The organism is Methylomonas lenta (assembly GCF_001644015.1).
GTDB lineage: Bacteria > Pseudomonadota > Gammaproteobacteria > Methylococcales > Methylomonadaceae > Methylomonas > Methylomonas lenta.
Genome location: NZ_LUUI01000101.1, coordinates 1 through 80,766 on the forward strand (window position 1 = coordinate 1; position 80,766 = coordinate 80,766).

Genomic DNA, 80,766 nt, shown 5'->3' on the forward strand with positions numbered 1-80,766 from the left:
GATTTAAGGGCGCTTACGGTTTATTCGCTAGTATGTCTGAGGCTGTTACTAATATAATTCATCATGCTTACAATGATGGTCAAACTAAAGAGTGGCGAATGTTTGCACAACATAAGGATGAAAAATTGACCGTAGCGATATGTGATCAGGGAATAGGAATACCAGGGTCGCTTAGACAAAAACCTGAAATAAAAGAGTATTTAAAATCTCCAATACATTTTGCAAAAAGGCGTCGTGATACGGCTCTTATTGAGGTCGCCGTTCAAAGCACTCGTAGTAAAACTAGATTACCACATCGTGGAAAAGGGTTGAAAGAGATGCTTGAACTTGTCAAAAGTGGCACTGTTGGAGGATTGCGTATTTTTAGTAAAAAAGGAGCGTTTGATTACAGCGCATCAATGAAGCTGGAGACTAGAAAAGATTATAAAACCGACATCAATGGAACAATTATCATTTGGGAAATATCATTGGAGTCAAACAATGAGTAATAAAGTTATTTGCATCGCTAAAAACTATTCAGATACTCCGGCTGGTCGCTATTATTCCGATGGGAGTTTTTCAGGAGAAAGATTTCGTGAAGAATTTTTATATCCTGCGCTAAAAGATAACGAGCACGTTGAAATTAATCTCGATGGAACCCTTGGGTTGGGGTCTTCATTTTTGGAGGAGGCTTTTGGGGGGCTTATACGAGAAAAGGGTATGTGTCTTGATGATATTAAGATGAAATTAGAAATTATTAGTCAAAGGGCGGTATACAAAAATCGTATTTGGGAGTATTTGGAAGAAGCCCAATTAGAAAAAGATAGATAACATGACGACGTGCGATGTTGCTGCAGTTGGTTGGGTTATTGCCCTAATTGGTTTTATTGTTAATAATAGATTCTCAAATCAAAGAGAAACTAGAAAGGAAATTCGAGCGAAGTTAGATCATCTTAATAAGTCACTCGACTCTCTTCTTGAGGCGTCTAGGAACTATTATTTAGATGATGCCGCTATTCTTTCTAAAGAATCAATTCGAATACATGAGGCTATTAATTCTTGTGACAGAATTATTCAAGAGCTTTCTAGGTTCAATAAGGACTGTAAGTTGCAACCTGATTTTTATATTATTTATGATGTTGTAACTGGCGGGAAATTCGAGTCTGCTAAACATCAACCTGGTGAGCATAATGGTCCCATTTGTAAAAGATTATCCATCCAAAAAGAAGCTCTTATGCAAAGTGCTGAAGATTGGTTTAGCGCAGCATTCAATCAAAGAGCTTTTACCTAAATAAATTGATAAGCAAACCGAAATACCTGACAGCCAGCAGGGTGCGGTAAACAACATGCACGGCTTCGTTCGCGATTGGTGCGGTTCGTAAACTCACCACACCCTACGCCTAGCTCTGCAAACGGTAGGTGCGATTTACCCTAAAGGGCATAAAAGCTTGCGTAATCGCACATTTCGCAGCCTACATTCCTCCGATTACGCTATCGTTAATCGGAGCTACGACACTTTATCATCCAGGATACGAGGGTGTGCGTTAAGGAATTTAACCGATCGTTCCTGCCGATTCGTCACCGCTACGCGGCTCTTCTGTGCTGAACTCAACAACTCAATACCGCTGTAAACTGGAATCGCTCCACAGTCCTAAGATTTTCCCAACTTTAGGCTTTGATTCCCACTCAGGCTTCGCCACAATCCAGGCAGAAAAAAACCGCGAATAAAAAGACGCCATGCCACCATGCGGGTGATACGAGCAATGTCCTTCACTGGGCGGAAATGACTGAGCCGGGCATTTTTGGGGTATGTGGTCTGAACCGGCACAAAGACGCATAGAAATCCGTGCCGAGCGGCTTCAATAATGATTTCGCTTTCGAAAACGAAGCTACGTTCACGGCTGGGTTTGAACCGGCAGTGCCTGAAAAGTTGCGCCGGATAGACCCGGAATCCCGACTGACTATCTTCAACTGTCTGGCCCGAAGCCCAGGCGATCCAAAAGTTGGCGAAACGGTTGGCACGGTAGCGGGCGATTGGCATCACCTCACGGTTCCACAGGCGAGAGCCAATCACCAGACGGTCTGGCTGAGCATCCGCCGCCATTAATAGTCTTGGAATATCGGTCGGATCGTGCTGACCGTCTGCATCCATTGTCACGATGCCCTTTGCACCGCGTTGCAATGCCGTTTGCATGCCATTGAATAAACTCGCAGCCTTACCCAGATTCTCGGGATGATGCAGTAGTGTTATCGGCAAATCCGAGATTTGTTTCGACGTGCCATCGCTGGAGCCGTCATCAACTACGATCACTCTGCCGAGATGCCGTAGGGCAGCTTGTACCACTTTGCGGATGGTGGCAGCCTCGTTGTAGGCAGGAATCACCAATGTGTATTCGTCTCGTTCGTTCATGCCATTTACCCCATTCACTCAGTCGGCATTATGCACAAATATCGGCATGCCGGTATCCAGAGCCATGGAAAGCATGCTTAGTTAGCCAAGATCTTATTCGTCCGACTGCCAGAAATCATAAAAATTGAACCAGTTATAAGGTGCCAGTTTGCAGTAATGTTCTAGCCGGTTGGCATAGCACTGCATGATGTCATGGACGGCAGCCTCACGCTGGTAACGTCCGACTTGCGGCGGATCGGCCAGATATTCAAACCTGATCTCGTAGCGCCCATTGCCCTGGTGCAGGCAAAAGAACAAAACCAGCGGGATGTCGAGAATTCGCGATAAAAGGGCTGGTGCTTCAGGAAACCAAGCCTGTTCGCCGAAGAATTCGCAGCGAATCCGTTTGCTGGCACGCACACTGCGGTCTCCAAGTAGCGCGATAATGCCACCTTGACGCACATGCTGGTCGAGACCAACCAAGGATCCTGCTCCGCCGCCCATGTAGATAATGTCCTTGAACAGTGACGGATTCAGCTTTCGGTACATCTCGGTAATGCGAGGTGTACCCTCTCCGTAAACCAAAGCCTTGATACGATATTCGTTCCCCAGCATTCCAACCGCTCGAGCAATCTCGAAGCTGCCGAGATGGGCGCCTACCAGTATGCAGCCGCGTCCGGAGCGAACGTAACTATCCAGCACCTCCACACCTTTGATAGTAATGTCGAGTCGCTGACCTTGGCCGGCAAAGATGTAGAGTCTATCCAATAGTGTGTTGGCGAAGGTATGGTAATGCCGAAATACATCAGTCCAGCCGCATTCACGGCCCAAAACACGCCGCAGAAAATCACTGGAGGCGGCGCGGGTACGGAATGAGAACACAACGAAATAGGCTGTGATCGGGTATAGCAGTAGGCAGGATAGCCATCGCCCGACCCGCAGGGAGATCCAGTTGATGGTATTCAACCAGAACTGGTTACTCCGCTCCGGTAATTCTAGCCAGGCCTGTTTCATATAGCCGCAATCTCGAAAATATCAACGACCGGCCAGCAGCCGAGAGTCTGGTAAGTTAATAAAGGTATATCGTTCACGCGGCAGTAGGTCTGTTCCTTCATGAATATTGATTTGCACTGGGTACCCATTGGTCGGACGGTGCAGAGGGGTGGCGACGCAGCCAAATTCAGCGAACCGACGCCATTCCTACATAACGTAGATATGCCGGACTTGCCGCCTACCACCCCGCATTTAATTGCCAACTCGTGAATCAAGAACACAGTAATTAGTGGCCTCTTACTATGGTGCACCATTCGCCGACAACGTTTAGCAAGTTTCGCGCCGAGTGATCCACTGAAGTGACCTCTTTGATGTTGCCGTTTTCCTTTGCCGCACGGACACTGGCATCACCGCGCGCCAACAAGCCCAGAATGGATTCTGCGCAGGCTTTTCCTTCCTTCAATGTGCCGGGGTTGGCAGATTCACCGGTTGCTATGTCGCCCCATATGACTTCAGTTCCCAAAACACCTTTGATCGGCGAATCGACGATCATGCACCCATTTAGAACGACTAAGAGACTCATCGTGCCAAATACCAGGAATGTTCTATTGGGCACTCGTTTCTGCACTATGGTTCGGGTGAGTGTATTGCTCAGACCGAATTTCCAAGTCACCCCTAATTGCTCATTTGGTGCTACCGATTGGCCTTTAATTTGATCTCGAGTCATTGCCGTTCTCCAAGAAGTTAGATATTTAATGAGCTTGATTGCCCATTGTTATTGAATGGTTCGTAGGCAAGGTTTGGACGCATTACTTTTCTGCTTGGAAGAAGAAAAAACTATACTGCGTCCAGCCATGCCCACTCTTGTTTGCCATGACCGTATAAATCCGACGGCTACTTTCAGAAAAAGCGCAGATCGTTGAACACGGTAAGGAGTAGGGCGGTGTGGCCTTAATGCCAGCCAATACCACCTTCACGTTAAGCTGAAGATCATCTTGCCGTGTGCATCTACTCAGGTAGCCAAACTACAGTAGTGTCTTTTGTTGGTCTGTACGCTATCGCACAGACCAACAAAAGCCTGATGTGTGAGGATGAAGTGAACCCTATCGGTGTCGAGTTCCGGCACTATTGAACCTCGAAGATGATTATTAATAGTTTCCGGATTGTGTGGTTTGAGGGGCTTTGTGTGATGGCCTACTAAATAAGCGAGGAAGATACATAATTGAACGGTACTTTTAAAACCAAGCTAACCCTGCAGTCAATTATTTGGCTTGTACCCTTGATTGCCAGCCTTATGACAGGTTGCATGACTGGGTTTGATGCCAGCTATCCAGTTGGACAAGCCTCGACGAAAAGTGTCGAGTTTATGCTTAGCTTTGATGATGGGCCGCTGCCCGATCAAACCGAGCGTGTGCTGGCTATCTTGGCAACGCTTAGAGCCATTGATGGCTCACCAATAAAAGCTGGTTTTTTTCTGTTGGCCGATGCGCCTGATGAATTTTGGCAGCGGCGGATTTATTACGCACCTTACGAACTCTGGACAGATAAGGGCAGTATCGCAAAATACCCAATAATTGCCAGACAGATAAAGCAGGCCGGTCATATTATCGGTAATCATTCGACGCATCACGCATGGCTTCGATGGCCTTGGCTGGATACACAGGAGGCCGTACTGAGCGAATTTACCGAATGGGAAGCCATTTCTGAGCGGGTTTTAGGTGTATCAAATGTGCGCTTGTTTCGACCACCCTATTTAATTATCAATACAGATATGCGAGAAACAGCCGAGCGATTAGGTTATCAGATCGTTATGGGAGAATTGGTCGGCGATGCCATACCGGATATGACGGTCGAAGGGATCAAGCAAAAGACTCAAACCATTCTGGCGGCATGGAGCAAGCCTTACCCCTGCGTTTTAATATTCCACGATAACCGTCCTACCACCTACCAACATCTCGATGAAATTGTCGGCAATCTGCAGCAACACGGTTACCGGCTGGTAAATTTTGACCCCAAACGCTTGTGAAGTAAGCGGACCAATTTTCGTTTATCGATCTGCGCTGACGTATCAAACGGCCTTACAAACATTGGCTTGCTACAAAGCTGTTTGACCAGATTGGCAACTCTAATCGTCGGAGTAGCCAAAGTCTATGTGCGCTGTCGAACAGACAGATTTGCTGGTTAAAGTCATAGTAGTCTCCAAGATAGCGATCTCAGGGATGATCCTGCTGTTCGAGGTCGAACTCAGCAAATAATCAATCCTGGCGTATCTAGGGTTTTATGCCGGCAGTCGTCGAGACCGACTGGCATTATTCCTAATACACTGCACTTAACCGCTTATGCCTGGGCGACAGCGAACTGTTAAACAGGCTTTAGCGTTCTTATTAACTCACTCTTTGGAGAATCTTCATGCCCGAAAAACACAATTCAGCCGTTGGTCTTTTTAGCAATCACCAGGACGCCGAAAGCGCGGTCAAGGAATTGCAAAAGTGTGGCTATGACATGAAAAAACTGTCGGTAGTCGGTAAGGATTATCACAGTGAAGAAAATGTGATTGGCTACTACAACACCGGTGATCGCATGGCGACCTGGGGGAAGTTCGGACTGTTTTGGGGCTGGATTTGGGGACTGCTTTTCGGTTCCGCATTCTTCTTGATTCCGGGAATTGGCCCGGTCATGGTCGGAGGCCCTTTGGTAAGTTACATGATCGGCGCACTTGAAATGGCGGTAGTCACCGGCGGTCTCACCGCTCTTGGCGGCGCACTCGCCAGCATTGGCATTCCGAATGACAGCGTTATTCGCTACGAAACCGCACTGAAGGCCGACAAATTTATTCTCATTGTTCACGGAACCCTGCAGGAAGTGGCAAAGGCTAAGGATATTCTGATGCAAAACAGTGCTGAAGAGGCCAATGTGCATGAAGTGGTTGCCGATTAAGGGTCTGGTTAGCAATATCAGCCTAAATGGATACCCCATTCAAAACACAGTCGTTCCGGAGGGTGTCGTAAAAGGTTGGATGGGCAGAATGCAATGACTTTAAAAGCGCTATAGTGAACCCCGTTATTTTGATTTTGTTGGGTTTCGCTCTGCTCTACCCAACCTACATTTGGTTTTTACGATGGCATAGTTAAATCATTATAAGACGCCGACACTGAATGCTTAGATTCAATCGACGGAGGCAAAAACACGATGAATACACCCCCCGCAATCACCTGCTTATTTATTGATATCGGCGGTGTTTTACTCACCAATGGCTGGGATCATATAACTCGTAAACAGGCTGCCAGCCACTTCAAACTGGATTGGGAAGAGATGGAAGAGCGGCATCAGTTGAATTTCGCTATTTACGAAGAGGGTAGGTTGAGCCTGGATCGCTATCTGAGCCGGACAATTTTCCACGAGCAGCGATCCTTCTCAGTGGATCAGTTCCAGTCATTCATGTTTGTGCAGTCTCATCCCTTTCCCGACATGATCGAGTTGTTTCGCAGCCTCAAAGCCCAATACGGCTTGAAGATCGTTGTGGTCAGCAACGAGGCGAGGGAACTCAATGCTTATCGGATTCGCAAGTTCAAGTTAGATGAGCTTGTGGATGCTTTTATTTCTTCGTGTTTTATACATCTACGCAAGCCCGACGAGGCCATTTTTCAGCTAGCACTAGACATCGCTCAGCAACCTGCTAGCCAAATAGTCTTTATCGACAACACTAAGATGTTTGTGCAGATTGCCGAAAATTTGGGCATGAACGGTATTCATCACACCGATTACACCTCCACATGCGTGCAACTGGCCGCATTTGGTTTGCGGAATACTGCAGACTCGGCCACGGCGCTCGTTAACTCCGCATGACCGCAGCACGTCACTCAAACTTAAAAAGGAACCTTACCATGCTCATTAAAGCTACAACCCTAAAGGGTTATAAATTGGACAGTCTCGATGGTGAAATAGGACAGGTTGATGAATTCTACTTCGATGATCAGCACTGGGCGATTCGTTATCTAGTTGCAAACGCCGGAAATTGGCTGACCGGCAGGCTGGTATTGATATCCCCCTACGCGTTGAAAAGCGTCGATAGTAAGACGAAACACATCGGCATTGGTTTGAGTCAACAGCAGATTGAAGAGAGTCCATCTTTAAATAGTCATAAACCCGTCTCGCGCCAATTCGAAGAAGCCTACTACGGCTATTACGGTTGGCCAATGTACTGGGCTGGCCCCTACATGTGGGGATATTCTCCGTATATTGAGCGTGATCGTGAGCTTTGGATAGCGTCTTCCGAGGAGCAGATCGGTTGGGACCCGCATTTACGCAGTACTAACGATGTCAGCGGTCATCACCTGCAAGCAACCGATGGCGATATTGGTCATGTCGAGGATTTCATCATCGATGCTGAAACCTGGGCGATTCGTTATTTGGTCATCGCTACCCAAAACTGGTGGCCGGGGAAAAAAGTGCTGGTTTCACCACGCTGGATCGAGCGTATTAGCTGGGATGATTCGACTGTGTTCATCAATCTTCCCCGCGAAACCATCAAACATTCACCGGCTTACAACGAAGATACTATTCTCGATAGAGAATATGAACTCAGGTTGCATCAGCACTATGAGCGTCCTGCTTACTGGGACGATTTGCTGAGGGATAAGCCAGCTTCTCTGCCAAAAAATCCGAAATAAAGACTTACTGGTAAGGGCGGTACAGGTTTCCGTAACCGGTTGCCTCAATCGCCCCTCAATTAGGATATTAGTCATGAAAACCGCCACACTTGCCCCTGAACAGCTCTACACGATAGATGCTTATTGGCGCGCCGCTAACTATCTGTCGGTTGGGCAGATCTATCTGTTCGATAATCCGCTATTGAAGAAGCCGCTCAAGCTGTCGCACATCAAACCCCGCCTGCTCGGGCACTGGGGCACGACGCCTGGACTAAACTTTGTCTACGTCCACTTGAATCGTGTTATCAAGGAGCATGATCTGAACGTAATCTACATTACCGGGCCAGGGCATGGCGGGCCCGGGCTGGTGGCTAATGCTTATCTAGAGGGTACCTACAGCGAGGTTTATCCCAATATCGCTCAAAATGAGTCGGGGATGAAGCGGCTGTTCAAACAGTTTTCCTTCCCCGGTGGCATTCCGAGTCATGTAGCTCCCGAGACGCCGGGCTCGATTCACGAAGGCGGTGAATTGGGTTATTCGCTATCGCATGCTTACGGAGCGGCGTTCGACAATCCTGACCTGATCGTTGCGTGTGTCGTCGGCGATGGCGAAGCCGAGACCGGCCCTCTGGCTGCCAGTTGGCATTCGAATAAATTTCTCAATCCTGTCCACGACGGCGCCGTGTTACCCATCTTGCATTTGAACGGCTACAAAATTGCCGGCCCCACGGTGTTGGCGCGCATTCCACGTGACGAACTGGACGCGATGTTTCGTGGTTTCGGTTACACGCCGTATTTCGTCGAAGGCGACGATCCGCTGACGATGCACCAACTGATGGCTGCCACGCTGGACACCGTGATCGGCGAGATCCAACGCATCCAAACCGATGCCCGTGCCAACGGCTTCAAGGTACGTCCGAATTGGCCTATGATCATCTTGCGCTCACCGAAAGGCTGGACCGGCCCTAAGGAAATCGATAACAAACCTAGCGAGGGAACATTTCGAGCGCATCAGGTTCCGATGGGCGACATGAGTGAACCAGAACATGTGAAGATTTTGGAAAAGTGGCTAAAAAGCTATCATCCGAAGCAATTGTTCGACAAGAGCGGCAAACTGGTTGCCGAATTGGCTGAATTGGCGCCAACAGGCGAGCGGCGCATGAGTGCCAATCCCCACGCAAACGGAGGGCTCTTGTTACAGGAACTGCATCTGCCTGATTTTCACGACTACGCAGTTAAGGTGTCCTCGCCTGGCGCCGTGGAGGCCGAAGCCACCCGCGTGCAAGGGGAATTCATTCGCGACGTGATCAAATTGAACCCCAAAAACTTCCGTATCTTTAGCCCAGACGAAACGAATTCAAACCGCTGGGGCGCTGTGTTCGAAGTGACTAACCGTTGCTCGACTGCAGAAATTGTGCCCAGCGACGATCACGTTGCCGCCGATGGCCGAGTGATGGAGATATTGAGTGAGCATCAGTGCGAAGGTTGGCTCGAAGGTTATCTTCTTACTGGGCGTCACGGATTTTTCTCCTGCTACGAAGCATTTATCCACATCATTGATTCGATGTTCAACCAACATGCCAAATGGCTCAAGGTTTCGAATCAGATTCCCTGGCGCCGCCCGATTGCATCCTTGAACTATCTGCTTTCTTCGCACGTCTGGCGGCAGGATCATAACGGTTTCAGTCATCAGGACCCAGGCTTCATTGACCATGTCGTGAACAAAAAGGCGGAAGTCATTCGTGTCTTTCTGCCACCCGATGCCAACACTCTACTCTCGGTAACGGATCATTGCCTTCGTAGCCGCAACTACGTCAACGTTATCGTTGCCGGCAAGCAACCCTCGCCGCAATGGCTTGATATGGATGAGGCCATTAAACATTGTACCGCTGGTTTAGGTATTTGGCCGTGGGCCAGCAGCGATCAGGGTGGCGAGCCGGATGTCGTCATGGCCTGTTGCGGCGACGTGCCGACGCTGGAAACCCTGGCCGCCGTAGAGTTGTTGCGGGAATACTTTCCCGAGCTGAAAGTCCGGGTGATAAATATAGTCGATTTGATGAAACTCCAACCCCAAAGCGAACACCCGAATGGTCTGAACGACAAAGATTTCGATCTACTTTTCACCAAAGATAAGCCGATCATCTTCGCCTTCCACGGTTATCCATTACTCATCCATCGCCTGACCTATCGCCGCAGCAACCACTCGAACCTGCATGTGCGTGGCTACAAAGAAGAAGGCACCACCACTACGCCCTTCGATATGACGGTATTGAATGACCTGGACCGGTTTCACTTGTTTGGCGACGTGATTGATCGCCTCCCGCAACTGGGAGCGCGCGCCGCCTATGCCAAGCAGGCCATACGAGACAAACTCATCGAACACAAACAATACATCAGAAAACATGGCGAGGATATGCCGGAAATTCGTAATTGGAAATGGCAAGGGTGAAACGACTATGGCACTACGCTTAATTGAGAGGGTAGTTCCGGAGCAGGATGGCGCAGAAGTTTTCAATCTGCTCAAGGACCACAAGGTGCTCGAACACCGGCAGATCCGTTTATCCGACGAAGAAGTACTGGTGCGGATTTTGTTGGATGCGGAACAGAGTGAGTCGGTGCTGGATCGGTTGGGGGAACGTTACGCCGGCCAGGAAGGTAACCGTGTGGTGATTCTGGCTTGTGTAAGCGACATTGCCGCGCGACGAGTCAGAACCTATCGAGCCGCCCGAACAAGCCAATCCGAAGGAAAAGTCACCGGAGCGGATCAGCCGGGAGGAATTATACGAGGACATCAAAAATGCCGCGTAGTGTATGCGGGTTTATCTGGCAATGGTGATGGCGCCCTTGCTCGGGCCGAACATGGCCTTGTCGCTCGGCACGACGCTGGTTGACTAGTGCAATCCAGACGGCACTGGCCGGGGTGACGACGTTTCTGCTGCAAGGCATTCATCCGGCAACCTGGTGGGAGAAAAATCAAGCCGAAAAAGCCACGCACACAGCACTCAAGCTATGGGTAGGAATGTTGGCGGTATTGATCGTACTAATACTGCTGTTTCAAAAGAGCTGAACATTATCATAATCAAAATACGAGAACACCATGCAAATTCAAATTAATACCGACCACAATATCGAAGGTCACGAGGCAATGGCCGCTCATGTCAGTAGCATCGTAGAAAGTGCCTTGAGCCAAGTCAGCGATCACATCACGCGAGTGGAAGTCCACCTGAGCGATGAGAACAGCGACAAGAAGCACGGCAATGTTGACATTCGTTGCATGATGGAAGCACGCCTCGAAGGTCACCAGCCGGTTGCGGTCACTCACCATGCTGAGGCCTTGCATCCAGCGGTTGACGGCGCTGCTGATAAGTTGTGCAGATTGATCGATAGCACCTTAGGGCGTCTACGCGATCAAAAGAGCCATAAAGAATGATCCGCCAGCACCGCAGATAGCCAATCTGTCGTCCGCAGCATGAAAGCCTTGTTAGGTAATCAATACTTTCCATGATCGTCATGCCGATATGGAAGCCGGTATGACGAACTTGCACATTAATTCTACAAGGTAGTATTAACGCAGGTACAGCAAACAGAAGGTAAGCAGATGAAAATTAATATCAAAGATTTCCGGGTGCCGGAAGGCGAAAAGGTCAACCTCAAAAAATGGCCGACGCTGGTGGACCCGGTGTACAAGTCAAAGAAGAAGTACCACAAACTACTCGAAGCACAGATTGAAGAGTTAAGCTCGCTGCAACGACTTCACTATGCCTCTGACCGTTACTCGCTATTGCTGATTTTTCAGGCTATGGATGCCGCCGGCAAGGACGGCGCTATCCGGCACGTCATGTCCGGTGTCAATCCGCAGGGCTGTCAGGTATTCAGCTTTAAACACCCCAGCGCTACAGAACTGGATCACGATTTTTTGTGGCGCAGCTCTCAGTGTTTGCCGGAACGCGGCCGGATCGGCATTTTCAATCGCTCCTACTACGAGGAGGTATTGATTGTTCGTGTGCATCCGGAGATCTTGCGCAGCCAAAAGCTGCCGGATGATTTGCTGCAAGAAAAAACCATTTGGGAGGAACGCTATCGATCTATTTTAGACCTGGAAAAGCATCTTTATCGTAACGGCACACGGATCATCAAGTTCTTTCTGCATCTATCCGAAGAAGAACAGCGCAAGCGCTTTCTCGATCGCATCGACGAGCCGGAAAAAAACTGGAAATTCAGTGTTGCCGACATTGAGGAGAGGAAATTCTGGAATCAGTATATGCAGGCCTATGAGGCCTGCCTGAGTGCAACCAGTACCAAAAACGTACCCTGGTATGTGGTGCCCGCTGACGACAAGAAGAACGCCCGGCTGATTATTTCCGAGATTATTCTGGATACGTTTAAGGCACTCAACATGAGCTATCCCGAAACCTCCTCAAAGCGCCAGAAAGAATTATTGGCGATCCGCAAGCAACTTGAGAAGCAAGCTTGAGAAAGTGGTTGTGGTTTTAAGGACCTGGTCGAAATTAACGTCCCGATTTTGCCCGGAGTCTAAAGGCGGAGTGCAAGCTTTAGCTTGTAAACAGGCTGCCCTGCGCAAGCTAAAGCTTGCAGTCCAGACGATGTCGGGAAGTTGTTTGCGGTCATGTTTTATGTCATTCATTATCACCCCACCAGGCATTTCCACTGGTCAAAGTGATCATTAGTAAAATTGATTTATAAGGAGTCCAAAATGTCCATACAACTCATCGAAGAAAACGGCGGCAAGCTGCTGGTCGTTCAGGTCAGCGGTAAGCTGGTTAAAGCGGATTACGAATATTTTGTACCCGAGTTCGAGCGACTGGTCTCGCAGCACGGGACGTTGCGGCTGCTGTTCGATATGACTGACTTTCACGGTTGGGAGCTCAGCGCGGCTTGGGAGGATTTCAAGCTCGGCATTGAACACTTTGCCGACATAGAGCGACTGGCGATGGTCGGGGAAAAACAGTGGCAGCAGGGCATGGCGATATTCTGCAAGCCGTTTACGTAAGCGAAGGTCCGATACTTCGAGCACGCTGATGCAGACGTGGCGCGGCGTTGGTTGGCTGAAATGTAACGTCATGAAATTGGTTCTGGCTCGACTAAACCGAACTCAAGCTGAGGCGAAGAAAGCTTGATCGAAGCAGTCGTGATGCTGTCAGCGTCATCCACGTCGTATTTTTGAAGCAAAAATAAATACATGCACTAACCTAAGCCTAGGGAGGGAAGTGAGTTTGCCGCAACGACTGTCAAGCGTTCACAGTTGTTATGTGCGTTAACGAACCGACCTGGGGCTATAACCCTGTTATTTTTAAAAACAGCTAGTCAGCTTGGCTTTCGGTTAACGGATTGTGTAACTTCTCAATTTCGGTTTTGCGGCGTGACCATAAACTCTGAATTGTGAAAAAACTGTCCATCAAATTCGAGTTATGGGATGGTAAAAATATTGTGATCTGACCCGCTGCACTCATCCAACTCCAAGTGAACTAAATAATGGATAAATCCCTGGCTACCAGATCAGGCCCTGCTGCCTTAATACAATTCGGCACCAACACAACAATGGTCAAACCCGGCGAGGGTAGCAAACCAAGCCTCAACGCTGAAGGCACACCGACAGTGATTGCTGTCGGCGCCTCAGCTGGTGGGCTGGAGGCCTTGGAGCAATTTTTTGCCCAGGTTCCGGCTGTCAGTGGAGTGGCGTTTGTGGTAATTCAGCACCTCGATCCTCATCGCCAATGCCTGTTGCCTGAGATATTGCGGCGTATTACCCCGTTAAGCGTGATCCAGGCCTGCGACCATATGAAAGTCGAGCCGAACTGGGTGTATGTGATTCCCCCCAATAAAGACTTGTCCATCCTGCACGGCAAACTGCAACTGCTGGATCCTTCGACGACACGAGGGCTGCATTTACCCATCGATTCGTTTTTTCGGGCTTTGGCCGACGATCAGCATGAACGGGCCATTGGTGTGATTTTATCGGGAATGGGTTCGGATGGTACCTTGGGTTTACGCGTCGTCAAGGAAAATGCCGGCTTGGCAGTGGTGCAAGCACCGGATTCCGCTAAATTCGATTCGATGCCGCGTAGCGTCATCGACGCCGGTCTGGCGGATGTCGTCGCGCCGCCGCAACAGCTGTGGGAAAAGATACTGGCTTATCTCAAGCATAGTCCGAGTGGCTTGTATGCGGTGCCGGACAAAATACTGTCGTTAAAAAACCAAAGTTCTCTCGAACAAATTGTGATTCTGCTGCGCGAACGCACTGGTAATGATTTTTCGCTTTACAAAAAACACACCCTTTATCGCCGCATCGAAAGGCGCATGGGGCTGCATCAAATCGACGTGATAGCGCAATATGTGCGTTATTTGCGCGAAAATCATCAGGAACTGGATTTGTTGTTCAAGGAATTGTTGATCGGCGTTACCAGTTTTTTTCGCGATCCGGCGATCTGGGAATCTGTGAAGAGCGATGCCATCCCGGCGCTGTTCGCAAAATACCCGAACGGTAAAGCCTTGCGGGCCTGGGTGCCGGCTTGTTCGACCGGCGAGGAAGCTTATTCTCTGGCTATCATCTATAAGGAAACCTTGGCGGCAAGCAACTGTCAGCAGCCGTTTAAACTACAAATCTTTGCCACCGATCTGAATCAAGATGCCATTATAAAAGCCCGCCAAGGTTTCTATCCGGCCAATATTGCCGAAGATATGTCGGCGGATAGACTGAGCCGTTTCTTTACTGTCGACGGCGACGGCTATCGCATCAAAAAGGAAATCCGCGAGATGGTGATTTTTGCGCCACATAATGTGATTATGGATCCGCCTTTTACCAAGCTGGATATATTGTGCTGTCGTAATTTGTTGATTTACCTGAGCCAGCCGTTGCAGAAGAAACTGATCTTGCTATTCCACTACGCGCTCACGAACCACGGCATACTGTTGCTCGGTAATGCGGAAACGATAGGTGGTTCTAATCATTTATTCACTGCAATTGATAACAAGTCCAGGCTTTACCGGAGTATCAGCAGCCCGTTTAGCTTGGATGTCGATTTCCCAACTAAATATTTTCCAGTGGCGTCCATGTTTGAAGAAACCGACAAAAAACAGCTTGTCGCCAACCTGCAAAACTTGGCAGATCAATTATTGCTACAACACTACGCGCCAGCGGCGGTATTGGTTAATACCGATGGCGACATTCTTTACTTCAGCGGCCGTACCGGTAAATACTTGGAGCCGGCCGCCGGTAAGGCTAATTTGAATATCCATGCCATGGCCCGCGAGGGGCTGCGGCATGAACTTATAAGCGGGCTAAAAAAAGCCAGCAGCCAAGTCGAAGCTGTGCACATGTCCGGTCTGGTGGTGGCTAACGATCGCGGTAGTCAAACCATTAATCTATTGGTAAAGGCCATTAGCAAACCCGAAGCCTTAAAAGGACTATTGATGGTGGTGTTTACCGATGTGGCGGCGCCACTCGCCGGCAGAGCAGCAAGTGAATTGCCAAACGCCGCGCAAAAATTGCTAGAGACTGAACTGTTGCAAGCCCAGGAAGACTTGCAATCCCAACGCGAGGAAATGCAGAGCTCACAAGAAGAACTGAAGTCCGCTAATGAAGAATTACAGTCCTCCAATGAGGAACTGACTACTTCAAAGGAAGAAATGCAGTCTTTAAACGAGGAACTACAAACCGTGAATGCCGAGTTGCAGACCAAAATCGACGATCTGTCGCGGGTCAGTAACGATATGAGCAATCTGTTGAATAGCATGGAAATCGCCACGGTATTTTTAGACAACGCCCTTAACATCCGCCGTTTTACCAGCCCCATTAGCCATTTGTTCAAGTTGATTGCCGCCGATGTCGGGCGGCCGTTGTCAGACATTGCCAACGATCTGGACTATCCTGAACTGTATCAAGATGCGCAGGAAGTACTGAGTACGCTGGTGTTCGTGGAAAAGCAGGTCAGAGCGCGCGACGAGCGCTGGTTCAAGGTGAGAATCATGCCTTACCGAACCCGGGAAAATTTAATCGATGGTGTGGTGATTACCTTTATCGACATTTCCGCAACCAAGCAACTGGAAGCCGAGTTAAGGAGTACTCATGAACGGTCGGCATAATACAGACGTCGATAGTGGGGAATTACGCCAGCGTGCCGAGCGTCAACTCGCCGAGAAGCCGTCCGGAAATTCGCCCAAATTGGAACAACGACTGTTGCACGAATTGCAAGTGCATCAGATTGAATTGGAGATGCAAAACGAGGCCTTGCGAGAAGCGCAAACCAACGCCGAGCAAGCTTTGGAGCGCTATGCCGAACTGTTCGATTTTGCTCCGATTGCTTATTTTAGTTTAGGGCGAGATGGCATTATCAGACAGACGAATTTTTGTGGCAGTAAATTGTTGGGTAGTGAGCGGTCCAACTTAGTCGGACGTCATTTTGTCCAATACATTTCCCAGGAAGATAGGCACATATTCAATCTCTTTCTGGACAAAGTATTCACCCACGACGGCGTACAGCGCTGCGAGTTAACGCTACAGAATGATTGTTGGATCATCATCGAGGCGAGTGCGGATACTAGCCGACAAAGCTGTCTTGCGGCGGTATTGGATATCAGTAATCGCAAACAGAACGAACAAGAGTTACAACTGGCGGCGACTATTTATTTGGCGCTGGAAGAAGCGATTACGGTCACTGATCAAAATGACCGGATTATCGCTATTAACCGGGCCTTTACTAACTTGACGGGCTACACAGCGGAAGAGGTTATCGGTCAGACTAGGTCGCTACTTAAATCCGGACGACAGGATAATGTCTTTTATCAGACTATGTGGAACAAGCTTAATACTACGGGGAAATGGCAGGGCGAGATATGGAACCGGCGTAAAAACGGCGAGGAGTACCTTGAGTATTTGTCCATCAACACGCTCTATAGTGACAAGGGTAAGATCATCCGCCGGGTGGCTACATCCTCCGACATTACTGAAAAAAAACGCACGGCTGAGATTGTTCATAAACAGGCTAACATCGACCCCCTGACTGAGCTGCCCAATCGACGCATGTTTCTGGATCGGTTGCAGCAGGCCATCAGTAAAACGCACCGCGGACATAAAAAATTGGCGCTGATGTTCCTGGATCTGGATCATTTCAAGGACGTCAACGACTCACTGGGTCACGACATGGGCGATCTTTTACTCAAGGAAGTCACGCAACGCATGCTAAGCTGCATCCGCGAGACCGATACCCTGGCGCGACCGGGCGGCGACGAATTCACGCTGATTATGGGCGAACTGCATGACACCAATAGCATCGAGCGCGTGGCTCAATCCATATTGCAGGCCATGATGGTGCCATTTCAGTTGAAAGGCGAATGCTGCCATGCCTCTGTTAGCATCGGCATAGCCTTGTATCCGGACGACGCCGACAATCTGGAGGAGTTGCTGAAGAAAGCAGACCAGGCCATGTATGCTGCTAAAGATTTGGGTCGCAGCCGTTTCAGCTACTTCACGCCAGCCATGCAGGAAGCCGCAGAAATTCGATTGCGCTTGACCAATGACTTACGCCATGCAATGGACAATCATCAAATCTGGGTGGCTTATCAACCGATTGTGGATTTGGCTACCGGCGAAATTAGCAAAGCCGAAGCGTTGATACGCTGGCAGCATCCAGCTCGCGGCCTGATAAGCCCCGCTGAATTTATGCCTGTCGCCGAAGATACCGGTCTGATTACCGAGCTTGGCGAATGGGTATTCCATCAGGTGGCCAAGCAAGTGGCCGATTGGCGCGTCGCTTATTACCCACTGTTTCAAGTCAGCATCAATAAGTCTTCCGCACAATTTCACAACGACGCCGACAAACTGAGCGATTGGTTGGCGCATTTAGAGGGCCTGGGGCTGCCCGGCGGTTGTATTGCGGTGGAAATTACCGAGGGACTGTTGCTTGACACATCTTCCGTTGTTTCAGAAAAATTGCTGGCTTTAAAAAGCGCCGGTGTCCAGACCTCGCTTGACAATTTCGGCACCGGCTACTCGGCATTAGCCTATCTGAAAAAATACCACATCGATTTCTTGAAAATAGATCGGACCTTTGTTTCCAATCTAACTGCCAACTCCAGCGATATGGCCTTATGCCAAGCCATTATCTTGATAGCGCATACTTTGGGTATGAAGGTCATCGCCGAAGGGGTGGAGACAGACGAGCAGCGCGACTTGCTGCTGAAAGCCGGCTGCGATTACGGCCAAGGCTATCTGTTTTCGAAGCCGGTGACTGCAGAAGAGTTCGAGAAATTGATTAACCCCGCCCTTAATAACCGTTCGCCTTGAGCCTGTCGAAGGGTACATTCCATCCGCTTCGACAAACTCAGCCCGAACGGAATAGCCGTAATCAATAGGGCAGGGGTGCTATCTGACAAAAGCTGGGCAGTTCAAGTGACTTTTTTATCAGAGCATTTCAAAAGCTTAATCTTATCTATGCCGCCGCTTGCTTGCCGACAGACTTGATAGTTTAGAGTCATTTTCTGGGTTGAGAATGTAGGCTTATGTTCGACAGCGTACAGACCGGATCGGGTCTTATCCTTAAAATCAAAAACAGCTTTAAATAGCCGGATTACCAAAGCTGTGGCCGTTTTTCGCACGGTATCAATATTGCCTGACTCGCCACGCTTCCAAACAACACCATATTCAAGGAACAAGCTATGAAAACCACACCTGATTCTATTCAAAAGTCACTAACTAACCGGATGCTTGCCATTAGTTGTCTGGCCGCGGCACTTGGGCTAGTAGCCTGTCAACCCGAAGGTTCTGCAGAAAAGGCCGGCCAGAAGATTGATAAAGCCGTCGAAAACGTTGGGCAAAAAGTAGAACAAACGACTGAAAGCGCGGATAAAAAAATGGATTCAGTTAAGCAGACCGTCGCAGAGCAGGCTGACAAAACTGGCGCCACTATCGATGAATCGAAAGATACGGCTAACAGCGAGCTGAAAAAAGCCGGAGAAGCTTTCGATAAAGCCATCAACAACACAGGCAAACAATTGGTAGATGCCAAGGAAGCAGTAGTCGATGCTGCCAGCACAACGGGCGAATTTATTGATGACTCGGCTATCACAACACAAATCAAAGCCTCAATGATAAATGACGAGTTTCTTAAGGCGTCTGTCATTGAGGTGACTACTGTGAATGGCGTGGTGACTTTAAAAGGCAGCTTAGACTCCGAGCAACTGGTAGGACGAGCGATAGGCTTGGTGAATAGCCAGCAGGGTGTGAAGTCGGTTCAGAACGAGTTGATGGTCAGTGACAGTGTGCCGAGCAAGCAATAATGGCCTTGTCGCCCCTAGATTTCTCCGCTTCAATCAGTCGTACGCGGCGAGGGGAGAAGTCGGTCGGATTCGATTTTGACCACTTGGTAACATTCGCAAACACGGGCTTCCAAGCCCGGTCTATCCAGTGCCAGGATTCGTCCCCGACTGTAATGAATCAAACCGGCGTCTTGCAGTTTGCCGGCGGCTGCCGTGACACCTTCCCGGCGCACGCCCAGCATATTGGCGATTAATTCCTGCGTCATGGTCAATTCGTTAGTAGGCAATCGATCCAGACTGAGCAGCAACCAGCGACACAGTTGTTGATCGATTGAATGATGTCGATTGCAGACAGCGGTCTGCGCCATTTGGGTAATCAGCGCCTGGGTATAACGCAACAGCAGATGATGTATCGTTCCGTGCTGATTGAATGCCTGCACGATTAGCTTGCCGCGCAAGCGATACGCCTGCCCGGCACTTTGTACCACGGCCCGGTTGGGCATAGTGCCACCGCCCATGAACACCGCCACACCGACAATGCCATCGTTACCGACCACTGCAATTTCCGCCGACGAACCATTTTCCATCGCATACAACAGCGAGACGATGCAATTAGTTGGGAAATAGACGTGACACAACTCACCGCCCGATTCGTATAGGACTTCGCCAAGCTTCATGTCAACCAGCTCAAGATGCGGGAACAGGAGATCGTATGCCTCAGCAGGCATTGCGCGTAGTAATTGGTTCTGGCAGAGATTGTTAAGTTCGGTCATAAAAAGGGTGTTAATCGCGTTTAATTTCCCGATAAAACATTTGCTGCCGCATTGGCGGGATTCTGTTGCCTTTGTCTGGTTGTGTGCAGCGCCTCTAAAGTCAAATAACCTTATGTGCGAAATCGATGGGACTGAATCAGATTACGCTGAGTCTAAATGACTTCCGCTTGGTTTGCTAATAAATGTTTGAAATAACCTACATGTTAGACAGTCTTCACGGCCATACTGGTAACTCGCTGTAAGCAGTTTTCCCAGTTACCGCGGTTGTTTTGACTGTTTCGGATTTGCGGAAGTCGCCGGACAAACCGAAAAAAATGAACTCAGAGTACAATCCGCCATGTTAATCAAGAACCTTTGGTTGCTATCGCAACGAATGATGCCATTTCCCAGAGCGAGCAGTAACAGCGCCTTTATTGTCGGCATATCATTATCGGCGCCGACGTATCTGTTGTACATTTTGAAAGCCAGCGGTCTCAGTGCATATGGTGTTGATAATCCAGAGGTGTTTGCAGGCATCGTGACTTACGGGTTGCTAACCTTGCTGTTGTTCGTGATTGACATCAGAAGTCTGGCGCCAAAAGCATTGAAAACCTCAATACCTTGGGTCTACTTCCCCACCAATCAGGCAGGCTGGAATTATCTGTTCAGGTTATTGGGACGAGTGCTGGTTTGGCTGCTGGGCATTGCCACAGGCGCGGGTCTGCTTGCCGCGTTGCAATATCTAATGAAGCTCTTCTAAACGGGGTGGCTGCGATTATTTGGCCGGGGACGGTTTGGCTTTGCGTTTGACGGGGCGCTTTTTGTGCTTGGCCTTAGTCACAATCTTGACTTGGACTGTGCCGTCTTTTTTCATGTCCAACTTATTAGCCGCCGCACCTGAGAGATCGATGACGCGATTTTCGACATTGGGACCGCGATCGTTGATGATAACCTCGACTTTTTTGCCGTTTTCAAGGTTGGTCACCGTGGCTTTGGAGCCCATCGGCAAACTGGGGTGGGCGGCGGTCAGATCTTTTTGATCAAATGTATCGCCATTGGCGGTTTGCTTGCCTTGCAGGCCGGGCCCATACCACGACGCTTCGCCGACTTCTTTGTGAGTGGGTTCGGGGGTAGTGCTGGCCGCTTGCTCAGGTTTTTTTTCAACGTGTGTGGACGGGGGCTTTGATTTACAAGCGGACAGCGTCAATAAACTGATCAAGACGGCACAGGAGATATTTAAAATGCGTGAGTGGGACAACATGGAGTGGGTCTATTGTATTTTGTGTGATGCATCAGATATCTCCTGGAAGAGGGCATTTGTAATCGTTAGCTATAGGTCTAGCTAGGTTAAAAATTACAGGAATAGTAACTCGGTGTCGGTGCGGTAGCGCACCATGGCGATAATGGATAACCGAGATGGATTTATCCCTACTCGGCCAGTTTGTTGTGGCTGATATCGGTGAAGGCTACCCGTAGCACAGAGCGCGAATTCGCCAATTCCCGACGTAGGCAGTCGAGATGGGCATAAAACATAGCCCCATCGCCACGCTGCATTTGTATGCAGAATGTTTGTTTCTCTGGGGTAGCAGATGACATCATTTTTCGGAACAAGCGATACCAATTGTCGCTATCCTGAGGGGCGATATGCTTGGAGAAACGACTATAGGTTAACTTGCTGCGATCGACGCCCAGTAAGGTGGTCCCTGCCAGGTTGATTTCGCTGATGTTATCGTCCTGATCAATGCTGATATAGCCGACCGGAGCGAATTCATACAGATCCGTATAACGTTCCAGTGCTTCTTCCAAGGCGATATGAGTGTTTCGTAACTCCTCATTCTGCATTTCCAGCTCGACCTTGTGAACCAGAAGTTCATGCAGCAGCACTTCGGTATGCTTGGCTGTCGTCTCTTGCGGGGATAAACTGGCAACCAGCGCTTCTGCCTGTGCCCTCAGTGACTGTCGACGTTCAATGCCGTCCCATTTTTTCTTCATAGTTTAGTTTCTCCAGATCGACGAGTCGCCGATATTTGCTGTCGTTTAGTCAATGACGGATCAGTGTTATTGCCCAAAAATGACCAATCCTAAACTCTATCGCGATCAGTCCGTCGCGTATGTGCGCTAGCGAACTGTGTTGGCTTATCGAAAGGTATTTAATTATCCCTGATGTTTATCAGAACCGCTTATTTTTCAATCGAAGAAACTGAGTTTCATATGTTTAGAAAATGATAGGCGGCGCATACACTAGTAACAGGTTCATGTGTATTCAATGACAACGATTAATCGCCACACGCTAGGCGACCAACATTACAGATTGTTTAAAGCCTAAACAGAGCAAATTTTTCACCTTTAGATTGCGGGCTAACCCGCGGGAGGTCTTATGAAACCAATGACATTACATTTCAAACAGCGTTGTCTGACGTTTTCTCTAATCCTGATATTGTCGGGTTGTTCCACTGCTTTGGTCAAAGACGACACGGAGCAATCCAGCGCTGGGACGTCTCATTGTTCCGGCTCGGAGTGGGTAGATGACTCCACAATTGCCGTGGTGCCGATTCCGGTGGTGGCGCTGTTAATGCCTCACGCCGATCTTAACGACATTAAGGCCGATGATTACCTCAAACGTTGCGGGGATAGCTCCAAGCTGATCAACCGAGAAGTTGTTATTGGACACGGTGCCTGTGTGCCGGCCGTGTTGACGCGGGTTTTGACACTAGGAATCTGGCAATGGTGTCCGGCAACCGTGTCCTGGGACGCTGATGTGCGCCCTTGATTATTAAATGCTAGTGCGTGCTGGCGAGCTAATTTCCTTGCTGCCACGGCTGGGTGGTTTTCCCCTGGGTTACAACATTCATCCTTGTTGTGCGTTAGCGAACCGACAGAAAGTCCAGTTCCAGTAATCTGAACCGTTGCTGACTGTATGCAAGCGAGGAGTTATGTTTATGAAAATAAGATTTATTATTCCCTGGGCAATGTTAAGTTTTTTGGTGTTTGCCAAAGATCCTCTGATCAAGCTGCAAACCCAAGGTGAAATTAGCTTCGTCAGTGGCGGGGTTGGGGGCGATGAGCGAGATGCAATGCATGCCATTCGTAGCGATTATAACTTGAATCTATTGTTTTCTGAAGCTGGCAGCGGAGAGTATCTCAGCGATATCAAAGTTTGTATCAAGGATGCTGGCGGCAATAACTTGCTAGAAACGATAGCTGATGGCCCTATGTTTTATACCAAGCTTAAGCCGGGGCGTTACACCGTGAGCGTGGATCTAGACGGCAACACCATCGATAAAACCGTAAATGTTGGCAACCAACAAAGCGTATCGCATTCGTTCACCTGGCCGAAACAGCAGGGAAACTAAGCTTATCCGCGTTGGCCAAAAAATGATTTTTATCGGGGTCTTAGTGACAATAGGCACTCTGTTGATTTTGTTTACCATGCGTTATTGGATTCTGAAATGAGTCGGCTTTTCTCCAGTCATTTGATTTTTGGGGAAAAGTCTGTGAATTTAGCTTTTAAGCTATGTGCGCTGCCGTACCGACCTAATGCAATTTTGCAGGTATCCTTTCAATTGAGCGATCGGAAACATTATTCCTCGCTTTGGGCATGGCTAATCTGGTCATGGCTAACACACCAGGAGATACTCATGAACAAAGATCAAGTGAAAGGCCGTGTTGAAGAAGTCAAAGGAAAAGTCAAGGAAGCCGCCGGCGTAATACTGGATGACAAAGGGATGGAGATCGAAGGCAATATCCAGAAGAACGTCGGTAAAGTCCAATCGGGTTTGGGTGATCTCAAGCACGATATTGAAAAAGAATAATTAAATCTAGCATTGCTGAGCCGTGCAGTTAAGTCTAAAAACTATCTCCGCACGGTCGTAATGAGGATCTGTTAAAAATTTTAGAGGAAATACACATGAAACTGACCAATATGAAACTCACCGGCTTATGCGCTGGTATCGTTTTAACCTTCTGCTCTTTTGGTGTATATGCGGCGGAAAGCCACATGGCAGAATCCCTGAAACATGCGGAGGCTGCGGCCAAAGCCACCGATGCAAAAGCTATAGCAGAGCATGCTGAGATAGCGAAAGGCCATGTAAGCATTGCTGAAGAACATTTGAAAGCCGGTGCCAAGAATCTGGATGATGCCATTGAACATGGCAAACAGGGACACGCTGACTTGGCGAAAAAATCCGCCGAAGCAGCAGTCACCCATCTTAAAGCTGCCCAATAATATACCTTCGCTAATGTAATCGGCACGGGGCGAATAGCCCCTGCTATTAGTTTTGTTACTGAAGATGAACATCAAACTTACCGCTCATGATCGAACTGGCTATGACCTTCGGCATGACTTCATTGGTTAATTTTCGGTTTGCATCGTCATCATTTGACGACCCTGTTTGGAGAAACACTCATGCTTGAAACAATTGCAATCCTCCTGATTATTGGTTGGGTGCTTGGTTTGGTCTCGTCGTACACACTGGGCGGATTTATTCACATTCTGTTGGTTATAGCGGTCGTTGTGATCGTGCTTCGTGTCATTCAAGGCCGACGGCCGCTTTAAAAGAGCGAAATGTGCTCATACAATGCGCTGGCCCGCTGTGGTCCGCACGTCAGGTAGCCTGTAGATCCATATCAAAAGTATTGGTGGTTTACAGGCTTGCCATTATTCTGAATGGATAGGAGATATGCGATGAGCGTAATCAAAATCATGGCGATTTTGTTGATCATAGGTGGCTTATTGGGCTTGGTGTATGGTCAATTCAGCTACACAAGAGAAACTCAGGAAGCCAAGTTAGGCCCATTGGAGTTGTCGGTTAAAGACACCAAAACGGTCAATGTACCTGTTTGGGCGGGTGTGATGTCAATAGTCGCCGGCGGTGGATTGCTGCTTTTTGCGAGTAAAAAAGGCTAGTAGCCAACCTTTTCACAGCATTACCACAAGACGCTGCCGTAGTCGTCATTAGGAACCCAGCATGCAACAAACTAATCAAATAAATAATCTCGAAGCTTCAAGCAAGCACGATGCAATAACCCTCGGCAACCGAAAGGCTTATTTCGTCGGCAGCGGCATCGCCTCTCTGGCGGGCGCGGCTTTTTTAATACGAGACGGTCTTATTCCAGGCGAAGCGATTCAGATTTTCGAGGAACTCAAGATCACCGGCGGCAGTTTGGATGGTGCCGGTTCGCCGGATAAAGGCTATGTGATTCGCGGTGGGCGGATGATTGAAGAGCATTACGTCTGCACCTACGATTTATTTGCCAGCATCCCTTCACTGACTGACCCGGCCAAGAGTGTCAAAGACGAAATTTTCGAGTTTAGTCGAAAATATGTCAGCAATTCGCGCTGTCGTTTGGTTAGAGACGGCCAAAAAGTCGATGTGTCGTCGTTCGAATTGAGTGAAAAAGATCGTTTGGATTTAGTATCTTTGATGATGCATTCCGAACATTCGCTTGGCGCCAAGCGCATTGAAGATTGGTTTTCTCCGACGTTTTTCGAGAATAATTTCTGGTTGATGTGGGCAACCATGTTCGCCTTCCAACCCTGGCATAGCGTGGTAGAACTGAAACGCTATTTATTGAGATTTATTCAGTTATTTCCCGATTTCAACAAAATGGGCGGCGTCTGGCGCACACCTTATAATCAATATGATTCGATGATATTGCCGCTGGTTAACTGGCTTAAGGCGCAAGGCGTGCAGTTCACGTTGAACACCGAGGTTACAGGGCTTGATTTTGATTTAGGCGCTGAGCAGCGATCGGTAAAAGGCATTCGCTATAGCCGGGATGGCAAGCCTGAATGTATTGCCGTCGCAGCGGATGATCTGGTGTTTGTGACGTTGGGCTGCATGACAGAAAATTCCAGTCTGGGGACTATGAGTTCTCCGGCTATTTTGAACACAACAAAATCAAATGGCGCCTGGTTGCTATGGGAAGACATTGCCAATGGCCGCCCAGGGTTCGGACATCCCGCAGTGTTTGCCGATCATATCGATCAGACCAAGTGGCAGTCGTTCACCGTCACGCTCACAGACCCAGCGTTCTTTGATTTCATAGAAGAATTTACCGGCAATCAGGCCGGTACCGGGGGCTTGTTTACCTTGACGGATTCGAACTGGTTTATGAGTATCGTGCTGGCGCATCAGCCGCACTTTATTAATCAACCCGAGAATGTTTACGTATTTTGGGGCTATGGTTTATTCCCGGATAGAATCGGTAATTTCGTCAACAAATCCATGTCCGACTGTAGCGGTGAAGAGATTTTAAGCGAGCTGTTTCAACACCTCAAACTCGGCGATCAGGCGCAATCAATTATTGATACGGCAAACTGTATTCCCTGCCTGATGCCGTTCATCACCAGTCAATTCATGCCCAGAGTCGAAGGCGATAGGCCGGATGTGGTGCCCGTTGGTGCCAAAAATTTTGCCTTTATCGGCCAATTCTGCGAACTCCCCGATGATGTGGTGTTTACCGTGGAATATTCCATCAGGTCGGCGTTAACCGCCGTCTATAGCCTGCTGGATATAAAAAATGAAATCCCGCCGGTATTCAAAGGTCAGCATGATGTTGGAGTGCTGTTTAATGCACTCAAAACGATGCATCGATGATAGCCTTTTGCCGGCGATTGTTAAAGCAAGAAGCAAATACCACTGCGTAAAGCTTAAGTGTAATCAGCTGTTGCTTTGAGTTTTGACGGCGATCGTTTAGCCTTTTTATTAGTCGTTACCTGATGCTGAGTCCGTTGTTTGGAGGATTTCAGTATCCAGGCTATCGGCAGCGCCATATATAACGTGCGAGCCGTGGTGAACAGGTTTAGCGCAGTTATTAAGGGTGACGTTTCGGCCGATTTCGAGTTGTCGGCTGAGTTACTTGATTGAGGGGGTTGGCGTTGGGTGACTTCGCCGAAGATAAAACCAATGCCACTGGTCAGCAGCAACGTGCCAGGCGCGGTCATTTGTAACCGGACATTTCGAACCAAGTTATGGCTATGAATTGGGATAGCTTGTCGATGCGCTAATACCTGTCGTTCCAGTTCGTCGATTTGGGACGACAGAGAATTAGATTTAGGCCAATTTAGAATAAACAGCTTCATGACGATTTATCCGTATTGCGCTGCTCTGGTGTTAGCGGCTGAAGGCTACGGAGAGTCGAGGGAAATTGTAAAAAATGACGCTTGCGGCGTATCGCGCCAAACAAGATGAGAGTTAGTAACAAAGTGGCTGCCACGGCAAGTAAAATCACCTCGCTGGGGTTAAAACCATTTTCGATGAAGACTAACACCGCAGCGGCCAGCAGCCCCAGCCACGCGGCTATCAGCAAGACGGCAATCATGACGCCCAAGATAATCATGGACACCAAGCTATCGCCCGCCCGCTGCGTTTCCAATGCCGCGAGACGGATGCGATCGACGCTTAAACCACGTAATTCAAGCCATAACAACTGGGCATCTTCCAATAGGCCGGATTCGTTTAACGAATCAGCGTTTTTGGTGGTGTGCCCAGGTGTCTGATCTTTTGTAACGTCTGGGTCCATGATGTTTTGTGATCTAACGGCTTAATAAACGACTCAGCAGGAAGCCGGCCGCCGCCGCGATACCCAGCGATGTTACTGGATTGTCGCGAATATAGCTTTGGCAGTTCTTCATCAAGAGCTGCTCGGACTGTTTAAGTTCTCCGCCTTTTTTGTCAATCGCTTCCACAGCCTGACTGGTTGCATTGGCAATATTATCGACGGTTTCATGTGCAAAATTTGATGCTTTTTCTATGGATTCCATGATGGTTTTCTCCTTTATTTCAGTCGCATGTCATTTTTGACTGACTCTACGCCCTTAACACTACGGGTCACTTGGACAGCTCTATTAATATCTGCTTGTGTACTGACAAATCCGCTCAGTTGAACCACGCCCTTGAAGGTTTCAACGTTGATCTGACCCGATCTGAGGTTAGGTTCGTCGAATAACGCTGCCTTGACTTTAGTGGTGATAACACTGTCATCGACATACTCACCAGTGCCTTCATGCTTTGCTGTTGACGCACAACCGGCCGCCGTCATTAACGACAGAGCCAAAAACGTTGCGGAAAATAATCTAATAAGGTTGTTCATAATAAAAGCTCCAATAATTTGAAAAATAATTTAACGACTTAAGCTGCTCTTCCATGATGAATAAGTAATCTTGATAAAAAATCAAGTGTCGAGACGAGGCTGACGGTTCGTTAAACCATTGGTTACACTCTAACTACAAATAGAGCTGAAGTCGGTACGTTAGCGAACATAAAGCAAGGGTAAGCGAAGGGGCGTCAGTGTTAAACCCTGACCTAATTTTTTAGGCAGATATTTTGTTCAGAAAAATATCGCTATGTGTGATACCGAACAGACGGTTAGCGGCTGTTGCGCTTAAGCTACTTATGCAAGCTTTTAAACAACATGACTGTCGGAGTGTGTCTATTTGCAGAGAGTAGATATTTTTGCTTACGCCGACAGAGTGCAGTTTTTAGCCGATGTTATCTATAAATCATGAAGGAACTCCTATGCTAAAAAAGAATTTACTTACCAGTGCCACGTTAATCGGCATGGGTTTCGTCCCGCTGGCGCAAGCGGCTGATCAATTCCTGGATAATCGCTGGTATGTCGCACCTTTTGCGTCCTACGTCGAAACTGGCGGTGATCGTAAAGCCGCAGATGGATGGGGTGGCGGCTTGGGTGTCGGCAAAATCATTGATGAACATTTCAACGCCGAGTTGAGAGGTTTTTATCAAGGATTTGGCGGTACTAACGGGCCGTGGGACCTGGCTGGCGGCACGGCCGATCTACAATATTATTTCTTTCGGGATAAATTCTCGCCATACGCTGTAATGGGATTGGGTGCCATGAATACCTGCGCCTCCGCTAATTGCGGCGTAGGCTTTATTGGCGAAGCCGGTTTGGGCGTTAGCTATGAGGTGGCTGATAACTTGTTAATCCGCAGTGATGTGCGGTATCGCTACAATAACAACTTCAACGCCCACGTACAGTCCGGTACCGATGAGTTTCATGATATGACGGTGAACCTGGGCGTGGTGATTCCATTCGGTGAAAAGCCTAAATATGTGGCAAAAGCTGAACCTTATATCGCACCACCGGTTGATGATTGTTCCACCCGCGATTCGGATGCGGATGGCGTTAACGACTGCCTGGATAAATGCCCAGGTACCATTAAAGGCGCCACTGTTGACCATAACGGCTGTGCGGTTAGACTGATTCTCAAAGGCCAACACTTTAAATATGATTCCGCGGAGCTAACCGAGAAAGCTCAGGGGATTCTGGATGACGTCGCAGGAAGCCTTATTGCCTATCCACAGAAAAATGATATTGAAATCCAGGGACATGCCAGCAGTGAAGGCACAGATAGTTACAACATGAAACTGTCACAACGACGCGCACACTCGGTGCTTGACTATCTTAAAATGAAAGGTGTTACCAACAATCTGAGTGCGAAAGGCTACGGCGAAACCCAGCCGATAGCTGATAACGCAACAGAAGCAGGTAAATCTGAAAACCGCCGTGTCGAGTTGATCTGGATAGAAGAATAACTTTGGACTAACTTTTTCGATATATATAGTTCAGAGTGAAACGTCAGTTGAACAGATCCAATTCGGCAGCTGGAACAGTTGTCAGTATGAGTCTTTGCGAAATCTAATAAACTCGTAGCGGCAGGAAAAGGTCCACCTTATAAGAGGTGGACCTTGGTCATTGTTGGAATGGAGGCGACTTCATATCAATATGCATTTATTTAACTGAGTTGTATTCAAGCCGCTAGCCTGCCGTTAAAAACCATGATTTTCTGGTGTTTGGCTGTCGCAATATGGCCGGTTGCGGTTAGTTAGAAATCGGGAAATGGAGATATTTCGTGGCTATGTACGTCAGCGCACAGATAACTTCTTGATAATTCACTATCATCAAAGCTGAGTCATTCATTGGCTCAATAACTTGTATTTAATACTATCGAATCATAACTCAATATTTAATATATAAAAAACATGAAAAAAATCATTATAGTAAGTATATTCGCTGCACTTGGGATCTCTGTCAACGCAAACGCAGAATATACACAACAAACCGAAGAAACACATTCTACTCAAAGTACTCATACTCAAGGCACTGGCAGTGTATTGCCAACAGAAACAACAGTTCGAGAAGTTCAAGTTCCAGGCCCGGTTCGAGAGGTTCAAGTTCCTGGCCCAGTTCAAGTGATTAAAGAATCTGCTCCAGCTCCAGCTCCAGCCCCAGCGCCGAACATAAATATTAAGATTGATGATTAACTTAGGAAAACATTAGTTGGGCCTGACCATTCATTGTACAGTTGGAATCCAGATAATTTTGTTTCTGGACTAGAGCGAATAAAGAATCAGTTTAGTGCAAGTTTTCAATTTAAGTCATTTTCAGAGATTGATGACCTTATGAATTCGTTTGAGGTTTTTGAGTTTTGATGTGGCATCGGGTGTAAGCTAGATTAAAGATGCTTGCATCTAGCCTGACTGGCGTCGGTTCAGGGGATCTTGTCGGTAGTAAAGTTGCAGTTGTTCATAAACGTCTGAAAAATGCGTGTGTATTACCTGCGGTGCTGTGAAAAAGTATTCACTGAATACAGCAAAGAATTCGGCTGGGCTGCTAGCTGCATAGGCATTCACCGTCGTTGGGCGCTGCTTCATCAGGTCTTGTTCTAGCTGTTGGTAGGCTGCGCTGAGTGTTTGTGTCCAATCCGGAATCGACATAGCAACATGTAAAGGTGGCATGCCATTACAACTGCCATCCAGCATATCAAGCTTGTGAGCTATCTCATGAATAATCACGCTGTGACCGTGATGACCCTCTTTTATGTCCCATTCGATATCTTCCCAGGACAAAATCACCGGACCTCTCGACCAAGCCTCCCCACTCAAGATGCGATCCTGATGATGGACGATGCCATCGACATCCCTTTCGTCGCGAGCAACATGAAACGCTGAGGGGTAAATCAGTATGTCAGTCCAGCCGGCTAATAGACTCAAGCCTAAATGCAGCACCGGCAGGCACGCGTGCACCGCCAGGGTAACGCGCATGTTGTCGGTGATGGTTAGATTGACCCCGATAATGGTCTTCTCCTGCAGAAATAATGTGCTTAATTCCCGCAAATGGGCTTTTTCGACCGCGCTCAATCCTTGCAGTACATTTAAATTTTCTGTAACGGCATGCCAGACCGCTTGTTCAATAGGGTGACGGTGCAGAATGTAGCGGGTTTTGGCGCGCTTAAAAAAGTTCATGATATTTAAGCGCTAAGCCAATTTAAGCATAATCGCATTTTCTCAATCATTGAACTCTGTATTCCTCTCAATCCACCACACGCCTGACTTGGGCGCCACAGGTCTGGCATTTTCCATCCAGTAGGATGCCTACGTCATCGGCTATAACTGCATAATCTATGATGGTGGTACTACCGCGGCATTGACTACACCAAACCGATTGCAGAATCATTTTTCGCTGAGCTTCCGGTATGGCCCGCCATAGCCTTTCACTGGCTAACTGAATCGGTTGTGTCATAGGTTTTTCCAAAGGGCATGAATAATAACAGCGGACGCATCGTCTGGATGACGTACGCCGCAATCCTGTAATAGCTGATTTTCCGGCGTATACAGCCAGGCATTGCGAATCGCCAACCCTAGACTTAGGTGATAATCGACCAGTTGATCTTCCGACTTGGCGGCCAGGGCTAATTTGTCGGCATCGCTTAGTATCAGACACAACTGCTCAACCGCTGCGGAAACTGTAGTGGGTGGCTGTAAGCCTGCCAGTTGAGGGGCTAAGCCCTGGGTTTTCATGCGTTATTATCCTTGGCTGCCTAATGGCGATATTCAAATCTCTCGGTTTAATGGTCAAGCTTTGACCAGTTTAACGCTTTTCTTGGTATAGCAAGGGGTTGGGGTCATTGGTCACCGACTTGTCACAAGTTTATCCACAGCTTTTGTGGATAACTGATGCTCGGGGCGTCAACCAAATTAGGGGCTGTTGCCATTTTGAAAAGATAGCCTTGAAAATGAATTGTTACGCCCTATTGATTGATTTTCTCAATCAAAAGATAAGTAACTACGCCACGCCAACTGTTTACGGATGAATACTGGAAGAAATTCAAAACTATCATGTTGAGCTTGGGGATTTATGACAAGCCCACGCTCAGGCGAACGATAGAAGACATTATTTATCGCTTGCGAATCGGATGTCCCTGGCGAGATCTTCCCGTAGACTTTGGTAAGTGGAATGCCGTGTATAAACGATTCAATGCATGGTCACTTCAAGAAATACTGATGGGTATTTTTAAAGCGTTGGTTGTGGAGCCTGATTTGGAGTGACATTTATTGATGGCAGTATTGTGAAGGCTCATCATCCAAAATCCATATGGCTGTTGATGCCTGCGGTCTTCCCATTCATTTCCTGGTAACGGGTGGTGAAGTCCACGACTGTAAAGAAGCCCCAGAACTAGTGGCTAAACTCCCCTTGGCTAAATACATGATTGCCGACAAAGGGTATGACAGTGAACCTCTGCGGATTCAAATTCATGTCCGGTAAATTTACTTTATCCACACTGTTGTTTGGCTCAGCTTCGTTGGCCAGCAGTCTAGATTTCAAAGGTTCCGTCCGGGCTTAAGTTTTTATGCGTAGTTTCCTCCCCGTAAATGGACGTACACACTCGACGGCCACCCTCCTGGTTCAGGATGGTGGTTTTTTTTGACACAGTTTCCTTGCCGTAATCGCTAACCAGGGTTGCTCGTGCCGGGGTTTGCCTTCAGGCCGGTAATAAAAGTCGAGTATTTCAAAGCCTGCATTTGCCAGGAATTGTTCGCTGGTATCGATTTGCATGTAATGGCCATAGCGTTGTCCAGACCAGCCTTCACCATCACCGCGCGGGTTAGAGATAAATAAAACACCCTGTTCTCTTAACGCTAGGTGCAAGGCAGTCAGTACAGTGGACAGTTTTTGGCTAGGCACATGAAACAATGAGGCGTTGGCGAAGACACCATCGAACGCCTGGTGGGGTAAATTCAAACCCAGAAAGGTTTGCTGCAGAATCTGGCAACCAGTATAGGCGCGCGCCATATGGCAAAATACCTCACTGCCGTCCAGCCCCACAGGCCGGTGACCCAATGACTTGAAATAGCTGACATCTCTGCCTGGTCCACAACCCAAGTCCAAAATATCCAGTGTTTTATCGGCAGGAAACGGCCTCAGAAAAGCCGCATAGTTTTGCCTCACATCGTGGTCTTTTGTGCCATCCCAAAAAGATTCTGCATGCTGATTGTAATGATTCAGCGTAACCGATTCGATCGTTTGCCAATCTTCAGTGCTTTTTTCCATATTCATTAGGCTTTTGTGTCGTGTGAGGAGGTAGGTCAACGAGCAACATTTAAGTCCCTGTCGTGATCAACGTCAACTAGCTTGCCCGACTGGCTAATGTTGCCACCGTTTATGCTGACGAATTGTCACCAGTTGAATTAGCTTCGTATCTTTTCCGTCTATCAGATTTACCCTGCGACATCGCCATAGAAATTAAGCCTGACAGTCACGGATTATGGGCAAAAAGGCAAAAGGGCCAGTAAGTGATGGGACTAAAAAAACGTTAACGGCAAAAGGCTAAAAAGGCCGGAAGGGAAGGGGGTATTAACGGGAAAGGGCTTATCCAGAAAAGGTGGAACGCTATTATCAAAATGGCCTGCCGCGCAGTGTTCTGCTAAAACCCTAGCCAGGCCTGTCAGGGTTTTAGCTTCAATTTCAACTGCCGACTCGGCAGACTTTCTCTCAAAAATGACGGATACCAAAGGCCTACGACGGGCAATCCTGACTATTTTGAGCGAGCTTTCATGAATCTAAACCCCCACCATCTTGCTGGTTTGATTGTGCTGCCAAGCCTTTTGGCAATCCTAGCTGGATGCACGCCGATAAAACCAGAGCAAAACAGTCTTATGGCCTCTGAAGACAGCAAGGGCAGCCAAATTGATCCAAACCACAATCCTCAAGCTGCTGCAGAGGCAAATTTGCTACCCATTGACCAGAAAAGTGCTGCCAACCGAGCAGCACTGATCGTCCAAACCGGCCGCTACAGTGCCGTTACAGCAACACCGCTTCAGGCTCAACGGTATCCTTTGGATGTGATTATTGATGTGACGATTCCGGAGGCCTGCATCAGCATCGAACAAGCCATACGCTTTCTATTGCGGCGCAGCGGTTATACGTTAGATATGAATATGCAAACTGATTTAATCGAACTACTGGCTAAACGGTTACCAGCAATACATCGAAAACTTGGTCCCATGCCATTAAAAGACGCACTGACGCTAATGGTCACCCCGCACTTTGTGCTGCAGGACGAGCCGATCAAGCGGCTGATACGCTTTGTCCCCATCACTGAAAACCGGGAAGGGCTGTGATGAATCTCGAACTAGAAACTGAGGCTCCAAACGATACCGATCCGGATATACGGCAACGCGAATGGCGTTCCGTGCCGCACTGGTTAAAACTCGCTGGCGGGGGATTAGCTGCATTATTGGTGATGCTGTTGTTCTGGGTCGGCATGACCCATATTGATCCTCACAAGCCAAAGTCCATGTTCGATGTTGAGAAACAGGTCGACTATCAAGCTAATCTGGGCAACGATTTAAAGATAGCCCCCGCAACCCCGGTGGTTTTAACACCTGCTGAAGCCTCTGACGATTCAGATAGTCCTGCCGCGGCTGACATAAAATCCCGCCCACTTGCCGCAGCGAATCAACAGATAGCTGCACTGACTCAGGCCATCACTCTGTTGAAAACAGCGTTGGCAGATCAGATCAGTCAATCCGAAGCCTGGCAAAGCCAACAAACTGATTTAATGCGTACAGTACAGCAGCAACTGACCGCACAGACCACGAAACTGGAACAACTGGAAGCGCAGTTAAAGCAAAACACCGTCGCCAAAACCAAGCCAGTCAAGCGGCCAAATTCTAAGTCAGCCAAACATCAAAAACGCAGGGTCAAATTAAAAGTACCCTTTGATCTGGTGAGTATCGATCAATGGGGCGATCAGGCGTATCCCGTATTGCGGCATAACGGCCAGTGGCATGAAAAAACCAGCGGGCAAAGCCTGCTGGAATGGCGCATCGATTCCATTAACCGCGATACACAAACCCTGACGGTCAAAAACCCGCAGGGTCACTCGCAAACCTTGTCGATCACCTCTAATGTCAACCGCCAGGATGGTAGCCTGAATGGCGACTAAACGTTTGCTATTGATTCTCAGCGTTGTAGTGCCGCTCATTGGACTTCAAAAACCGGTGCAGGCAACCGAATCTCAGACCAAACCAGTCAACTACACCGAATCGCAAGCCCAGTCTGTTGCCGAAGACACACTACGCCGACAAAACTGGTCGTTGTCAGTGGATGAATGGAGCCGCTATAAAACCCTGATGCAAGGCATCCGCGGTAGCATCAGTCCGGCAAACATTTCACCGATCGAAGTGTTGGGCACCCATGCCAGGACTGATCAGGAACGCCGACAATACGCCGAAATATGGGCCAGAATGCGCCATGACGACGCCGAGCGGATTCTGGCTTTTCAACAAGCCTATGCGGAAGCCTTTCAAACCTTATATCCCAACGAACCGTTAATCCACCTGGCCCGCTTAAGACCCCATGCCACACCCAAACAGACTTTAGCCCCAGGCGAACGCTTATTGGTGTTCCTGCAAATCAAACACTGCCCAGCCTGTGAAAACTTGGTGCAGCGCCTGCTACAGCAGCCGGCATTCAAAACCCGGCAGATTGATTTGTATTTTGTCGATACCCAACCGCAACGGGATGATGGCTTCATCCAGCAGTGGGCGAAACAACAGCAACTCGACAGCGCCCGCTTAAAGCAGGGCTTGATTACCTTGAACCATGATCAGGGCAACTATTTTAAAGTGACTCAGCAGCTTGTCGGAACTATGCCGCAGGTCTTTAAACTTTCGGGCAAGACCTTGGAAGCGATTCGGTTATAGACCCATGCGGCAAATGATTGGTCAATCCGAATCAGAGCAAACCCTAGCAAAACAAAGCAGGCGATCTCTTGCCAGGTTAGATAGATGACAGCAGCCGACTTTTCAATCCCATCGCCATTGCTATCCATACCTTTATTAGGCCCCTTTATCGCTGCCTTATTCTTTGGATTGGCCCAACCCAGCGAGGCTAAAGAAACCATTCCACCCCATTATCAACACATTGCCGCTGAACATAAGCTGCCACCTGCCGTGTTGTATAGCATCGCCATCACCGAGAGTGGCCAAAAGCTGCGCAGCGGCAAACTGCGACCCTGGCCGTGGACGCTGAATGTGGCTGGCAAACCGATACGCTATCCGACCCGGTGGGCCGCTTGGCAAGGTCTGACGACGTATCTACAACAAGGCATCGATTTAATCGATGTCGGCATCATGCAAGTCAATTGGCGTTATCACCGGCAACAATTAGGTTCGCCCTGGCAAGCCTTGGAACCATTTCACAATACTCGTACCGGTGCTCGGATACTTAAACGCGAATACCAAAAAACCGGCGCCTGGAAAACGGCCATTGGACGCTATCATTCAGCCGGCACCCAACCCAAGCAGCAGCAACGTGCCCAACAGTATGCGCAACGCGTATTCAAACGCATGACGCACTTACAAGGCCGGTAATCATGCCTATCGCCCAGTGGTAGTAAGGAACAATACCTGTGCTTTACAGACCACGGGCTATTTCAGCCAGCATGTTCTGATGATTGACATAATCAATGGTAATCGTGATCTGTTTATCACCCTGCATTAAACGCAAGGCGGGATATGCGGAGACGCTCATAGCCCGTGCCGTTTGAATTTCCTGCTCTAACGCAATCGCTATTGCCGGACTGAGCAGATCTTGGTTAAAGGCAACGCAATCCAAACCGATGTCAGCCGCACAGGCTTGCAGGGTAGGTATCAACGAAGGATTTTTGGCCTGTTGATAATAAGCCAAATGAATGGCGCGTAGCAGCCGAGTTTCACAGTCAGCACCTTGCCGCCTGGCCGCTAATAGCGCCCGGCAGGCTGGATAAGTTGATCGCACCGGCGTGTTCAAACGCCAGAAATCAAAATTAAAAACAACATCCGGCACCGTAGTTTCGATACGTCGCCAAGTCTGTTGAATTGCCCGCTGCATTTCAATGGGCATCGGCGTGCTGGTATCGGGCGCCAAGCCGCCCAGCAAATACACAAACTCGATAGAGGCAGGTAAATCTTGTTGTAAGCCTTGTAAGCTGGCACTGAAGGCATAGCACCAGCTACACATCGGGTCATGGATATAAAACAAACGCCGTGCCGGCATCAGTGTATTCATCAAATAGCGCAAGATAGAATAGAGAATAATCTCATTGTAAGCACGGCATTGACTCCAGCGCTAGCGTCATCGTCCAGATGCAGGCTGATCAAACACCGATAGCTTCAACGATTTGCGGTGACTGATCAGCCCAAACTCAGGTAATATTCAGCTAACTGAATGGAGAGCCTCCATGACTGACGTGTTACTAGTCCTTTTTATCCTTACATTGGTGTATCTCATGACAAAAACTCCCAAAATCACCCCTGAAAAGCCGACATCTACTCCAGCCAAAGCAGAACAACATGCAACGGTAGTGGCCAGTAAAACCACCGTTAAAAAAACCACTACCGCACAGAAAACCCCGAAAAAATCCCCAGAGGTCGCGACCAAAGCCCAGACTGAACAAACTCCTGCGGTCGAGGCGACTAAACCCCAAGCTGAAACGCCCGCAGCGACCATCACTTCCAGCCCCAAAGCCGAACAGCCGCAAGTTAGCAAAGTCACGCCTAAAAAACCCAGCCCAGCTAAGAAAGCCCCAACAAAGCCTGAAACCGTTGTACCAGAACCTGTCGCAGCAACACCGGAAATATCCGCACAAGAACGCACCGGTTTGACCGCTGGCAGCATTTGGCATTATCTAGCGGCGAACGGTGCTACCTCGGTGGCAAAGTTAGTTAAAGAGCTGCCGGAAGAAGAAAAAGTCATCCAGCGCAGCATAGGCTGGTTAGCTCAGGAAGATAAAATCACACTGAGTATTATTGACCGAGCTGAGACGATTGCGCTGAAAGAATAGCTTTGCTTGCAGGTGGTCGAAACATGACCCAATAGTTTGTACTTGTTTCGTAGAACAGGATGGCACTTTTGATCGGGCGTTAGCGGTGTCGCCAGAAATTGCTCCATAAGATTACAGGCGTTTTGTTATGGATTTGATGGGGGTAATTGGCAAAATCCGGCCAATTGTGGCTACCGACGTTTCGACTTTTCCAGGCAGCCAAAGAATGCATATTGGTCTTTCAGTTCAGTCAAAGCTGCTTGATTGCAAGACCTAGTACCCAGTTGTGTGTTGCGCGATTTGTGAAATCAGGGATTCAGGGCTAAGTTAGAATTCCAAATGATTGATTTTTTGTAGAGTGCTTGTAAATGTCATCAGAAACTAACGTAAAACGTTTTCGTATTGCCTTTTCGTTTGCCGGAGAAAAGCGCGACTTTGTCTCAAAAACCGCCCAGATATTGGCGCAGCGCTTTGGTGAAGAGAAAATTTTGTACGACAAATTTCATGAAGCAGAATTTGCCGATGCGGACTTGGCGTTTAATTTGCCCGAACTATACAAAAATGAAACCGACTTGATAGTGGCTGTATTCAGCCGTGACTATGAACAAAAGGAATGGTGTGGTTTGGAATGGCGGGTAGTCTTTTCGCTGATTAAAGAAAACCAATCAAAAAGAATACTGCTCAGCCGTTTTAATCTTATGGACGGCAAAGGCCTATTTGGGCTTGCCGGTTTCATCGATTTAGACGACAAAACCCCTCAACAATTTGCCACACTGATTCTCCAGCGCCTTGCCATTAATGAAGGCAAACCCAAAAATCATTACTCTAACCTCGATATCGACGAGGCAACTCAGACAAAGTCCATTACCAACCAGCTCGATGTGCAACATAAAAACCTGGCAGCAAAGTCCTTAAAGAACGCGCCGCATTTTTTCCAGGCTTTGCAACAAGACTTTGCAAACGAGCAGACCACTGAGCACATTCCAGGGTCCATTAAGGAAATGGTGGACTATTTTTCGACTTGCGTACCGGATCAAGTGCAGGAGTTGTTTTACATGGTACGCCGGGCATTAAAAGCGTTAGCAGAGGATGAACTGGATGACTCTGCCCGGAAACAAACCACTGAAGCCGCTTCAGCGATGTACTGCCTTGCTGCAATTCGCTTGGTAGATAGAGCTGCACATGAACCAGGCAATACCATTCTGCAGGTTCCTCGCAGTGAAAATGTCATTTGCGCGATTATCGCCACCGCTTTGTTTGGCGGTAAATTACGCCTACAGTCAACGGAAAATCAATTGCCTAGCGTTGAATATGTATTCGAAATTCAGGTGCCGGCTAGCGGGGATCACATTCAATTGAGTTTTGAACGGGCGCTTTATACCGTATTATTCGAGAACGCTAAGGACGCTGGAGTCAAGGCACTGGATAATCAACCCCTGACCACGGTCGAACTCGAAGCGCTTGGATCACGGTTAGATGATATAAAACAGGTTGAGCGAGATTGCCTGGCGTTGATTATTCATGGTTATGCCAGTCATGATTCTGCAAGACCCTTTGCCCAACACTATCAAATTCCGGTGATGTTTCCTTCCAATCAGGCGACTAACCTCTTGCTTGGCATGGGCGCAGATCGCTTGAGAGGGGAAATTAGTGAGTTTTGGAAAAGAGTAAATGGCATGCGTTCATCAGACGTTAACTCCGTCCCCCCCAACAAACCAGGAACCGAAAATATGACTAACTCTGGCATCAACATTAATGCGCCCGGCGGCACCGTTGTGCTAAGTACCGGAGCACATTCCGCCGCACAGGCGGGTACGCATAACACCGCAAATATCGATCAACAGCAATCGGTCGATCTGTCACCATTGACGACCAAATTGAATGAACTGCAAGCCGCCATTGCCGAATTATCCTCTGCTAAAGCCAAGGACACATTTACCGGCCATCTTCAAACAGCGCAGACAGAGCTTGCCAAACCTAAGCCAGACAAAAACCTGATCAAAAAATCCTTAGAATCCGTTAAGGATGTGGGCGACGCCATCGAAGGCGGCGAGAAAATAGTCGAACTATGCATCAAAGCCTTACCATTGCTGGCCTTACTGCCTGCTGTTTTCTAACCCCGATACCCGCGCCTAGTATGAATAACACCAACCCGTTTATCGATTTAAGTGTTGAAACTCCAACCGAATTGAAACAGTGCGACCGCTTTCCCGCTGCCGGCCACCATTGGAGTCAACCCGAAAAAGATGCCTTGATTTTTGCCTTCGCTGCCCGTCGGCCGTTATTGGTACGCGGCGAAGCGGGCAGTGGCAAAAGCCAGATCGCTCGTGCAGCTGCAGCGCACCTGAAATGCGGCGAACCCTTGATTGAAGTCATTCACCCGCGCTTTGAAGCGCTGGATTTACTGTACCGCGTCGATGTCGTTGAGCGATTGGCGGATGCGCAAATTAACCAATTGGACAGAACTCATCGAAAGTACGTCAAGCCTGGTTGTTTGTGGCAAGCGTTGTATCACATGAACAACCCAGACACTATTCCGGTGCTGCTGATCGATGAAATCGACAAAGCCGACGCCGATCTGCCGAATGCTTTGCTGGACGTGTTGGGCAACCGCAGTTTCAATGTGCCGCCGCTGGGTAACTGCACGATCCATGCCTCAGACCATCGCTGGCCGCTGATCATTATCACCACCAACGAAGAGCGCGAATTACCGCCTGCGTTTATTCGCCGTTGCGCCGTGCTCAATCTCAATCCACCCAAAGGCGATATACCATTTGTAGAATGGCTGATCCAGCGTGGCCGCGTGCATAAACATCCGACCATTGACGACACTGCACGCCAAACCGCAGCCGAGCAAGTGTTGGATGATCGCAAAGCTGCGGAACAAGCTGGCTACCCCAAAGTGGGCTTGGCCGAATACATCGACTTGCTGACAGCGTTGCAGGAATTAACCGCCAACATTGCCGACGAAACTCAACGCAAAGAAAAGCAAATCGAGTGGCTGAGCAAATTGAGCGCATACGGCCTAGTTAAACATCACAATCAGGATCAAAATCGTAAGCCTGTAGTCAGTTCAGCAACAACTGTAAACACCTAGAGCTGTGAAGCCTCTATACGTTACCCCGCCTCAAGGTGCGACTGGTCGTGCGGATTTATTGCGGTTATTGGACGTGCATGCCAGAGAAAATCTAACCCTAGATCAGGATGGAGAACATTGGTTTGGCTATGTCAAACGGCCTGATAGAATTGAAGACCTAGCTATTGGGGATGTCTATTCTCTTTCAATCCCAATAGAAATAGATGTGATCGACAACAGCCATAAACTGCCTTTGCAAATGCCGTTCGTCCACGTTATAGCCGAACGGCAAGCGCGCGAGACATTGAATGCACAGCAAAACTCTGCCCAACCAGCTGCGGATTCTAACCCTATCACTGAAGACGACGCCAAGCCGTCTTCAGCGGTGAGGCTAGTCAATTACCAGGACCTGGTGCCCAAAGCCCGTCTGCTGCCCGCGCTCAAACATTATTTGACTAGCAACCGTAGCGCGGGTCTGGACGTACCCCGTTTGGTCAAACAAATTGCCGGGCAACAACTGCCGCGGCATTTACCGCGTCGCCAACTCAAAACCTGGCATCCGCAATGGGTGGTGGTTTTAGACTTTGCCAAACGGCTATGGCCTTATCGGCAAGATATGCACCAGTTGGCAGAACACCTGCTGCACGCTTGCGGCCAATCCGGCGTTTCCATCCGCATCATTAACCACGGACCGTTGCAGCACTGGACCGACTGGGTCGAAGAGCAGAGGACGGGCGGTGCGCTGCCCATCAAACACGCTTGGTGCATGCCGCCGGCGGGAACCCCGGTATTGCTGGTCAGTGACTTAGGCTTGCTGGAAGGCACTGATTCTCCCATTCACCAAGCCTGGCAAGGCTTTATCCGGCAATTGGGCAAAGCCCAAACCCGGCCACTGGCACTGCTGCCGCTGGGTGCGGAACAGCTCGACGGCGGTTTGCCCAACAACCTGCCCTTGTTGCGTTGGAGCCCGGATGCGCGTATCCGCCCGGAACGGGCCCTGGGTAAAGGCCAAGCCAAACCCGAAGGTTTGCGTGATTTATTGGCGATGGCCGCTGTTACTCGTCGAGTCGATCCGCCGTTATTACGCGCCATGCGCAGGCTTAACCCCAAGGCACCGCTAAACGCCGGCTTGGAAGGCGCATTTTGGTGTCATGCCGATGTCGAATCCGGCAGTGCCGCCAACATCCACCAAGATGCGCAAGCCAAATATCTGGCGTATTTTACCCAACAATTGGACAGTTATCATCTCGCACTGGAGCAACTGCGTTACCGGCATCACGCCCATTTGCGCGCGGTGCTGAATCACGAGGAAACCTTATTGTGGAATGCCCACGCCAAACTGGACGGGGCGGAGGTATCGGCTGAGGCCAAACAGCGAATAACAAACGCTTACGCTTTCATGCACCAACTGGCCTCTACCTTGAGACAACCGGACGCTTTGCAAAAAGGCGGCGTCTGGTGGCAAGTGGCTCAGGACATCGTGCAACGCGCCGACGATCTGATGGGCGATCGCTACACCGATCTTTTCTCGCCATTGGTGGCAGCAATTACCGAAGTACGCGGTGACTTCGAACAGGTACCGGATTGGATTGATCCGGCTGAACTGAAAAGGCATATGCAGGGAGAAAAGGTACAGTGTTGGCTGGTACGAGACCCACTGAACGGCAATATTGCGTTACAACGCATACCGGCAACTCAAAATCAAAGCACCTTGGGCGAACCTTTAGCTATCGATGCTGGCGGCATCCGCATCGAAAGCCATGATAAAAACCAGTGGTACCCTGCACCGCAATTTGCAAACGCATTGTGCAGCCTAAATAAAGAAACCACCGTTAAGCTCACCACTAGCACCGAAAGGCTAACTCTGGTGACTGTCAAACGACCGCGAGGGGCAGCTGCCTGGGGCTGCAATGAGTCGGGTCTTTGGGTAAGATCGCCGCTGCTATGTGGGCGATCATTCGAATGGAGCACCTGGCCGATCCCGATAGAAGCTTCACTACAAACGGTTTTGGCGAAAAATGGTCAATACCAACTGGTGGAGAATCCGTTAACCAAGCAAGTTGATCCTCGTGACATTGATACCAGTTACATAATTTACGATTATGTGGAAAAATTCGCTTCCAGCGTTCGTTTCGTTCTGGATGAATATGGTGTGCGAGCCGATCTGAATCTGAATCCCTCTGCTGGTGAACAAGTGCAAAGCATGCGCTGGATCGAGCCCGGTCATTTTATGATGGGTTCGCCGGACGATGAACCGGAACGTGGGGATGACGAAGGCCCTCAGCACGAAGTCACCATCAGTCGCGGCTTCTGGCTGGCCGACACCGCCTGCACCCAGGCCTTATGGCAAGCGTTGATGGATAACAATCCCTGCCGTTTTAAAGACGATCCCAATCAGCCGGTGGAAAGTGTCAGTTGGCATGACGTTCAAGAGTTTATACAGCGCCTGCAAAAATTGTTGCCGGGTTGTCAGGTGGATTTACCCAGCGAAGCGGAATGGGAATACGCATGCCGGGCCGGCACCAGCACGCCATTCAGCTTTGGCGCCAACATCACCCCGCAGCAAGTCAATTATGATGGTAGATACCCCTACGCCCACGGCGAAAAAGGTGAGTATCGCCAAAAAACCGTAGTGGTCAAAAGCCTGCCCGCCAATCCGTGGGGATTGTATGAGATGCACGGCAATGTTTATGAGTGGTGTAAGGACGACCACCGGACTTATGACCAGCAAGCGCAAGTCGACCCGTTGGGGCTGCTAGCCGGTGACGCGGAGCCCCGCGTTATTCGCGGCGGGTCCTGGCTCGACGACGCCTGGTGGGCGCGTTCCGCCGACCGCGACGCCCGCCTGCCCGGCTTTGCCTGCAGCTACCTGGGCTTTCGTTTTTGCCTGAGGTCCATCCAGCCCGGTCAGGAAAAGGACAGCCCGGCGGGATCGCCGGGTCGGGCGAGCGGAGCGAGCCCGAATGCCATTCAAAAGGGGGGCAAGCCCAGCAAACCGGCTACAAAATCCAAGTCCGGCTCCAAGCCTAAACCCCGATCATGACCCTGCATTTTTTCGCCATTTCCGCGCAGTCACCGCAACCGGCCCAGGACGAGTTCAATCGTTTTTGTCTGGCGCACCGGGTGGTGAATATCGAACGCCAATTCGTCGCTGACGGTGCGAATGCTTATTGGGCGCTCTGCGTCACGCTTGCCGTCGCCGATGCGTCATTGCCGGATGCGCTGAAAGCCCCGGATTCCAGGGCCAAATCAAATGCCGGCGGCAGCCGGGTGGACTACAAAACGGTACTCAACGAGCAGGATTTTGCCCTGTATGCCGCATTGCGTAATTGGCGAAAAAGCGTGGCAGAGGCCGAAGGGGTGCCGGTTTATGCTGTGTTTACCAACGAACAATTGGCCGAAATCGTCAGGCGTCGGGTGGATAGCCTGACCGTGCTGGGCGCTATCGATGGCGTTGGATCCTCTCGGGTGCAGCGCTATGGCCTAACGCTGTTGACCCATTTTCAGACCGCCCTGGCCGAGAATTGCAGTGAGGGCAACGATGAAACGTGATTCCATTCGCCTGGAGCAGATTGCCGACCGCGAGAATTTGCTACGCGCAACCTGGAAAGCCGCACAAGGCAAGCAGCATAGGCCGGCTGTCGCGCGATTTTTGCATGATCTGGAAGGGCGTCTCAACCAGTTGGCCAATGCGATTCTGCAGGAACATGCGCCGCTTGGCCGTTGCCGTCGTTTTGTCATCCATGATCCCAAACGACGAGAGATTACCGCAGCCTGCTTCGCGGACCGGGTATTGCATCACGCCATTATGAACTTAGCCGAACCGCGGTTTGAACGTATGTTGGTCGAAAGCAGTTTCGCTTGTCGCCCCGGCAAAGGGGTGCATGCCGCCATAATAGCGGTGCAGAATAATTTGCGGCGCTATCCCTGGCTGGTTCAGGTGGATATTCAAAGTTATTTTCTAGCCATTGACCACGCCATACTGAACAAATTGTTGGCAACGCGCTTTAAAGGCACAGCTTTTTTACACTTACTGGAGCGGATTATTGCCGTTGGTGATTCATCATCCAGCGGTTGTGGCTTACCCATCGGCTCGTTAACCTCGCAACATTTTGCCAATGCCTATCTCGATAGTGCGGATCGTTTTTTATTGAACCACTCAGCGGTTTGCGCCCATGTTCGCTATATGGACGACATCGTCTGGTGGTGCCGATCGCGTCAAGCAGCAACCGAGACCTTGAATTGCCTTAGAGACTTTCTGTGGCAATCGCGTAAGCTGACGGTGAAATCCACCGTGCAAATCCGCCAGAGTCGGCAAGGTCTTTGCTTTTGCGGATTTCGTGTCCGGCAAGGTGTCGTATTGCCCAGTTCGCGTAAACTCTCGCGCTATCGAGCCGGCTTAAAACGGATCAATACGGCGAGGGTCAATGCCGCGGTCAGCGAACAACAGGCGCAACGGGCATGCGACAATCTAATTGCTACACTGAACGGCACCCAAAGCTTGAGGTTCAGGCAGCGCTTATTAGCCAATGACGATACGGCGATGGACCTTTATACTAGCGACTCAGGATGCAGGTCATGATTGCAAAAAAAGCCCCGCGTTATTCGCGGCGGGTCCTGGAACAACAACGCCAGGAGGGCGCGTTCCGCCAACCGCAACGCCAACCAGCCCGGCAATGCCAACAACAACCTGGGCTTTCGTTTTTGCCTGAGCTCGATGAGCAATGCGTTGTGGAGTCAACGCGCATCATGGACCAGACCTCGCGTCCCGTTCGATTGGGGCAGTTCCCGGTCGACAAACCTCAAGGCACCCGGTGTGTGGGTAGGCTGATTGGCAGTAGCCATCAGGCCGAAAGCTCTCCGGGCTGCCGACTTTTTTCTTATGCCGAATGAGTTCATAGCTGATGAACGTTGATCCCCGTTTTCCCAACCCATTCCCGCCTCCCTTTGCCAGTAGCTGGGGCGATGATGCGTTTGGACTTTGGACCGAGATTAGACTAGAGACGGCTGGCGGCGAGCCCGTGGTGCAAAGCCTGCGTTGGATCGAGCCCGGCACTTTCTGGATGGGCTCTCCGGACGATGAACCGGAACGAAGGGATGACGAAGGCCCACAGCACCAGGTAACCCTCAGCAAAGGCTTCTGGCTGGCCGACACCGCCTGCACCCAGGCCTTATGGCAGGCTGTAATGGACGCTAACCCTAGCAGTTTTAAAAACGATCCCAATCAACCTGTGGAAACGGTCAATTGGCATCAGGTTCAAGAATTTATACAGCGCCTGCAAAAATTGCTGCCGAGCTGTCAGGTTGATTTACCCAGCGAAGCGGAATGGGAATATGCCTGCAGGGCCGGCACCGACACGCCCTTCAGTTTCGGCGCCAACATTAGCCCGCAGCAGGTCAATTATGACGGTAACCATCCCTACGCCGGCGGCGAAAAAGGCGAGTATCGGGAAAAAACCTTACCGGTCAAAAGCCTGCCCGCTAATCCGTGGGGATTATATGAAATGCACGATAATGTCTGGGAGTGGTGTAAGGATGGCCAACGGACTTATGACCAGCATGCGCAAGTCGATCCAATGGGATCGCTGACCGGCGACGAAGGGCCCCGCGTTATTCGCGGCGGGTCCTGGTACGACCGCGCCAGGTGGGCGCGTTCCGCCCTCCGCTTCGCCTACCGGCCCGGCTTTGCCGGCGACTTCCTGGGCTTTCGTTTTTGCCTGAGGTCCATCCAGCCCGGTCAGGAACCGGACAGCCCGGCGGGATCGCCGGGCCGGGTGAGCGGAGCGAGCCCGGAAGCCGATCAGCGCGCTACATTATTTGATAATCCCGACACGGTTACCACAACCGGTCAACAAGGCGATCGTATACAGAAGATATTATCCGATGCAGGCTTAGGTTCTCGTCGTGAGATCGAAGACTGGATCAGAGAAGGCAGGATCATCGTCAATGGTCAACCGGCGCAGTTGGGAGACCATTGTCTTGCCACTGATCGGGTTGAAATTGATGGTAAGTTATTTGACCTTACTAAAATTGACAGCTCGACTCGGGTGATCATGTACTACAAGTCTGCTGGAGAAATAGTTAGCCGTATGGACCCAGAAGAACGCGAGCTTGTTTTTGATAATTTGCCACAGCTTTTACATGCACGTTGGGTCGCTGTAGGCCATATGGAAGTTGATACAGAAGGGCTGCTACTGTTCACCACTAACGGCAAGTTAGCCGACCGTCTAATGAGAATATCTCAGCTGAATGAACAAAAATATGCGGTGCGTGTGCTCGGTCAAGTCGATGAAACTATGATTAAACGACTTCAAAGCGGAATTGTGTTGGAAGATGGTTTGGCTCAATTTGACACAATTCAGCGTAAAACAGACAAAGCGGAAACCAGTGCTAATCAATGGTTTTATGTCACATTAAAAAATTATCGAAACAAAGTCGTGCAACGTCTTTTCAAATCACAAGGAATTACAGTCAATAGGCTGATCAGAATCAGGCTTGGGAATTTGGAGCTTCCAAAAGAGATGAAAACACGCACATATATTCAACTTTCAGCTGATCAAGTGGCTGACTTAATGGAATCAGTTGGATTACAGGGAACTGAAAGCGATAATTTTAATTGAACGGTCGAAACTGGTTGTCAGGTTTTTTGTGTTTGACTGCCATTTGAAGTTAAACATTGGGTGATAGCTTGAGGTGGAAATTATCATTTCAAGCATTGTCCCACACCACCTTGACCAACGTACCAGCGGTGGCGCGCGTTTCAATATCTAAAAGCCCTCCAGATGCAGCCCCGTCAGGCTTCGAATCCGACCTCGCGGGAGGAAAGACCCGATTCGTCGCCATAGATTAACGATAAACCGACCGGATTTGGCTTATCGATTCGACTTGCTGAATAGGCATCCAACAGTGGCGTGATATGGCGGACCGAGCTAGGCGTGGTATAAACAAAATAGCACTCGCCATCATCAGCCCAGCAACCAAACATCGCCATGCCCACAGGTCCGTTTCGCCCTATATAGGCGGCCCGGAATGCGCCCAACAGCAGGTTCATTTCGCCGGATTCGTATTCCTGGCGCGAGAGTCTAATGCGGTGCCAACCCATGGTTATGGCCATCGGATACCTGCTGTCACTAAAACCTCCTGAATTTATCGGCCTAACGCCGGTTGCGCCAGTGATCAGCGCGACAGCGGTCATACTGACGCGGTGGATGAATCTTACCATCTGCATGCTGTTCAAACCAAAAGCCATCTCAATACTTGCCGGTCTTGTTCAAATACAGCCATCTGTTTCAATCCCACACAGCAACTACACGCTGCCGTTAATAAAACCCTGAACCTCTGAAACAGGGTATTGGATTGGTTTTGAATCGCACCTGCTCAAGAATGCTAGCGTTTAAAAGCACGGAGTCATCAACCATGCGTTTTCGATTAATAGTATTGAGTGCGCTTGTCGCCAGCCTGTCTTTGTCGAGTGGCGCAGAACCGGTGGTGATTTTTGACAACGGCCGCACCATGCGCTTGCCGCATCAGCCGCAGACGTTGCATGTTCAAACCCCGGTCGTCGCTAACTTTGACGTGCAGATAGAGCCTTTGCCGGTCAAAACCCCGTCGTTGTCGCCAGGTAAAGTGGCTTCACGCACGATAGACCGACCTTACCTGGATCGCCCAGTGTTCATAGTGGGTGCCGATCCTTTGTCGATACGCTGGTTGCGGTTACATCTAGCCCAACTCAAGCAACTTAATGCGATAGGTCTGGTGGTCAACGTTGAAACCCAGGCGCAATTACGCCAGTTGCAAAACACAGCCGGTGGGTTGGCGATCCATCCGCTGGCCGGCGACGCGATTGCCGCGCAATTAGCCTTGGTGCATTACCCGGTATTGATTACATCGACGCGGATCGAACAATGACGTCTCCGTATCCGATCGAAGCCTTGCTGCGGCCACCGGTAGAACTGTGGTCGGCAGTCTGTGCCTTCGCTTGTGCGCTGATAGCCTGTTTGGCTCCCTGGGCGATCATGATGACGCCTTCAGTCGGTTATGCCACCGCCGTACTTTTGGCTGCGCTCGGATGTATCAGAACCCGGGAAGCATTGTTTGTATTGCGCTATCAACGCAACATGCGCAAGTTGCCGCGCTATGAAATCGCGGCCGAAGACATACCGGTCAGCCGGCAGCGCTTGTTTCTGGGCAAAGGATTTTTATGGCAGCAAAAGCACAGCCAAAGGTTGCGCGATACGCTGCATCCTAAAGTAAGACGCTATATCGAACCGTCTTTTGCCTACCAACTGGCCCGACGCCTGGAAAGTCGCTGGGAACGATCACCTATTTTGCAGCAGGTAGCCAAGCTATTACAAAATCCTGCCTGGTGGAATCCGGTCGCACCGTTACCGCCGTTGGGCGGCAAGCCGCAAATTCATGCGGTTGAACTGAAAGAGCAAGCGGTCAGCATGGATTTACGCGAACGGGTTGGGCATACCCTGGTGCTGGGCACCACCCGGGTCGGTAAAACCCGGCTGGCCGAACTCTTGATTACCCAGGATATCGCTCGTGGCGATACCGTGATTGTGTTCGATCCCAAAGGCGATGCCGATCTGATGAAACGCATGGTCGCAGAAGCCAAACGCGCCCGCCGCAGCCAGGCACTGTATATCTTCCATCTGGGTTATCCGGAGATCTCCTGTCGCTATAATGCCATCGGCAATTTCTCTCGCATTACCGAAGTCGCTACCCGCTTGACCAACCACTTACCCAGTAGCGGCAACTCGGCGGCGTTTCGGGAATTCGCCTGGCGCTTTACCAATATGATCGCCGTGGCCCTAGTTAAAATGGGTAAACGCCCGGATTATAAATTGATCACCCGTTACATCACCCACATCGAACCGCTGTTGACCGAATACTACCGACAATGGCTGCCCGAGGTGGCACCGCCGGACTGGGAACAACAAGTGCAACGCATCGCCGAAAACATCAACGAACGGGATTTGCCCTTTGCCCTCAAAGGCCGCTCGCCGGAAGTGATTGCCCTGGTGCGTTATGTGAAAGACAACGGTTTTTACGATGCGGTTGCCGATGGCTTGCGTTCGGCGTTTGAATACGACAAAACCTATTTCGATAAAATCGTCGCCTCCTTATTGCCGTTGATGGAAAAACTGATTACCGGCAAAACCGCCGCACTGATCTCGCCGGATTACACCGATCTCAACGATAGCCGGCCCATCATCGACTGGCGGCAGATCATTCGCCGTCAAGGCATCGTCTATATCGGGCTGGATGCCTTATCGGATATGGCGGTGGCATCCGCCGTCGGTAATTCCATGTTTGCCGATCTGGTGTCCGTGTCAGGGGAAATATACAAGCATGGCACTGACCACGGCCTGCCGGATGCGGCAAAAACCCAGCACCTGCCGACCATTTCATTACATGCCGATGAATTCAATGAATTGATCGGCGACGAGTTTATCCCCTTGCTCAACAAGGCCGGCGGCTCGGGATTTCAAGTGACGGCCTATACCCAAACCTGGTCGGATGTGGAAGCCCGGGTTGGCAACAAAGCCAAAGCCGGGCAGGTGGCCGGCAACTTCAATACCCTGATCATGCTGCGGGTCAAGGAACTGGCCACCGCCGAAATGCTCACCAACCAAATCGACACCTGCAACATCAGCACTCTGATGGAAGTATCAGGCGTCAATGATTCCGCCGACCCCAACTCCAGCATCGATTTTACCTCGCAAAACCAGGATAGGATTTCCGTTACTGAAATGCCGATGATTTCACCCGCTACCGTGATGGCCTTACCCAAAGGCCAGGCCTTTGCCTTGCTGGAAGGCGGCAATCTATGGAAAATCCGCATCCCCTTGCCCACTAAAACTAACGATGCACTGCTGCCAAAAAACCTGCAGGAGGTGGCCACGGAAATGCAGCGCCGCTATTTGACTAACGATTACTGGTGGGCGAGCTAACGTGGCCGCCCCGGCTGTGCAGCGCAGCTCGGCCCAGCAAGCGGCGGAGCAGGGCATACTGGCCAGATGGGTCACGCGATTGCTACAGGGGCTGATTTTTCTGATCATAACCTTAGGCTTTTCCATTGCCACAGAATGGACCGGCATGGCTACCGGCTTTTGGGACGAAGCGGGCACCCAGCACTGTCAAATCATGCTGGAGCAAGAGCTCAGTGTTCTGAATGCCGACTTTCGCCGCAGCGTCATCGTCGAGCAACCAGCCCAGTTTGCCCGACGTTTTGCCGATAACTTTTACAACTTGATCTTTCGCAAAACCGGCATCGAAAGCCTGATCATCGCCTTGGCCAAACCGACCCCGGGCGTCAATGATGGCAGCTTCAGGCAGCGCTTGCGACACTATTACCAGCTAGCCCAAGACTATATGCTGGCCGCCATGCTGATCACCCAAGTGTTTGCCGTGCGTTTGGCCGTTTTGGTCCTGGCACTACCGGCATTTGTGTTATTAGGCTTGATGGGCTTAACCGACGGTTTGGTGCAACGGGATATTCGCCGTTGGAGCGGCGGTCGGGAAAGCTCGTTTGTCTATCACTGGGCTAAAAAAGTCCTGTATCCAGCGCTGATTATGCCCTGGATACTGTATCTGGCCATTCCCAGCAGCATCCATCCCAACCTCATCGTGTTACCATTTGCAATACTGTTTGCCATGTCCGTCAGGGTGATGGCGTCGACGTTTAAGAAGTATTTATAATGCTGTAAAGCAAACAAAGCTTGAAGTCGAATGTTAAATTTTGACACCAAACTGCCAATCGCTTTAGTTTTATTAACGTCTGCAAATTGATATATGCTGATGTTGAGTTGCAGAAGTAGGCTGGGTTGAATGATAATGAAACCCAGCTTATGAATGAATAAATTATGCGCACTTATATTCGTAGCCATTCCAAAAGCGGCGTATATTTCTTTACCGTCAATCTTGCTCAACGAAAACAAAATGATTTGCTGGTTCAGCATATCGACGATCTACGCCAAGCATTCCGATATACTAAACAACGCCATCCCCTGGTCATAGAAGCCATAGTGGTATTACCCGAACATTTACATTGCATTTGGCGATTACCCGAAGGCGACGACGATTATCCGTTGCGTTGGTGTTTGATCAAATCGCATTTTTCCCGGTCTATCGAGAAAGGTGAAAGAGTATCCGACAGTCGGTTACGTAAAAAAGAACGCGGACTATGGCAACGCCGTTATTGGGAACACCAAATCCGCGACGATAGGGATTTTCAACGTCATTTGGATTATATTCATTACAATCCTGTAAAACATGGGCTTGTAACTAAGGTGAAGGAATGGCCTTATTCATCCTTTCAGCGTTGGGTTAAATTAGGGATTTACAGCGAAGATTGGGCGGCCGCACCGGACGTAATCGAACATGATTGGGAATAATGGCAATGCTGGGTTTCACATTGTTCAACCCAGCCTACGGCCCTATGCCATTGAATAAAAAACGAGGTGTATAACTTACATCAATCTTGTTGACTCAATGCGTTATCAACGCCTAGTATCAATTCTCGTATGCTACAATGCTGGAAACTTAAAATATACACAACAGAACAGGATGATCGACGTTTTCGATTTTTTTTCAGGATGCGGTGGAACTAGCAAGGGATTCGAACTTGCTGGTCTTGATATTCAAATGGCAATTGATTCGGATAAAGATGCTGCATTAACTTATCGGAATAACTTTCCAAAAGCGAAATTTTATTGTGAAGACATTCGATCGTTTCCGACTGATTCGCTTTCATCTTTCGTATCTTCAAGACAAGACCGACCAATGTTGTTTTGCGGATGTGCTCCCTGTCAGCCTTTTTCAAAGCAAAAAAAAGGAAAGAACGATCAAGACAATCGAATTTCTTTGCTGCTTGAATTCTTAAGATTTATTCAATTTTTTTTGCCTGAATACGTTTTTATTGAGAATGTTCCAGGACTACAAAATGTATACGGCAAATGCGGTCCTTTCGATACATTTGTTACAGCACTTAAAAAATCACTATATCAAGTAGAATTCAAGTCAATTTCTTCTCAAGATTATGGTGTGCCACAAAAAAGAAAACGATTGGTATTGATTGCTTCTCGATTGGAATATATTTCTTTTCCAGATCCTACGCATGGTGATGGTTGGATCAATACCCGATTTACAACTGTCGCTGATAAAATAAAACATTTACCAGCGATCGAAGCTGGCGAAGTTTGCTCCCAAGACAGCAATCATAGAGCAGCTAAATTATCACCTATTAATTTGGCAAGAATTAAAGCGACCCCTGAAGGAGGCGATCGTCGTCATTGGCCAGCGCAGTTGCTATTAAAATGCCATAAGGATTATGTCGGCCACTCAGACGTCTATGGCAGAATGAGGTGGAACACTCCGGCAAGTGGACTCACAACCCGTTGCATTAGTTATTCCAATGGCCGTTTCGGCCATCCCGAGCAGAACCGAGCAATCAGTGTCAGAGAAGCGGCTTGTCTACAGACATTCCCAGAAGATTTCGTTTTTCTGGGAAATTTGAACTCTATGGCAAGACAAATCGGTAATGCCGTCCCTGTAGATGTAGCTCGTGTTTTCGGTGAGCATTTTCTGATCCATTATCAAAATTATTGCAAAACAAAGGATTCTAAAGCAGCGTAATATGGACGAATTTAAAAATAGTCTTTGTAAAATTAAACAGTTAATAGAAGCTAATCAATTCAGGCCCTATATAAACTATATTCGGTTTCCCTATTTTAAAAATATTCAGCAAGATACGAAGATTGAATTTGAATATCCTCTTACCGTACTAGTTGGAAAAAACGGGTGCGGAAAGAGCTCTGTTCTGCATGCTTTATATGGGGCACCTGAAGGAAAAAGTGTTGGAGATTTTTGGTTTTCTACAAACCTCGATCCCATCAAAGAGGATACTAGTGGTCGGAATCGAATGATCTACGGCTTCTACTCAAGCGATGCAGGCCGACAAGTTGAGGTTATAAAGACAAGAATTCAATTTAAAAAAAAAGGCGGCGTAACTATAAATCCAGATTATTGGGAGCCGTCAAGGCCACTAAAAAACGATGGCATGGAAGACATGCCTCCCTTACCGGAAGGTATAGAAGAATTACCAGGGAGATCGAAAACGCGATGGAATACTATCAGTAAAAATGTTGTGTATATTAATTTCAGGTCAGAATTAAGTGCGTTTGATAAACTTTTCAATTTCCATGATTTGACTAATGCCCATCAAAGCAAACAAAATTATTTACGCACTTGGGCAATTCGATTGAAACATGCAATTGATTGTAATTTAACTTCTTATACATTTTATAATAAAGATAGAATAAAGGAAAATAGAAAATTTTCCGATGATGAATTAGAGGCAATTTCATTAATTTTGGAGAAAGATTATCAAAGTGGTAAATATATCGAGCATAGCTTTTTTAAGTCCGAAGGGTATTCTGTAATTTTTACAACGGATAAAATTCAATATTCCGAGGCTTTTGCAGGCAGCGGTGAATCAATCATCGTCAGATTGGTAGTTAAGGTACTTAATGCCCCTGATCATTCTTTGATTCTTTTGGATGAACCCGAAGTATCTCTTCATCCGGCAGCTCAAAAAAAATTACGTGAATTTTTACTTAAACAAATTATTAAGAAAAAACATCAAGTTATTATGGCGACACACTCGCCTATTTTTGTTGATGGATTACCGAAAGAGGCCGTCAAACTTTTTTACTCTAATCCAATTACAAGGAAATTCGAAGTACAAAACGAAACCTATCCGGCTGAAGCATTCCACCATCTTGGCTCATTACTACATTCAAAAAAAACGATAATTGTAGAAGATAAACTTGCCCAAAAAATAGTAGAAAAAGCGCTTAAATTGATCGGCAACATTCATGAAGATTATGATGTTGAATATTATCCAGGCGGGGCAACTGCATTAATCGGCAGTTACATTCCTTATCATTCGATTCAAACAGATAAAAACGTTTGGTTTGTCTTAGATGGCGATCAAAAACCTGATGAAGAGCATATTGATCCAGATACTATTCCTAGTATAGAAAGTAAAAAATTATCCGATTACATAAAAAATCAGGTTGGACAAGAGATTAAATTTATTCAAGATAGTAATAGCTCCAAGCAAGAAGAAGAGCTCCAACGACAATTTCTAAAATTTTACAGGGATAGAGTTTTTTACCTTCCGTCCCAAACACCTGAAAAATTCATTTGGGAAAATGTTTCAGCTTTGAAAAGCCAAGAAGAAATGCCGAAATGTTATAAACAAGCATTTAAAAGTTATACCCAATCTGATCTAGGTGAGGATAATGTTAATTCTGAACAAATTTTTGTCATTCAACAGTCAATGTTGGCTAAGGTTCCAAGGGATTGTGAGGAAATGAGGAATTTGATAACAACGCTTGAAAATATCATCAATAATTAGTTAAAAATGATCTAATCTTTTCGGTGATATTTAAATTCAGTCCACATTGCCAAATAACCAAAGTCTTCCATCCTGAATTCTCCAGTTCTTTTGTGTTTTTCCCATCTATTTTTTGATTAGAATTGATTTGAGTATTCCAAAAATATTTACGTGTTTCTGGGGGGGCGTCGCCTTACAATTAGGCATGTCCATGCCAAAAATAGCCATGCACAAATATTACTTTATTTCTCCCTCGGAAAACAATATCGGGGTGCCCTGGTGAATCTTTTCAGTGTAATCTATAACGAAAACTCATCGAGAAAATCAATTTTTAGAGCCCGTAGGTTGCAGTAAACAAAGTGAACTGCATCTTTCGCGATTGATGAGGTCCGTTCATCATTAAATCCTATACGCGCTCAGTGCACATTTTGAATAGATAGAACTACCGCATCGCCAGCAGTCTTCCTAAATTTTTCGAGTTAGCACTGTCATACTTCTTGCTGTCCGATAAATGTGATTATTATGACTTTAATAATTCATAAATATCGCTGACTATTTTTCCTAACCGTTTAGAGGATAGAGATTTTGTTGAATATTCTTGGGCTTGGCTTTTAGCATTTGAGCTGCTGTTGAACATTTCTATTAGTTGCATTTTTGTCCATTTTTTAAATGCAAAGCCAGGCGATAAAACGTATTGTTCAGGTGAATACCAGAACTCATCTCCTGTTGAATCTATAACCTGAATAATGCTTTTACCTTCAATAGGTGTTGAACTTATACAGCTTTTGGCTAATTGTTTAATATTGAATGCAGAATAAAGGCACTCGGCAGAGAGCACAATCACTGGATATTTTGGCTTCCGCATTATGATATTAAATTCTATTTGATCCACATGAATCCTTTGATTTCGTTCTGGTTGTGACGGGTTATTCTCTTGATCTGTATATTTTAAATACTAACATCATCTTTATGGCAATAAGATTTTGTTAGAAGCTCGCTTAAACATCAAGCAATTCATTGTTGTCGTCATAAACAGCCATTTAGCAACCTCAAATCATTCAAACTTCCCAACAAAACCCTGGCTCACTAACTTAGGGTTTCAGCTGGGCTTTTGTCTGCCAGTTATGAACAATGAGCCCCACTATTCCTGATCGGGAGCGGGTTCCAATGCTGTGCAAAATTCGAGTTGTGCTGATTCTACTGTGTTTTCCATGGTCTGTGCTAGCCGATTTGGATGGTGAGCGGACCGCTTTGGTCAAAATCATTCATGAACTGGACGGCTTGGAACCTTTAATCGTTACCGCGCAAGCCCAAGCGGATCAGGATGGTCGGGTGCAATTTCAATATGACTGGCTGCTGCTGGATATTGAACGCATCAAACTCGGCATTCAGGAACACCTGACGGCGCCTCGCCAGGCCCGCAGTTTTCCGCCGCTGAAAGGTGATTACCGGCGTTAGGCCAACAGTATGACGAATACCCAGGTTTCGGCATTTTCCCATTCCACCGGCGGTGTGCTGCCTGGCCAGTTGTTGTTGGTGATTGCCGGTGTGCTGGCGGTGATTTATCTGCTCTGGTTAGCCTGGCTGGCCTATGCGCAACTGGTGGCCTGGCAAACCGGCCAAGGGGTTTTTTATGACCTGCTGTTGTCGATCATGCGCGGCGGCGTGGTGGCTTTGTTACTGGGCTATTTACTCCGTTAATGTGTTTTTTATCAGAGGATTTCATTATGTTTAAGCGCTTACAACACAATCTCTTTCCCAAACTCCTGGGGTGTTGGGCTAGTCTTATGCTTCTTAGCGGCAATCTGTATGCCGCCTTGCCGACAGCCGTAGCACCCAGTAATGCTCCGAAAGCCGGCGACTGGCTGACCTTAATCAAAGGCTATGCCAAAGATGCCGGTTTGGTGATCGGGTTGGTATTGGCGGTGGTGGCTTTTTTATGGATTGCCTGGATCACCATCTCCAAATTCAACGAAGCCCGCACCGGCAGAGCCGAATGGGGCGAGGTGGGTTTGACCGCCGTGGTAGCGGCCGGCGTAATGATCTTCATCAGTTATCTGCTCACCGAGGCGTCTAAGGTCATTTGAGCATGGACGATTTCAGCGAAACCTTGGCCGACCGCCTCAATCAGGAGCCAGTCATCTTCAGAGGCAGCACACATTCCGAGTTAGGGCTGATTTTGTTGTTGGCCACGCTGTTCTGGTTGCCGGTCAGTTTGCTGATTGCCGCCTGCTTGGGGGCGCCGGCCATGGGTTTAGGGTTGGCGATGGTGGGTGTATTAGTGACGATCGTGTTCGGTTCGACTTGGTTTCAACGCATCAAGCGCGGCCGGCCGGATTACTACTACCAGCATCGCTTGATGATTTTTCTGCATCGACTCGGGCTGCGTAACACCCGGCTGATTCTCAGTAGCGGACATTGGGATCTGGGCCGTGCCGAGTGGCAAGCGCCATTTAGAGCAACATAATGCGTTATCAGGATCTGAACAGCCGGCTGCTCGCGCATATCAACACGTTGCGAGCCGTCATCGCCGGGTTGACGCTCATGTTATTACTGCTGGGCTATGCCTGGCATGCCGCTCGCAGCGATATCCGGATTCATATTCCACCCGACTTGCGTTCCGGTGCGGTGGTCCAAGCCGACGACATCGCCCCGGCCCATGTGTATGCCTTTGCAGCTTACATCTTCCAGCAGCTCAATCACTGGGACAGCGATGGCGAAACCGATTACGGCCAACAGATTTTCCGCATGGCGGCCTATTTAACCCCGGATTTTCGGGAATATTTGAGCAACGATTTAGCCATTCGCGGTAAACGCGGCGAGCTGGCAGGCCGGGTGCGCTCGATTCAACCGGTCGCCGGTCGCGGTTATGAAGAACGCCGGGTTGAGCTCATTGATCCGCATACCTGGCTGGTCTGGTTGGATTTTACCATTCAGGAAACCGTGCGTGGCATGGACGTTAAGCAAGTCCGCATCCGCTATCCATTAACGGTGGTGCGCTACGACATCGATCCTGAGCTTAATCCTTGGGGTTTGGCCTTAAGCGGCTTTGCCGGCGACGGGCCTAAACGTATTGATGCCTTGGATAAATCTGAGGCTAGCCACGAGTGAGGGCGAAACGATGCAGACAGGTAACCAATCGTCATTTGAAAAACCGGGATTATTAGTCTTCCTATGCATTAGCCTCAGTTTCAGTCAGCCCAATTGGGCAGAGTCTGCCGTGGAACGTTTGTTTTGGGACAAGGTACCCTTGCGTATTACCTTGCCGGTGGGCCAGGAACGCTTGGTGAGCTTTCCTGGCGAAGTGCGAGTCGGCATCCCTGCGCCATTGACTGGCAAGTTACGCACCCAAAGCCATGCCGGTACTGTGTATTGGTTAGCCAAAGAGTCTTTTGAGCCCCAGCGTATCGAAGTGCGCGAGCTGGACGGGCAGGGCATTGTACTGATCGATCTGAGTGCCAAACAAGCGCCGGATTTGCCGGCTAATCCGATTGAAATTCTGTTCAGACCCGGACAGCGATCATCTGCGGAGGCTTTATTAGGCGAAGAAGCCGATGCAACGATACCGCAGGTTGCTAGCCAAAAATCTAATCCCGGCAAAAAACCAAAAACCGCCGGCCTGGTGGCCTTAACCCGCTTTGCCGCCCAGCAACTCTATGCGCCGCAGCGCTTATTGAAAACCGCACCATGGATACAGCGGGTGTCGGTCAGTCAGACGCCGTTAGAACATTTGCTGCGAGGCGAACAAATTTTAGCGACGCCGATTGCCAGCTGGCACAGCGGCAGACTGTATGTAACAGCGGTTGAACTCAAAAACACCGGCCCTGATTTTATCGATCTCGATCCACTCCAATTGCGCGGCCAATGGCGGGCAGCGACTTTTCAGCATAGCCGTTTGCATCCGGCCGGCAGCGAAGCCGATACCAGTGCGGTGTACTTGGTGTCCGACCGGCCTTTTCACGAGGCGCTGTAAGATGGGCGCGAACCGGCTATTACCCATCGTTGCCGGGCTTATCCTGCTGATGTTGATTGTAGTCGGCGTCAAGACGTACCGTCAGCCATCACCGGCTGTGCATTTGTCGGCTGTGCCGCAAGCCGGTCGGCCGGATGTCGACTCGCCCGCCGACACCATACGCACACTGACCGCTGAAGTCGCGGTGATTAAAAGCGAAAGCGAAAAGCTGCAGATGCAAAATGAGGCCTTGCTTAAACAGCGTGATGAAATCGAAACCCGGGTCAAAGCCGAGCTGCAAACCCAACTGGCTCAAGATACGCAACAACAGGCCAACGAAGCGGTCAGCCAACTGGCACAGCAAATCGATTATTTTAAAAACCGGTTGGATCAATTGAGTGACGCACCCACTCAAGCCCAGACAGATGCTGGTAACGATATTCCAATCGGTTTTGGCATCGGCGCTGACGACGGTTTGAAAGGTTTCGAATCCCCCCTGACCTGGATCGAACCCTTAGGCACTCCAACCGATGACAAAGGCCGGCCCATTTTTAAGCGCGTGGCGAACGGTGCAGAGCGCTTATTACACACTAGTCAATCAGCTGCTGGCACGACCGAAGCCTATCTGACAGAATCCGTCGGTGCCTTAACCGAACCGGATCGGCCGGTCTATACCGTGCCACGCAATGCCACCTTGATTGGCGCCACCGGCATGACCGCTTTAATCGGCAGAATACCGATCAAAGGCGCGATTGAAGATCCCTTTCCATTCAAAGTCATTGTCGGCCGGGATAATCTGGCTGCCAACGGCATCGAAATGCCCGGGCTAGATGGGGTGATTTTCAGCGGTAAGGCGTCGGGTGACTGGACCTTATCCTGCGTGCGCGGGGACGTGTTGTCAGCGACCTATGTATTTGCCGACGGTACCATTCGCAGCTTATCGGCGGATGACAATAGTCTAAGCCGAGATAAACAAGCCACCGCTTCTGGCCAGACCGGCAATGCCACGCGCACGCTGGGCTGGATTTCCGATCGGCGAGGGGTTCCCTGTGTGACCGGCTCCCGCATCAGCAATGCTGCCAGCTATTTGTCCGGACGCATACTGGCCTCGGCGGCCGAAGCAGCGGCCGGGGCGTTTAGTCAAAGTCAGGTCACCAACAGTATATCGGCGGCACAAGGCTTGGCGACCTCGGTGATCACCGGCGATGCGGCGCAGTATGCCGGTGGCAAAGCCATGGCCGGAGGGGCTACCGAAGTCAGTGAGTATTTGCGCGAGCGGGCCGCGCAGTCGTTTGATGTGGTGTATGTGGATACCGGCGCGGAACTGGCGATTCATATCGATGTGGCCTTGCCGATTGATTATGAACCGGGCGGCCGCAAAACCCAGTATGACTTGGCCGAAAACGAGGTTGACGATGATTTGGATTAACTGTTGGTCACAGTCTTGCTCAGTCGTGCTGATGGTCAGTTTGTTGAGCGGCTGTGCGACGGGTGATAAAGAAAGCATCCTGCCGCAGGACGGGCCGACTATGAAAGAGGTCTATCAACGACATTTTTCCGGAACGTCGAACGACGCCAATCAATCCGTACTGACTCCTTCGATCAAGCCTTACCGGCCAGCAGAGTTACCGACTGAGCAACAGGAAAAAGACCAAAACCAAAACCAAAACCCAATTTCAACGCCCTTCACCCAATCCACCAGGCAGACTCTGCAACAACAGTTTCCGCGCTTGAAAAACCCTACCTTGATACTGTATGTGTTTCCACATCTCAGCGGCGATGGACACATACCCGTGCCGGGTTATGCCACAGGCTTCAGTTTTTATGAGACGATCGAGTTCGCCTTGCCGGGTGAGCCGGAGGCGGGTTACTGATGGCTTGGTTTCGATCGCTACTGACTCGGCAACACGGAGATTCGGCGCACCCGCAACGCCGAGCGACCGATAAACCACCGACCGAACGGCGCATTCGTCAGCAGTATGAACGGCCGACCTCGTTCACCAATTTGCTGCCCTGGCTGGAATACCTATCGGCGACCCAATGTTTTTTGCTGGATGACGGTTACAGCGTCGGGGCGTTGTTTAGGATTGCCACGGTCGACTCGGATGCGCGCAGTGAAGTGTTTTTAAGTGAGCTGCGGGATAAATTGCAAACGGCTTTGATTTCGTTACCCGAAGAACTGGAAAATCCCTGGATCGTACAGTTGTTCGTGCAGGATGAACCCAATCTTGCCTACCTGGTGGATCAGATTCGCCAGTATGCTCAGCCACGTGCCCGGGGCAGTCGATTCAGCGAAAGCTATTTTAAAGTGTTGGAAGACCATCTGGCCGCCATCTCCCGCAGCGGCGGCTTGTTTGAAGACCAATTAGTCACCGGCGGTCCTTGGCGTGGGCAACGACGCACTGTCAGAGCAACATTGTACCGGCGGCGAAAAGTCAGCCAGCAAGCGTATGATTATTATCATATCTCGCCCGAGGATGAACTGAATGATGTAGCCGGTAAATTCAGCACCGCGTTATTGACGGCTGGCATCAAGTCCAGCCGTTGCAACGGTCAGGAGCTGTATGAGTGGCTGTTTCGTTGGTTGAATCCCAATCCAGTCATGACCGACGGTGACACCGAGGCTTTGTTAAAGCAAGCGCCTTATCCCGGGGATAGCGACATGCCGTTCGGGCATGACTTTGCTGAATGCTTGATGTTGGGTATGCCGCATTCCGATGCTCAACGTGGACTATGGTGGTTTGATGGCTTGCCGCATAAAGTCATCACCGTGCAAGCTCTGCGTAACATCCCGGCGATCGGCTTATTCGGTGCCGAACGCCAAGTCGGGGAGCATCGCTTTGCCCTGTTCGACCGTATGTCGGAAAACACCGTATTGAGCATGACTATTACCGTCAAAGCCCAGGATGCGGTGCGCAATCACTTGGCGCAGGTGCAACACGGAGCGGTGGGCGATTATCCGGAAGCCAAGTTGGCCGCGCGAGATGCTGATAAAGCGCAGATGGAAATCGCCCGGCACAATAAATTGTTTCCGGTGCAATTAGCATTTTATGTTAGAGGAGACAGCGAAGCGGCGCTGCACCAACACATCAACCAACTGCATTCACTGTTGCTGGCCAATGGCCTGCAACCGATCCGGGAAGCAGACGATCTGCTGGCCCTGGACAGTTATCGTCGCAACTTGCCCATGGCCTATTGTGCGACCCATGATCAATGCGAAGCCCGTCGCTCCAGGCTGATGTTTTCTAAACAGGCCGCCAATCTGGCGCCGGTCTATGGCCGCAGCACCGGTACGGGTCATCCGGGCTTTGTATTTTTCAATCGCGGCGCCGAGCCGTTACTGTTCGACCCCTTGCACAGCGAAGACCGGAAAAAGAACGGCCATGCCTTGATTATCGGTCCGACCGGGGCGGGTAAATCGGCGACCTTGGTGTATTTGATTTTACAGATGATGGCCATCTATCGACCGCGAATATTTATCATCGAAGCCGGCAATTCCTTTGGCCTGTTGGGGCAGTATCTGCAGGCGCACGGCGTCAGTCTGAATCAAGTCACCTTAGCGCCGAATGTCGATGTCAGCTTGCCACCGTTTAGCGATGCGTTGAAACTGCTGGATCAGAGTTTGCATCCCGCTGACGATCTAGCCCTTCACGAAAATGCTGATGGGTGCGTTGAGCTCAGCGATGAAATTGGCGACGAAGAGGAGGGTAACGATGATGATCAGAAAGTCGACAGCGGATCAGAAGACGACCCGGATAGCGACGATGCTGTGCGCGATTTGCTGGGGGAGATGGAAATTGCCAGTCGCATCATGATTACCGGCGGCGACGCGCGCGAGGATGAGCGTATGACTCGGGCGGATCGTTTGCTGATCCGCCATGCTATTTTATTGGCGGCGAAAACGGTGTTTGAGGCCGGCCGCGAGCAGGTGTTAACGCAAGATGTGGTCGACGGGTTACGCAATTTGCCGGGCTTATCGGCACAGCGCCAGGAGCGCGCAGTGGAAATGGCCGATGGCATGAGCTTGTTTTGTACTGGCCTGGCCGGGCATTTCTTTAACCGGCCTGGCAGTCGCTGGCCGGCAGTTGATGTGACGATCGTCGATATGGGGATTTTGGCCCGGGAAGGCTACGAAGATCAATTGACGGTGGCCTATATTGGCCTGATGAATCATATCCATGATAGGGTGGAACGCCAGCAAAACGATGACCGGCCCACGCTGGTGATCACCGATGAAGGCCACATCATTACCACCAATCCTTTGTTATCGCCTTATGTGATCAAGATCGTCAAAATGTGGCGCAAGCTGGGGGCCTGGTTCTGGATCGCCACCCAAAACCTGGAAGATTTTCCGCAGGCCAGTAAACGCATGCTGAATATGCTGGAATGGTGGTTATGTCTGGTGATGCCTAAAGAAGAAGTGGAACAGATTAGTCGCTTCAAAGATTTGAGCGCCGAACAAAAGGCATTGTTACTGGCAACGCGTAAATCGCCCAAACAGTATACCGAAGGCGTGGTGCTGACTGATGAGCGGGCACTGCTGTTTCGTAATGTGCCACCACCGTTGGCACTGGCTCTGGCCATGACCGAAAAAGACGAAAAAGCCCGTCGGCATCAGATCATGCAGGAACGCGGTTGCACGGAGCTGGAAGCCGTTAATGTGGTGGCTGAAGAACTTAGCCGGCTGCGTAGGTGACGCTATGTATCGTTCAACGTCTGTTATGTCGCTAAGTATCAGCTGGCTACTAAGCATTGGTCCGCTGATGGTTTGGATTACGCCGGTAATGGCACAGGCAAACCCGGGCAATCAGAACCATCCGTTGATTGAAGTGATACACAGCGATGCCGACAGGTTGTCAGGGCAGGCAAAGCTGCTTCAGCAAGGCTACGACGTCAAACTCTACAATCTGGATGCACCGAAACAGCTGTTATCATCTTTAAGTCAACACTTGCCCGCTAATCAAACTGCGGCTAAACGCACCTTGGAACAACGGCTTCAACAACACGGCCGGCAAGCGTTGCAACAGCAGTTGATTACGGCGTATCAAGGGCTGTCTTTGGCCATGCAATACCAAATCGACCGCTATCCGGCGGTGCTGTTCGATCAGGGACGGGCGGTTATTTATGGCGTCACCGATCTGGAGCAGGCGGTACATTTGTATCGGCAGTGGCAAAGCGGTTTAAACAGATGAAAAACTGCGCAGTCCGCATTACCATGAATAGGTACATCATCGCCATCAGCATCTCAGGGTTTCTGAGTTTCTCAAGTTTGGCAGATGATTGTATTCAGTTGCGGGTGGTTGGGATTTGCATCTGGATTATTTGCACACCGTTTGGCTGCGATATTGACGTCACGCCGAAAATCGGTCATTTCAATCCGGATGTGTTGGTGAAAGTGACGAATCCGCAGGGCATAGAGCGGACGGAAGATCCGCAGCGTAGCGACACCCATAACCGTAATCACAACAACCTGATTCAGCAAGATGCGGTGGCGGTGGGCCATCCTTTGACCGGACGGATTTATTGTCCTTCCAACACGTCGGCGAGTTCGCCCTACTTTGTCTCCAAACTCGACCAGCCATCCTGGCGATGGGGCGGTCTGGATGCACTAAATCCGGCCGCCTGGGTGCCGGGCTTGCGAGAGATCGGCCGCTGGCCGTTCAATCATTGGGGCCATGTTTATCCGCGAACCGGCTGGACTCTACAGGCGGAAGCCCCCAAGGCGGCCGCAGTGGTGGTGCAGCGAGTGGGTGACATTATTACCCGCAATGGCCAGCCGCACCTGTATCGCAGTATCCTGGGTCAACGGTTGTTCGTTGAGGACGAAAAGGTGACTTGGTCACCCGGCAGCTTGGTCGAGAACAGCAATGAAGCGGGCTGGTGGCAACCGACCGCACCGAAACTGGAGCACTGTTTACTGTTTGGCGTCAACGATGTATTGGATACGCGTGGCTGGGGTGGCGGTCGGGTAGCGGACGATGGGGAATACACACACGCGCTTTGGCGGCCTTATACCTGTTGTGAAGTCAAAGACGGTGTGTTGATCGTGATCGATTTCATGCCGTATCCCAGTCCCGTCGTGACGAATTGATGGGAAAGGCTATGCGCGCTGCTATCGTCCGACTATCAATGTTCGGTTTACTGATGAACCAGGCTGCGCCGCTGTCTGCGGCACCCTTGGCCAATAGCGACAACAGCGATTTTTATTATGAAATCGGCGGCGCCCGTTCGATTTCAGTGCCGGCCAATACCCAAGTCAATAGCTATGCCATCAACGGCGCACTTGAATACGGTTTGGGTTACAGCTGCGGTAACTTTGATCCCACCCTGGGAGTAGCGAATCTATTAAATGGCTTGCAGCAAACCGGCAATAATCTGGTCAATGGCGCGGTTGGTGCGGTGCAGGCCGCTATCGGCGGTTTACCGGCTTTGGTGTTACAGCGCATCGATCCGGGGCTGTATGACTTGTTTCAAAATGCCGTGATCCGAGCAGAAGCTGCGATTGCACTGGCCAATAAAACCTGTGAAGACTATGAACAAGAGATCCGCCAAGGCCAAAACCCGTATGCTGATTGGAGCGATCTTTCCAAGATCATCGACTGGAAAGTCCAGATGGGTAAAAACGGCTACGGCAGCGCGAAAGTCGATGTCGTGCAAGCCAAGCAAAATGTGCAAAAAGCCAATGGCCAGAACGGTATTCCCTGGATAGGCGGCAAAAAAGCCGGCGGGGTTCAACAAGCAGCCATCCAGGTGACTCAGGATAGTGTGCAGGCAGGTTACAATCTGACCCTTAATCGGCAGGCCGGTGACAACTCAGCACCTAAAGTCTCCAAAAGTAAGCCGCCGCGCTTGGTTGAGGTGTTCGCAGATCCCGGAAAAGCTTCGCAATGGGCGGTCGATGTATTAGGCGATGTGCATATTCGCACCCACGACAACCATCCGGTTGAAACCATTCCCGGCCACGGTCTATTACCCAAAGTCGAAAAAGACATGGCGAGCATTCAGCAGGGCTTAACCGATTTGGTGTCCGGCAAAACCCAAGCCAGCCTGACTAATCTGGAAAAAGTCTCCAGCGACGCGGTACTGATCAACGGCGACGTCATTGCGGCGATCAAATCCCTGAAACCCTCCGAACAAGCGGTAGCTATCAGCAAGTTGGCCTCGGAAGCGGCGATGACCCGCACGGTGGAAAAAGCCATGTTGATTCGGCGCCTGTTGCTAACCGCCAGTCGGGAACCCAATCTCAGTGCGACCCAGGCCAATACCGCCATTCAAACCTCGATTACCCAGTTGGATCGGGATATTAATGATGTATTGTTCGAACGGCAAATATACAACGAACTGGCATCGAAAACCTCTGGGTTGCTATTGTCGTTACAACAGCAACAGACTCAACGCGGCCGGACTGCTCTGCGCCCAGCCGGTGCCGATGACAGCATTTTTCAAGAGGGGGCGATCAAGCCATGAGGAAGCCTCAGAAATCCTCCTGTCAGCAGCCAGGACGAAGCTGTGTGCGGATGTCTTTTGCTTTCACTGTAGGTGTTGCTGTGCTTATTTTGCTGATAGCACAATTCTTTTTCAGTTTGGATGGCCTGGCAAAAATCATCGAAGTCAGTAAGGTTGGGTTCACGGTTTGGCGCCTGTCGATATTTTTATTCTTAATCGGTGGCTGGCCGGTTTTTACAGCAATTTACACTGATTGGGCTGGACTGACGGCCCAACAAACCGCCAGTCTCAAAGCTTATCGCTGGCGGATGGCGGGGTGGCTGTTGGTAATGGAAGCGCTTTTTTGTCAAACGCTGTGGCTGGACTTTGGCCAGATGCTGATCGAGATAGGGCGCTAGGCGACATGAACGTATCCAGCTATTTAGAGATTTATCTCACCCAGTTCGGCTGGTCGCTATATGGTTTGTTGTGGGACATTCTGGTGCAAACCGGCTTGGCCTATCTGCCGTTTATCGCCATGTTGCTGCGCAATATCGCCGAGCCTATCAAAAGTCAGGAAGCCAAGGATGCTTCCAGCACCTCTTTGAGACGGATCGAGATCGATATTATCAGTATGTTTACTGTGATTGTACTGGCCGTGCAGCCGATGTTGACCATTCAAACCACCGGTTTAAGTGTCAGCAAAGCTTGTGCGAATGGACCCGCCATTACGGGAGGAAATACCGGTACCACCTATGACAGCACGTTTACCCAGGCGGCTTTGGGCGGTGTGAGTGCCAAAATACCGATTTGGTGGTACGGGGTGTTGGCGGTGACCGGCGGCATCAATGATGCGGCAATTGTCGGCATCCCCTGCAGTGCTGATCTACGGCTGACTAGTTTTAAAATCAGCAATGCCCGCATCAAAGACCCGCAGTTACGACAGCAAGCCCGCTTATTTTTTAACGATTGCTATGCGCCGGCGATGGCCGCTTTTCTGGATAATGCCCAAAGCGTGCCGAACAACCTGGCGCCCGATGATGTGTATTGGTTGGGCTCGACGTTTATGCTGAACGGAGCCTATCAAAACCTGCGCGCCAGTAGCAATATCCCTGGGTTTAGTTATGACAAAAACCGTGATCTGGAATACAACCCGGCGCTGTATGTTCCCAAAGACGGCAAGCCGACCTGTGCCCAATGGTGGAGCGGACAAGGGCATGTGAACAGCATCGGACTGCGCCAGGCGTTGGTGGGCCAGATCGATGGCTCTTATCTGACCGATTTTAAAACCACGGTGGCCGCCTTATCCGGCAAGTCCAAACAGGTGGTTGAAGATATCGCCCTGAAAACCCTGATCGCGCGCGAGGAAGGCTACTTCAATGGTCTGCGTGATCTTAATCGCTACAACGACCCGAGTATGGCCAATGTCGGCAACTCCGTCGCCGCCACGCTGGGTAGTCTGATAGAAGCTATGTCTTTTTATCCGGCGATGTACATGATGAAAGCGGCCGCACCTGTCATTCAAGCAGCGATTCTGATGCTGATTTACGGCTTGATGCCGTTTTATTTTCTGTTCTCATCCTACGATATCGGTAAGGTGGTGTTTATGTCCATTATCGTGTTTTCGGTCAAGTTCTGGAGCGTGTTGTGGGCCATCGCCCACTGGTTGGACAATCATTTGTTAACCGCCATCCAACCCGCCTGGTTTCAACTGCAAGATGCGGCCAGCCAAAACAATTTGGTCGTGACCATGGTGGTGGATTTTGTGATTGCCGGCTTGTTTGTGGTATTGCCGCTGTTTTGGTCGGGCGTGCTGGGGTGGGCAGGGCATCGGGTGGGGAGTGAAATGGTAAGCAGTGTCAATAGGATGAGAGACAACGCCGGTGCTGCAGGCATGGCGGGAGGCGCTGCAGCGCTAAAAGCAGGTGGAAAAATCATCAAATAACTGTCAACAATTCATCTACGAGGAGTGGTCATGAATTTAAAACCGGTGTTATTCAATATCTTTATTCTCATCCTCAGTGTAAATCTGTCTTTTGTTAGGGCTGAAATTGTCGATCCTGCGTTCGAAGCTTTACTGAAGCAACAGGTTGATATAAACGAAGGCGTGCAAATACAGCAGATAATGCCAGTGGAACTCGATAGCCGTTTGCCTGGCGTTGAGCAGGCCGTGTTGTGGACGATCATGGGACCGACCTATTGGCGCAATCAGTTGAGTATTTTGACTCACGAATCAGAGCTCCTAAAGCTTCTGGGCACAATTCCGGTTGTCGGCATGGCAAGCGGATTTGGGCCGGTAATGTCAGATGGTACGCTGCAGGTCGAAACCAAGATTAGTGGTCCAAATGATCCTTTGTGTTGCCCAGCGCAAGACAAGATGCTTTACTTTCGTTATCGGGATGGGCAGTTGTCTGACGTCATCCCCCATTCAGAGTAATGCCGCATGCAGCGCGGCAGGCGAACAACTGTTCTAGGACTGTTATTTTCTACTCTAGTGTGGGCGGCATCTGAATACAGCGATTACTTGGCCGCGCTCAGCGCAAAAGAGTCCAGCAACAACCCAAACAGCATGAATCAATACGGGTTTTTAGGCCGCTATCAAATGGGCGAGAGCGCCTTAATTGATGCAGGCTATTATCAAAAAGATATGACGCCGGACACCAACGATTGGCAAGGTGTCTGGACCGGAAAGAACGGCATTGACAGCAAAGCCGATTTTTTAGCCAATGCCGCTGGGCAAACTCAGGCCATCAGCGATTACAACGGCAAACAATGGGCCACGATACAAACGTTAGGGTTGGACAATTATCTGGGGCAAACAGTGGGTGGCATCCTGATGACCGAGTCGGGTTTGTTGGCAGGCGCACATTTGGTAGGGGTGGGCGGGCTTAAAAAGTATTTACAATCTAACGGAATGGTGGTCCCCAGCGATGCCAATAACACCGCAATTACCCAATATATCGCTGCTTTTAGTGGCTATAACATGGCAGCGATAACAGGCAATACGACTTCAGCGAGCAATGGTGGTCAAGCTGGTAGTGGAGGCGCTAGTGGCAATGTACCCAATGGAAATCAGAATCCGATATCAGGTTCAAGCCAACCTCAGCAATCGCCTTCGGCCGCTTTTGCATCAGGCGCGGGTGGTGTCAGCTATCAGGATATCAAAACAGCAATCCATTCGATCATCGCCATCCTGCTTTTTTTGTGGACGGCATTTGTGGCTTGGGGGCAATTTAAATTGTGGAGTGATAACGGTATCTCGATTATGGGGATGCAGACCAATATTTTCAGAGCGAGTGCTGTGATGTTGTTGCTGATATTTATTTTTATGGCATAGACTTCCTACAAAATCGGGAAGTAGTAAATAAGGTTAAACATAAATTTAGTCAATAAAGACCACCTTCCTGATAACCATCATCCCATTTTCCAGTAGCGTAATTGTAGGCAGAGCCTCCCCATTTGGCCTCGAAATCTTGTTCAATTTCATCCACCAAACCTATTCGAGCAACTAGAATAAACCCGATTAGATAAACAACGCCATTCGCCAAATGTTGGAAAATGGGCGCGAACAGTATGGGTGCTATAACCAAGGCTCCTGCAAACCACCATAGAACCACTTTATTTCGAATTAATTGCCTCATATTTTTCAATAGGACTCGGCCAATTGCGCTGACCAGCAGTTTGACTTGAATATGCCGGCTTATACCAAATCCAAGCAAGGCAGGGATCAACAGGCTAGCTGCACCTATCATCGCCAGACAACCGGCAACACCCAGGTTAACAATCCATTTAACGCTGTTGTCGGCATCGAAAATCAACCCCATCACCAGAGGCAAGGTTGCTGCGCATCCAAAGAGTGTCAACCACTTGCCCCTGTTATTCAGCAAAAGCAGCGCCTTGTCGTTCAAACATGAAGCGCCGGTGTCCAGTTGGATGTTACTCAGCACGGTGTTCAAGCGAAATACCGCAATCAGCAAGCAGAGGGGTAAAACGATGGCCAGGATAAATAAAAATGTTTCCATAATGCCCTCCTATAATGAAGATTCAGGCGTTTATGTGGTTTGTACCAACAGTGTATCCAGCGTTGTCCAGAAATTTTGGTTAACGGCTTGGATAGTATGACTTTCGATGAAGCCTAGCAAAAGAAGGCGTTGGATGTCTATTGAAAAGTGACTTCCTGAGTTTTTAGTGTCTGGCATTACGATCGATACCTCTGGCCTGAAGTTCCTCGATCAGCCAGCGTTTCAACACGCTAAGGATGTAATTCTTTTCTTCATCGGTTAATGGGTGGCCCTGAGTAATTTGATGCCATTGGGCCAGGCAACCTCGGCAGCAACAGGCAGTAGCATGTTGTGCGACAAAAACCGGATGACCACGAAAGGGTGTTTGTTTACCGTCTTTTTCAGGCAAAGCGGGTGCCAGTCGTTTGCTGATAAAATCGTCAGCATGATTCATGATAGTGGCTAGGCCTTTGTTCTGCAGATATTCAAGATCTTTTCCTTGCAGGTGAAACTTTTGACGGAATGCTGATTGTGTCAGTGCTGCAAACAGTGCGTTTAATTCTCTCATGGGTGTACTGCCACAAACTTGAGGGTGGGGCAGCGATTATAAAGACAATTTCCGTTTCAGGGACAACCTGAGTCATTGAGCGGGGATCGGCATTAATAACAGCTCAAGCCTTCAAAAGGGAATAGTTGGGCCATGCCAATCCATCTCCGTTCGTGGCGTGGCCTTTGCAATGGCGGCATCAACACTGCCCCAACCTGTACATGCGTGCCGTCCGCGGCGACCTCTGAACACATTCAGCAACCATTTGGCTTTAGCGTAAAACCTAAAAAACAGCACAATCAGGCGTTGCTGCCTTTTTGTGATGGGTGATGAGCTGCAGATCAGCTTATCGTCGTACAAGCCTCGGTCATATACGCCAATTGCGCCCCAGGCGGATACGCTAATCTTGCTACCCAACGGCAAGCGTGGGCCAAGCACCACAGCATCTAATAAATCACCCTCCAGACCTATGAAAGCCGGGATCGAGCCATAGTTAAACGGGCAGGGTAGCGGCGAGATAAAATCCAATTGCCCGGTGGACCCGCGTTTCAAAAAACTGCCACGCGGGATCTCAATGATGACTTCAACTTGAATGCTTGATTGTGTCATGCTCGCTCAGTTGTTGAATCTCGGTCATTTGAAAAACCCTGACTACTGAACTTAGCATTTTCAATACTGGGCACGGACAGATAGTCACTATCATGCTGTTTCCTTGGGTGTCGCTGGGCCAGAATAAGGCCTATCAATAGGATAGGGTATGGTAAGACTCAACCGCCGAATCCAGCAAAGTCAGTGCAGCATGCGCAATTTATCATAGTCAGCTTCTAACAACGCAGTATGCTGAAACTGGGCTGGTTTAAACACCCGATTGAAAAAGTGCCTGTTGCACAGCAACCGACTGGTTTTAGCAGTATGCCGGGTCTGTTGCCGATACAAACAACGGCTGAACTTTTGCTGCCACATAATCACCTGCTGTTTCAAATTGAAGAACTGGCTGGCTTAGCCAAAGACCCTTTTAAGTGCTTTTATTTAATGGCAATCCAACAGTTTGCCCGCTTCGTTCAACAATTGCCGGCGTCCGAAGTGCATCATCATGCAGGCCCTGGCGGCATGTTGCTGCATACCTTGGAAGTGTGTGTCATTGCCTTGAAAGTGCGCCGATCCTATTTATTGTCCGAAACTGGCGGGGCGGAAGAGATTTCGGCAAAACAGGATTTATGGACTTATGCGGTTTTTCTGGCGGCCTTGTGTCATGACTTGGCTAAAGTGGCCGTTGATCAAAGCGTGACACTATTTGATCAAAATCACCAACAACGGACATGGGATCCCTGGAATCAGTTTATGGATGAGCAAGGCCAGTGGTATGTCACCGAGTTTGTGCCTAATCGGCACTACCGGTTACATGAAAAAGCCACGCCGTTACTGATCAACAAAGTCATTCCGTCACAGGGAATGCGTTGGTTGACCAGTGACCAGAGCATTTTTGCGCGCTGGTTGGCCACTGTCTCCGGCGATCTTGAAAATGCCAATGCCCTAGGCCAAATCGTCAGTAGTGCTGATAGTCAATCCGTGGCGACCAATTTGGGCGCCGATACTAGCCGCATGCCTGCCGTTAAAACCATTCCGCTGCACGAAAAAATGCTCACTGCCTTACGGCATTTACTCACAGAAGGTACCTTGCCATTAAACCGAAACGGTGCTGCCGGCTGGATACAGGGTGAGTATTGTTGGTTGGTGAGCAAAAGAACCGTGGATGCAGTGCGGGAGCATCTGACCCGCGAAGGCCATACCGGTATTCCGACACAAAATAGCAGGCTGTTTGATATTTGGCAGGAACATGCGGTGCTCATCCCTTGCGGCGACAAGGCCATCTGGACTGCAAGCGTGGCAGGCGAGGGCTGGTGTAATGAATTAACCCTGATCAAAATCCCGCTGACCAAAATCTGGAGCAATCCGGAACGAAGACCGGAACCCTTTGCGGGTAATATTAGCGTATCTGACATCAAACCGTCAGCAGTCGACGACACCGCCGATGTAAAACCAGATGATTCACAATCTGACTCAGCGTTAATTTTGCCCTCAGAGAACATGGATAGCGACAGCATGGAAATCGATTCAGTCGGGATGACTCATCTGTCCGTGATAACTGAAAACGGCAACGATGAATACCCTGGCGTGCAGCACGATGCCAATCTTGATGAGCAATCCAGTAACCCAGTGAAATCAGCTAAAGAACCAACCGATCCAGTCGATGGTTTTTTTGCATGGTTACAAAACGGGATTCGCCAAGGCACTATCAAAACCAATCAACCCAAAGCCCGCGTGCATGTAGTTAAAGAAGGGGTTGCCTTGATGACACCAGGAATTTTCCAGGATTATGCGTTGTTTCAAGAGGGTGACCTTTCAAACTGGTCCGTCATCCAGAAAAAAGTCTTGAAAAAGAACTGGCATGTCAGGGGAGAGAAGGGATTGAATGTAGTGAAATATCAGGTCAGCGGCGCCAGCAAATCAACTACTGTCAATGCCATTCTATTTGAAGATCATTCAATCGTGTTCGGTGCAGGGCTTGCGCCAGCCAGCAATCCACATTTGCAAAAAGTACCCTAACGACAAAATGAGAGAGGTGAGGTGTATCGATCTCAACAAGTCTAAATATTGCTCATAAAACCAAGCATTCGATCAGCGATGATTTGGCGAATAGACAAAGATGACAGCAGATAGCTGACCGCACTAAAGGTCTTTGATCTTCGGATAAATCATTCTCGACTGATTAACGCGTTCGCGCAAATCCAGGCCTGGTTTAAAATGGGTAGCGTAGCGGTTAGATAAGCTTATTTGTTCGCCCGTTTTAGGATTGCGGCCCATGCGGGCGGCGCGCCTGGTAAGTGAGAATCCCCCAAAACCGCGAATTTCAATGCGCCCACCCGTCGCTAAACTTTGGGTCATGTTGTGAATCAGGCTGTTGACAGCCAGTTCGACATCGCCTGGCAACAAATGCGGTAGTTTTGTTGTTAGCTGTTCAATCAATTCGGATTTGGTCATCGTAATACAAAGAGTTCTGGATCGTCTTTCTTATCAAAGGTTGCCGCTAAATTTAGATATTACAGCAGCAGGAATGCGAGTAACAAGTTCATGGCTATATAACTGGCTTTGACTTTTAACAAGCTTAGCCAAAAAAAGGTTTAGGGATAATGCTGCTGAGCCGGAATCAATTTTTGAATCCGATAAACTTAAGCAGCATCAACAATCAAGAAAACTTTTTTAAATAAGGAGCTAAGTATTACCATAATACCAATGAGTCGGATGAACTTTGCTTATAGATTCGACTATAACATTCGCTTTTTCTAAATAATTGACTTGATTAGAAACCTCTCTTTCAAATGGAAATTCGGCTCTTATTCCTTGTACCAAACGCCAATATCCAACACCTTGATCCAGTATGATTTTTGATTGGCTTCCATCAGCCCAATTAAGAATAAGTCTCCTTTCGTGCGGTAATTCGGCATTTGAATAACTATCGTCCCACGAAAAATCAGAAAACTTCTGACTAAACCATGTTTTTATAATATCAGTTCTGTCTTTAACATTACACCAGTCATGAAATAGCCATCTTGGATAATCATTATTTAGGCGATCTAACCTTGATGTGGCTATTGATATCTTAGTTTTCGCGTTAATACCATTCGGATAATCACATAGAGCTGCGAGGAAACTATTTAGAAGGATTACTACTAATGGTGATCTAAGATACCTGTCTGAATAAACAACTTCTACCAACTCTACGTTGCCGTTCAACATGTCGATGAGTTTCGGAACGCGTTTTGATATAAACTCCCATGCCCTTTCACCAAATGAGTAAGATGGACCATTCAATTCTTGACATATTTCTAACTCTATCAAGCCAGGCTGAGGACTTCGCAAACTCTTAATATCAGTCAATTTGGCATTGTGGGGTTCAAGAGTAATCGCGTGCGCTGATCGGGCAAATACATATTGAACATCTGAATCGCCATTCCCCCAGCGTGGAATTGGTGCTAAGGCGACTTCGGAACTTGCAACCCACCGGATATCAATTTGATCAGAGCCAGCTTCAAGAATTAAAGGCAAAGCAGGGTTGCCTTCAGTATTAATGGCTTCTGTTATATAAACGTCGGCATTGACATAAGTCGCCAAAGCTTCCAGTTCGGCTTGCTGACTAAAACATAGCTTTTCTAATGACTCAGAAGTTAGAACAAATTGCAGTTGTATATTTGCGTCATTTAACCGATTAAGCTCACTTCGTAGTCGCCAGTTTAATGGTTCCCATAACGAAACATCACCACCAAGATAAACCCTAACTAATGATATTGGATGCTTTTGCCACTCCCTGTTGAATGCCAGAACCAATGGCTCCATTTCTAATTTACTTTCCTGACCAAATGCCTTGATGTGCTCTGGTATTTCGAAAGCGCTTAAATATGGCGGTGACAGTAAATCTAAAGCATTATGACGATTGAGATCATTGCTATGATGTTGCGTATCGTAAGTCAATAAACATCCCTGACATGCGGAATCGCAATTTTTCGGACAGTGTAAAATCGACTCGGCTTGTTTTAATAATTCCGGTAACCGGGATACTGCTTGACTGACATAGCCTGCACCGCCGGTTGCTGTATCAAATAGGAAAATACTATAGGTAGACTGACTTTGCTGATTTCGGCTTGGGGCCGCATGTGAACCTATTTCACTTTCCTCAATGCCTAATAACAGCGACCAAGCCTGACGCAATGCAACCGCCAATGTGTATGCAGTCGTTTTATCCAAAGGTTTGCCATCATAATCACGAAGTTGCAATTCAAGAACATTTGTTCTTGTAGAGATCCCCATGAAAATGTTGTCAAGAATAGCCCAATCTTCATTGTTACCTGGACATTCCTTTTCACGATCATCCATTTTTCCACCACGCAAACGCTTATGCCCTGAAATGGTTGCGGGACGTTCGGCGCTATCCGACATCGAATCAGCAAATCCACATCGTAAGCAAAGGGAAAAGCCATTGCTATGCAAGCCTTCACTACGATAAAAAAGCCCAGCTTGAATACTGGATCGGAAACGCCCAAAAGATGGATTAGGTAAGGGTATCCAGTCAGCACCATCAAGGGAAATCAGTGGGTCACGAACAGGGATATACTGCGGAATGGAAATGTCATTATGAGGTTTGCAACGAATATTCACAGCAAATCCGGCTGGCTGAAGATAACGATTTCGAGTCAATTTAGAAACATCCTTTTCCCCACAATGCGGACAGCTTTCCGGCATCATAAGCCTCGTGCCATTTCCACCACACGTCTCGCAGCGCCAAACCCAACGTAAGTTTTGTATTTCCGGCGTGCTATTCATTTCCGCTGGCATGTGCCAGTTTAGTGTGACCCCGCTGCTGCGATATACGCGCCCATCTAATACAGTGTCAGTTCCTGGCGCATAGTCACGGATGGCAATCGCCAGATTACGGCTGGGAAAGCCTGCTCTTCGAGAACGATTATCTTCGCGTTCGGCTGAGCTCTTTTTACCTTTACGTGATATATCCTCTATCGTGGTAGTTACCAGCTGAACGACATCAGTAGGGAAACCATAGCCAGGTAGAAAACCCATGTTCGCCAATACCCCAAGCAAATATTCTCCTCTCAATCTAGTAAGCTGAATTTCCAAAGCTTGCTCAGGCTTACTATTACCCTCTTTAGTTTTCAAAATTTCATATTGAGAAAGTAATCCGTCCAATTCATGGCGCCACTTGTCATTCACGCGTGACAATGACTCGACACAGCCCCCAAGAAGATATTTCGGTGATTTTCCAGCAAAGATACTGCGATTGATTAAGGCAGATAGCCCCTCAGTTAAACGGTCTATTGTCAAAGCTTGAGCTTCGCACCAATTAGTAAAAACATCGCAAGGAGCCGATTCATCATCTTGCGTGGATTCAAAAAACCAACCTGCTGTCACCTTATGAGTTTTGTCTGGAACACGGTCCGTCAAGAAACAGGCTAAAGCCATTGAATTGATGTGACGCTGGATAATGGTTTCACTTTGTAATGCAACCTGAGGCATTGCTAATCGAGTAACAAATGGCCAAAGTGGGTTACTGAAGACCGCTTCACCATGCGGCGTGGATTTACATAAGGTAAAACTCAAAGCAGCTGTTTCACCTCGACGTCCGGCTCGACCCGCTCGTTGAAGAAAGTTAGCAGGGTGCGGAGGGACATTGTTCATTGCAACTGACGTTAAACCTCCAATATCAACTCCCATTTCCATGGTTGTGGAGCAACTTAGTAGGTTGATTTGTCCGTTCTTAAATGCTGTTTCGCGTTTAGTCAGTTCGGTGCCTGAAACTTGCGCAGAATGCTCCATAGCGCGAAGGTAACGTGTATGTGAAGCAATACGATCACTGATATCAGACCAGGCACCTAAGTCACGTAATTTCGCGATTTCAGGATTCGTTTCTAACCAGCTATCTGCATCACGGACATCACAACCAAACCAAAATGGCTTTGGCAGTTCAGGCATCGTAACTTTAGTAGATAAAACCATTTCATCTGGTACGTAGGGCTCAGGCAAATATGGGCTTATTCCGCGAAACGTTACTGGCAACAATCGACGAGTTATAGGACAAAACCAAGCTTCACGTATACTTTGTAATACAGCCTGTTTTTCCAATTCAATTTGAAAGCCTTTTTCACCTTGTGACAAAACTGGCCTAATCCCTTGCCAAACAGCGACTAATAATTCTTCTAATTGACCGCGATGGTTTACATCTTTTGCATCCAATTTAAATGCGAAAGCCAAAATACGTAATATTCGACTGTGATAGGGATGATTTGAATTGGTAGTCGGCCAAAGCCGTAGTATTCTCTTCTCGTGTTTACTTGCGGTACTAGGTTTAACCATTCCCGGAGGCAACTGAATAGTTGGAATACCAGGATAACCCAGCCAACGCTCAATATCTGGAGCAATCGATACGGCTTTTCCGCCTCGAATATGAAAATCTAATGCTACTTGCAATAATGCAAGCCATTCATCACTTTTAATTCCTCGCTGTTTTACTACTGCAGGCAGTTCCGTTTTAATTAAGGTCGGATAATGTAGTTGAACAAGTCCTAAGCCTTCTAATGAAAATTGTCGTTTGGGCCTTACAAAAAACTCACGGAATAAACACAATTTAGCTAATTGGCGATCGGTCAATTGACTAAAGCTTAACTCCTTCAGATTAGGTAGCATCCAGCGAATAAAATCATCAGAATTCAGCAACTTATTCTCTGCTTCTTCCCAAGTCAGTTGCGCAGACGCTGGTGATTCCAAGATTGCAAGCTTTGCTTTTCTCTCATCGAGCACACCTTGAATAACCGGATTAGTCTGCGCAATGGGCTCTAAGCTTTTTATTTCTTCTAACAGCTTCTGAACCTGATTTTCGTCTTTGGATGGTTGTTGGGCGGCAAGAGAATGGTAGAGCAAGCTTTTAACGTAGTTTCGCTCACTTTCTTGTTGTAACTTTGCCGCGAATCTAGCAGTCCCTTGTCGACTATCGGTAAAACTAATTAGTCTCTTTCCATCCAATGGCCTTGCGTCTTCACCGCCGGTCATTGAAGGTAACGGTTCTAAAATCGTAGGTATCGCCGTTGATAAAAGAAACGGTGCACCAAGTCGTATTGGACGAAATAAAACATTGCCTATATGTTCTTTTTTATTACAAATAGAACAGCTAATGGTTTCTTCATGCGGTATGACAAAATGAATAGGCATCCCTTCCTTTCCAGACCAATCCAGTTTTCCTTCCGTATTTAACCGGACATTTTGCACATCAGCGAATGTTTTTTTCGACAATAAGCGAAGTAGGCTTGGTTTTGATGTTGATGGATTTTCCAGCCCAACGTCATCCTCATCTCCTTCCAATGGTTCTAACTCTTGCTGGTACTCGTCTTCATCCTGCGTGTATTCATGTTGGATCAGCCATTCCTTGCCATCGCTATGGGTTTCATTTGCTGACAGATATTCGGCTCCACATTCACCGCATTGAACCAAATCGAACACGGGCATCTGACAATAGGAACAGTGCTTGCGGCGTTCGAGAAACACGGCGCCAAATGGCCAGCATTCATCTTCTAATGCGGTATTATGTCGCCCTTGGCACTGATGATTTGCACAAGCCCAAACACCATTGATTGTTCGATGAAATAAGTGGCCGCGTAGAGGCAAAAATGGTTCCTGACTAACGCTCTTGGCTTGCGTACATAAATCCAAAAATTTCAGAGTATTCCGGCGAGTAATATTGGTCTCTGATTTAAAAATAATCTGACTTAAATCAGTCAGTCGGCTGGCTTGTTGAGTTAATAGATATCGAATCTGGCGTGCAGCGTCATTTCTAGACAAAAGATTAAACTTTTCAGTTTCCGATGCTCTCTGCAAACTAACAATATCAATCTCGGTTCGAGATTCATTTGAGAGCAAAGTTGGCAGATCTGGAACTTGCCGCTTTCCTTCAACGACTGAAATACGATCAACAGAGACACCGGCAATGTCAGCCAAAAATTCCGCTAATCGTTTCCGCGATTCCTCACTGCTGTCACCCAGTGTCGCAGAGGTGGCCACGAAGTGAACATCTTCCGCTTGACAACCAAAGGCGCTTAATACGCGCCGCAGCAATAATGTCAATTCTGCTGCTTGTGAGCCCAAGTAAGTATGCGCTTCGTCAATGACAATCCAACGCAATTGACCTTGTGACTGAGCAAGTATGGGCCGGTCTTCGTTCCGGACCAACATATACTCAAGCATCGTGGCATTCGTTACTAAGATTGGTGGTGGATTAGAACGCAGCGTTTTGCGGTCTGCTACTTCACTTAGCCATTCGCTTTTTCCTTGATCTGGGGTGTCGCCGTTGTAAAGACTAAAGCGCATTTTTCCTTTAAGGGGTTCAGACCAAGCAACTAACCTGTCCTTTTGACTCTTAATCAACGCATTCAGAGGATACAAAAACAAAGCACGAACACCGGTTAACGAATCTCCTTGTCGTTGCTCCAATTCTGTAACCAAATCATTTAGGATCGGTATTAAAAAACATTCTGTTTTACCCGAACCCGTTCCACTGCTCACTAACGCCGAGCGAGTAGGAATACCTTCAATTAATGCACGCCAAGCTTCTAGCTGATGGCGATATGGGTACTGTTTGCGTATTCCAGAGCA

At 48.9% G+C, this 80,766-nt stretch carries 84 protein-coding genes and 2 pseudogenes; 63 read left to right on the forward strand and 23 right to left on the reverse strand.

What is annotated here, in order from left to right; genetic code table 11:
• From A1359_RS10280 to A1359_RS10290, 3 genes are all read left to right on the forward strand, one after another.
• A partial coding sequence (locus A1359_RS10280; RefSeq protein WP_198159319.1) for an ATP-binding protein occupies positions 1-488 on the forward strand: 488 nt, incomplete at its 5' end.
• On the forward strand, positions 481-810 hold the full coding sequence (locus tag A1359_RS10285; RefSeq protein WP_066981979.1) for an STAS-like domain-containing protein: 330 nt from the start codon (positions 481-483) through the stop codon (positions 808-810). The genes A1359_RS10280 and A1359_RS10285, both read left to right, overlap by 8 nt.
• Position 811: 1 nt before the next feature.
• A complete protein-coding gene (locus A1359_RS10290; protein WP_066981982.1) occupies positions 812-1,270 on the forward strand; it encodes a hypothetical protein in 459 nt (152 codons plus the stop codon).
• Positions 1,271-1,630: 360 nt separating this feature from the next.
• On the opposite strand, the gene A1359_RS10295 is transcribed toward A1359_RS10290, so the two are convergent.
• Positions 1,631-2,389: a glycosyltransferase family 2 protein gene (locus tag A1359_RS10295; protein ID WP_066981985.1), complete on the reverse strand. Its 759-nt coding sequence runs from the start codon at positions 2,387-2,389 to the stop codon at positions 1,631-1,633.
• A gap of 93 nt (positions 2,390-2,482) precedes the next feature.
• Entirely contained in the window at positions 2,483-3,250 is a 768-nt protein-coding gene (locus tag A1359_RS10300) for an LpxL/LpxP family acyltransferase (protein ID WP_232322179.1), read from the reverse strand.
• Positions 3,251-3,481: 231 nt separating this feature from the next.
• Between A1359_RS10300 and A1359_RS22435 the strand changes: the two genes are divergently transcribed.
• The gene (locus tag A1359_RS22435; protein ID WP_157200520.1) at positions 3,482-3,631 is read left to right on the forward strand and encodes a hypothetical protein; all 150 of its coding nucleotides are present in this window, start codon (positions 3,482-3,484) and stop codon (positions 3,629-3,631) included.
• A 16-nt stretch (positions 3,632-3,647) separates the two neighbouring features.
• On the opposite strand, the gene A1359_RS21885 is transcribed toward A1359_RS22435, so the two are convergent.
• Entirely contained in the window at positions 3,648-4,088 is a 441-nt protein-coding gene (locus tag A1359_RS21885) for a TRL-like family protein (RefSeq protein ID WP_083960584.1), read from the reverse strand.
• A gap of 495 nt (positions 4,089-4,583) precedes the next feature.
• Here A1359_RS21885 and A1359_RS10310 point away from each other — a divergent pair, with 495 nt between their 5' ends.
• The 13 genes from A1359_RS10310 (at position 4,584) to A1359_RS10375 (ending at position 19,305) form a co-directional block, all read left to right on the forward strand.
• Positions 4,584-5,387: a polysaccharide deacetylase family protein gene (locus tag A1359_RS10310; protein WP_066981991.1), complete on the forward strand. Its 804-nt coding sequence runs from the start codon at positions 4,584-4,586 to the stop codon at positions 5,385-5,387.
• A 383-nt stretch (positions 5,388-5,770) separates the two neighbouring features.
• Positions 5,771-6,298, forward strand: coding sequence for a general stress protein (locus A1359_RS10315; RefSeq protein ID WP_066981993.1), 528 nt, complete (start codon positions 5,771-5,773; stop codon positions 6,296-6,298).
• A gap of 252 nt (positions 6,299-6,550) precedes the next feature.
• A complete protein-coding gene (locus tag A1359_RS10320; RefSeq protein ID WP_066981996.1) occupies positions 6,551-7,207 on the forward strand; it encodes an HAD family hydrolase in 657 nt (218 codons plus the stop codon).
• Positions 7,208-7,245: 38 nt separating this feature from the next.
• Positions 7,246-8,031, forward strand: coding sequence for a PRC-barrel domain-containing protein (locus tag A1359_RS10325; RefSeq protein ID WP_066981999.1), 786 nt, complete (start codon positions 7,246-7,248; stop codon positions 8,029-8,031).
• Between the two features lie 73 nt (positions 8,032-8,104).
• A complete protein-coding gene (locus A1359_RS10330; RefSeq protein WP_066982002.1) occupies positions 8,105-10,459 on the forward strand; it encodes a phosphoketolase family protein in 2,355 nt (784 codons plus the stop codon).
• A 7-nt stretch (positions 10,460-10,466) separates the two neighbouring features.
• Positions 10,467-10,901 (forward strand): hypothetical protein, encoded by a 435-nt coding sequence (locus tag A1359_RS10335; protein WP_066982004.1) that lies wholly within the window; start codon positions 10,467-10,469, stop codon positions 10,899-10,901.
• Entirely contained in the window at positions 10,898-11,077 is a 180-nt protein-coding gene (locus A1359_RS10340) for a hypothetical protein (RefSeq protein ID WP_066982008.1), read from the forward strand. Before A1359_RS10335 ends, A1359_RS10340 begins: the two co-directional genes overlap by 4 nt.
• Before the next feature lie 30 nt (positions 11,078-11,107).
• Positions 11,108-11,440: an HPF/RaiA family ribosome-associated protein gene (locus tag A1359_RS10345; RefSeq protein ID WP_066982011.1), complete on the forward strand. Its 333-nt coding sequence runs from the start codon at positions 11,108-11,110 to the stop codon at positions 11,438-11,440.
• A gap of 168 nt (positions 11,441-11,608) precedes the next feature.
• Positions 11,609-12,484, forward strand: coding sequence for an ADP-polyphosphate phosphotransferase (locus A1359_RS10350; protein WP_066982014.1), 876 nt, complete (start codon positions 11,609-11,611; stop codon positions 12,482-12,484).
• Between the two features lie 240 nt (positions 12,485-12,724).
• Positions 12,725-13,021 (forward strand): SpoIIAA family protein, encoded by a 297-nt coding sequence (locus tag A1359_RS10355; protein WP_157200521.1) that lies wholly within the window; start codon positions 12,725-12,727, stop codon positions 13,019-13,021.
• Between the two features lie 482 nt (positions 13,022-13,503).
• Entirely contained in the window at positions 13,504-16,113 is a 2,610-nt protein-coding gene (locus A1359_RS10360; RefSeq protein WP_232322180.1) for a chemotaxis protein CheB, read from the forward strand.
• Complete coding sequence (locus tag A1359_RS10365) at positions 16,097-18,313, forward strand: putative bifunctional diguanylate cyclase/phosphodiesterase (protein ID WP_066982017.1); 2,217 nt, start codon at positions 16,097-16,099, stop codon at positions 18,311-18,313. The genes A1359_RS10360 and A1359_RS10365 overlap by 17 nt, the downstream gene beginning before the upstream one ends.
• A gap of 371 nt (positions 18,314-18,684) precedes the next feature.
• Entirely contained in the window at positions 18,685-19,305 is a 621-nt protein-coding gene (locus A1359_RS10375; RefSeq protein WP_066982029.1) for a BON domain-containing protein, read from the forward strand.
• A 29-nt stretch (positions 19,306-19,334) separates the two neighbouring features.
• Here A1359_RS10375 and A1359_RS10380 read toward each other — a convergent pair whose 3' ends face one another.
• A complete protein-coding gene (locus A1359_RS10380) occupies positions 19,335-20,057 on the reverse strand; it encodes a Crp/Fnr family transcriptional regulator (RefSeq protein WP_066982032.1) in 723 nt (240 codons plus the stop codon).
• A 337-nt stretch (positions 20,058-20,394) separates the two neighbouring features.
• Between A1359_RS10380 and A1359_RS10385 the strand changes: the two genes are divergently transcribed.
• Positions 20,395-20,796, forward strand: coding sequence for a hypothetical protein (locus tag A1359_RS10385; RefSeq protein ID WP_157200522.1), 402 nt, complete (start codon positions 20,395-20,397; stop codon positions 20,794-20,796).
• 15 nt (positions 20,797-20,811) lie between these two features.
• On the opposite strand, the gene A1359_RS10390 is transcribed toward A1359_RS10385, so the two are convergent.
• Positions 20,812-21,255 carry a septal ring lytic transglycosylase RlpA family protein gene (locus A1359_RS10390; protein ID WP_232322181.1) on the reverse strand — a complete coding sequence of 148 codons (444 nt, stop codon included), beginning with the start codon at positions 21,253-21,255 and terminating at the stop codon, positions 20,812-20,814.
• A 209-nt stretch (positions 21,256-21,464) separates the two neighbouring features.
• A complete protein-coding gene (locus A1359_RS10395; protein WP_066982041.1) occupies positions 21,465-22,028 on the reverse strand; it encodes a PAS domain-containing protein in 564 nt (187 codons plus the stop codon).
• Between the two features lie 385 nt (positions 22,029-22,413).
• On the opposite strand from A1359_RS10395, the gene A1359_RS10400 reads away from it, so the two are divergent.
• The 7 genes from A1359_RS10400 (at position 22,414) to A1359_RS10425 (ending at position 26,635) form a co-directional block, all read left to right on the forward strand.
• Complete coding sequence (locus A1359_RS10400) at positions 22,414-22,806, forward strand: hypothetical protein (RefSeq protein WP_066982043.1); 393 nt, start codon at positions 22,414-22,416, stop codon at positions 22,804-22,806.
• Positions 22,807-22,975: 169 nt separating this feature from the next.
• Positions 22,976-23,389 carry a carboxypeptidase regulatory-like domain-containing protein gene (locus A1359_RS10405; RefSeq protein ID WP_157200523.1) on the forward strand — a complete coding sequence of 138 codons (414 nt, stop codon included), beginning with the start codon at positions 22,976-22,978 and terminating at the stop codon, positions 23,387-23,389.
• Positions 23,390-23,674: 285 nt separating this feature from the next.
• The gene (locus A1359_RS10410) at positions 23,675-23,848 is read left to right on the forward strand and encodes a CsbD family protein (protein WP_066982048.1); all 174 of its coding nucleotides are present in this window, start codon (positions 23,675-23,677) and stop codon (positions 23,846-23,848) included.
• Between the two features lie 95 nt (positions 23,849-23,943).
• Positions 23,944-24,261 (forward strand): small metal-binding protein SmbP, encoded by a 318-nt coding sequence (gene smbP / locus A1359_RS10415; protein ID WP_066982050.1) that lies wholly within the window; start codon positions 23,944-23,946, stop codon positions 24,259-24,261.
• 180 nt (positions 24,262-24,441) lie between these two features.
• Positions 24,442-24,591, forward strand: a complete 150-nt coding sequence (locus tag A1359_RS22440) for a lmo0937 family membrane protein (protein ID WP_157200524.1) — start codon at positions 24,442-24,444, stop codon at positions 24,589-24,591.
• Between the two features lie 129 nt (positions 24,592-24,720).
• Positions 24,721-24,942, forward strand: a complete 222-nt coding sequence (locus A1359_RS10420) for a hypothetical protein (RefSeq protein WP_066982052.1) — start codon at positions 24,721-24,723, stop codon at positions 24,940-24,942.
• A gap of 61 nt (positions 24,943-25,003) precedes the next feature.
• Positions 25,004-26,635, forward strand: coding sequence for an oleate hydratase (locus A1359_RS10425; RefSeq protein WP_083960585.1), 1,632 nt, complete (start codon positions 25,004-25,006; stop codon positions 26,633-26,635).
• A 53-nt stretch (positions 26,636-26,688) separates the two neighbouring features.
• Here A1359_RS10425 and A1359_RS10430 read toward each other — a convergent pair whose 3' ends face one another.
• From A1359_RS10430 to A1359_RS10445, 4 genes are read right to left on the reverse strand one after another with little or no spacing between them, the layout of a single operon-like run.
• On the reverse strand, positions 26,689-27,120 hold the full coding sequence (locus A1359_RS10430; RefSeq protein WP_066982054.1) for a hypothetical protein: 432 nt from the start codon (positions 27,118-27,120) through the stop codon (positions 26,689-26,691).
• Positions 27,117-27,560 (reverse strand): phage holin family protein, encoded by a 444-nt coding sequence (locus tag A1359_RS10435; RefSeq protein WP_066982055.1) that lies wholly within the window; start codon positions 27,558-27,560, stop codon positions 27,117-27,119. Before A1359_RS10435 ends, A1359_RS10430 begins: the two co-directional genes overlap by 4 nt.
• Positions 27,561-27,573: 13 nt before the next feature.
• The gene (locus A1359_RS10440) at positions 27,574-27,801 is read right to left on the reverse strand and encodes a glycine zipper domain-containing protein (protein ID WP_066982058.1); all 228 of its coding nucleotides are present in this window, start codon (positions 27,799-27,801) and stop codon (positions 27,574-27,576) included.
• 14 nt (positions 27,802-27,815) lie between these two features.
• A complete protein-coding gene (locus tag A1359_RS10445; protein WP_066982060.1) occupies positions 27,816-28,130 on the reverse strand; it encodes a BON domain-containing protein in 315 nt (104 codons plus the stop codon).
• A 425-nt stretch (positions 28,131-28,555) separates the two neighbouring features.
• Here A1359_RS10445 and A1359_RS10450 point away from each other — a divergent pair, with 425 nt between their 5' ends.
• Both A1359_RS10450 and A1359_RS22445 read left to right on the forward strand, forming a co-directional pair.
• On the forward strand, positions 28,556-29,596 hold the full coding sequence (locus tag A1359_RS10450) for an OmpA family protein (protein WP_066982063.1): 1,041 nt from the start codon (positions 28,556-28,558) through the stop codon (positions 29,594-29,596).
• Positions 29,597-30,043: 447 nt separating this feature from the next.
• On the forward strand, positions 30,044-30,325 hold the full coding sequence (locus tag A1359_RS22445) for a hypothetical protein (RefSeq protein WP_157200525.1): 282 nt from the start codon (positions 30,044-30,046) through the stop codon (positions 30,323-30,325).
• A gap of 207 nt (positions 30,326-30,532) precedes the next feature.
• Here A1359_RS22445 and A1359_RS10455 read toward each other — a convergent pair whose 3' ends face one another.
• From A1359_RS10455 to A1359_RS10465, 3 genes are all read right to left on the reverse strand, one after another.
• A complete protein-coding gene (locus A1359_RS10455) occupies positions 30,533-31,306 on the reverse strand; it encodes a M90 family metallopeptidase (RefSeq protein ID WP_066982065.1) in 774 nt (257 codons plus the stop codon).
• Positions 31,307-31,373: 67 nt separating this feature from the next.
• A complete protein-coding gene (locus A1359_RS10460; protein WP_066982068.1) occupies positions 31,374-31,583 on the reverse strand; it encodes a hypothetical protein in 210 nt (69 codons plus the stop codon).
• The gene (locus A1359_RS10465) at positions 31,580-31,861 is read right to left on the reverse strand and encodes a DUF6794 domain-containing protein (RefSeq protein WP_066982071.1); all 282 of its coding nucleotides are present in this window, start codon (positions 31,859-31,861) and stop codon (positions 31,580-31,582) included. The genes A1359_RS10460 and A1359_RS10465 overlap by 4 nt, the downstream gene beginning before the upstream one ends.
• Before the next feature lie 318 nt (positions 31,862-32,179).
• On the opposite strand from A1359_RS10465, the pseudogene A1359_RS10470 reads away from it, so the two are divergent.
• Positions 32,180-32,594: pseudogene (locus A1359_RS10470) on the forward strand (transposase); the annotation flags it as partial.
• 153 nt (positions 32,595-32,747) lie between these two features.
• On the opposite strand, the gene A1359_RS10475 reads toward A1359_RS10470, so the two are convergent.
• A complete protein-coding gene (locus tag A1359_RS10475; RefSeq protein WP_232322182.1) occupies positions 32,748-33,398 on the reverse strand; it encodes a class I SAM-dependent DNA methyltransferase in 651 nt (216 codons plus the stop codon).
• A 497-nt stretch (positions 33,399-33,895) separates the two neighbouring features.
• On the opposite strand from A1359_RS10475, the gene pilL2 reads away from it, so the two are divergent.
• The 4 genes from pilL2 (at position 33,896) to A1359_RS10495 (ending at position 36,718) form a co-directional block, all read left to right on the forward strand.
• Positions 33,896-34,462: a PFGI-1 class ICE element type IV pilus protein PilL2 gene (gene pilL2, locus A1359_RS10480; protein WP_083960586.1), complete on the forward strand. Its 567-nt coding sequence runs from the start codon at positions 33,896-33,898 to the stop codon at positions 34,460-34,462.
• Positions 34,462-35,289, forward strand: coding sequence for a hypothetical protein (locus A1359_RS10485; protein ID WP_066982078.1), 828 nt, complete (start codon positions 34,462-34,464; stop codon positions 35,287-35,289). Before pilL2 ends, A1359_RS10485 begins: the two co-directional genes overlap by 1 nt.
• Positions 35,279-36,049: a TIGR03759 family integrating conjugative element protein gene (locus A1359_RS10490; RefSeq protein WP_066982079.1), complete on the forward strand. Its 771-nt coding sequence runs from the start codon at positions 35,279-35,281 to the stop codon at positions 36,047-36,049. Before A1359_RS10485 ends, A1359_RS10490 begins: the two co-directional genes overlap by 11 nt.
• Positions 36,050-36,133: 84 nt before the next feature.
• A complete protein-coding gene (locus tag A1359_RS10495) occupies positions 36,134-36,718 on the forward strand; it encodes a transglycosylase SLT domain-containing protein (protein ID WP_083960587.1) in 585 nt (194 codons plus the stop codon).
• A gap of 43 nt (positions 36,719-36,761) precedes the next feature.
• On the opposite strand, the gene A1359_RS10500 is transcribed toward A1359_RS10495, so the two are convergent.
• Positions 36,762-37,394 (reverse strand): DsbA family protein, encoded by a 633-nt coding sequence (locus A1359_RS10500; protein WP_232322183.1) that lies wholly within the window; start codon positions 37,392-37,394, stop codon positions 36,762-36,764.
• A 220-nt stretch (positions 37,395-37,614) separates the two neighbouring features.
• Here A1359_RS10500 and A1359_RS21890 point away from each other — a divergent pair, with 220 nt between their 5' ends.
• The 8 genes from A1359_RS21890 to A1359_RS21895 all read left to right on the forward strand — a co-directional run bounded on the left by A1359_RS21890 (position 37,615) and on the right by A1359_RS21895 (position 47,844).
• Positions 37,615-38,169, forward strand: coding sequence for a winged helix-turn-helix domain-containing protein (locus A1359_RS21890; protein WP_083960588.1), 555 nt, complete (start codon positions 37,615-37,617; stop codon positions 38,167-38,169).
• Positions 38,170-38,516: 347 nt separating this feature from the next.
• On the forward strand, positions 38,517-40,265 hold the full coding sequence (locus A1359_RS10510; protein ID WP_066982082.1) for a TIR domain-containing protein: 1,749 nt from the start codon (positions 38,517-38,519) through the stop codon (positions 40,263-40,265).
• Positions 40,266-40,285: 20 nt separating this feature from the next.
• Positions 40,286-41,245, forward strand: a complete 960-nt coding sequence (locus A1359_RS10515; RefSeq protein ID WP_066982085.1) for an AAA family ATPase — start codon at positions 40,286-40,288, stop codon at positions 41,243-41,245.
• Positions 41,246-41,249: 4 nt separating this feature from the next.
• A complete protein-coding gene (locus tag A1359_RS22780; RefSeq protein WP_066982088.1) occupies positions 41,250-44,267 on the forward strand; it encodes a formylglycine-generating enzyme family protein in 3,018 nt (1,005 codons plus the stop codon).
• Positions 44,264-44,776: an HRDC domain-containing protein gene (locus A1359_RS10525; RefSeq protein ID WP_066982091.1), complete on the forward strand. Its 513-nt coding sequence runs from the start codon at positions 44,264-44,266 to the stop codon at positions 44,774-44,776. Before A1359_RS22780 ends, A1359_RS10525 begins: the two co-directional genes overlap by 4 nt.
• Positions 44,766-45,806: a reverse transcriptase/maturase family protein gene (locus A1359_RS10530; RefSeq protein ID WP_066982094.1), complete on the forward strand. Its 1,041-nt coding sequence runs from the start codon at positions 44,766-44,768 to the stop codon at positions 45,804-45,806. Before A1359_RS10525 ends, A1359_RS10530 begins: the two co-directional genes overlap by 11 nt.
• Positions 45,803-46,117 carry a hypothetical protein gene (locus A1359_RS10535; RefSeq protein ID WP_066982097.1) on the forward strand — a complete coding sequence of 105 codons (315 nt, stop codon included), beginning with the start codon at positions 45,803-45,805 and terminating at the stop codon, positions 46,115-46,117. Before A1359_RS10530 ends, A1359_RS10535 begins: the two co-directional genes overlap by 4 nt.
• Before the next feature lie 11 nt (positions 46,118-46,128).
• The gene (locus A1359_RS21895; protein WP_083960590.1) at positions 46,129-47,844 is read left to right on the forward strand and encodes a pseudouridine synthase; all 1,716 of its coding nucleotides are present in this window, start codon (positions 46,129-46,131) and stop codon (positions 47,842-47,844) included.
• Between the two features lie 173 nt (positions 47,845-48,017).
• Here the strand turns inward: A1359_RS21895 and A1359_RS10545 are convergent, their stop codons facing one another.
• A complete protein-coding gene (locus tag A1359_RS10545; protein ID WP_232322184.1) occupies positions 48,018-48,452 on the reverse strand; it encodes a hypothetical protein in 435 nt (144 codons plus the stop codon).
• Between the two features lie 188 nt (positions 48,453-48,640).
• Here A1359_RS10545 and A1359_RS10550 point away from each other — a divergent pair, with 188 nt between their 5' ends.
• The 6 genes from A1359_RS10550 to A1359_RS10575 all read left to right on the forward strand — a co-directional run bounded on the left by A1359_RS10550 (position 48,641) and on the right by A1359_RS10575 (position 55,652).
• On the forward strand, positions 48,641-49,132 hold the full coding sequence (locus A1359_RS10550; protein WP_066982100.1) for an integrating conjugative element protein: 492 nt from the start codon (positions 48,641-48,643) through the stop codon (positions 49,130-49,132).
• Entirely contained in the window at positions 49,129-51,183 is a 2,055-nt protein-coding gene (traD, locus tag A1359_RS10555) for a type IV conjugative transfer system coupling protein TraD (RefSeq protein WP_066982102.1), read from the forward strand. The genes A1359_RS10550 and traD overlap by 4 nt, the downstream gene beginning before the upstream one ends.
• Before the next feature lies 1 nt (position 51,184).
• Complete coding sequence (locus tag A1359_RS10560; protein ID WP_066982106.1) at positions 51,185-51,931, forward strand: TIGR03747 family integrating conjugative element membrane protein; 747 nt, start codon at positions 51,185-51,187, stop codon at positions 51,929-51,931.
• A 164-nt stretch (positions 51,932-52,095) separates the two neighbouring features.
• Entirely contained in the window at positions 52,096-52,626 is a 531-nt protein-coding gene (locus A1359_RS10565; RefSeq protein ID WP_066982109.1) for an REP-associated tyrosine transposase, read from the forward strand.
• Between the two features lie 172 nt (positions 52,627-52,798).
• Positions 52,799-53,866 (forward strand): DNA cytosine methyltransferase, encoded by a 1,068-nt coding sequence (locus A1359_RS10570; protein ID WP_066982112.1) that lies wholly within the window; start codon positions 52,799-52,801, stop codon positions 53,864-53,866.
• A 1-nt stretch (position 53,867) separates the two neighbouring features.
• A complete protein-coding gene (locus A1359_RS10575; protein WP_066982115.1) occupies positions 53,868-55,652 on the forward strand; it encodes an ATP-dependent nuclease in 1,785 nt (594 codons plus the stop codon).
• 178 nt (positions 55,653-55,830) lie between these two features.
• Here the strand turns inward: A1359_RS10575 and A1359_RS23645 are convergent.
• Both A1359_RS23645 and A1359_RS10580 read right to left on the reverse strand, forming a co-directional pair.
• Positions 55,831-55,908: pseudogene (locus A1359_RS23645) on the reverse strand (very short patch repair endonuclease); the annotation flags it as partial.
• 243 nt (positions 55,909-56,151) lie between these two features.
• On the reverse strand, positions 56,152-56,523 hold the full coding sequence (locus A1359_RS10580) for a hypothetical protein (RefSeq protein WP_066982118.1): 372 nt from the start codon (positions 56,521-56,523) through the stop codon (positions 56,152-56,154).
• A 275-nt stretch (positions 56,524-56,798) separates the two neighbouring features.
• Between A1359_RS10580 and A1359_RS10585 the strand changes: the two genes are divergently transcribed.
• The 16 genes from A1359_RS10585 to A1359_RS10660 are packed head-to-tail and all read left to right on the forward strand — an operon-like array spanning position 56,799 to position 70,345.
• Positions 56,799-57,089, forward strand: coding sequence for an integrative conjugative element protein, RAQPRD family (locus tag A1359_RS10585; protein WP_066982121.1), 291 nt, complete (start codon positions 56,799-56,801; stop codon positions 57,087-57,089).
• 9 nt (positions 57,090-57,098) lie between these two features.
• On the forward strand, positions 57,099-57,332 hold the full coding sequence (locus tag A1359_RS10590) for a TIGR03758 family integrating conjugative element protein (RefSeq protein WP_066982125.1): 234 nt from the start codon (positions 57,099-57,101) through the stop codon (positions 57,330-57,332).
• 26 nt (positions 57,333-57,358) lie between these two features.
• On the forward strand, positions 57,359-57,718 hold the full coding sequence (locus tag A1359_RS10595; RefSeq protein WP_083960599.1) for a TIGR03745 family integrating conjugative element membrane protein: 360 nt from the start codon (positions 57,359-57,361) through the stop codon (positions 57,716-57,718).
• 2 nt (positions 57,719-57,720) lie between these two features.
• Positions 57,721-58,098, forward strand: coding sequence for a TIGR03750 family conjugal transfer protein (locus A1359_RS10600; protein WP_066982128.1), 378 nt, complete (start codon positions 57,721-57,723; stop codon positions 58,096-58,098).
• The gene (locus A1359_RS10605) at positions 58,098-58,742 is read left to right on the forward strand and encodes a PFL_4703 family integrating conjugative element protein (protein WP_066982131.1); all 645 of its coding nucleotides are present in this window, start codon (positions 58,098-58,100) and stop codon (positions 58,740-58,742) included. Before A1359_RS10600 ends, A1359_RS10605 begins: the two co-directional genes overlap by 1 nt.
• A 10-nt stretch (positions 58,743-58,752) precedes the next feature.
• On the forward strand, positions 58,753-59,604 hold the full coding sequence (locus tag A1359_RS10610; protein WP_066982134.1) for a TIGR03749 family integrating conjugative element protein: 852 nt from the start codon (positions 58,753-58,755) through the stop codon (positions 59,602-59,604).
• Between the two features lies 1 nt (position 59,605).
• The gene (locus tag A1359_RS10615) at positions 59,606-61,012 is read left to right on the forward strand and encodes a TIGR03752 family integrating conjugative element protein (RefSeq protein ID WP_066982137.1); all 1,407 of its coding nucleotides are present in this window, start codon (positions 59,606-59,608) and stop codon (positions 61,010-61,012) included.
• Complete coding sequence (locus A1359_RS10620; RefSeq protein ID WP_198159320.1) at positions 60,999-61,457, forward strand: TIGR03751 family conjugal transfer lipoprotein; 459 nt, start codon at positions 60,999-61,001, stop codon at positions 61,455-61,457. The genes A1359_RS10615 and A1359_RS10620 overlap by 14 nt, the downstream gene beginning before the upstream one ends.
• Positions 61,457-64,279, forward strand: coding sequence for a conjugative transfer ATPase (locus A1359_RS10625; RefSeq protein WP_066982139.1), 2,823 nt, complete (start codon positions 61,457-61,459; stop codon positions 64,277-64,279). Before A1359_RS10620 ends, A1359_RS10625 begins: the two co-directional genes overlap by 1 nt.
• 4 nt (positions 64,280-64,283) lie before the next feature.
• Positions 64,284-64,775, forward strand: a complete 492-nt coding sequence (locus A1359_RS10630; RefSeq protein WP_198159321.1) for a TIGR03757 family integrating conjugative element protein — start codon at positions 64,284-64,286, stop codon at positions 64,773-64,775.
• A gap of 23 nt (positions 64,776-64,798) precedes the next feature.
• Positions 64,799-65,674, forward strand: a complete 876-nt coding sequence (locus tag A1359_RS10635; RefSeq protein ID WP_198159322.1) for a TraU family protein — start codon at positions 64,799-64,801, stop codon at positions 65,672-65,674.
• 11 nt (positions 65,675-65,685) lie between these two features.
• Positions 65,686-67,050 carry an integrating conjugative element protein gene (locus tag A1359_RS10640; protein WP_198159323.1) on the forward strand — a complete coding sequence of 455 codons (1,365 nt, stop codon included), beginning with the start codon at positions 65,686-65,688 and terminating at the stop codon, positions 67,048-67,050.
• A gap of 50 nt (positions 67,051-67,100) precedes the next feature.
• Positions 67,101-67,427 (forward strand): hypothetical protein, encoded by a 327-nt coding sequence (locus A1359_RS10645; protein ID WP_066982150.1) that lies wholly within the window; start codon positions 67,101-67,103, stop codon positions 67,425-67,427.
• Positions 67,373-68,953 (forward strand): conjugal transfer protein TraG N-terminal domain-containing protein, encoded by a 1,581-nt coding sequence (locus tag A1359_RS10650; RefSeq protein ID WP_157200527.1) that lies wholly within the window; start codon positions 67,373-67,375, stop codon positions 68,951-68,953. Before A1359_RS10645 ends, A1359_RS10650 begins: the two co-directional genes overlap by 55 nt.
• A 30-nt stretch (positions 68,954-68,983) precedes the next feature.
• Positions 68,984-69,445 (forward strand): hypothetical protein, encoded by a 462-nt coding sequence (locus A1359_RS10655; protein ID WP_066982156.1) that lies wholly within the window; start codon positions 68,984-68,986, stop codon positions 69,443-69,445.
• Positions 69,446-69,451: 6 nt separating this feature from the next.
• Positions 69,452-70,345: a TIGR03758 family integrating conjugative element protein gene (locus tag A1359_RS10660; protein WP_083960596.1), complete on the forward strand. Its 894-nt coding sequence runs from the start codon at positions 69,452-69,454 to the stop codon at positions 70,343-70,345.
• Between the two features lie 49 nt (positions 70,346-70,394).
• Here the strand turns inward: A1359_RS10660 and A1359_RS10665 are convergent, their stop codons facing one another.
• The 3 genes from A1359_RS10665 to A1359_RS10675 form a co-directional block, all read right to left on the reverse strand.
• Entirely contained in the window at positions 70,395-71,030 is a 636-nt protein-coding gene (locus A1359_RS10665; protein ID WP_066982163.1) for a hypothetical protein, read from the reverse strand.
• Positions 71,031-71,193: 163 nt separating this feature from the next.
• A complete protein-coding gene (locus A1359_RS10670; RefSeq protein ID WP_066982169.1) occupies positions 71,194-71,577 on the reverse strand; it encodes a DUF4186 domain-containing protein in 384 nt (127 codons plus the stop codon).
• A gap of 111 nt (positions 71,578-71,688) precedes the next feature.
• Positions 71,689-72,165: an inorganic diphosphatase gene (locus A1359_RS10675; protein ID WP_066982175.1), complete on the reverse strand. Its 477-nt coding sequence runs from the start codon at positions 72,163-72,165 to the stop codon at positions 71,689-71,691.
• Positions 72,166-72,393: 228 nt separating this feature from the next.
• Between A1359_RS10675 and mobH the strand changes: the two genes are divergently transcribed.
• Positions 72,394-74,163 (forward strand): MobH family relaxase, encoded by a 1,770-nt coding sequence (gene mobH, locus A1359_RS10680; protein ID WP_066982177.1) that lies wholly within the window; start codon positions 72,394-72,396, stop codon positions 74,161-74,163.
• A 123-nt stretch (positions 74,164-74,286) separates the two neighbouring features.
• Here the strand turns inward: mobH and A1359_RS10685 are convergent, their stop codons facing one another.
• Both A1359_RS10685 and A1359_RS10690 read right to left on the reverse strand, forming a co-directional pair.
• Entirely contained in the window at positions 74,287-74,598 is a 312-nt protein-coding gene (locus A1359_RS10685; RefSeq protein ID WP_066982179.1) for an integration host factor subunit beta, read from the reverse strand.
• A gap of 231 nt (positions 74,599-74,829) precedes the next feature.
• Positions 74,830-80,757 (reverse strand): DEAD/DEAH box helicase, encoded by a 5,928-nt coding sequence (locus tag A1359_RS10690; RefSeq protein ID WP_269747906.1) that lies wholly within the window; start codon positions 80,755-80,757, stop codon positions 74,830-74,832.
• Positions 80,758-80,766: the final 9 nt, after the last annotated feature.

What these genes read in the sequence shown, in the direction of transcription:
- A1359_RS10550 (WP_066982100.1), top strand. Translation starts at nt 48,641, where the DNA reads ATGCGTTTTCGATTAATAGTATTGAGTGCGCTTGTCGCCAGCCTGTCT.
- A1359_RS10325 (WP_066981999.1), top strand. Translation starts at nt 7,246, where the DNA reads ATGCTCATTAAAGCTACAACCCTAAAGGGTTATAAATTGGACAGTCTC.
- A1359_RS10455 (WP_066982065.1), bottom strand. Translation starts at nt 31,306, where the DNA reads ATGAACTTTTTTAAGCGCGCCAAAACCCGCTACATTCTGCACCGTCAC.
- A1359_RS10515 (WP_066982085.1), top strand. Translation starts at nt 40,286, where the DNA reads ATGAATAACACCAACCCGTTTATCGATTTAAGTGTTGAAACTCCAACC.
- A1359_RS10620 (WP_198159320.1), top strand. Translation starts at nt 60,999, where the DNA reads ATGATTTGGATTAACTGTTGGTCACAGTCTTGCTCAGTCGTGCTGATG.
- A1359_RS10295 (WP_066981985.1), bottom strand. Translation starts at nt 2,389, where the DNA reads ATGAACGAACGAGACGAATACACATTGGTGATTCCTGCCTACAACGAG.
- A1359_RS10445 (WP_066982060.1), bottom strand. Translation starts at nt 28,130, where the DNA reads ATGAACAACCTTATTAGATTATTTTCCGCAACGTTTTTGGCTCTGTCG.
- A1359_RS10395 (WP_066982041.1), bottom strand. Translation starts at nt 22,028, where the DNA reads ATGAAGAAAAAATGGGACGGCATTGAACGTCGACAGTCACTGAGGGCA.
- A1359_RS10345 (WP_066982011.1), top strand. Translation starts at nt 11,108, where the DNA reads ATGCAAATTCAAATTAATACCGACCACAATATCGAAGGTCACGAGGCA.
- A1359_RS21885 (WP_083960584.1), bottom strand. Translation starts at nt 4,088, where the DNA reads ATGACTCGAGATCAAATTAAAGGCCAATCGGTAGCACCAAATGAGCAA.
- A1359_RS10460 (WP_066982068.1), bottom strand. Translation starts at nt 31,583, where the DNA reads ATGACACAACCGATTCAGTTAGCCAGTGAAAGGCTATGGCGGGCCATA.
- A1359_RS10365 (WP_066982017.1), top strand. Translation starts at nt 16,097, where the DNA reads ATGAACGGTCGGCATAATACAGACGTCGATAGTGGGGAATTACGCCAG.
- A1359_RS10660 (WP_083960596.1), top strand. Translation starts at nt 69,452, where the DNA reads ATGCAGCGCGGCAGGCGAACAACTGTTCTAGGACTGTTATTTTCTACT.
- A1359_RS10545 (WP_232322184.1), bottom strand. Translation starts at nt 48,452, where the DNA reads ATGCAGATGGTAAGATTCATCCACCGCGTCAGTATGACCGCTGTCGCG.
- traD (WP_066982102.1), top strand. Translation starts at nt 49,129, where the DNA reads ATGACGTCTCCGTATCCGATCGAAGCCTTGCTGCGGCCACCGGTAGAA.
- A1359_RS10600 (WP_066982128.1), top strand. Translation starts at nt 57,721, where the DNA reads ATGGACGATTTCAGCGAAACCTTGGCCGACCGCCTCAATCAGGAGCCA.
- A1359_RS10430 (WP_066982054.1), bottom strand. Translation starts at nt 27,120, where the DNA reads ATGAAGCTGTTTATTCTAAATTGGCCTAAATCTAATTCTCTGTCGTCC.
- A1359_RS10530 (WP_066982094.1), top strand. Translation starts at nt 44,766, where the DNA reads ATGAAACGTGATTCCATTCGCCTGGAGCAGATTGCCGACCGCGAGAAT.
- mobH (WP_066982177.1), top strand. Translation starts at nt 72,394, where the DNA reads ATGCTGAAACTGGGCTGGTTTAAACACCCGATTGAAAAAGTGCCTGTT.
- A1359_RS10330 (WP_066982002.1), top strand. Translation starts at nt 8,105, where the DNA reads ATGAAAACCGCCACACTTGCCCCTGAACAGCTCTACACGATAGATGCT.
- A1359_RS10510 (WP_066982082.1), top strand. Translation starts at nt 38,517, where the DNA reads ATGTCATCAGAAACTAACGTAAAACGTTTTCGTATTGCCTTTTCGTTT.
- A1359_RS10610 (WP_066982134.1), top strand. Translation starts at nt 58,753, where the DNA reads ATGCAGACAGGTAACCAATCGTCATTTGAAAAACCGGGATTATTAGTC.
- A1359_RS10655 (WP_066982156.1), top strand. Translation starts at nt 68,984, where the DNA reads ATGAATTTAAAACCGGTGTTATTCAATATCTTTATTCTCATCCTCAGT.
- A1359_RS10335 (WP_066982004.1), top strand. Translation starts at nt 10,467, where the DNA reads ATGGCACTACGCTTAATTGAGAGGGTAGTTCCGGAGCAGGATGGCGCA.
- A1359_RS10685 (WP_066982179.1), bottom strand. Translation starts at nt 74,598, where the DNA reads ATGACCAAATCCGAATTGATTGAACAGCTAACAACAAAACTACCGCAT.
- A1359_RS10425 (WP_083960585.1), top strand. Translation starts at nt 25,004, where the DNA reads ATGCAACAAACTAATCAAATAAATAATCTCGAAGCTTCAAGCAAGCAC.
- A1359_RS22445 (WP_157200525.1), top strand. Translation starts at nt 30,044, where the DNA reads ATGAAAAAAATCATTATAGTAAGTATATTCGCTGCACTTGGGATCTCT.
- A1359_RS10675 (WP_066982175.1), bottom strand. Translation starts at nt 72,165, where the DNA reads ATGACACAATCAAGCATTCAAGTTGAAGTCATCATTGAGATCCCGCGT.
- A1359_RS10670 (WP_066982169.1), bottom strand. Translation starts at nt 71,577, where the DNA reads ATGAGAGAATTAAACGCACTGTTTGCAGCACTGACACAATCAGCATTC.
- smbP (WP_066982050.1), top strand. Translation starts at nt 23,944, where the DNA reads ATGAAACTGACCAATATGAAACTCACCGGCTTATGCGCTGGTATCGTT.
- A1359_RS10380 (WP_066982032.1), bottom strand. Translation starts at nt 20,057, where the DNA reads ATGACCGAACTTAACAATCTCTGCCAGAACCAATTACTACGCGCAATG.
- A1359_RS10635 (WP_198159322.1), top strand. Translation starts at nt 64,799, where the DNA reads ATGAATAGGTACATCATCGCCATCAGCATCTCAGGGTTTCTGAGTTTC.
- A1359_RS21890 (WP_083960588.1), top strand. Translation starts at nt 37,615, where the DNA reads ATGACAAAAACTCCCAAAATCACCCCTGAAAAGCCGACATCTACTCCA.
- A1359_RS10320 (WP_066981996.1), top strand. Translation starts at nt 6,551, where the DNA reads ATGAATACACCCCCCGCAATCACCTGCTTATTTATTGATATCGGCGGT.
- A1359_RS10640 (WP_198159323.1), top strand. Translation starts at nt 65,686, where the DNA reads ATGCGCGCTGCTATCGTCCGACTATCAATGTTCGGTTTACTGATGAAC.
- A1359_RS10500 (WP_232322183.1), bottom strand. Translation starts at nt 37,394, where the DNA reads ATGAATACACTGATGCCGGCACGGCGTTTGTTTTATATCCATGACCCG.
- A1359_RS10385 (WP_157200522.1), top strand. Translation starts at nt 20,395, where the DNA reads ATGTTAATCAAGAACCTTTGGTTGCTATCGCAACGAATGATGCCATTT.
- A1359_RS10315 (WP_066981993.1), top strand. Translation starts at nt 5,771, where the DNA reads ATGCCCGAAAAACACAATTCAGCCGTTGGTCTTTTTAGCAATCACCAG.
- pilL2 (WP_083960586.1), top strand. Translation starts at nt 33,896, where the DNA reads ATGAATCTAAACCCCCACCATCTTGCTGGTTTGATTGTGCTGCCAAGC.
- A1359_RS10625 (WP_066982139.1), top strand. Translation starts at nt 61,457, where the DNA reads ATGGCTTGGTTTCGATCGCTACTGACTCGGCAACACGGAGATTCGGCG.
- A1359_RS10495 (WP_083960587.1), top strand. Translation starts at nt 36,134, where the DNA reads ATGACAGCAGCCGACTTTTCAATCCCATCGCCATTGCTATCCATACCT.
- A1359_RS22435 (WP_157200520.1), top strand. Translation starts at nt 3,482, where the DNA reads ATGAATATTGATTTGCACTGGGTACCCATTGGTCGGACGGTGCAGAGG.
- A1359_RS10575 (WP_066982115.1), top strand. Translation starts at nt 53,868, where the DNA reads ATGGACGAATTTAAAAATAGTCTTTGTAAAATTAAACAGTTAATAGAA.
- A1359_RS10400 (WP_066982043.1), top strand. Translation starts at nt 22,414, where the DNA reads ATGAAACCAATGACATTACATTTCAAACAGCGTTGTCTGACGTTTTCT.
- A1359_RS10590 (WP_066982125.1), top strand. Translation starts at nt 57,099, where the DNA reads ATGACGAATACCCAGGTTTCGGCATTTTCCCATTCCACCGGCGGTGTG.
- A1359_RS10490 (WP_066982079.1), top strand. Translation starts at nt 35,279, where the DNA reads ATGGCGACTAAACGTTTGCTATTGATTCTCAGCGTTGTAGTGCCGCTC.
- A1359_RS10585 (WP_066982121.1), top strand. Translation starts at nt 56,799, where the DNA reads ATGCTGTGCAAAATTCGAGTTGTGCTGATTCTACTGTGTTTTCCATGG.
- A1359_RS10440 (WP_066982058.1), bottom strand. Translation starts at nt 27,801, where the DNA reads ATGGAATCCATAGAAAAAGCATCAAATTTTGCACATGAAACCGTCGAT.
- A1359_RS10405 (WP_157200523.1), top strand. Translation starts at nt 22,976, where the DNA reads ATGAAAATAAGATTTATTATTCCCTGGGCAATGTTAAGTTTTTTGGTG.
- A1359_RS10630 (WP_198159321.1), top strand. Translation starts at nt 64,284, where the DNA reads ATGTATCGTTCAACGTCTGTTATGTCGCTAAGTATCAGCTGGCTACTA.
- A1359_RS10570 (WP_066982112.1), top strand. Translation starts at nt 52,799, where the DNA reads ATGATCGACGTTTTCGATTTTTTTTCAGGATGCGGTGGAACTAGCAAG.
- A1359_RS10665 (WP_066982163.1), bottom strand. Translation starts at nt 71,030, where the DNA reads ATGGAAACATTTTTATTTATCCTGGCCATCGTTTTACCCCTCTGCTTG.
- A1359_RS10465 (WP_066982071.1), bottom strand. Translation starts at nt 31,861, where the DNA reads ATGAAAACCCAGGGCTTAGCCCCTCAACTGGCAGGCTTACAGCCACCC.
- A1359_RS10350 (WP_066982014.1), top strand. Translation starts at nt 11,609, where the DNA reads ATGAAAATTAATATCAAAGATTTCCGGGTGCCGGAAGGCGAAAAGGTC.
- A1359_RS10450 (WP_066982063.1), top strand. Translation starts at nt 28,556, where the DNA reads ATGCTAAAAAAGAATTTACTTACCAGTGCCACGTTAATCGGCATGGGT.
- A1359_RS10410 (WP_066982048.1), top strand. Translation starts at nt 23,675, where the DNA reads ATGAACAAAGATCAAGTGAAAGGCCGTGTTGAAGAAGTCAAAGGAAAA.
- A1359_RS10535 (WP_066982097.1), top strand. Translation starts at nt 45,803, where the DNA reads ATGATTGCAAAAAAAGCCCCGCGTTATTCGCGGCGGGTCCTGGAACAA.
- A1359_RS10355 (WP_157200521.1), top strand. Translation starts at nt 12,725, where the DNA reads ATGTCCATACAACTCATCGAAGAAAACGGCGGCAAGCTGCTGGTCGTT.
- A1359_RS10605 (WP_066982131.1), top strand. Translation starts at nt 58,098, where the DNA reads ATGCGTTATCAGGATCTGAACAGCCGGCTGCTCGCGCATATCAACACG.
- A1359_RS21895 (WP_083960590.1), top strand. Translation starts at nt 46,129, where the DNA reads ATGAACGTTGATCCCCGTTTTCCCAACCCATTCCCGCCTCCCTTTGCC.
- A1359_RS10565 (WP_066982109.1), top strand. Translation starts at nt 52,096, where the DNA reads ATGCGCACTTATATTCGTAGCCATTCCAAAAGCGGCGTATATTTCTTT.
- A1359_RS10420 (WP_066982052.1), top strand. Translation starts at nt 24,721, where the DNA reads ATGAGCGTAATCAAAATCATGGCGATTTTGTTGATCATAGGTGGCTTA.
- A1359_RS10285 (WP_066981979.1), top strand. Translation starts at nt 481, where the DNA reads ATGAGTAATAAAGTTATTTGCATCGCTAAAAACTATTCAGATACTCCG.
- A1359_RS10375 (WP_066982029.1), top strand. Translation starts at nt 18,685, where the DNA reads ATGAAAACCACACCTGATTCTATTCAAAAGTCACTAACTAACCGGATG.
- A1359_RS10435 (WP_066982055.1), bottom strand. Translation starts at nt 27,560, where the DNA reads ATGGACCCAGACGTTACAAAAGATCAGACACCTGGGCACACCACCAAA.
- A1359_RS10485 (WP_066982078.1), top strand. Translation starts at nt 34,462, where the DNA reads ATGAATCTCGAACTAGAAACTGAGGCTCCAAACGATACCGATCCGGAT.
- A1359_RS10615 (WP_066982137.1), top strand. Translation starts at nt 59,606, where the DNA reads ATGGGCGCGAACCGGCTATTACCCATCGTTGCCGGGCTTATCCTGCTG.
- A1359_RS10475 (WP_232322182.1), bottom strand. Translation starts at nt 33,398, where the DNA reads ATGAATATGGAAAAAAGCACTGAAGATTGGCAAACGATCGAATCGGTT.
- A1359_RS10290 (WP_066981982.1), top strand. Translation starts at nt 812, where the DNA reads ATGACGACGTGCGATGTTGCTGCAGTTGGTTGGGTTATTGCCCTAATT.
- A1359_RS10360 (WP_232322180.1), top strand. Translation starts at nt 13,504, where the DNA reads ATGGATAAATCCCTGGCTACCAGATCAGGCCCTGCTGCCTTAATACAA.
- A1359_RS22440 (WP_157200524.1), top strand. Translation starts at nt 24,442, where the DNA reads ATGCTTGAAACAATTGCAATCCTCCTGATTATTGGTTGGGTGCTTGGT.
- A1359_RS10645 (WP_066982150.1), top strand. Translation starts at nt 67,101, where the DNA reads ATGTCTTTTGCTTTCACTGTAGGTGTTGCTGTGCTTATTTTGCTGATA.
- A1359_RS10595 (WP_083960599.1), top strand. Translation starts at nt 57,359, where the DNA reads ATGTTTAAGCGCTTACAACACAATCTCTTTCCCAAACTCCTGGGGTGT.
- A1359_RS10525 (WP_066982091.1), top strand. Translation starts at nt 44,264, where the DNA reads ATGACCCTGCATTTTTTCGCCATTTCCGCGCAGTCACCGCAACCGGCC.